The organism is Nocardioides sp. (genome assembly GCF_030150155.1).
Taxonomy (GTDB): domain Bacteria; phylum Actinomycetota; class Actinomycetes; order Propionibacteriales; family Nocardioidaceae; genus Nocardioides.
In genome coordinates this window covers 1-101,743 of record NZ_JASLGR010000046.1, presented here as the reverse complement: position 1 = coordinate 101,743, position 101,743 = coordinate 1, and the positions used below count along the sequence as shown (strand labels likewise).

General features: G+C 68.2%; 94 protein-coding genes and 2 pseudogenes. 41 read left to right on the top strand and 55 right to left on the bottom strand.

Going from position 1 to position 101,743, the window contains the following annotated elements:
- Window positions 1-14: 14 nt before the first annotated feature.
- Together Q1V88_RS19615 and Q1V88_RS15110 are read left to right on the top strand one after the other, a co-directional pair.
- The gene (locus Q1V88_RS19615) at window positions 15-377 is read left to right on the top strand and encodes a helix-turn-helix transcriptional regulator (protein WP_366914090.1); all 363 of its coding nucleotides are present in this window, start codon (window positions 15-17) and stop codon (window positions 375-377) included.
- Window positions 378-381: 4 nt separating this feature from the next.
- Window positions 382-834, top strand: a complete 453-nt coding sequence (locus Q1V88_RS15110; protein ID WP_300682117.1) for an META domain-containing protein — start codon at window positions 382-384, stop codon at window positions 832-834.
- 23 nt (window positions 835-857) lie between these two features.
- On the opposite strand, the gene Q1V88_RS15105 is transcribed toward Q1V88_RS15110, so the two are convergent.
- Complete coding sequence (locus tag Q1V88_RS15105) at window positions 858-1,403, bottom strand: hypothetical protein (protein ID WP_300682116.1); 546 nt, start codon at window positions 1,401-1,403, stop codon at window positions 858-860.
- Window positions 1,404-1,469: 66 nt separating this feature from the next.
- On the opposite strand from Q1V88_RS15105, the gene Q1V88_RS15100 reads away from it, so the two are divergent.
- On the top strand, window positions 1,470-1,877 hold the full coding sequence (locus Q1V88_RS15100; protein WP_300682115.1) for a MerR family transcriptional regulator: 408 nt from the start codon (window positions 1,470-1,472) through the stop codon (window positions 1,875-1,877).
- Window positions 1,878-1,910: 33 nt separating this feature from the next.
- A complete protein-coding gene (locus Q1V88_RS15095; RefSeq protein WP_300682114.1) occupies window positions 1,911-2,930 on the top strand; it encodes an aldo/keto reductase in 1,020 nt (339 codons plus the stop codon).
- 46 nt (window positions 2,931-2,976) lie between these two features.
- Here Q1V88_RS15095 and Q1V88_RS15090 read toward each other — a convergent pair whose 3' ends face one another.
- Together Q1V88_RS15090 and Q1V88_RS15085 are read right to left on the bottom strand one after the other, a co-directional pair.
- Window positions 2,977-3,678 (bottom strand): LrgB family protein, encoded by a 702-nt coding sequence (locus Q1V88_RS15090; protein WP_300682113.1) that lies wholly within the window; start codon window positions 3,676-3,678, stop codon window positions 2,977-2,979.
- A complete protein-coding gene (locus Q1V88_RS15085; protein WP_300682112.1) occupies window positions 3,675-4,103 on the bottom strand; it encodes a CidA/LrgA family protein in 429 nt (142 codons plus the stop codon). Before Q1V88_RS15085 ends, Q1V88_RS15090 begins: the two co-directional genes overlap by 4 nt.
- 121 nt (window positions 4,104-4,224) lie before the next feature.
- Between Q1V88_RS15085 and dtd the strand changes: the two genes are divergently transcribed.
- Both dtd and Q1V88_RS15075 read left to right on the top strand, forming a co-directional pair.
- Complete coding sequence (dtd, locus tag Q1V88_RS15080) at window positions 4,225-4,653, top strand: D-aminoacyl-tRNA deacylase (protein WP_300682111.1); 429 nt, start codon at window positions 4,225-4,227, stop codon at window positions 4,651-4,653.
- A gap of 29 nt (window positions 4,654-4,682) precedes the next feature.
- A complete protein-coding gene (locus tag Q1V88_RS15075) occupies window positions 4,683-5,159 on the top strand; it encodes a VanZ family protein (RefSeq protein WP_300682110.1) in 477 nt (158 codons plus the stop codon).
- Here Q1V88_RS15075 and Q1V88_RS15070 read toward each other — a convergent pair.
- On the bottom strand, window positions 5,156-5,767 hold the full coding sequence (locus Q1V88_RS15070) for a TetR family transcriptional regulator (RefSeq protein WP_300682109.1): 612 nt from the start codon (window positions 5,765-5,767) through the stop codon (window positions 5,156-5,158). The genes Q1V88_RS15075 and Q1V88_RS15070 overlap by 4 nt on opposite strands.
- 133 nt (window positions 5,768-5,900) lie before the next feature.
- On the opposite strand from Q1V88_RS15070, the gene Q1V88_RS15065 reads away from it, so the two are divergent.
- A complete protein-coding gene (locus Q1V88_RS15065; RefSeq protein ID WP_300682108.1) occupies window positions 5,901-6,587 on the top strand; it encodes a DUF981 family protein in 687 nt (228 codons plus the stop codon).
- A 72-nt stretch (window positions 6,588-6,659) separates the two neighbouring features.
- Here Q1V88_RS15065 and Q1V88_RS15060 read toward each other — a convergent pair whose 3' ends face one another.
- The 3 genes from Q1V88_RS15060 to Q1V88_RS15050 form a co-directional block, all read right to left on the bottom strand.
- Window positions 6,660-7,208, bottom strand: a complete 549-nt coding sequence (locus tag Q1V88_RS15060) for a hypothetical protein (RefSeq protein WP_300682107.1) — start codon at window positions 7,206-7,208, stop codon at window positions 6,660-6,662.
- Window positions 7,198-7,734 carry a SigE family RNA polymerase sigma factor gene (locus Q1V88_RS15055; protein ID WP_300682106.1) on the bottom strand — a complete coding sequence of 179 codons (537 nt, stop codon included), beginning with the start codon at window positions 7,732-7,734 and terminating at the stop codon, window positions 7,198-7,200. The genes Q1V88_RS15060 and Q1V88_RS15055 overlap by 11 nt, the downstream gene beginning before the upstream one ends.
- 114 nt (window positions 7,735-7,848) lie before the next feature.
- Window positions 7,849-9,090, bottom strand: a complete 1,242-nt coding sequence (locus tag Q1V88_RS15050) for a hypothetical protein (protein ID WP_300682105.1) — start codon at window positions 9,088-9,090, stop codon at window positions 7,849-7,851.
- Between the two features lie 128 nt (window positions 9,091-9,218).
- Here Q1V88_RS15050 and Q1V88_RS15045 point away from each other — a divergent pair, with 128 nt between their 5' ends.
- Together Q1V88_RS15045 and Q1V88_RS15040 are read left to right on the top strand one after the other, a co-directional pair.
- On the top strand, window positions 9,219-9,740 hold the full coding sequence (locus tag Q1V88_RS15045; RefSeq protein WP_300682104.1) for a flavin reductase family protein: 522 nt from the start codon (window positions 9,219-9,221) through the stop codon (window positions 9,738-9,740).
- A 10-nt stretch (window positions 9,741-9,750) separates the two neighbouring features.
- Entirely contained in the window at window positions 9,751-10,440 is a 690-nt protein-coding gene (locus Q1V88_RS15040) for an FCD domain-containing protein (RefSeq protein WP_300682103.1), read from the top strand.
- Window positions 10,441-10,443: 3 nt separating this feature from the next.
- On the opposite strand, the gene Q1V88_RS15035 is transcribed toward Q1V88_RS15040, so the two are convergent.
- The 4 genes from Q1V88_RS15035 to Q1V88_RS15020 all read right to left on the bottom strand — a co-directional run bounded on the left by Q1V88_RS15035 (window position 10,444) and on the right by Q1V88_RS15020 (window position 16,420).
- The gene (locus Q1V88_RS15035; RefSeq protein WP_300682102.1) at window positions 10,444-12,408 is read right to left on the bottom strand and encodes a penicillin-binding transpeptidase domain-containing protein; all 1,965 of its coding nucleotides are present in this window, start codon (window positions 12,406-12,408) and stop codon (window positions 10,444-10,446) included.
- Between the two features lie 74 nt (window positions 12,409-12,482).
- Window positions 12,483-13,667, bottom strand: a complete 1,185-nt coding sequence (locus tag Q1V88_RS15030) for an LCP family protein (RefSeq protein WP_300682101.1) — start codon at window positions 13,665-13,667, stop codon at window positions 12,483-12,485.
- Between the two features lie 18 nt (window positions 13,668-13,685).
- Window positions 13,686-15,182, bottom strand: coding sequence for a hypothetical protein (locus Q1V88_RS15025; RefSeq protein ID WP_300682100.1), 1,497 nt, complete (start codon window positions 15,180-15,182; stop codon window positions 13,686-13,688).
- A gap of 5 nt (window positions 15,183-15,187) precedes the next feature.
- Complete coding sequence (locus Q1V88_RS15020) at window positions 15,188-16,420, bottom strand: helix-turn-helix domain-containing protein (protein ID WP_300682099.1); 1,233 nt, start codon at window positions 16,418-16,420, stop codon at window positions 15,188-15,190.
- A 446-nt stretch (window positions 16,421-16,866) separates the two neighbouring features.
- Between Q1V88_RS15020 and Q1V88_RS15015 the strand changes: the two are divergent.
- From Q1V88_RS15015 to Q1V88_RS14965, 11 genes and pseudogenes are all read left to right on the top strand, one after another.
- Window positions 16,867-17,463, top strand: a pseudogene (locus Q1V88_RS15015) (ATP-binding cassette domain-containing protein); the annotation flags it as partial.
- Between the two features lie 444 nt (window positions 17,464-17,907).
- A complete protein-coding gene (locus Q1V88_RS15010) occupies window positions 17,908-18,669 on the top strand; it encodes an ABC transporter permease (protein WP_300682121.1) in 762 nt (253 codons plus the stop codon).
- The gene (locus Q1V88_RS15005; protein WP_300682098.1) at window positions 18,669-19,553 is read left to right on the top strand and encodes an ABC transporter permease; all 885 of its coding nucleotides are present in this window, start codon (window positions 18,669-18,671) and stop codon (window positions 19,551-19,553) included. The genes Q1V88_RS15010 and Q1V88_RS15005 overlap by 1 nt, the downstream gene beginning before the upstream one ends.
- Window positions 19,550-20,884, top strand: coding sequence for an MCE family protein (locus Q1V88_RS15000; RefSeq protein WP_300682097.1), 1,335 nt, complete (start codon window positions 19,550-19,552; stop codon window positions 20,882-20,884). Before Q1V88_RS15005 ends, Q1V88_RS15000 begins: the two co-directional genes overlap by 4 nt.
- 5 nt (window positions 20,885-20,889) lie before the next feature.
- Window positions 20,890-21,927 (top strand): MlaD family protein, encoded by a 1,038-nt coding sequence (locus tag Q1V88_RS14995; protein ID WP_300682096.1) that lies wholly within the window; start codon window positions 20,890-20,892, stop codon window positions 21,925-21,927.
- Window positions 21,927-22,943 carry an MCE family protein gene (locus Q1V88_RS14990; protein WP_300682095.1) on the top strand — a complete coding sequence of 339 codons (1,017 nt, stop codon included), beginning with the start codon at window positions 21,927-21,929 and terminating at the stop codon, window positions 22,941-22,943. The genes Q1V88_RS14995 and Q1V88_RS14990 overlap by 1 nt, the downstream gene beginning before the upstream one ends.
- The gene (locus Q1V88_RS14985; protein ID WP_300682094.1) at window positions 22,940-24,007 is read left to right on the top strand and encodes an MCE family protein; all 1,068 of its coding nucleotides are present in this window, start codon (window positions 22,940-22,942) and stop codon (window positions 24,005-24,007) included. The genes Q1V88_RS14990 and Q1V88_RS14985 overlap by 4 nt, the downstream gene beginning before the upstream one ends.
- A complete protein-coding gene (locus tag Q1V88_RS14980) occupies window positions 24,004-25,320 on the top strand; it encodes an MCE family protein (RefSeq protein WP_300682093.1) in 1,317 nt (438 codons plus the stop codon). Before Q1V88_RS14985 ends, Q1V88_RS14980 begins: the two co-directional genes overlap by 4 nt.
- Window positions 25,317-26,462: an MlaD family protein gene (locus Q1V88_RS14975; protein WP_300682092.1), complete on the top strand. Its 1,146-nt coding sequence runs from the start codon at window positions 25,317-25,319 to the stop codon at window positions 26,460-26,462. Before Q1V88_RS14980 ends, Q1V88_RS14975 begins: the two co-directional genes overlap by 4 nt.
- 23 nt (window positions 26,463-26,485) lie before the next feature.
- Complete coding sequence (locus Q1V88_RS14970) at window positions 26,486-27,079, top strand: hypothetical protein (RefSeq protein ID WP_300682091.1); 594 nt, start codon at window positions 26,486-26,488, stop codon at window positions 27,077-27,079.
- Window positions 27,076-27,597 carry a hypothetical protein gene (locus Q1V88_RS14965; protein WP_300682090.1) on the top strand — a complete coding sequence of 174 codons (522 nt, stop codon included), beginning with the start codon at window positions 27,076-27,078 and terminating at the stop codon, window positions 27,595-27,597. The genes Q1V88_RS14970 and Q1V88_RS14965 overlap by 4 nt, the downstream gene beginning before the upstream one ends.
- Before the next feature lie 326 nt (window positions 27,598-27,923).
- On the opposite strand, the gene Q1V88_RS14960 is transcribed toward Q1V88_RS14965, so the two are convergent.
- On the bottom strand, window positions 27,924-29,729 hold the full coding sequence (locus Q1V88_RS14960; protein WP_300682089.1) for an Ig-like domain repeat protein: 1,806 nt from the start codon (window positions 29,727-29,729) through the stop codon (window positions 27,924-27,926).
- Window positions 29,730-29,898: 169 nt separating this feature from the next.
- Window positions 29,899-30,927: a hypothetical protein gene (locus tag Q1V88_RS14955; RefSeq protein WP_300682088.1), complete on the bottom strand. Its 1,029-nt coding sequence runs from the start codon at window positions 30,925-30,927 to the stop codon at window positions 29,899-29,901.
- 744 nt (window positions 30,928-31,671) lie between these two features.
- On the opposite strand from Q1V88_RS14955, the gene Q1V88_RS14950 reads away from it, so the two are divergent.
- Window positions 31,672-32,313 carry a hypothetical protein gene (locus tag Q1V88_RS14950; protein ID WP_300682087.1) on the top strand — a complete coding sequence of 214 codons (642 nt, stop codon included), beginning with the start codon at window positions 31,672-31,674 and terminating at the stop codon, window positions 32,311-32,313.
- Window positions 32,314-32,412: 99 nt separating this feature from the next.
- Complete coding sequence (locus tag Q1V88_RS14945) at window positions 32,413-33,015, top strand: hypothetical protein (protein ID WP_300682086.1); 603 nt, start codon at window positions 32,413-32,415, stop codon at window positions 33,013-33,015.
- 62 nt (window positions 33,016-33,077) lie between these two features.
- On the opposite strand, the gene Q1V88_RS14940 is transcribed toward Q1V88_RS14945, so the two are convergent.
- The gene (locus Q1V88_RS14940; protein WP_300682085.1) at window positions 33,078-34,181 is read right to left on the bottom strand and encodes a helix-turn-helix domain-containing protein; all 1,104 of its coding nucleotides are present in this window, start codon (window positions 34,179-34,181) and stop codon (window positions 33,078-33,080) included.
- A 267-nt stretch (window positions 34,182-34,448) separates the two neighbouring features.
- On the opposite strand from Q1V88_RS14940, the gene Q1V88_RS14935 reads away from it, so the two are divergent.
- The gene (locus Q1V88_RS14935; RefSeq protein ID WP_300682084.1) at window positions 34,449-34,901 is read left to right on the top strand and encodes a nitroreductase family deazaflavin-dependent oxidoreductase; all 453 of its coding nucleotides are present in this window, start codon (window positions 34,449-34,451) and stop codon (window positions 34,899-34,901) included.
- A gap of 9 nt (window positions 34,902-34,910) precedes the next feature.
- On the opposite strand, the gene Q1V88_RS14930 is transcribed toward Q1V88_RS14935, so the two are convergent.
- From Q1V88_RS14930 to Q1V88_RS14870, 13 genes and pseudogenes are all read right to left on the bottom strand, one after another.
- Entirely contained in the window at window positions 34,911-35,441 is a 531-nt protein-coding gene (locus tag Q1V88_RS14930; protein WP_300682083.1) for a hypothetical protein, read from the bottom strand.
- Entirely contained in the window at window positions 35,438-35,944 is a 507-nt protein-coding gene (locus tag Q1V88_RS14925) for a hypothetical protein (protein ID WP_300682082.1), read from the bottom strand. Before Q1V88_RS14925 ends, Q1V88_RS14930 begins: the two co-directional genes overlap by 4 nt.
- Complete coding sequence (locus tag Q1V88_RS14920) at window positions 35,941-37,065, bottom strand: MlaD family protein (RefSeq protein WP_300682081.1); 1,125 nt, start codon at window positions 37,063-37,065, stop codon at window positions 35,941-35,943. Before Q1V88_RS14920 ends, Q1V88_RS14925 begins: the two co-directional genes overlap by 4 nt.
- Window positions 37,065-38,450 (bottom strand): MCE family protein, encoded by a 1,386-nt coding sequence (locus Q1V88_RS14915; protein ID WP_300682080.1) that lies wholly within the window; start codon window positions 38,448-38,450, stop codon window positions 37,065-37,067. Before Q1V88_RS14915 ends, Q1V88_RS14920 begins: the two co-directional genes overlap by 1 nt.
- Complete coding sequence (locus Q1V88_RS14910; protein ID WP_300682079.1) at window positions 38,447-39,499, bottom strand: MCE family protein; 1,053 nt, start codon at window positions 39,497-39,499, stop codon at window positions 38,447-38,449. The genes Q1V88_RS14915 and Q1V88_RS14910 overlap by 4 nt, the downstream gene beginning before the upstream one ends.
- The gene (locus Q1V88_RS14905; protein WP_300682078.1) at window positions 39,496-40,509 is read right to left on the bottom strand and encodes an MCE family protein; all 1,014 of its coding nucleotides are present in this window, start codon (window positions 40,507-40,509) and stop codon (window positions 39,496-39,498) included. Before Q1V88_RS14905 ends, Q1V88_RS14910 begins: the two co-directional genes overlap by 4 nt.
- Window positions 40,509-41,600: an MlaD family protein gene (locus Q1V88_RS14900; RefSeq protein ID WP_300682077.1), complete on the bottom strand. Its 1,092-nt coding sequence runs from the start codon at window positions 41,598-41,600 to the stop codon at window positions 40,509-40,511. The genes Q1V88_RS14905 and Q1V88_RS14900 overlap by 1 nt, the downstream gene beginning before the upstream one ends.
- Window positions 41,597-42,967 carry an MCE family protein gene (locus tag Q1V88_RS14895; RefSeq protein WP_300682076.1) on the bottom strand — a complete coding sequence of 457 codons (1,371 nt, stop codon included), beginning with the start codon at window positions 42,965-42,967 and terminating at the stop codon, window positions 41,597-41,599. The genes Q1V88_RS14900 and Q1V88_RS14895 overlap by 4 nt, the downstream gene beginning before the upstream one ends.
- Window positions 42,964-43,851 (bottom strand): ABC transporter permease, encoded by an 888-nt coding sequence (locus Q1V88_RS14890; protein ID WP_300682075.1) that lies wholly within the window; start codon window positions 43,849-43,851, stop codon window positions 42,964-42,966. Before Q1V88_RS14890 ends, Q1V88_RS14895 begins: the two co-directional genes overlap by 4 nt.
- A gap of 1 nt (window position 43,852) precedes the next feature.
- Window positions 43,853-44,632, bottom strand: a complete 780-nt coding sequence (locus Q1V88_RS14885) for an ABC transporter permease (protein WP_300682120.1) — start codon at window positions 44,630-44,632, stop codon at window positions 43,853-43,855.
- A 384-nt stretch (window positions 44,633-45,016) separates the two neighbouring features.
- Window positions 45,017-45,595: pseudogene (locus tag Q1V88_RS14880) on the bottom strand (ATP-binding cassette domain-containing protein); the annotation flags it as partial.
- A gap of 97 nt (window positions 45,596-45,692) precedes the next feature.
- Complete coding sequence (locus Q1V88_RS14875) at window positions 45,693-46,664, bottom strand: hypothetical protein (protein ID WP_300682074.1); 972 nt, start codon at window positions 46,662-46,664, stop codon at window positions 45,693-45,695.
- Window positions 46,665-46,909: 245 nt separating this feature from the next.
- The gene (locus tag Q1V88_RS14870) at window positions 46,910-47,050 is read right to left on the bottom strand and encodes a hypothetical protein (RefSeq protein ID WP_300682073.1); all 141 of its coding nucleotides are present in this window, start codon (window positions 47,048-47,050) and stop codon (window positions 46,910-46,912) included.
- Window positions 47,051-47,574: 524 nt separating this feature from the next.
- Here Q1V88_RS14870 and Q1V88_RS14865 point away from each other — a divergent pair.
- Together Q1V88_RS14865 and Q1V88_RS14860 are read left to right on the top strand one after the other, a co-directional pair.
- Complete coding sequence (locus Q1V88_RS14865; protein WP_300682072.1) at window positions 47,575-48,189, top strand: hypothetical protein; 615 nt, start codon at window positions 47,575-47,577, stop codon at window positions 48,187-48,189.
- Window positions 48,190-48,449: 260 nt separating this feature from the next.
- The gene (locus Q1V88_RS14860; protein ID WP_300682071.1) at window positions 48,450-49,130 is read left to right on the top strand and encodes a hypothetical protein; all 681 of its coding nucleotides are present in this window, start codon (window positions 48,450-48,452) and stop codon (window positions 49,128-49,130) included.
- Between the two features lie 85 nt (window positions 49,131-49,215).
- Here Q1V88_RS14860 and Q1V88_RS14855 read toward each other — a convergent pair whose 3' ends face one another.
- Window positions 49,216-50,862 carry a hypothetical protein gene (locus Q1V88_RS14855; RefSeq protein WP_300682070.1) on the bottom strand — a complete coding sequence of 549 codons (1,647 nt, stop codon included), beginning with the start codon at window positions 50,860-50,862 and terminating at the stop codon, window positions 49,216-49,218.
- 358 nt (window positions 50,863-51,220) lie between these two features.
- Here Q1V88_RS14855 and Q1V88_RS14850 point away from each other — a divergent pair, with 358 nt between their 5' ends.
- The 6 genes from Q1V88_RS14850 to Q1V88_RS14825 all read left to right on the top strand — a co-directional run bounded on the left by Q1V88_RS14850 (window position 51,221) and on the right by Q1V88_RS14825 (window position 59,366).
- Entirely contained in the window at window positions 51,221-51,904 is a 684-nt protein-coding gene (locus Q1V88_RS14850) for a hypothetical protein (protein WP_300682069.1), read from the top strand.
- Window positions 51,905-52,139: 235 nt separating this feature from the next.
- Window positions 52,140-54,029, top strand: a complete 1,890-nt coding sequence (locus tag Q1V88_RS14845; protein WP_300682068.1) for an Ig-like domain repeat protein — start codon at window positions 52,140-52,142, stop codon at window positions 54,027-54,029.
- 84 nt (window positions 54,030-54,113) lie between these two features.
- Window positions 54,114-54,926, top strand: coding sequence for a hypothetical protein (locus Q1V88_RS14840; RefSeq protein WP_300682067.1), 813 nt, complete (start codon window positions 54,114-54,116; stop codon window positions 54,924-54,926).
- Window positions 54,923-56,890 carry a hypothetical protein gene (locus tag Q1V88_RS14835; protein WP_300682066.1) on the top strand — a complete coding sequence of 656 codons (1,968 nt, stop codon included), beginning with the start codon at window positions 54,923-54,925 and terminating at the stop codon, window positions 56,888-56,890. The genes Q1V88_RS14840 and Q1V88_RS14835 overlap by 4 nt, the downstream gene beginning before the upstream one ends.
- 192 nt (window positions 56,891-57,082) lie before the next feature.
- Entirely contained in the window at window positions 57,083-57,910 is an 828-nt protein-coding gene (locus Q1V88_RS14830) for a helix-turn-helix domain-containing protein (protein ID WP_300682065.1), read from the top strand.
- 142 nt (window positions 57,911-58,052) lie between these two features.
- On the top strand, window positions 58,053-59,366 hold the full coding sequence (locus tag Q1V88_RS14825) for a helix-turn-helix domain-containing protein (protein ID WP_300682064.1): 1,314 nt from the start codon (window positions 58,053-58,055) through the stop codon (window positions 59,364-59,366).
- A gap of 13 nt (window positions 59,367-59,379) precedes the next feature.
- On the opposite strand, the gene Q1V88_RS14820 is transcribed toward Q1V88_RS14825, so the two are convergent.
- The 4 genes from Q1V88_RS14820 to Q1V88_RS14805 are packed head-to-tail and all read right to left on the bottom strand — an operon-like array spanning window position 59,380 to window position 63,661.
- Window positions 59,380-61,743 carry an excinuclease ABC subunit UvrA gene (locus Q1V88_RS14820; RefSeq protein ID WP_300682063.1) on the bottom strand — a complete coding sequence of 788 codons (2,364 nt, stop codon included), beginning with the start codon at window positions 61,741-61,743 and terminating at the stop codon, window positions 59,380-59,382.
- 29 nt (window positions 61,744-61,772) lie between these two features.
- Window positions 61,773-62,180: a VOC family protein gene (locus Q1V88_RS14815; RefSeq protein WP_300682062.1), complete on the bottom strand. Its 408-nt coding sequence runs from the start codon at window positions 62,178-62,180 to the stop codon at window positions 61,773-61,775.
- A gap of 10 nt (window positions 62,181-62,190) precedes the next feature.
- Window positions 62,191-62,634, bottom strand: coding sequence for a helix-turn-helix transcriptional regulator (locus tag Q1V88_RS14810; RefSeq protein ID WP_300682061.1), 444 nt, complete (start codon window positions 62,632-62,634; stop codon window positions 62,191-62,193).
- Window positions 62,635-62,644: 10 nt separating this feature from the next.
- Window positions 62,645-63,661: a zinc-binding dehydrogenase gene (locus Q1V88_RS14805; RefSeq protein ID WP_300682060.1), complete on the bottom strand. Its 1,017-nt coding sequence runs from the start codon at window positions 63,659-63,661 to the stop codon at window positions 62,645-62,647.
- 38 nt (window positions 63,662-63,699) lie between these two features.
- Between Q1V88_RS14805 and Q1V88_RS14800 the strand changes: the two genes are divergently transcribed.
- The 4 genes from Q1V88_RS14800 to Q1V88_RS14785 all read left to right on the top strand — a co-directional run bounded on the left by Q1V88_RS14800 (window position 63,700) and on the right by Q1V88_RS14785 (window position 68,223).
- Window positions 63,700-65,253 (top strand): UDP-N-acetylglucosamine 1-carboxyvinyltransferase, encoded by a 1,554-nt coding sequence (locus tag Q1V88_RS14800; RefSeq protein ID WP_300682059.1) that lies wholly within the window; start codon window positions 63,700-63,702, stop codon window positions 65,251-65,253.
- 35 nt (window positions 65,254-65,288) lie between these two features.
- Window positions 65,289-66,041, top strand: coding sequence for a glycerophosphodiester phosphodiesterase family protein (locus Q1V88_RS14795; protein WP_300682058.1), 753 nt, complete (start codon window positions 65,289-65,291; stop codon window positions 66,039-66,041).
- Window positions 66,038-67,438: an MFS transporter gene (locus tag Q1V88_RS14790; protein ID WP_300682057.1), complete on the top strand. Its 1,401-nt coding sequence runs from the start codon at window positions 66,038-66,040 to the stop codon at window positions 67,436-67,438. The genes Q1V88_RS14795 and Q1V88_RS14790 overlap by 4 nt, the downstream gene beginning before the upstream one ends.
- Before the next feature lie 398 nt (window positions 67,439-67,836).
- A complete protein-coding gene (locus Q1V88_RS14785; protein ID WP_300682056.1) occupies window positions 67,837-68,223 on the top strand; it encodes an RNA polymerase-binding protein RbpA in 387 nt (128 codons plus the stop codon).
- Between the two features lie 77 nt (window positions 68,224-68,300).
- Here Q1V88_RS14785 and Q1V88_RS14780 read toward each other — a convergent pair whose 3' ends face one another.
- Together Q1V88_RS14780 and lnt are read right to left on the bottom strand one after the other, a co-directional pair.
- Entirely contained in the window at window positions 68,301-69,080 is a 780-nt protein-coding gene (locus tag Q1V88_RS14780; RefSeq protein ID WP_300682055.1) for a polyprenol monophosphomannose synthase, read from the bottom strand.
- A 42-nt stretch (window positions 69,081-69,122) separates the two neighbouring features.
- Window positions 69,123-70,664: an apolipoprotein N-acyltransferase gene (gene lnt, locus Q1V88_RS14775; protein WP_300682054.1), complete on the bottom strand. Its 1,542-nt coding sequence runs from the start codon at window positions 70,662-70,664 to the stop codon at window positions 69,123-69,125.
- A 54-nt stretch (window positions 70,665-70,718) separates the two neighbouring features.
- Here lnt and Q1V88_RS14770 point away from each other — a divergent pair, with 54 nt between their 5' ends.
- Window positions 70,719-71,639, top strand: a complete 921-nt coding sequence (locus Q1V88_RS14770; RefSeq protein WP_300682053.1) for a 5'-3' exonuclease — start codon at window positions 70,719-70,721, stop codon at window positions 71,637-71,639.
- Between the two features lie 11 nt (window positions 71,640-71,650).
- Here Q1V88_RS14770 and Q1V88_RS14765 read toward each other — a convergent pair whose 3' ends face one another.
- The 16 genes from Q1V88_RS14765 to Q1V88_RS14690 form a co-directional block, all read right to left on the bottom strand.
- Window positions 71,651-74,437: a DEAD/DEAH box helicase gene (locus Q1V88_RS14765; protein ID WP_300682052.1), complete on the bottom strand. Its 2,787-nt coding sequence runs from the start codon at window positions 74,435-74,437 to the stop codon at window positions 71,651-71,653.
- 42 nt (window positions 74,438-74,479) lie between these two features.
- Complete coding sequence (locus tag Q1V88_RS14760; protein ID WP_300682051.1) at window positions 74,480-75,355, bottom strand: YegS/Rv2252/BmrU family lipid kinase; 876 nt, start codon at window positions 75,353-75,355, stop codon at window positions 74,480-74,482.
- Between the two features lie 43 nt (window positions 75,356-75,398).
- On the bottom strand, window positions 75,399-76,172 hold the full coding sequence (gene tatC / locus Q1V88_RS14755; protein ID WP_300682050.1) for a twin-arginine translocase subunit TatC: 774 nt from the start codon (window positions 76,170-76,172) through the stop codon (window positions 75,399-75,401).
- A 79-nt stretch (window positions 76,173-76,251) separates the two neighbouring features.
- Window positions 76,252-76,581, bottom strand: coding sequence for a twin-arginine translocase TatA/TatE family subunit (gene tatA, locus Q1V88_RS14750; RefSeq protein ID WP_300682049.1), 330 nt, complete (start codon window positions 76,579-76,581; stop codon window positions 76,252-76,254).
- 46 nt (window positions 76,582-76,627) lie between these two features.
- On the bottom strand, window positions 76,628-77,614 hold the full coding sequence (locus Q1V88_RS14745) for a YafY family protein (RefSeq protein WP_300682048.1): 987 nt from the start codon (window positions 77,612-77,614) through the stop codon (window positions 76,628-76,630).
- Entirely contained in the window at window positions 77,611-78,555 is a 945-nt protein-coding gene (locus tag Q1V88_RS14740) for a WYL domain-containing protein (protein WP_300682047.1), read from the bottom strand. The genes Q1V88_RS14745 and Q1V88_RS14740 overlap by 4 nt, the downstream gene beginning before the upstream one ends.
- A gap of 64 nt (window positions 78,556-78,619) precedes the next feature.
- Window positions 78,620-79,084 carry an FKBP-type peptidyl-prolyl cis-trans isomerase gene (locus Q1V88_RS14735; RefSeq protein WP_300682046.1) on the bottom strand — a complete coding sequence of 155 codons (465 nt, stop codon included), beginning with the start codon at window positions 79,082-79,084 and terminating at the stop codon, window positions 78,620-78,622.
- Between the two features lie 94 nt (window positions 79,085-79,178).
- The gene (locus tag Q1V88_RS14730) at window positions 79,179-80,159 is read right to left on the bottom strand and encodes an FKBP-type peptidyl-prolyl cis-trans isomerase (protein WP_300682045.1); all 981 of its coding nucleotides are present in this window, start codon (window positions 80,157-80,159) and stop codon (window positions 79,179-79,181) included.
- A gap of 68 nt (window positions 80,160-80,227) precedes the next feature.
- A complete protein-coding gene (gene pafA / locus Q1V88_RS14725) occupies window positions 80,228-81,589 on the bottom strand; it encodes a Pup--protein ligase (protein WP_300682044.1) in 1,362 nt (453 codons plus the stop codon).
- Window positions 81,590-81,598: 9 nt separating this feature from the next.
- A complete protein-coding gene (gene prcA, locus Q1V88_RS14720) occupies window positions 81,599-82,306 on the bottom strand; it encodes a proteasome subunit alpha (protein ID WP_300682043.1) in 708 nt (235 codons plus the stop codon).
- Window positions 82,306-83,163 carry a proteasome subunit beta gene (gene prcB / locus Q1V88_RS14715; RefSeq protein ID WP_300682042.1) on the bottom strand — a complete coding sequence of 286 codons (858 nt, stop codon included), beginning with the start codon at window positions 83,161-83,163 and terminating at the stop codon, window positions 82,306-82,308. Before prcB ends, prcA begins: the two co-directional genes overlap by 1 nt.
- A 3-nt stretch (window positions 83,164-83,166) precedes the next feature.
- Window positions 83,167-83,364, bottom strand: coding sequence for a ubiquitin-like protein Pup (locus Q1V88_RS14710; protein ID WP_300682041.1), 198 nt, complete (start codon window positions 83,362-83,364; stop codon window positions 83,167-83,169).
- Window positions 83,365-83,373: 9 nt separating this feature from the next.
- On the bottom strand, window positions 83,374-84,891 hold the full coding sequence (gene dop / locus Q1V88_RS14705) for a depupylase/deamidase Dop (RefSeq protein WP_300682040.1): 1,518 nt from the start codon (window positions 84,889-84,891) through the stop codon (window positions 83,374-83,376).
- Between the two features lie 11 nt (window positions 84,892-84,902).
- Window positions 84,903-86,546, bottom strand: coding sequence for a proteasome ATPase (gene arc / locus Q1V88_RS14700; RefSeq protein WP_300682119.1), 1,644 nt, complete (start codon window positions 86,544-86,546; stop codon window positions 84,903-84,905).
- A gap of 188 nt (window positions 86,547-86,734) precedes the next feature.
- A complete protein-coding gene (locus Q1V88_RS14695; protein WP_300682118.1) occupies window positions 86,735-87,649 on the bottom strand; it encodes a tRNA (adenine-N1)-methyltransferase in 915 nt (304 codons plus the stop codon).
- Window positions 87,650-87,754: 105 nt separating this feature from the next.
- Complete coding sequence (locus Q1V88_RS14690) at window positions 87,755-88,897, bottom strand: site-2 protease family protein (protein WP_300682039.1); 1,143 nt, start codon at window positions 88,895-88,897, stop codon at window positions 87,755-87,757.
- Between the two features lie 26 nt (window positions 88,898-88,923).
- On the opposite strand from Q1V88_RS14690, the gene Q1V88_RS14685 reads away from it, so the two are divergent.
- Window positions 88,924-89,799, top strand: coding sequence for a RecB family exonuclease (locus tag Q1V88_RS14685; protein WP_300682038.1), 876 nt, complete (start codon window positions 88,924-88,926; stop codon window positions 89,797-89,799).
- Here Q1V88_RS14685 and Q1V88_RS14680 read toward each other — a convergent pair whose 3' ends face one another.
- Window positions 89,800-91,947 carry a DEAD/DEAH box helicase gene (locus Q1V88_RS14680; RefSeq protein ID WP_300682037.1) on the bottom strand — a complete coding sequence of 716 codons (2,148 nt, stop codon included), beginning with the start codon at window positions 91,945-91,947 and terminating at the stop codon, window positions 89,800-89,802. It abuts the gene before it with no gap.
- Window positions 91,947-92,642 carry an HAD family phosphatase gene (locus Q1V88_RS14675; protein ID WP_300682036.1) on the bottom strand — a complete coding sequence of 232 codons (696 nt, stop codon included), beginning with the start codon at window positions 92,640-92,642 and terminating at the stop codon, window positions 91,947-91,949. The genes Q1V88_RS14680 and Q1V88_RS14675 overlap by 1 nt, the downstream gene beginning before the upstream one ends.
- Window positions 92,643-92,919: 277 nt before the next feature.
- On the opposite strand from Q1V88_RS14675, the gene Q1V88_RS14670 reads away from it, so the two are divergent.
- From Q1V88_RS14670 to Q1V88_RS14660, 3 genes are all read left to right on the top strand, one after another.
- Window positions 92,920-93,222, top strand: coding sequence for a hypothetical protein (locus tag Q1V88_RS14670; RefSeq protein WP_300682035.1), 303 nt, complete (start codon window positions 92,920-92,922; stop codon window positions 93,220-93,222).
- A gap of 265 nt (window positions 93,223-93,487) precedes the next feature.
- Window positions 93,488-93,865, top strand: coding sequence for a hypothetical protein (locus Q1V88_RS14665; RefSeq protein ID WP_300682034.1), 378 nt, complete (start codon window positions 93,488-93,490; stop codon window positions 93,863-93,865).
- A complete protein-coding gene (locus Q1V88_RS14660; protein WP_300682033.1) occupies window positions 93,855-94,493 on the top strand; it encodes a DNA-3-methyladenine glycosylase in 639 nt (212 codons plus the stop codon). Before Q1V88_RS14665 ends, Q1V88_RS14660 begins: the two co-directional genes overlap by 11 nt.
- On the opposite strand, the gene Q1V88_RS14655 is transcribed toward Q1V88_RS14660, so the two are convergent.
- On the bottom strand, window positions 94,490-95,008 hold the full coding sequence (locus Q1V88_RS14655) for a MarR family transcriptional regulator (protein WP_300682032.1): 519 nt from the start codon (window positions 95,006-95,008) through the stop codon (window positions 94,490-94,492). The two genes, Q1V88_RS14660 and Q1V88_RS14655, sit on opposite strands and share 4 nt — an antisense overlap.
- Before the next feature lie 130 nt (window positions 95,009-95,138).
- Between Q1V88_RS14655 and icmF the strand changes: the two genes are divergently transcribed.
- Window positions 95,139-98,279, top strand: a complete 3,141-nt coding sequence (gene icmF / locus Q1V88_RS14650; protein ID WP_300682031.1) for a fused isobutyryl-CoA mutase/GTPase IcmF — start codon at window positions 95,139-95,141, stop codon at window positions 98,277-98,279.
- 511 nt (window positions 98,280-98,790) lie between these two features.
- Here icmF and Q1V88_RS14645 read toward each other — a convergent pair.
- Window positions 98,791-99,198, bottom strand: a complete 408-nt coding sequence (locus tag Q1V88_RS14645) for a DUF4234 domain-containing protein (protein WP_300682030.1) — start codon at window positions 99,196-99,198, stop codon at window positions 98,791-98,793.
- Between the two features lie 92 nt (window positions 99,199-99,290).
- The coding region (metH, locus tag Q1V88_RS14640; RefSeq protein ID WP_300682029.1) for a methionine synthase at window positions 99,291-101,743 on the bottom strand (2,453 nt) is incomplete at its 5' end.

The following is a 101,743-nucleotide window of genomic DNA, read 5'->3' as shown; positions in this document are numbered from 1 at the left end:
GCCAGCGCGCAGGCATGACCCAGCGGGACATCTGCCGAGCGGTCGGCATCGCGGATAGCACCCTCAGTCAGAAGATGAAGGGGAAGGCGGACTGGGCGATACGCGACCTAGAGGCCGTCTCACGAGTACTTCACGTGAGCGTGCCCGAACTGGTCGGAACACTGCCGGACCGCTCAGAGTGGGAGCGCCGCCGGCCTGCAACTGAGCCCGTCCTAGCAGCACCTGGGCCTCGGTTCTTACTCGGCCCAGACCTTGACCGCGACGCCTCGAATCCCCTTATTTTGAGCGGAATCCAGCCTGACACCGACTGTCGCTTATCGGCGATCTGGAGAACTGCGCAGAAGGAACCTGCGCGGGCTGTCGCTACGTCATGCTGACGTGATGAACATGCGTGCCGTCGTGCTGGTCTTGTGTGGCGTGACCGCCTGCACGCTGAGCGCTTGCGCCGATGACCAGCCAGTCGTCGAACCTGCGCCGACACCAGCGCCGCTGGTCGGCTCCTGGGACGTCGTCGGCCTGAAGGGATCTGATGGCGCCTCGGTTCCGACGGGTCAGTTCGCTGACGATCTGCAGCTGAGCTTCGCCGACAACGCCATGACCGGCGTCTCTGGTTGCAACGACATCTTCGGTCAGTACACGCAGTCAGGAGCCGATGTCGTGTTCGCCCGAGACACCTTGGGAAGCACGTTGGTTGGCTGCCACGAGCCACCTCTCCTGAGCCGCCTCATGGACGTCCGTCACGTCAGTAGCACTGGTGAGGCACGGTCGCTGCGCGCGGAGGACGGATCGGTGATCGTCGAACTGCGCAGGCGATCCTCAGACTCCAGCCACTAGATCACCACAACCTGACATAACATTCACTCGCGCCGCGAGAAAAGCCCGCGCAACCCACGCCGCCGCGACTCCCCCTGACCGGCTTGCGGAGCATCCCCGGCCAGGAAACCCTCCGAGGCCGCGCTGACCTGCTGATCGATGTCGCTGACGTCGTCGTCGGCCAGTCGGGCGCAGTAGGCCTGCTCCAGATCGAGGAACACCTGCGTCCGTACGCCGCCACGCAGACCAACCACGCGCGTGACCCAGTACGTCAGCTCACGCGGGGTGATCCGGTCGGCCTGGTACTGACGAACCGCCGCCGCCACAGCCTCGTCCTGCGCGGTGATGCCTGTGAACGCCTCGATCCCGTGGGCTTCCTGCACGGCGACGACCAAGCGGCCGAAGCCCAGTCGGGAGGACTCGGGGCCCTCGACGACCAATGCCTCCAGCGTCGGGTCTGACTCCCCTGCCGCGATCTGCGTCTCGACCAGCGCCGCAGCCTCGGAGAGCACGGTGTCGGCGTACCCGACGGGATCGACCTGCCAGAGTCGCAGCAGATCGACGAAGGTCGCAGGCAGTGGCGTGCTCATACCCAGATCATCCCATCCGTCACGGTGTCTTGACATCGAGCGCACTTCAAGCAGCAGAGTGGGACGGTGACGACTGTCGAGACAGGCTCCGCGCCGCCGCTGACCATCGCCGAGGCCGCCGTACAGACGGGTCTGACAGCACACACGCTGCGGTACTACGAGCGCGACGGCCTCCTGCTGAGCCCGCCCGGGCGCACCGCATCGGGTCATCGCGCCTACTCGGCCGAGGACCTGCGCTGGATCCGGATGCTCACGTTGTTGCGCTCCACCGGCATGTCGATCGCCGATCTGCGTCGCTACGCCGACCTGGTGCGCAGCGGCGTCGACACGACGTCCGAACGCCTTGACCTGCTCACCGAGCACCGGGCCAAGGTCGAGCAGCAGATGGCCGAGGTGGCCGCCCACCTCCGGGCCATCGACCACAAGATCGGCCTCTACCAAGCGTTGCTCGACTCCCCCGAGCAACGCGCTTGACTTCGAGCGCGCTCCAACAGATTCAGTGGCCCCATGACCACTTCAGATGCCCTCGGCACCCGCACTCTCGGCTCCGGTGACGCCACCCTGGCGGTGTCGACCCTGGGCCTCGGCTGCATGGGGATGAGCGAGTTCTACGGCACCGGCGACGATGCCGAGTCGACCCGCGTGATCCACCGCGCCCTGGACCTCGGTGTCACCTTCCTCGACACCTCCGACATGTACGGCCCCTTCACCAACGAGCGACTCGTCGGCGCCGCGATCGCCGGCCGCCGCGACGAGGTCCAGCTGGCGACCAAGTTCGGCGTGGACCGCGGGGATGGCGGCTCCACCCGCAGCATCAACGGCCGGCCGGAGTACGTCAGGTCGGCCTGCGACGCCTCGTTGCAGCGTCTCGGGGTCGAGACCATCGACCTGTACTACCAGCACCGGATCGACCCGACCGTCCCGATCGAGGAGACCGTCGGCGCGATGGCGGAGCTGGTGCAGGCCGGCAAGGTGCGGTACCTCGGCCTCTCCGAGGCGGCGCCGGAGACGATCCGCCGAGCCCACGCCACCCACCCGATCACTGCCCTGCAGACCGAGTACTCGCTCTTCACCCGGGACCTGGAGGACGAGATCGCCCTGGTCCTGGCCGAGCTCGGGATCGGCCTGGTGCCCTACTCCCCTCTCGGCCGCGGCATGTTGACCGGCAAGCAGGAGTGGACCACCGCCGAGCAGGGCGACGGTCGGGCCAGCGCCTACTTCCCGCGCTTCCAGGGCGACGCGCTGCAGGCCAATCTCCGACTGGTCGCGGCCATCGAGGAGATCGCCACCCGACGCGGTTGCACGCCGGGGCAGCTCGCGCTCGCCTGGGTGCTGGCCCAAGCCGACCGGCTCGGCGTCGGAATCGCCCCGATCCCTGGCACCAAGCGACTCCCCTACCTGGAGGAGAACGCCGCCGCGGTGCGCGTGCACCTGGACGCCGACGACCTGGCCGCACTGGAGTCGGCGGTCCCGCGTGGCGCCGTCCAGGGCGAGCGGTACGGCGACATGTCGACGGTCAACAGGTGACCCGCCTGGGGCGCCGCCAGCCACAGACCGGCGGCGCCCCAGGTGCTCAGACGATCGCCACCAGGATCGGCACAACGATGCTCACCATCAGCGCCGAGAGCCCCATCGACAGTCCGGAGAAGGCACCCTCGGTCTCGTTGTCGGCCAGCGAGCGCGACGTACCGACGCCGTGGGAGACCGCACCCATCGCCACGCCGCGGGCCCGGCGATCACGGATCCGCATCCAGGTCATCAGGGTCGGTGCTGCCACGGCACCGACCAGGCCGATCAGGACGGTGAAGACCGCCGTCAGCGACGGCAGTCCCCCGACCTGCTCACTGACCGCGATCGAGACCGGCGTGGTGGCCGACTTCGGCGCCATCGTGAGCGCCAGCTGCTCGGAACCGCCGCACAGCCTCACCAGGAAGTACCCCAGGCACACCGAGACGATCGCGCCCAGCGGGATGCTGACCAGCAGCGGCACGACCAGGCCCTTGAGGGCCGCGAGCTGGCGGTACAGCGGCACCGCCAACGCCACGGTGGCGGGCCCGAGGAAGAAGCTGATGATGCTGCCGCCGGCCAGGTACGTCGTGTAGTCGAGGTCCAGCACCTTCAGCACGATCACCAGCACGACCATCGCGACCAGCACCGGCTGGGCCAGCGGGTGGCCGTGCGTACGCCGCTTGACCTCGAGCCCCAGCTGGTAGGCGCCCAGGGTGATCGCGACGGCGAACAGCGGGGTGTGGATCAGGTCGGTCAGATCGCTCATGCCCGCTCCTCCCCGAGCTCTCCCCCATGACCGCCGTCGCCGACGTCACCCACATCGGCCAGGTCCAGCGCCTCACCCTCGACCTCACGCCGCGTGATCCACCACTGCAGCAGCCAGCCGACCAGCAGCAGCGTGATCAGCCACGATCCGGCCATCGCGACGACGATCGGGAGCGCATGGTCGCGCAGCACCCCGAGATAGACGATGACGCCGACCCCGGCCGGGACGAACAGCAGCTGCAGGTGCTTGAGCAGCCTCTCCGCCACGACCACCACGCCGGCGTCGTCGCCGGGCTTGCGCCAGACCAGCAGGGCCAGCAGGAGCAGCATGCCGATCACGGCACCCGGCACCGGCAGGTCGAGGACCCGCACGATCACCTCGCCGACCAGCTGCAGGCAGACCAGCCAGGTGAGTCCGCTGATCACGAGAGCCGATCCCCCTGAGTCGCCGACACCACGAACGAACGCATACCCCCATCTTCCTCCCCGACGCGGCCGTCGCGGCCCTCGGGCATCACGCCCGCGCGCAGCATGAGACGCTCGTCTCATGCGTGCCGTCCTGACCCGAGTCCGCGAAGCGTCGGTCCGGGTGGACGGTGAGGTGGTCGGCGTACTCCCTCGGCCCGGCCTGCTCGTGCTGCTCGGCGTCGGCCATGACGACGGCCCGGATCAGGTCGCCTGGCTGGCGCGGAAGATCTGGGGGCTGCGGATCCTCGACGGCGAGCTCGCGGCCTCCGACGTCGATGCGCCGATCCTGGTGATCTCGCAGTTCACCCTGTACGGCGATGCGCGCAAGGGTCGACGGCCGTCGTGGACCGCCGCGGCTCCCGGAAGCATCTCCGAGCCCCTGTACGACGCCTTCTGCACGTCCCTGGCCGACCTCGGCGCCCACGTGGAGCGGGGTCGGTTCGGGGCACACATGGAGGTCGCCTCGGTCAACGACGGCCCTGTCACGCTGGTGCTCGAGACCCCCTGAGGCGACCAGGCCTCGGGCAGACTGGCCCGATGCTGCACCGTCATCCGTTCCTCAGCGTCCTCACAGGCGCGTACCTGGTCTTCGTCGGATGGCTGACTCTCACCCCGCAGCGCAGCCACACGGGACAGGCCCAGATCGCCGGCCGGATCCTCGAGGCGCTGCACCGCCGCGGGTATGCCGAGTCGATCGACTACGCGCGGTTCGAGTTCGGCGCCAACATCGCGCTCTTCGTCCCGGTCGGGATGTTCCTGCTGCTGCTCTTCGGCGCCGGTGGATGGTGGGTGGCGCTGATCGCCTCGGTCGCGCTGACCCTCGGGATCGAGTCGGTGCAGCATCAGATCCCGGGGCGGGTGCCCGACGGACGCGACATCGTGGCGAACAGCGCGGGTGCTGCGATCGGGATCGTGATCGCCTTGGTCCTCACGCTCCCGGCCACGCTCCGGCGGCGACGACGCCGGCAGCACCGTCAGAACGGCGGGAGCCGTCGGGCCGACGCTGTCGCCTAGCGCGGCCTGCCGATGAGCTCGAGCACTCGGGTCATCGCGGCGACGGCGTCCCCGATCGGGTCGGTGTCCCCCACGGCGGCGCCGTAGAGCAGTGACGCATCAGCCAGTCGGGCGAGCAGCTCGACGTCGGCGGTGTGGGCGACGTTCACCCAGCCACTGCGTTCCAGGACCACCGAGAGTGCCGCCAGCAGACGCGGCCGGGACTCGGCCACGATCGGGCCGAGGTCCTGGTCGGCGGTGGCAGCCAGGATCGGCTGCAGTCGCAGGCTGACCACCTGGTCGTCGAGGAGCGGGGCGTAGAGCGTCTCCAGCAGCAGCCGTGCCGTGCGCGCTGCGGTGCGTTCGCGGCGGCGCAACCCGGTCGCGAGGCTCACAGCCCCGGCGACGCGGATCTGCTCGGCCCGCTCGACCGCCGCGCGGTAGAGCTCGGCCGAGGTGGCGAAGTAGTAGTTGGCCGAGCCGCTGGGCACGCCGGCCGCCTCGGCGACCCGGCGGTGCGTGATCGCGGCCGGCCCCTCGTCGATGAGCAGCGTCGCCGCGGCCTGGGTCATCGCCTCGATCCGTGCCGCGCGCTTGCCCTGTCGCCCCTCCCCGACCGCCTCTGCCATGCCCCCATCCTCCCGCATCGGAATACCTATACGCATGTATAGGTTATGTCGGCAGAACACGTTCACCACACGAAGGGATACGGGGATGCCTACGCTCCTGGCCACCCAGGGCCTGAAAATCGACTGGGCCACCATGCCTACGTACAACACGATCATGGCCGTCGCCGTCGGCGCCGGACTTCTCGGCCTGGTCATGCTCGGACGTCAACTCCGACGCGATCCCGCCGACGTCTCGGCCGAGGGCTATGCGGTTAACTTCGGCATCCTCGGCGTCATCCTGTTCGCCACCGGCCTGCACATGACGCTGACCTGGCCCCTGGCCGCGGGCGGCTTCCCGTTCGACAACATCATCTTCGGCGAGACCAGCCTCGGCTTCGGTGTCCTGCTCCTCGGCGCGAGCTTCTGGCTCTGGAAGCGCGGCACCGCCGCTCTGGCCTCCCCCGAGCCGCTGCGCGCCCTGGCCAAGGTCGCCCAGCCGACCGCCATCTTCATCACCGGCCTCGGCCTGGCCCTCGTCGCGATCGCCGTCGCCGGGGTGAAGTACCAGCTCTTCGCCGCCCCGCCCGAGGAGCCGATCAGCGGCGAGTTCGCCAGCCACCCGCTGGTCGAGGCGACCTTCATGTCCGGGCTGATCGGCCTGGTCGGACTCGGAGCGATCTCCCTGGCCGCAGCGATCACCGCGATCCTGCGCTCGCCGAGCACCGCACACCGCTGGACGGCGATCACCGGCTGGCTGTGGGCGATCACCGGCACCCTGCTGCTGCTCTTCGGTGCGATGAACTTCTTCACCCACATCGGCCTGATCATGAACACCATGTGATCGGGCACGCTCAGCGCCCACAACGGGGCCGCCACGTCACCGTGGCGGCCCCGTCGTGCGCACCGAGGCTGATCAGCCCCGCGGCGTGAGGCCGTCCGGGAACCCCGTGAACGCGATCGTGCGCAGCGTCGCCTTGCTCCACGTCGGGGAGACGATGCCGAAGGAACGGCCGCCGTTGCGCACCGGCGAGATCACCCACAGACCGTTGCGCCCCTGGGCGTCGGTGCCGAGCCAGGCCTGGGCGGACCCGTCGATCCGGAGCCGCTCGGCCCCGGCAGGTGCCGGTCCGTCCACGATCACCGCGTCGTCGGCGAGCCGATCGCCCGCCCGGTGGCGGACCGAGACGGTGTAGCCGGCGACAGTGAACGTGTCGGTCACGACCGCGTCGTTCGTGCCGGGCCGGGGTGTGCCGGTGGCGGTCACCTGCGGTGCCCCGGTGGGCGCCTGGTCGTGGATCACCGCGACCCCCACGGCAGCCGCAGCCGCCATCGCCGGTACGGCGACCCAGGCACCGTTCGGTCCACGCCGGGCGCGCGGCATCGGACCGGCATAGCGCAACGGCTGCGCGCTCTCGCGCATCGCGCCGCCCAGCTGGGACGTCAGTTCATCGTCAGTCAACATGGCTGTGCTCCTTCGTCTCCCCCGTGTCGCTGTGACCCGAGGAGTCGGTTTCCTTGAGGGCGGCACGCAGGCTGGTCAGCCCCCGTGCCGTCTGTGACTTGACGGTCCCGGCGGTGCACCCGAGCACCTGCGCCGTCTCGGAGACCGAGAGGTCCTCGAAGTAGCGCAGCACCGGGACGGAACGTTGCCCGAGCGGCAGCGCCCGCAGGGCCCTGACCAGCTCGTCGCGATCCGCGACGCGATCGGTCACGGGCACGGCGACGTCGTACGCCCAGGCGGTCTCGGCAGGGCGCCGGGACAGCAGTCGACGTCGGTCCTTGACCAGGTTCACGACTGCCCGCCGGGCGTAGGCGCCCGGGTCCCGACGGGCCGAGCGCCACCGCCGTGCGGTGCGCTCGAGCGCCGTCTGGGCGATGTCCTCGGCATGGTGCCGGTCCCCGGTGAGCAGGAACGCGATCCTGACCAGGCGGTCCGACGAGGCGCGGACGAACTCCTCGAACTCGCGCTGATATCCCGTGGCGATCATGGTGCCTCCCGTTGTGTCACACCCTTCCAAACGCCGAAGTCCACCGTGCGGTTGTCACGCACGGTGGACTTCTGCGCCCGAGATGGATGGTTAGGTGGGGAGCGCCCGGGAGCCTCAGCGCTCCTCGTACGGCGTGATGCCGGGCATGCCGAGGAGGTTCTTGCCGTACCCCTCGAAGCCGGTCAGCGGCAGGATCGCTGCGTGCCGGGCGGCCGTGTTGGCGTCGCGCCAGAAGCGCTGCAGCGGGCTGCGCTCGGCGAACGCGCCGGCGCCGTGGATGTCGATCAGCTTGCCGATCGCCATGGTGACGCACTCGGCCGCCCAGCCGGTGTCGGCACGGGTGAGGCCGACCTCAAGCCGGGTGAGCACCCGCCCCTCGGCGGCGGCAGCGTCGATCAGCTGGGCGGCACGGAAGGCGTGCAGGTGGGCCGTGTCGACCAGCGTCACGGCACGGGCGAGCTCGACCTGGTGGGCGGTCGACTCGGTCTGCGTGCGGTAGATGGTGTGGCCGACGTCGCGCTTGCCCATCAGTCCCATCACGTAGTCGACGGCCGCGGTGCCAGCGCCGAGCAGAGGGCCGACCAGACCGAGGGCGAAGACGGGCTGGAGGGTCGCGGCGGCGGCAACGTCGTGGCCCTCGATCCCCAGGCCAGGGGCCTTGCCCTGCACCACGTCGGCCAGGCGCATGATCCGGTGGTCGGGGACGAACCGGTCCTCGACGATCAGGCAGTTCGAGGCCGAGGCACGCATCCCGGCGGTAAACCAGGTGTCCTCGATGTCGTAGTCGCTGCGCGGCACAGCGAAGAGGACCGGCTGGTCGGGGGTGCCGTCCTCACGCAGGAGCATGCCGCCGAGCCAGGCCCAGTCGGTGTACCAGGAGCCCGAGTTGTAGTACCACGTGCCGCTGAGCCGGTAGCCGCCCTCGGCCTTCACCGCCGTGCCGTTCGGCTGCACGATCCCGGTCAGGATGGTCTCGGCACCCTTGTCCGCCCAGATCTCCTTCTGGGCCTGCTCACCGAACAGCTGGCCGATGTAGTTCGACACGGTCGCCAACGTCACGACCCACGACGTACCGCTGTCATAGAGGCCGACCTGGCGGGTCACGCGCAGCAGGTCGGAGACGAGTGCGCCGCGGCCGCCGACGCTGGACGGCTTCAGGGTCGCGAAGGCACCGGTCTGCTGCAGTGCGTCCATGACGACGGTCGAGACGCGACGCTCGGCCTCCTGTCCGGCGGCCTCCCCCACGATCTGCGGGCCGATCGCGTCGATGCCGTCGAGGATCGCGCGTACGTCGTCACCGGGCTCCCCCACCACAGCGTCGATGCCGGTCGCGGTGATCTGGTCGTTGTAGCTCATCACAGTGCTCCTTTGATCCGTTCTGGCCCAGGTCGGAACCATTGACAGTAATTAATTATCATCAATAGTGTGTGACGGCAACCACATCCGTGACCTCGGCTCCGACCGGGGCGAGGAAGGAGAACCCGATGAAGACGACGACTCTCGCGCCGGCCCTGAGCGCTGCCGACCTGCACGCCGAGCACGAAGCGGCGTTCAAGCGGGCGATGACCCGCCTGCCCTCGCCGGTGACCATCCTGACCACCGTCGACGAGTCCGGGCGGCCGGTGGGAGCGACCGTCGGCGCCGTCACGTCGCTCTCGCTCTCCCCGCTGCTCCTGATGGTGTCGCTGGTGACCGAGAGCCGGATCGCCCACCACATCGCCGAGCGAGGCTCCTTCAACCTGCACGTGCTTGAGGCCGCACATGCCCACCTCGCACTGCGGTTCGGCTCGCCGTCGCAGGAGAAGTTCGACGGGATCGACTGGAGCCCGTGGCACGGACTCCCCCTGATCGCCGGGGCCGCCACGCACCTGCACTGCAGCGTCCACACCGCCGTCGAGCTCGGTGACCACACCGTCTACGCCGCAACGCCGCTGGCCATCGAGATCAGCGACGCGGGCGCTCCCCTGGCCTACGCGGACCGCATCCTGGGGCCGATCCAGCGATAGGTTGGCCCTCATGGGCAGAGTGGAGCACGCGACCGAGGCACTCGAACGCCTGCTCGCCGGGCGCACCCCGGGTGAGCGGATCGGCTCCAAGGCCGACCTCGTCGCCGAGATCGGCGTCGCTCCGGGCACCATCAACCAGGCCATCCGGCTGCTGCAGGAGCGCGGCCTGATCGACCTGCGTCCCGGTCCGGGCGGGGGCGTCTTCGCCGCCCGGCCCAACGCGTTGGAGAAGCTCGCCTCGGCAGCGCTGTCGATCGGCAGCCCGCGTTCGCTCTTCGAGGACTCCGTCCGCCTGCGCCGCGCCCTGGACCCGGTCTTCCTCGACGACGTCATCACCCACACCACACCCGCGCACGGCGCACGGATCCATGCGATCCTGCACGACCTCAAGGAGGCCGCCGCCCGCAACGACGGCACCGCCTTCTCCGCCTGCAGCTGGGACTACCAGGTCGCGATCTACGACGTCAGTGCGTTCGAGTTCTCCCGGGCCGTGCTGATGGCCGCGATCCGCATCCAGCGCGACGCCTACCCCCGGATCTGGGCGAACGAGGGTGACCTCGACGTGCTCTACGCCCACCACGAGGAGCTGTGGCTGGCCATCGAGCGCGGCGACCGTGAGGCCGCGCTCGAGGTCATGCGCGAGGCGATGACCCGCGAGCTGGCCGCTGCGGCCCAGCTCGACCGGACCGCCGCGGGCTGACGCTCAACGCAGGAACGCCTTGAGCAGCGGACCTGCGGTGCCCGAGCCGGTCTCCCCCGTCGCAACGAAGACGGCGACCGCGAGATCACCCTGGGTGGCGATCATCCACACGTGCGTCGGCAGGGCGCCCTGCGCGTTCGGCGTACCGAACTCCGCAGTGCCGGTCTTGGCGCCGACGTTGCCCGGCAGGTCCCGCAGCAGCGCTCCGGAGCCCTCCGTGACGACCGCACGCATCAGCACCCGCAGCTGTGCTGCCTCCTTGGCCGTCAGCGGCACCTTCGGGCTGGCGGTCACGGTGTGGCCCACCACGAGGTGTGGCACCACGACGTGCCCGGCTGCGACCGATGCCGCGACGGTCGCCATCGCCATCGGGCTGGCCAGGACCTTGCCCTGGCCGATCATGTCCGCGGCCTTCTCGGTGGCACCGGCCGGTGCAGGCACCTGACCGAAGTAGGCCGGGAAGCCCAGGTCGTGGTCCACCCCGACCCCGAGGGCCGCGGCGGCCTGGGTGAGGTCGTCCTTGCCGAGCCGGTTCCGCTGCCCGATCACCGCGGTGTTGCACGAGTTCGCGATCGCGGTCTTGAACGACAACGTGCCGAGCTTGGAGGCCGGGTAGTCGTTGTAGTTCTTGAACGACCTGCCGTCGACCGTGACCGTCTGCGGGCACGTGACGGTCGAGTCCGGGGTCACCCCGGCCCGGATCAGGGCCAGCGAGCTGACGATCTTGAACGTCGATCCGGGCGGGTACTGGCCGAACGTGGCGGCGTTGAGGCCCTTGTTGCCGGGGCCGTTGGCGGCGGTGATGATCTCACCGGTCGAGGGACGGATCGCGACGATCGCGCTGGCCGGAGACGTCTCGCTGCCGGCCTGGTCGAGGATCTTCTCCGCCTTCGCCTGCAGCTTGAGGTTGAGGGTGAGCTGGACCGGCTTGCCGGGGGTGCCGTCCCAGTGCGCCAGCACGCGGGTGGTGCCGGAGGTACTGGTGGTGCTGGAGGTGCTAGGCGTGGTGCTCGGCGAGGCCGACGATGACGCTGACGCTGACGCAGAGCCCGACGGGGTGATCGCAGCGGTGCTGACCGCCTGGACCTTCACCGTCGGCGTTCCGGCCAGCTGCTCGTCGTACCGTGCCTCGAGACCAGAGAGTCCGACCTGGTCACCGGCCACGATCCGTCCCTTGGAGGCGGTGACGAGCTCCGCTGTGGCGGGGCCGACGCGGCCCAGGAGCGAGGACGCGAACTCGCTGCTCGGGGCCAGGGGCATCGTGTCGCTGATCTGCCGGGCGCCGGGGATCTGAGCGAAGCCGGCGCGGACGGTGGAGGCGACGTCGGCGGTCCGCAGCACGATCGCCTCGACGAACGCCTTCGGCCCGGCAGCGGTGGCGGACTTCACGAACGTCGCCGGAGTGACACCGACGGCCTGAGCGATCCGACGGGCCGACGTTGCGACCTGGGCGGCCGGGATGGCTGCCTTGTCCAGACCGACGCGAACCACCGACCGCTTCGTCACGATCGGGGCGCCACCGGGACCCACGATGTCGGCCCGCTCGGGCTGCTCGCGGCTGATCGAGACCTTCTCCCCCGCCGTCAGGTCGGGAGCGAGGGTGGAGGGCTGCCAGGCGATCTGCCAGGTCTTGGCGTTCCGGGCGAGGTCGACGGTCGTGGAGTAGGTCCAGTGGTGGCCGCTGAGATCCCAGTCCCAGGCCAGGTCCGCGGTGCCCTTCGAGCCCTTGACCGAGACCCCGGAGGACTTCACCGTGACCGGGTACGCCGCCAGTCCGGCACCCTGCTCGGTGAGCTCCTTGGCGGCCGAGTCCTGCGTCAGCGCAACGCCGTCGAGGGTGTGCTGACCGAGCTTCTGCGTCAGTACGTCGACCGCCGCGCGGGCTCCGCTCAGGTCGTCGTCGCCTCCGCAGGCCGAGAGTGGAAGCAGGAGGAGGGTCAGGGCGGTGCTACCCAGAAGCAGACGCATGCCCGCGATCCTCCGCGTCCGGCTGGGTAGAGTCAAAGACATGGGCCGAGTGTCCCGAACCAGCGGGCCGGGGCTCAGCACAGTCCCGCCCGGCGCAGCGCCGCCGACGTGTTGGGTTCCTGGGTGGACGAGGAGGCGGTGCCGGACGGGCTCCCGGACGGTGTCGCCGAGGGCGACGCAGTGCCCGACAGCCCCGGCAGCCGGTCCACCTGGATCGCCTCCGACGTGAACGCACTACTCAACGGCTTGTCGTGCAGGATGCGCTGCCACAACGTGGCCGCTGAGGCCGACCAGACCACCCGGTACTTGTCCCACGACGGCGGCTCCCACGGCACCGTGATGAACTGGATGCCGCTGGCACCGATGTCCTTGAACTGCAAAGCGAGCTTGGCCAGGGAGGCGAGGTTCATGTCGAGGGTGAGCGATCCGGTGGCCGCATCGAGGAACCGGTAGAGCCGAGCCGGGTTCGACAGCGTCCCGCCCGAGAGCGCCTGCTTCACCATCGCCCCGATGAAGGCCTGCTGGCGCTTGATCCGGTCCGTGTCGGAGCGATTGCCGACCACGTAACGTTCGCGGACGTAGGCCAGAGCCGGCTTCCCGGAGATCTTCCGCGTCCCGGCGGCGATGTGGATGCCGTGCTTCGGGTCGTCCCACGTCTGCGGGACACAGACCTCGACGCCACCGAGTGCGTCGACCATCGTCGAGAAGCTCCCGAAGTTGACCTCGACATAGTGGTCGATCGGGATGCCGGTGTTGTGCATGAACTGCGCCTCGGTGCACGCCACCCCACCGATCGCGTAGGCCTGGTTCCACATCACGGTCGTGGCCGCCGGATGGATGATCGAGGGGTCCTTCTTGTCCCGGCAGCGGGGCCGGTCCACCATCGAGTCGCGCGGCACCGAGACGCCGTACGCCGTCTTCCGGTCGGCCGAGAGGTGCAGCAGGATCGTGGTGTCCGACCCGCCCTCACCGTTGAGGCCGTCGACCTGGCAGCCCTCGCAGTCGCGGCTGTCGGTGGCCATGATCAGGATGTTGAGCGGCTTGTGCGGCCCCTCGACCTCCGGTGCCGGCGGCGCCGACTCCAGGAGCTGTCCCGACACGTCGACCTGATGCAGGTTGCCGTTGAACTGGCGGTAGAGGAACGCGGCCGACATCGCCAGCACCAGGGAGAGCACGGCGATCACCGCCAGCGCCGCCCGTCCAGCCGTACGCCGCCACGTGCCCGTCCCACGGCGCCCGCCCGCCACCTCGTCGTTCATGAAGATCCGATCTGCGGCTCAGCCGTCCTCCCCACGCCCCGGCAGGGCGAGGGCGACGATCCCCCACAGCAGCCCACTGACGACGCCGGCGCCGATCGCGGCACCCCAGGGCGGCAGCACACCGGCCAGTGCGGCGAGCGTGACCAGGCCCTGACCGGCGATCGCGATGGTGCGGGCACGTCGGGTGACGCTCCAGATCGCGCGGCCCAGCCCGAGGGCGAGCGCGGCATGCTCGATCGAGGCCTCGTCGAGGGAGAAGACGTCGCTGTCGGGGCCGAGATGGAAGACCTCGGAGGAGTCCGGCGGGCGAGGACTCACCACTGCCGCAGCGGTCGGGGCGGGGTCCTTGCACAGGCCCAGGGCGCGGGTGACGTCGTGACCCGACGGGGTCGCGGTCCGCTCGACGAGGTGGTTGACCCCGGTCTCCCCCATGATCGCCGAGGCGGTCGGTCCGGTCGCCGCCGAGATCAGCACCGGCTCGATCCCGGCCGAGACGAGGGTCGCGACGGCGTCGCTGGCGCCGGCGCGGACGGTGTCCTCGACCCGGATGGTGCCCAGCGGACGCAGGTCGACCTCGACCCCGACGGTGTGGCCGGGCACCAGGGTGACGTCCGCAGGCTCCAGCCCGACCACCTCGGGGTCGGCGAGTCGGACCGGGTGCCGGTCGACGTTGCCGCTCAGGCCCATGCTCGCCGACTGGGCGACGTCGGTGAGGTTGCCGCGCACCGCGAGCCGGGCGATGGCACGACTCATCGGGTCCTCCCCGGCGTGGGCGAGGGCACCGGCGAACCAGCGCAGGTTGCGCAGGTGGGTCTCGTCGAGCGGGTCGACGCTGGCCACGTGCTTGCCCGCGACCAGGGTGCCGATGCCGTCCAGCACCAGGCTGCGTACGCCGGCCGAGCGGGCTGCTGCACTCGTGTGGCGGATCACCACGCCACGACGACGTGCCCGTGCCGCACCGATCGCGAGCGGCGCGAGGACCGCGACGGCCAGCGGCGCAGGCGCCACGCCGAGGGCGACCGCCAGCGCGACGTCGTACGTCGACGAGCTCGCGCCCTTGAGGGCGAGCCAGACACCGGAGGCGAGCACCAGCACCGCCAGCACGACGACCATGCCGTAGCGCGGCCACTCCCGCGGGCCGACCACCACCGACGCAGCGCTCTCCAGGGCACCGGCCTGCACTGCCAGCCCGGCGGCGAGCGCTGCGGTCAGGTAGGCCGCGGAGTGCTCGGCGTCGGTGGCATCGACCACCGCCGCCGCGAACGCCAGCAGGGCCACGGCGCCGACGATGCCGACCGGCAGCGACCGGAGCCAGAGGGGGACGAAGCGCAGTGCGGCGACGAGGCCGACGGCCGCGACCGCGAGGCTCCCCCAGCAGAACAGTCCATCACTGAGCGGATGTGCCGCGTCGACGCCGAGAAGGACGGCGGCGACCACGGCGGCACAGGCGGAGACGAAACCCAGCAGCACCGCACCCGAGGGGCGCTGACTCTCCGAGAGCTCAGGCGTCGTCACCGATGTCACCCTGCTTCCACCTTCCAATAGCGTTCGAAGTCACCCTTGTGGCCGGCCAACCACAACGGAAGGCTGGACTTGAGCACCATCGTTAACTGACCGACATACTCCGGGTCACGCAGCAGGTCGCCGAAGAGCTCGTTGATCCGCCGCCATCGGTAGCGGACAGTCTGCGGATGGACCCCCAGGATGGCAGCGATCGCGGGAGCACTCTCCCGGGTCTCCAGCCACACCAGCAACGTCTCGGAGAGAATCTCTCGGGAATTCGGACTCTCGGCGAGCAGGGGGCGGAGCAGCTCCTGGGACAGGTGCCGGCGCAGGGCCGGCTCCCCGTGCAGCCACAGCTGGGAGTAGAACAGCGAGCAGGTCACGACCGGCGTGCGGGGCAGCACCCCGGCCTGCACCAGGTCGATGGTCCGCTTGGCCCAACGGATCCCGTGGATGGTGTCCTCGACGTCGACCTTCCAGCACCGGGCCAGCACGACGTCGTCGGCCGCGCACTGGGCGACCACGTCCTCGACGTGGTCGAGCGGAACGATGTAGGTCGCGGAGTCCTTGCCGATCAGGGCCAGGGTCTCCGGCCCGGTGGCCTCGGTATCGGGCCAGAGGTGGGCCCGGTCGTCACTGATCCCCACCAGCACGACGACCTCGGCCGGGAGGTCCCACCCGGCGGCCTCCGCATGAGCGGTGATGGTCGCCAGGTCGTGTCCCTCGGTGAGGTCGCGGATCAGCTCGGCACGGTTGTGCTCCACGTCGCGGTCGCGCTGGCGCAGCGCCATCTGGTGCCCGGTCGCCGCCTGGGCGACGAGGTGGTCGACGTACGCCATCAGGTCCTCGCCGGCGTGGGCGAGGGTCGCTGCGGAGAGTCCTGCCTCCAGGATCGCTCGTTGCAGGTGGCGCCAGCCCTGGCGTCCGGCCAGGTGGACGGCGGCACTGAGTGAGTCCAGGGTGTTGCCCTCGATCCCCTCGCCGTAGCCCATCCTGCGGAACAGGTCGTCGACCCCGCTGCTGCTCACCCGACCGCCGGCCAGGCGCTTGAGGAAGAGCGCAGCGGCCTGCCCGGTAGCCATCGCGATCAGACGCGGGCGCCGGCCCTCCGCCGGTCCCGCGTAGGAGGTCACCTCGGACTGGATCCGTCGAGTGATGTCGTCGGCGAACTGGTTGACCCGGTCCCCGAGGTGTTGCACAACGCCTGCCGGCACGGTGGCCTCGTCGGCCTCAGCCCAGGCTTGGCTCATCGGCCGCGTCCGCTTTCGTGCTGCCGGTTTCTTGTGACGTGATCCACCCGACCCCTCCTCGTCGCCTGTGTTGGACATCACACTCTCACCTGCCGCCGACTTTTGTGGGCGTCAGCCGACATTTAGCCCCCTCAGGGGACAAACGTCCCCAGCCGGAGGGAGCCTCGCAACCGGAACTCCACAAAATCCACCCCCTCCCCTGGGAACACCCCAGAAGTTGTGAGGGGCGTGACAACTCTCAGCGCAACAGCGGACGGGCAGAGCCACAGAGGTTTCCCAGGGTTGAGAGTCGTTTCGGGCCGGAGTTGTTAGGCCCAGCACAAGTGAGAGTAACGAAACGGTAACAAGGCCAGGAGTTTGTGGCGCAGGCCACCACAGCGGCCCGGACCGCCTTAACGTCACGGCGTGAGCAGGCGTCTGCCTGCTCCGAGCGATTGAGGAGAAACATGGGTGGCACCGTCGAGGTCGAAGGCCTCACCAAGTCCTTCGGCTCGCAGAACATCTGGAGCGACGTCACGCTGACGCTGCCTCCCGGTGAGATCACCGCTCTGCTCGGGCCCTCGGGCACCGGCAAGTCCGTCTTCCTGAAGTCGCTGATGGGCCTGATCCGCCCCGAGGACGGCACCTGTGTCGTCAACGGCGTCGACATGGTGCGTGCCAAGGAGTCGCAGCGCCTCGACCTTCGCAAGAAGTTCGGCGTGCTCTTCCAGGACGGCGCCCTCTTCGGATCGATGAGCGTCTACGACAACGTCGCCTTCCCCCTGCGCTCCCACACCCACAAGACCGAGGCGGAGATCCGCCAGATCGTCAACGACAAGCTCGACCTGGTCGGCCTGCTCGGCCAGGAGCACAAGCTCCCCGGGGAGATGTCGGGCGGCATGAAGAAGCGTGCGGGCCTGGCCCGCTCGCTGGTCACCGCCCCCGAGATCATCCTGTGTGACGAGCCCGACTCGGGTCTGGACCCGGTCCGGACCGCGAACCTCGCGCAGCTCCTGCTCGACGTCAACGCCCAGACCGACGCCACGATGCTCGTCGTCACGCACAACATCGAGCTGGCCCGCACCCTGCCCGACAACCTCGGCATGCTCTACCGCCGCCACCTGGTGATGTTCGGTCCGCGCGAGGAGTTCCTGCTCACCGACCACCCGGTGGTCTCGCAGTTCATGAGCGGTGACCCGGTCGGTCCGATCGGGATGAGCGAGGAGGTCGACCACTCCCTCGTGGAGGAGGTCCACGAGGAGGAGCTGGTCCGCGCCGAGGCCTACAACGGCGTCCGCGCCGAGGGCTACCGGATGGACGGGCTCGACTCCGTCCGGGCCGGTGCCCGCGCGATCGAGGTCGTGCCCCGCCAGCTGGTCCCCTCCGGTGGCTTCCCGCGGGCGAGCGCCCAGCGCCACGCCCAGCGGGTCTCCAGCGGTGCCGCGCGACTCTATGTCGCCGACGACGAGGAGGCAGACCGAGGATCCGGGGTACGTCGTCCCGACCCGATCAGCCGCGCGCTGACCCAGGTCGGTGCGCTGTTCGCTCTGGCTCTGGACACGATCAGGGCCTCGTTCCGTCGGCCGTTCGCCGGGCGCGAGCTCGTCGAGCAGTTCTGGTTCGTCACCAGCGTGTCCTGGGTCCCCGCGATGCTGGTCGCGATCCCGTTCGGTGCGGTGATCGCACTCCAGCTCGGCACCCTGACCGTGCAGGTCGGGGCCCAGTCCTTCACCGGCGCGGCCAGCGTGCTCGCGGTGGTCCAACAGGCGGCACCGATCGTCACGACCCTGGTGATCGCCGGAGCAGGAGGTGCCGCCATCTGTGCGGACCTCGGAGCCCGCACGATCAGGGAGGAGATCGAGGCGCTCAAGGTGATCGGTGTCGATCCGATCCAACGCCTCGTCGTCCCCCGGGTGCTGGGCTGCATGGGATCCGCGGTCCTGCTCAACGGCCTCGTCTCCGTCGTCGGTGTGCTGGGTGGCTACTTCTTCAACGTCGTGGTCCAGGGCGGCACACCCGGTGCCTACCTGGCCAGCTTCACCGCGCTGGCCCAGACCTCCGATCTGGTGGTCGGTGAGATCAAGGCGCTCGCGTTCGGCTTCATCGCCGGCGTGGTGGCCGCCTACCGCGGCCTCAACACCCGCCCCGGCCCGAAGGGCGTCGGCGAGTCGGTGAACCAGTCCGTCGTGGTCACCTTCCTGCTGCTCTTCTTCGTCAACTTCGTCATCACCACGCTGTATCTGCAGCTCGTCCCGGGTAAGGGGGCCTGATGAGCACCACTCCTGTCTCACGCCGGGCCACGAAGCCCACCGCGAAGACGCCCAAGAAACCCGCCAAGCGCCCGCTGTGGGACCGCGCCCTGGACGGCGTCGCCCGCACCGGCAGGGACCTGCGCTTCTACGGTCGCGTCCTGGGTGCTGTGCCGTACGCGCTGCGCAAGTTCCGCAAGGAGGTGCTGGCCATCCTGTCCGAGGTGAGCTTCGGCACCGGCGCCCTGGCCGTCATCGGCGGCACCATCGGCGTCATGGTCGGGATGTGCCTCTTCGTCGGCACCGTCGTCGGCATGCAGGGCTACGCCGCCCTGGACCAGATCGGCACCTCGACCCTGAACGGCTTCATCTCGGCGTACTTCAACACCCGGGAGATCGCCCCGCTGGTGGCTGCGCTGGCGATGTCGGCCACCGTCGGCGCCGGCTTCACCGCCCAGCTCGGCGCGATGCGGATCAACGAGGAGGTCGACGCCCTGCGGGTGATCGGCGTGCCCGCCGTGCCGTACCTGGTCTCGACGCGCGTGATCGCCGGCTTCATCGCGATCATCCCGCTCTACGTGATCGGCCTGCTGACGTCGTACGCCGGCTCGCGCATCGTCACGGTGTGGATGCGTGGCCAGTCCGCAGGCACCTACGACCACTACTTCCAGCTCTTCCTGCCGCCGGTCGACATCGCGCTCTCGTTCGGCAAGGTGCTGATCTTCTCGGTGCTGATCATCCTGATCCACTGCCGGATCGGCTACCAGGCCAGCGGCGGACCTGCCGGCGTCGGGATCGCCGTCGGTCGGTCGGTGCGCACCAGCATCGTCACGGTGGCGCTTCTCGACCTCGTCCTCTCGCTCGCGATGTGGGGCAGCACGACGACCGTGAGGATCGCCGGATGAGCCGCGGACGCATCATCGACGTCGTCCTCGGGTGTGCCTACTTCGCTCTGGTCGCGGCGTTCCTCTTCGGGGCCGTGCTCTTCTACCAGAAGGCGTTCACCCCGCACACGACCGTGACGTTGACCACCGGCACCCTGGGCAACGCGATCCAGAAGGGCTCCGACGTGAAGCTGCGCGGCGTCCCGGTCGGCACCGTCACCGGGATCAGCCCGACCGCCGACGGCGCCGAGCTGACGCTCGAGCTCAAGCCCTCGGTCGCCGACGAGCTCTCCTCCTCGACCACCGCACGGCTGCTGCCCAAGACCCTCTTCGGTGAGCGGTACGTCGCCCTCCAGGCGCCGTCGGGCAGCACCACCGCTGCCGCGACGCTGGCCCACGGTGGCCAGATCCGTCAGGACACCACCCAGTCCGCTGTCGAGCTCCAGGAGGTGCTGGACCAGATGCTGCCGCTGCTGCGCTCGATCCAGCCCGAGAAGCTCTCAGCGACGCTGGGCGAGATGGCCGCCGCGCTGCGCGGCCAGGGCAGTGCGATCGGCGGATCGATGGACGCCTGGCAGGCGTACTTCAAGAAGCTCAACCCGCTGGTCCCCCAGATGGCCGACGACTTCGCCTCGCTGGGCCGGGTGGCGACGCAGTACGCCGACGCCGTCCCGGACCTGCTCGATGCGCTCGACACGATGACGACCACGTCGGCCACCCTGGTGGCCGAGCGTGACCAGCTCAGCTCGGCGTTCGCCACCGTCATCGACGCCTCCAACACCAGCACCGGCTGGGTGAAGTCCAACGACAAGACCATCCGCGTGCTGTCGGCCTCGAGCCGCAAGGCACTGGAGGCGGCCGCGCCGTACGCCAGCGAGTTCCCCTGCCTGTTCCGGGCGATGAAGAGCTACATCCCGGCGATGGACGCGAACCTCGGCAAGGGCACCAAGGAGCCCGGCATCCACGTCGTGCTCAACGTCGTCTCCTCCCGGGGCAAGTACCTCGCCGGCCAGGACTCGCCGCGCTACAACGCCCAGGGCGGCCCGCGGTGCCCGTACGTGACCGGCCAGACCGGCACTCAGTCGGTCGGACGGGCCGGGGTCACCACGAGCTCTGCCGACACCGATGGCACTGCAGGCACGACCGACGACATCCCGACGATCGCCGCACCGACGGTCAGCCGCCTCGCAGTGGCCGACACCGACCTCGGCGAGGTCAACTCCCCCGCCGAGAGCGAGCTGATCAACGAGCTGATCGCTCCGACGAAGGGGCAGGCCCCGTCGACGTACCCGACCTGGTCCAGCCTGCTGCTCGGTCCGATCCTGCGCGGGACCGAGGTGACCGTGAAATGAGGAGCATGTTCGGCCTTGACGGCTTTCGCTTGACCCTGGTCAAGAGCATCGTCTTCATCGTGGCCACGGCCTTGGCCACCCTCGCCCTGGCCGGCACGATCCGGAACAGCGCGAGCGGCAACAGCCACACGTACACCGCGATGTTCACCGACGTGACCAGCCTGCACACCGGCGACGACGTCCGGATGGCCGGCGTCAAGGTCGGCACGGTGGACAAGATCTCGGTCAGCGAGGACCCGGCTGCGGGTGACGTCGCACGGGTGAGGTTCACCGTCACCGACTCCACGCCGATGACGCAGGGCACCACCGCTCAGCTGCGGTTCCGCAACCTCGTCGGGCAGCGCTACCTCTCCCTGGCCCCGCCCACGACGCCGGGCACGACGCTGCCGGCCAACTACGTGTTCAGCACCGACCAGACCACACCGGCGCTCGACCTCACGGCCCTGTTCAACGGGTTCCAGCCCCTGTTCCGGCTGCTTAACCCCGACGACGTCAACACGCTGTCGTCCCAGATCATCGCCGTCTTCCAGGGCGAGGGCCCGACCGTGGACGACCTCGTCTCCAGCGCCGCCAGCCTCACCTCGACCCTGGCTGACCGGGACCAGGTGATCGGCAACCTGATCACCGACCTGAACTCGGTCCTGACCGTGGTCAACCAGCGTTCGGGTCAGCTCGACACCACGATCGTGACGCTGCAGAAGCTCGTCACCGGCCTGTCCCAGGACCGGGCGACGATCGGGCAGAGCATCAGCGGGCTGGGCAACCTCACCACCTCGGTCTCGGACCTGCTCACCAAGGGCCGTGCCCCGTTGAAGAAGTCGATCTCCTCCCTCGGCGATCTGTCAGCGAACCTGGCCGGCTCCTCCACCGAGCTCAACTCGTTCCTGGAGAAGCTGCCGACCAAGCTCGAGACCATCGGCCGGGTGGCGAGCTACGGCAGCTGGCTGAACTTCTACGTCTGCTCCATCCAGGGTCGAATCCCGCTGCCCGAGGGGTACATGGGCGACCTGGGCGTCAACCCGATCGACAAGAGGTGCCGCTGATGTCGCGTCGTTTTCCCACCGCGTTCGATGAGCGCAACAAGGTGGTCATCGCGGTGATCGCGCTGGCGCTGCTGATCGCCGGCTTCTTCGCGGCCTTCTACGCCGACTCCCTGCCGGTGATCGGCGGAGGCAAGCAGCGCAGTGCCTACTTCGCCGAGTCAGGTGGCCTCAAGGCCGGCAACGAGGTCCGGGTCGCCGGCGTCAAGGTCGGCAAGGTCAGCAACGTCGACCTGGTCGGCGACAAGGTCGTGGTCACCTTCCGCACCAAGGGCGTGCACCTGGGCGACCAGACCACCGCGGCGATCAAGGTCAAGACCCTGCTCGGGCAGAAGTACCTGGCGCTGGATCCGGCCGGCCGCGCGGACCTGGGCTCGGCCATCCCCGAGTCCCGCACCACCACGCCGTACGACGTCGCAGCGGCGTTCTCCGACCTGTCGACCACGGTCGACGAGATCGACACGGCGTCGATGGAGAAGAGCATGGATGTGCTGTCGGAGGCCTTCAAGAACACCCCCGCGTCGGTGAAGAAGATGGTGTCGGGTCTGACCGACCTGTCTCGCACCATCTCCACCCGCGACGGCCAGCTCTCCGAGCTGTTCCAGCAGACCTCGAAGGTCACCAACAGCCTCTCGAGCCGCAACACCGAGCTGGGAGCGCTGATCGACGACGGCGACTCGCTCCTCACCGAACTGCAGAGCCGCCGCGACGCGGTCAAGAAGATGCTCACCGGCACTGCCGCGCTCGGCACCCAGGTCCGTGGCCTGGTCGCTGACAACGAGAAGCAGCTCGCGCCGGCCCTGGCCAAGCTCGACCAGGTCAGCGCGATCCTGCAGAAGAACCAGGACAACCTGGACAAGGCCCTGGCCGACATCGGCCCCTACTACCGGATGCTCACCAACGCGATGGGCAACGGACGCTGGGTCGACTCGTATCTGTGTGGCCTGTTCGACGCCACCGGCGCGCCGGTGCTGGAGAACAACGTGGTCCGCAACTGCCACCCGGGAGGCTCGAAGTGAAGCGCGCATGGATCACCCTGATCGCCGTCGCGGTGGTGGCCGGCATCGGCCTCGCCGTCGTGATGGGTGCCCTGCCCGGCATGCCGAAGCGCGGCACCACGGTCTCGGCCCAGTTCAGCTCGGCCGTCGGGCTCTACCAGGGCTCGGACGTGCGGATGCTGGGCGTCAAGGTCGGCAAGGTGACGGCGGTGACGCCGAACAAGGACGGCGTGAAGGTCACGATGACGCTCGACCACGGCCGCAAGGCGGCGGCCGACACCGGGGCGGCGATCGTCTCCCCCACGATGGTCAGCGACCGGTATGTCCAGCTCACGGCGCCGTACACCAGCGGCACCGCCCTCAAGGCGGGCGCCACCATCACCAAGACGCAGGTGCCGGTCGAGATCGACCAGCTCTACTCCTCGCTCACCGACCTCACCACCCAGCTCGGACCCGAGGGCGCCAACAAGAACGGTGCCCTGTCGCGCCTGCTGAAGGTGGCCGCGCAGAACCTCGGCGGCGAGGGCAAGAACATCAACACGATGCTCAACGAGTTCGGCAAGGCCACCGGCACGCTGTCGGGCTCCGAGGACGACTTCTTCGCCACCGTCGGCAACCTGGACTCCCTCAACACGATGCTGGTCGCCCACGACCAGGGAGTCGCCGACGCGAACCGGCAGCTGGCCGCGGTCAGCAAGTACCTCGCCGACGACTCCGACGACCTCGGCAGCGCGATCGCGAACCTCGGTGACGCGCTCGGCGTACTCGATGACTTCATCAAGGAGAACCGCGGGCACCTGACCAACTCGGTCAAGCAGCTGACCGGTCCCACCCAGACCCTGGTGAAGCAGAAGAAGTCGCTCGAGGAGGCGGTCAAGACGATCCCGCTCGCGCTGCAGAACTTCCTCAACGCCTACAACTCCAAGAACAACACGATCGACGGCCGCGGTGACCTCAACGAGCTGTCGGTGTGGGCGAGCACCGACGGCAAGACCGCGCGTACGTCGTCGGCGGCACCGCCGGTGCTGCTGCCCGGCCTCGACTCCGGTTCCGGTTCGGCGATGCAGAAGAAGGTGTCCCAGTGAACCGGACCGTACGTTTCCTGGTCGGGGTGGTCGGGGTCCTCGTTGTCGGCGGGCTGATCGTCGTCGGGGCCCGGGGCCTGACGAGCGGCTGGGTCTACAACGCGAACCTCCCCGGCGGTGCTGACGTCGGCTCCCATCCGCTCACCCTGAAGGCGCAGTTCGCCGACGTCCTCGACCTGGTGCCGCAGTCCAGCGTCAAGGTCGACAACGTGTCGGTCGGGCGGGTCTCGGCGGTCAAGCTGAACGCCGACGGGCACAGCGCCGAGGTCACCCTCGTGGTCAACGCCGATGCCGACCTCCCGGTCGGCACCCAGGCTCGCCTCCAGCAGACCTCGCTCCTCGGGGAGAAGTACGTCGCCCTGATCCGTCCCACCACAGGGACCACGGGCACGACCGCCACCACGGCGATGATGCACAGTGGTGACACCCTCGCGCTCGGCGACACATCCGCGGCCGCCGAGGTCGAGCAGGTCCTCGGCGCCCTGTCGATGGTGCTCAACGGCGGAGGCGTGGGTCAGTTCCAGGAGATCTCACGCGAGCTGCAGAAGATCAGCAGCGACAACCCGCAGAAGATCCGCTCCTTCGTCACCCAGCTGAGCCGGTTCACCTCCACCCTCAACACCCGCCGTGACTCGATCACCGGCGCCCTCGACGGCCTGGAGGCGCTGTCGAAGCGTCTCGACACCGACAAGGCCAAGCTCGCCAACGCCTTGGACCGGTTGAGCCCGGGCATGCAGGTCATGGTCGACCAGCGCACCCAGCTGACGGCCATGCTCGCCGCGCTCGACAAGCTGTCGACGGTGACGGTCAAGACGCTGAACGCGTCCCAGGACGACATCGTCGCCGACTTCAAGGCCCTGGACCCGATCCTCACCCAGCTCGCCAGGGCCGGCAAGGACCTGCCGGAGTCGCTGCAGATCCTGCTCACCTACCCGTTCCCGGACTCGGTGCTGAACGCCGTCAAGGGTGACTACATGAACGTCTTCGTCACGACGAACTTCCGCACCCTTCCGGCCAACTGCGCCAGCTCCGGCTGTGCCTGGCCGCAGGCGGCGTCGTCACTGCGGAAGGCGCCGTCCCTGTACTCGTACATGCCTGTCCTGCCCTCGGGTACGGCCTCGCCCAGCGCTTCGGGCTCCAGCAGCCCGTCGTCGTCGTCGAGCAGCCCGCACTCGAGCCACCAGCCGTCCGTCACGGCCAGCTCCTCGTCGAGCGCCACTACCCTCCCAAGTGGTGAACCTAGTGAGCCGGCCGTGACGGACACCTCCTCCCCGACGACCTCGCCGTCGGCGACCGAACAGGAGACCCCGTGATCACCAGGGCCATCCGCACGAAGGTGATCGCCTTCGTCGTCCTCGCTCTCCTGACGACCTCCTATCTGGGGGCCAAGTACGCCGGCCTGCACCTGTTCAGCTCCGGCTACCAGGTGACAGCCTCCCTCAGCGACGCCTCCGGGCTGTTCGTGAACGGCGAGGTCACCTACCACGGGGTCCAGGTCGGGAAGGTCGAGAGCCTGACCGCCTCGAGCACCGGCGTCACGGCGGTGCTGCACATCAACGGCAGTGCCCCGTCGATCCCGACGGACGTGACGGCGGCGGTGGCCGACCGGTCGGTCATCGGTGAGCAGTACCTGGACCTGCGTGGCGGCTCCACCGGCGCGTTGGAGGACGGCGATCGCCTCACCGTGACGACCCTGACGCCGGACCTGACCTCCATGCTGCGGGCGGGCCGTGACTTCACCGCCTCGGTCCCCCAGGACGACCTCAACACCGTCATCGACGAGACCTACGACCTGTCCCAGGGCAGCGCCGAGTCGATTCGGCGACTGGTCTCCACCTCGACCGACTTCGCCGAGGCGGCCGACCGGAACTGGCTGACCAGCTCGTCGCTGATCAAGAACTCGACCCAGGTGCTCGACACCCAGGAGAAGTCGGCGGCCAGCATCAGGGCCTACAGCCATGACCTGGGGGTGCTCGCCACCACTCTCAAGTCCTCGGACTCCAACCTGCGCAAGCTGATCGAGAACTCCCCCGCTGCGGCGCGCGAGGTCTCGGCCCTGATCGACCAGGTCGGTCGCCCGTTGGGCATCCTGATGAGCAACCTGGTGACGCCGGCCGAGATCTTCGGCACCAACTCCGCCGGCGTCGAGGACGCCCTGGTGCGGATGCCGGAGGCCGTCTCGGTCGGCTGGGCGATCAACAGCTCCCGTGGTCTCAACATGGGTCTGGCTCCGACGTTCTTCAGCCCGCTGCCCTGCACCAACGGCTATGGTGGCACCGCGAAGCACCAGGGCACCGACACCAGCTCGACCGGGTTCAACACCGATGCTTCGTGCACCTCCGCTCCGTCGGGCGGCCAGGTCCGAGGCGCCTCCGCGGCGCCGAAGGGTGCCTCGGCCACGACACGGATCCAGGTCGCCGGCTCGCTGGCCGACCTGTTGGGTGGCAGCCAGTGAGCACAGGCACGACGGAGGATGCAGTGAGCGAGACATCAGGGCCGGACGAGCACGACACCGACCAGGAGGCTGCGCTGGTCTCCCTCGGAGCCGACACCGGCGACGGTCGTGGCACCTGGGTGCGACGGCTGCGCTGGCTGGTGCCCGGTGTCCTCGCGGTGGCGGTGATCGCCTCGCTCGTGCTGTGGTGGCGGGCGGCGCACAACGACACCTACGACCTGGCAGCGACCCGTGACGCCGTACTCATCGCGGCGACCAGCGACATCCAGACGATGAACTCCCTGGACTACCGCTCCGCGGCGAAGGGCCTCGACGCCTGGATGAAGGTCACCACCGGCACGCTGCACGACCAGATCGCTCAGGTGAGCGACGAGGACAAGAAGCTGCTCGCCGATCAGGGCAAGATCTCGGTCGGCAAGGTCGTCGACGCCGCGGTCACCTCGGTCGACGCGACGAAGGCGTCGGTGATCGCCTCGGTCGAGGTGACCGTCGCCGACGGCACTGACACGACGAAGGAGCCCACCGTGAAGCGAAACCGGTTCAGTGCCGACCTGGTGCTGGTCCGCGGCCAGTGGCTTCTGGAGCGCCTCGAGCAGGTGGCGGTGTCGGTCTCGTGAAGCTGACGACACCGAAGGCCCTCACCGCCGGCTGGGTCCCGTGGGGCGCCAGCGTGGTGCTGGGCGCTGTGACGGCCTGCGCGCTGTGGCAGGCCCACGACCTGGGTTCGACCTCGTCGGCCAAGAACCTCGCAGTCGTGGACACAACGGCGACGAGCGACGTCCAGGGCCAGATCAGCAAGGCGTTGATCGGCATCCTGAGCTACGACTACAGCGACCCGAGCACCACCGCGCAGTCGGCGGCCGACGTCCTCACCGGCAAGGCCAAGAGTCAGTACGACGAGCTCTTCTCCTCCCTCGCCGAGCGCGCTCCCGGTCAGAAGCTCGTGCTGTCCGCGACCGTCCAGGTCGCCGCGGTGAAGAGCCTGACCGACTCCCAGGCAGTGCTCCTGGTCTTCGTCGACCAGTCCTCGCAGCGCGCCACCGACAAGGAGTCGACCGTGTCGGCCGCGCAGCTGTCGATCACGGCCCAGAAGTCGGGCAACCGTTGGAAGATCTCGGACCTCAGCACGCTGTAACGAGGTCCCCCCTCACATGACACGTGGCCGCAGGCGATTCGCCTGCAGCCACGTGTCGTTTCCAGGGAGAGGCTCAGCCCTGTTCGCGCGATGGGGCCACCGGAATGGGAGCGCACGCCCGCACGTCGGCTGCACGGGAGCGAACCAGGGCCGCGTGCGCTCTGAGCCCCGTCCATGTGTGTCGACGTGATCGTCCTCAGGACACACATGACCGCGAAAAGCCCCTAGGCCTGGTAGCGGGATCGCCAGATGCGCCTCTGCCAGGTTCGAACGCCACACCGGCCGGCATCCCGAAGGACGCCGGCCGGTGTACTTGATGCGATGGACTACTTGACCTTCAGAGATCCGCTGGCACGCGAGCCGCGGACGTTGCGGTCACCGCCGTACACGACGGTCACCTTCTGCTTGCCCTTCTTCTTGAGCTTGATCGTCACCGACGCCTTGCCCCCGGAGAGGGTGCCGGTCGCCTTCGACTTTCCAACCGTCACCGTGACCTTCCCGGTGGCCACGCCACCCGACGCGACGATCGAGACGGAGATCTTCGCCTTCTTGCCCTTCTTGGCCTTCTTCGGAAGCACGACCTTGGCGGTGCTGGTGGCCTGAGCGACATTCACTCGGAGCGACCCGTTGGCTGCCGACACCGAGCTGTTACCCGCATACGTGGCAGTCACAGTGTGCGCACCGGCGGCGAGCGAGGCGGGCAGGTTGACGCGGGCACTGCCAGCAACGAGGTTCCCAGTCCCGGCAGGCTTGCCATCGACCTTGAACACGACAGTGCCAGAAACGCTTCCGGTCGACGCCACCTTCGCGGTCACGGCAGCTGCGCGACCGTAGCTAGCCGCAGCCGCGGTCAAGGAGAGAGAGGCAGCTGCACCAGGCACGGCCTTCGTCTTGTCGGACTGCGACGAGGCGGTCTCATTGTTCAGAACGGCAGTCGACTTGTAGCTCAACTGTGCGTTGATGTCAGCGTCGGCGACGGTGTACGTCGTGCCGGTCGCACCCTCGATGGCAGTGTCGCCGCGGAACCACTGGCCTGTGACGGTCCCGCCGGTGAGGGAGAACGTCGCGTCAGTCGCAGTCAGGACCGAACCAACGGTCGGCGAGGTGTTGCTCAGCGTCGGCTTGGTAACGGCATGGTAGGACGTCAGGAGCGCCAGGCTCTGGGTCGTGTTCGAGTATCCAGCCGCGAGCCCAGCAATGGAGGAGACGTTCGCTTCGGGCGCCGCGAACCCGGAATCGTCAACACTCGTCCATGCATAGACCCCGCCGTCGCTCGTCACAGCGCTGCCGGTCCCGTAACTGATGGAAAGCTGAGTGACGGTCTTGGAATCGAGCGCCGCTGGGACATTGGACGCCAACGTCCCAACGCCCCAGTGGTAGAGATGGCCGCCGGCCAACGCGAAGGCGTCACCACCAAAGCCCGAGGCAGCAACCTGGGTCACATTGGTCAATGCCGCCACGTCGTCGGGCAAGTTCGTCACGGCAGTCTGCGTGCCCCAGGCCCGCACTTTTCCGTGCTGAACGGCGAGACCGAAGGTGTCGCCGTTCGCGATCGACGTGACTCCCTCAAGGTCCGTTGGTGTGAGAGCCGCCATCGTTCCCGCGACACTATTGCCACCCCACGCTTGGACGGTCCCGTCCGTCTTCAGTACGAGACCGGAGGAGGTCGCGAGGGAAAGTGCCTTCGCATTGGTGACCGCAGGGGCTAGATCGTCGAGATGGACACGCCCGGTGCCCCAGACCTTGATCGCCCCAGCGCTCGTGATCGCGCCCACCCACGTGCTTCCGCCATAGACCGACTGGAAGGATCCGGCGGCCCCGTCCTCGACCAGACCTGCTGGGACATTGATCTCCGACGGCCCCCAGGCCGTGATGTGGCCATCGTCCGTCAGGGCAAGGTTGGCATTCAGGCTCGTTGCAATACCCACGACCGTCTTTGACGACAAAGAAGAGGGCGGATCGGGCCATGGCGAATCATTCATCCCCGGCGTGCCCTGGTAGCTGACTACGCGGCCGCCGAGGGCGACGGGGACGTTCGCTTGCCCGTCCGCGTGAGCTGGGAGCGAACCGGCCCCCAGAAGAAGTGCGCCTGCAGAGACGGCGACAGCGCCCCTGCGAAGGGTTGAGATCATGTGTGACTCCTCTTCAGTAAGACCGTCCAGGCGGCTGACCTCGAACGCTAGGCGCAATCACGTGAATCGACAGAAATCCACTTGGAGATCAACTCGAAGTTACCGTTCTGTTACCCTTACTTGTTATCCAGGTGACAAGCAGCGACGCGTCCCCGCGAGCAAAGAATCCTCACTTCGCGGGATACTCAAACGGATCGGCGGCGCCCGCACACCGCAAGATCGTAGCGGCATCTCGCTTTCCGGAGGCGTCGCACATCGACCCGGAATTAATCACGGATTGATAGATTTCCACCGGATTTTCAGCGCCAGAGACGGCGGAAGTGATCACCGCCGAAACATCATCGGCGCCAGAGGCGCAGCCGGAAAATGACGGAATTGATATATTTCCGGACATCGGGCCGCCGTCAGTGGCTAGATAGTACTTCGATTTTTTTCGAGCCTTCCAGGCTCCGGATGGTTGTTCAGCCTTTGGTACGTCAGACATCCACCAATCTGCAGCAGACAGATTCAACGAAGCCGGTTTTGTTGTTGAGCAATGAGTTCCGACGGGCACCGATACCCCATCGACAGCAAGGGCGGTAACACGGATATTCACATCTCCAGTCAATTTCGAATCACTATTCAATTGATCTGAGATGCCATCAGCATGGCGCCCATACTCAGCGACATACTCGGCCGGCATAGTGTCGAGGGAACAGACCACATACGTCTTAGTACTGGCCATCAATGGGGTAGGAAATCCATCTTCGGGGCGAATCGTTTGAGAGATCTCTAGATGCACCTCGACCGGAATCGACCCGAATGCGACAGAACGAACCGTCAATTCCGGGAAGTAGCCGAGCCCGTGCCCATTCGATCCAGCGGCAGCCCACACCGGGATCACGAAGTCCATCCGGTTACTAAAAGGCGGCTGCCGCGTGCAGGTGGTATCGACCCAGCCTTCCTCGTCGGTGCCGGAGATGGCCCGCAGACTTGTGACTGGCAGCCGGAAATACTGCCTTGCGCGTAGAGACTCACCTAGCCCAACCGACGTTGCAACTGCCTCGGTATCGCTAACGGAGTAGTCCTTTGCGTAGATCTGGGGCAGCCCGGGATAGCGCTTGCTCTCCTTGGCCTGCGCTCCCGGAACCACAGATGGCACCGCAGCCGCGAGTCCCAGTGCCAGCGCGCATGACAGGAGGCGGAGAGGCTTCTTCACCCACCCACTCTCGCACCTATTGTCGCCGGATGCCACCGAATCAGTTCAAGGAAGCCCCAGTTCATAGAAATCATGGGAACCGAACCACGCATGTCGAGCTCGTTGCGACGACGCATGCAGCCCTAGAGGCTCTACGAGCACGAGCCACTGGGGAACGTCCCGAACGAGATTGAGCCATGACTCGACCGATGAGATTCCTACTACCCCTGGCGGTGCCGGAACCATTGGCATACTAACAATGAACGTGCACCAGTAACCAAATTTCTACCACGTGAATCGCCTGTAGCCATCAGGATTGGGTTCACGCCGGCACTCTCTGGACCACGTTGTGCCCGGCTTTTCGGTTTGATCATTCATTGTGATCATTCAGGAAATGGGACCCGACCCACGTCGTCCGCCGTTGACACAGGTTCGGACACTCTCCGTGCCGTGAACGTGCACGTCGTCGCAGTGAATCCGGCACCTAGATGACACAATGCGCCATTGTCCTCCTGCATCCAGGCGATCCGCCCTAGGAAAGGCGCCTTGATACCTCGACCGACCGCACCCAGTCCATCATTTGATCGCATCATTCGATCGATTCATAGAAATTATGAAGAGCATCCTGGCTTACCTGTCGCCCTCCTTGAAAATCGTGGATTCCATGAATCTCACCCATCCCCCTTGTCAAGAGGTCATTCCAACGGACAACCTCTTCTTTGTGACGCTCGTCACAGTCCACGATATCTAGTACAGGAGCAGTCCATGAAGTCTCGCTTCAAGGTCGCAGCCCCCATCGCTGCCGCCGCTTCCCTCCTTGCTGTTACCGGAACGGCGTTCGCCGCCGCCCCGGTCAACGTCACTGCCGGTTCCTCCTCCACCGGCACGACGACCTACACGGCCGCCACCACCGGCACCTCGCCGCAGATCTCGTTCTACACGCCCTACGTGAACATGAGCTGCGGCTCGGGCACGGCAGCTGGCAAGGTCTACCTCGGTGCACCCACCGCCGGGAAGATCGCCGACATCACGAGCACCACCTGGACCTCGTGCATCGGCCCCCTGGGCCTGACCATGCATGTGTACCAGTCCGGCACCTGGACGGTGAACGGCACGAACGTAGCCAGCGGCGTCACCACGGGCACTGTCGGCAACATCAGTGCAACTGTCATTGCTGTCAACCCGTCGACGGGTCTTGAGGATTCGTCGCTGTGCAGTTTCGTCGCTGCTGGCTCCATTCCTGGAACCTTCACCAACTCCACCCAAACCCTGGCAACCACGGCAGGTGGAACCCTGGCAATCACGAGTGCCACCGGTTGCTCGGGCCAGGTCGTTGCCGGCGACTCAGCGAACTTCGTCGCCAAGTATGTCCTCACCGCTGCCGCTGGCGCAGTCACGGTCAGCTGATTCACCTCGGCGGGGCCGCCACGTTTCGACGTGGCGGCCCTGTGCTGCCATCCCAGTTCTATCCGATCTGACCTCATACATCACCCACTGGAGATCCCGATGAAACTCCGTTCCGCTCTCGCTGTTGGTTTCGCCTCGCTCGCCCTGTGCGCCGTGCAGTCGGCAGCTCACGCCGCCACCCTCAATGTCGAGTACGACGTCTCCGGCACGTCCCACGTCACCCACACGGACAACGACATCACCATCGCTCCGACGACGCTGTCGATCAGCAACGACACGTCCACGAACACCTTCACCGGGCACATGCCGATCGCCCCGGCGCAGTCCCACTTCTACGTTGCGGGCTTCCTCCCGATCGACGCGAAGGTGAACTTCATCGAAGCCGCCCCGCTGACCGGCGTGATCGGTCGCGGATTCGCCAACACGACCGCCTCGTACTACCTGCGCCTGTCGGACGTGAAGGTCGGAGGCCTCCCGATGATCGTCGGAAGCCACTGCCAGACGAAGGACCCGGTCGTCATCACGGCTTCGACCCCTGCTGGCAGCACCTTCAACATCACCAACGGTGGCCATCTCACGGGCAGCTACACGATCGGTAACTTCGAGAACTGCCTACTCCAGGCGTGGCTGATCAACCTGCTCGTCCCGGGCAGCGACAACAGCGTGAGCCTGGACGTTGCGAACGGGCGCTTCGTGGCCTGAGTCGTCAGATACGCCGAACGGGCGTGGAATCGATCATCGATTCCACGCCCGTTTTTCGTTGATCAGAGGCCAGGGCGCAGCTTCTTCGCGGCGGTGTCACGCCACTGCGGCAGGCAGTGGCGGAGCGCAGCAATGATCTCGCAGCGTGCATCAGGACGGTCGAGATCATTCCCGAACAGGGTCCGAAGTCGATGAATCCGGCTGTACATCGTCGGTGGCGGCTCGTGCATCCGTGTAGCGAGCTGAGCCACCTGCAAGCCAGACTCGAGCCACAACAGCAGGGTCGTGCCAAGCACGATCCGCTTGGAATCCGACAGGCCCGACAAGGGCGCAAGACGACGAGCGCTCAGCACCTCTGAGATGAAGGGATCGGGCGTCATCAAGATGGTCCCGAGAAGGTCGACACAGGGAATGGCCGTCCGTCCGTCCTCGACCCTGCCGCTCCGTAGCAGACGGGCAGCCTTCCTGGCCAGATCAACGGCCGCAGGGAAGTCCCGCACGTGGGCCGGGAGTCCCACCACCACCTGTACGCCGGAGGCCGCGAGCGTCGCCGCAACCTCGGTGATGTCGGCGACGGCCACCTCGGAAGGAACCAGCCCGGAGATGCATCCCCGGGCACGAAGAGCCTGATCCGGCAGTGTTCCTCGTACCGCCACCAGAGGGGTCAGGAGGGCTTCACTGGCATTCCCGTCAGCATCAGCGAGGATGTCCAGGCTGTCTTCGGTCACATGTCCGAAGAGCGCCTGCCGAAGAGCTCCAGGCTCACCGTCGGCCTCCGACACTTCTCCGCGACGCTGCTCTCGTTCCAGGGCTGCCTCCGCACGCGACGCCAGGAGCGAGACCAACTCAGCGACACGGTCGTGGAGCGACCTCGCTCGCAGTCGCCGTGCAGGCGGAATGGTGGCGGCCAGGACCTCGTGCGCCGTCCGGCCGACGGAGAAGAAGGCGAGTCTGAGGGCTTGCGAATCCGCCTGCTCGCGACAGAATCGAACCCCGATCCGCCGGACAAGCGGGTCCACTTCGTCTGCCGCCAGCACCGGATCTCCGCCGTGCGCTGCGAACGCCGCAACGGCGCTCTGCGCAAGCTCAGCAGCCAACGGATCATCGGCGAGCAACGCATCATTCAGGAGGCGCTCGGCGACAACAGTCTCCCGCGGACGTTGCACATGCCCATGCGGGTGCTCCCTCCGCGGGTGCCTCATGCGGCCCTGCCCGTGTTCGACGCTCATCCGCTTGTCTCCCTTCCCGAACCTGCCCTGTGCCACTAGGACGCCAGACGCACTGCCCTGATGGGAGAGGCCGGACAAAATCGGCGTCGTCGTTATCAAATTGTGACCAAAGGTTGTCGTGCGCGAAACAAATCTGGCCTGAGAGTCGACACCCGGGAGCAGCTACATGCGACCCATCAGCCCAGCAGTCGTAGGCTGTGAATCGTGAACTCCTCCCCGCTCAGTCGGCGAGCGTGGGACTACGTGATGAAGGCCCTCAACCTCGGGCACCGTGCCGTGTTGATGGCCTCGCGCGGGCACCTCGGCCAGAGTGCGTTCGGCATGCAGGCCGTCGAGCTCCACACGGTCGGGAGGCGGTCAGGGCAGCGGCGTACGGTCCTCTTGACCGCACCCATCTCCAAGCCGGGGCTCGTCGTCCTGGTGGCCTCCAAGGGCGGGGACGACCGGGATCCGGACTGGTACCGGAACCTCGTCGCGAACCCCGACGTCTACCTGACGATCCGGGGCCATGAGGCCCCGTGGCACGCTCGTACGGCGTCGCCGGAGGAGAAGCAGGCGCTGTGGCCGGCCATCACGGCGGCGTACAAGGGCTATGCCTCCTACCAAGCACGAACGGCCCGCGAGATCCCCGTCGTGATCTGCGAGCCGCGTGCGTGAGGGAGTCCCTCACAAGGGGGTGAGTCCGGTGATCACCCAGGTCTGAGCCCTCCGTTCTGCGGTGATGCTCAGCTGTGCCGCGGACACGGTCTTCTGGTCGTCCTTGGCCCGCGTGCTGGCCTGGTCGAGGAAGACCAGGACCCTGGCCTTGTCCTTGGTCAGGGCCTGGACCCCGACGACCTGCACCGTGGCGCTGAGAGTGAGCTTCTGGCCCGGTGCCCGCTGCTGGAGACTGGCGAAGAGGGTGTCGAACTGCTTCCGCGCCTGCCCCGAGAGAGTGGCATTCGCGGCCGCCGTCGTTGCCGCCGGTTCCGTGTAGCTGTAGCTGAGCACCGAGCGCAGTCCATTGCTGACCGCCGTGATCAGACGGGCCTGGCTGTTCACATCGAGCATGGCGCGGTTCTGCAGGGCACTGTCGTTGTTCAGCACCCGTGCCTGCCAGCCGAGGACGCCGGCGAGGACCAGCATCGCGAGGGTGAGGCCGAGTGCCGCCCAGCGCCAGGATCGAACTGTCGCGATCGCCGTCGCGAGTCTGGTCATGAGGTCGTCACCGCCACCTGCTGGAGGTTCTCGACCTTCCATTGCCCCTTGACCAGGACCAGGTCGGCGGAGAACCGATTGCGTTTCACCGTTGCCTCGGTCTTACCGTCGTCGGGCTTGACCGTGATCTCGACCGCCGCGATCAGGGTCGCCGTGGAGTCGGTGAGGTCGGTGACCGCCGCCTGCACGACATGACCGGTGGTGATCTTCTTCTGGTCGGCGACGAGCTGCTGCTCGTCGTCGCCGACAGTGGCGAGCTGGTCATGCAGCACGCCCGTGGAGATGTCACGCCAGGCCTTGAAGCCGTCCGCGACATGTCGGTAGTCCATCGAGTTCATCACCTCCACCGCCTGGGTTCCCTCGACGAGGGCACTGTCGCGCAGTTCGGCTCGTGCCCGCTGCGGACTGTGGTCGGCCTGCCGCCACGACAGGTAGGCGAGCACGAGCACGACCGCAGCGATCGCCAGCAGCGCCCAGGCCCACTCCAACAGCCGTGCCTTCACTTCGAGCCGCCCAGGAGGTCGCTGAGCGTCGTCGTGGACTTCAGCACCGACTGCGGGCCGCGGACGTTGGTCTTCGACGTGCAGCCGGCCTTCGTGTTGAAGATTCCGCTACCCGACGTCTCCAGGCCGGTGTGCATGGTCGTGCCCTCGTAGCCCTGGGTGCACGGCAACGGGGTGAAGAAGGTCGGCTCGATGCCCGACAGCATGCCCTTGCTGGTCAGCACGGCATACGTGATGGACAGGCCCTCGGGCAGCATGATCATCGTCTCCTTGACCCCGGCAGCGTTCGTGCCGAAGACCGTCGCGGTGGAGACCAGGTTGGTCATGAGCTGGCCCAGCGGCTGGCCGACCGTGGTGAAGAACTTCGACAGCTCCGTGGCGGTCGCCGGTGTCGACTCGATCAGCCGACGCCAGTCGGCATCCTCGTCCTTGAACGCATGCGCGACCTCGTCGATGCTCTTGCTGAAGCTCTGGAACGACGACGAGACGTCCTTCTGCGTGGCCAGCACCTTGCCGGAGTTGTCGATCAGACTCGCGGTGACGAGGAAGTTCCGGTCGGCGGTGCGGGCGAACTCGGCAGAGGTGTTGACCAGCCGGGCGAGGTTCGCCCCGTTGCCGCGGGTGAACTCGTAGGTCTCGTCGATCACCGTGTTCAGCGCGTCGGACGGCACCGACGCGACGAAGTCCCGGCTGCTACGCAACAGCGTGTCCATCGCCGGCGGCAGGTCGGCCGCAGTCATCGTGATGTGGTCGCCCTCCCCCAGGTGCTCACCGGCCGTGGAGTCACCGCGGAGGTCGAGGTACTGCTCACCGATCGCGGAGCGGTCGACGACCCGCGCCGTCACCGAGGCGGGCATCACCGGTGCACCGCGCTTGATCCGTACGACGGCGTGCGCTCCGTCCGCCGTGGCGGTCAGTGACTCCACGCGCCCGATCGGCACCCCTCGATAGGTGACCTCGGAGTTGGTGAAGAGGCCACCGGCCTCCGGCATGTCGACGGTGAAGCGATACCCGCCGAGGAACCGGTCGAGGCCGACGTAGTGGATGGCGAGGAAGGTGATCGTGGCGACAGCGATCACGACGAACGCCATCACCTTGGCCTTGGTTGCGAAGGTCAGCATCAGGGCTCCTTGGTCTCAGCCGAGGCGGACGAGGTCGGGACCTGGACCGACTTCTCGGGCACGCCGGGCAACGCCGAGTCGGTCGGGGGCAGCAGGCTCGGGGACGGGGAGCCCGAGGTGGAGGCGCTCGCCGTGCCTGAGGCAGATCCACCGCTGGCTGAGGGTTTCGTCGCACCTGGGGCGGTGGTGCCAGAGGACGATCCGCTGCTCGCAGAGGCGCTCGATGACAACTCACCGACGGGCTTCCGGGTCACTGCGGCACCCGGAGCGGGGCAATCGCCGCGAGCTGCGCAGGAATGGTCCTGAACCGGGTTGTTCCCCGTGTCCTCCATCTGCGGCCACGCACACCCGAACCCGGTGCAGCTCGCCGGCAGGGAGGTGTAGTTCGCCGTCGCGAAGACGTTGAAGTAGTCGCCCTTGATCGCTCCCAGCACGGAGTCGGGGAACGGGTAGGTCAGCAGCAGCTCCAGCGAGTTCGGCAGTGCCTCCCCCGAGTCGGCGAGCTTGCGCAGGATCGGCTCGAGGAGCTTCATGTCCTCGACCATGTCCTGCTGAGAGGCCTTGAGGGTCTTCACGCTGACGGTGCTGAGCTGGTCCAGCGCCTTGAGCATGGCGACCAGCTGGGTGCGCTGGTCGACGAGCACCTTCATGCCCGGGCTCAGGCCCTCGAGCGCGGTGGTGATCTTGCTCTTGTCCTTGTCGAGGGTGGTGGAGAGCTTCGCGACGGCATCGAGCGCGCCGGTGATCGCCTCCTTGCGGTTGTTGAGTCCGCTGACGAAGACCTGCATGTTCGACAGGAAGCCCTTGATCTCCTCGGGGCGACCGTCGGAGATCTTCTGCAGCTCGCGGGAGATGTCCTGGAGCTGCCCGATCCCGCCACCGTTGACCACGAGCGAGAGCGCCCCGAGGACCTGCTCGACCTCGGCGATCTGGCTGGTGTCGCCGATCGGGATGTTCGCCCCCGACTGGAGCACCGCCGTCGTCGCGGTGGTGGACGAGGTGGCGGGGCGGATCAGGGCGACGTACTTCTCCCCCAGCAGCGACGTCTGCTGCAGCCGCGCCTTCGTCCCCACCGGCAGTACGACGTCACGGCGGACCAGCAGGGTGACGTGGGCGCTGCGCGAGTCGGGGTTCAGGGTGATCTTCTCGACCCGCCCCACCGCGATGTTGTCGACCTTGACGCTGCTCTGCGGCACCAGGTCGACGGCGTCGGTGAAGTCGGCGCTGAGGGTCACCGGGTGGGAGCCGACGTTGGCCCCGCCGGGCAGCGTGGTGTTGTAGAGGTCCAGCCCGACCCCGCAGCCCGAGACGGTCATGCCGAGTCCGGCGGCGAGAGCGGCGACGGCGAACGTCAGGCGTCGCGGTCGTGCCGTGCGGGTCTTCATCGGGTGCCCTTCGAGCTGGCGCCGTCCAACATGGTCGGCGGGGAGGAGGCGGAGGTGCGGGCGGTCAGGCCGGAGTCGGCCCAGATGGTGACCTCGTTGACGTTGCCGCGGCCGCCGATCACGTTGTACTTCTCGTTGTAGGAGTCACGCAGGTTGTGCAGCAGCAGCGGGGCGATCTTCACCGTCTCGTCGAGCGACTTCTGCTGGCGCCGCAGCGTCTTCACCGTGGGCATGAGCTTCTCCAGGCTGGTCGCGAGCGCCCCCTGGTTGTCCCGCAGGAAGCCGTCCAGAACCGCCATCGCGCCGGAGAGGTTCTTCGCGGCGGCACTCATGTCGTCCTTGTCATCGGCGAGGTACCCGGCGACGTCGGCGAACTGGCGGTTCACCTTCGCCACGGCGGCGTCGTTGTCGACGAGCATCGTGTTGAGGGTGTTGAGGTTGTCGAGGGTGCCGAAGAAGTTGTCGTCGATGTTGGACAGCGTGGCGCTGGCCTTCCCGAACTCCCCGACCATCTGGTTGAGGTTGCTGCCCTCGCCCTTCATGTTGGCGGCGGCGACCTTGAGCAGGTTCGACAGCGCGCCGTTCTTGTTGGCTCCGTTCGGCCCCATCGCGTCAGCCATCTCGGTCAGACCGCTGTAGAGGTCGTCGATCTCGACCGGGACCGCCGTACGGTCCTGGTTGATCACGGCACCGCTCTTGAGCTGGTCACCGTCGCCCTGGGCCCACGGATCCGTGAGCTGGACGAACCGGTCGCTGACCATCGTCGGAGCGATGATCACGGCCTTGGTGTCGGCGGCGACCGGCTGGCTGGGGTCGAGGTTCATCGTGACCTTGACGTTGCCGCCGTTGGCCTCGACGTGAGTCACCTTGCCGACCGGGACTCCGAGGACCTGGACGTCGGAGCCTGCGTAGAGGCCGACTGTGGAGTCGAAGTACGCCGTCAGCGTGATCGGCTTGGTCTTGAGCAGCTCCCGGATCCCGAAGGCTGCGGCGATCACCATCAGGATCACCAGGGTGGTGATCACGCGGCGGCTGAGGGTGGCACTCACTGGACACCTCCGGGGTGGCAGTTACGGACGACGGAGTTGTCGAGGTGCGGGGTGCCGTCGTCGTTGAAGAGTCCGCACAGGTAGGCGTCGACCCAGCGGCCGTTGCCGGTGGTGGCACCGAGCACCTTGTAGTACGGCCCGAGCTGGGACAGCGCCTTGTCGAGGTTCTTCTGGTTCTTGTTCAGCAGGTCCGAGACCTTGTCGAGCTTGGCCAGCGCGGGCCGCAGGGTCTTCTCGTTGTCCTGCGCCAGTCCGCTCAGCTGGGTGCCGAGGTTCTTGGTGCCGAGCCACATGTCGTGCACGGCGTCACGCCGGGTCTGCAGTTCCCCGAGTAGGTCGGAGCCGTCGGTGATCAGCTTGGCGAGCTCCTGGTTGCGGTCCGCGAGGGTGCCGCTGACCCCCTTGGTCGCCTCCATCAGCTTCGACAGGTCGTCGTCGCGCCCGGAGATGGTGCGGGAGAGGTCGGTGAGGCCACTGACCATCTTCCGGACGGACTCGGGGGTGTCCTTGAACGCAGCGGACAGGGCGTTGAAGCTGGCCTCCATCTGCTGGGTGTCGATCTTGGTCAGGGTGGAGGTGAAGTCCGAGACGGCCGCGTTGACGTCGTACGGCGTGGTGGTGCGCGACAACGGGATCGGACCGTGCAGGGTGCCCGAGCCGAGCGGATCGATGGCGACGTACTTCTGGCCGAGCATCGTCTTCACCTTGATCGCGGCCGTGGTGGCATCGGTGAGGTGGACGCCCTTGGCCTGGAACGTGACCCGAACCGCCTTGCCGTCGAGCTTGACCGAGGTGACCTCGCCGACGCGGACTCCGGCGACCCTGACCTCGTTGCCGGCCTTGAGGCCGCCGGCCTCGGCGAAGATCGCCTCGTGCTCAGGGCCGGCACCGAGGACCGGCAGGGAGGACATGTTCATCGCGCCGTAGAAGGCGACCGCCATGATGCACAGACCGACGATCGCGATCAGGACACGGTTGCGCTCGGCGAAGGAACGGGCGAAGCGAGACATCAGCGGCACCTTTCTGCCAGCGGGACAGCACCGATCGACCCCATGTAGCCCTCGGGGATCGGGATGCGTCCGTTCATCGAGCACAGGTACGTGTTCAGCCAGGAGCCGTAGCTCGCGGTCCGACCGATCGCGTTGAGCTTGACCGGCAGGTTGGTCAGGAACTGCTGCACCTTGTCGCTGTTGTGGTTGAGCGTGTCGGCGAGGACGCCGATGTGCTGGATGGACTGTCTGAGCGGCTCGCGGGTGCCCTCCACCAGGGTGGAGACGCGAGTAGTGAGCTCCCCCATCCCGGCCAGAGAGCTACCGATCGCGGCCCGGTCCGAGGAGAGCCCCGAGACCAGCTGCTGCATCGTGACAAGGGTGGTGTCGAGCTGCCCCGACCGCTCGTTGATGGACTGGAGCACGCTGGACAGGCTGGTAATCAGCTCACCGATCACCTGGTCCTTCTGGGCGAGCGTGGTGGTGAGGCTGGCCGTCGACTTGAGCAGGCCGTCCACGGTGGCGTCCTCCCCCTGGAACACCGCGACGATCTGGGCGCTCAGGTTGTTGACGTCGTCGGGGTTGAGCATCCGCAACAGCGGCCTGAAACCGTTGAACAGCACGGTCAGATCGAGCGCACCGCGGGTGTGCTCGAGGTCGAACGTGGTGCCGGTCTTGACCGCCGTCGAGGCGACCGGGACCGCGTCGGACGTGCTGGCGGGCACCACGGAGCTGCCGCTGGTGCTGCTGGTGTCGGGCTCCTGGATGGACAGGTAGCGCTGTCCGACCAGGTTGCGGAACTTGATCTGCACGACCGAATCGGCGCTGATCCGCACCCCCTTGCGCACCCGGAACGTGACCGTCGCCAGGCGCTTGTCGGTGATCGCGATCTTGTCGACGCTGCCGACCTTGACCCCGGCGACCCGGACCTCGTCACCCTTGTTGACGCTGGTGACGTCGTTGAAGACGGCGGTGTACGTCGTGGTCTGACCCTCACTGCTGTTCATGATCGTCGACGCGAGCATCGCGGTGGCGAACACCGTGACGATCGTGAAGATGATGCTCTTGATGCCCACGACCCAGAGGGAGCCGTGGTTCACGTCGCGACTCATCGCAGTTCCACCTTCGTGTTGCGCAGGGTCGGACCGAGCAGCAGGCTGTTCCAGGCCGGGTACGCCGACGGCGCGATCCCCTGCGTGGGCCCGACGAGCTCGGCGATCCACTGGTTCTCGGCGGGTGAGTTCGCCTCACCGAGTCCGCTCATGGCGTAGAGATAGGACTGGGCGGTGGTGCCCGGCGGTGGTGCGATCGTCGCCGGGGTGTCGTCCGTCGCAGCCTTGATGTCGGTGCTGGCGGCCTCCGGCCACTCGGCCACACTCGTCCCGCTGCCGGTCGTGACAGTCCGGTCGACTGCTGTCGTACCGACGTGACCGGTGACGTACGGGCAGCGCGGCTTGGGCGTGCCCTTGGTGTACCTGACGTCGTCCTTGCCGGCCACGTACTTCTCCCCGGCGGGGATCACCTTGAGGACGGCGTGCAGACCAGGCTGGTTGGTGCCCTTGCCCAAGGCGGTGTCCATCGTCGTCTTCATGTTGGCGACGGCCTTGAACAGGCAGGGGAACTCCGCGGCGTACGGCGACGAGGCACGTAGTGCGGCGCGACTGGCCTTCGACAGCACGATCATGGTGGTGCTGTTGACGTCGAACCAGTGCCGGGCGCTGTCAGCGGAGCCGATCACGCTGGCGTAGACGTTGCGAAGGTTGGTCTGCTCGTCGACCAGCAGCTTGGAGCTGGTCGTCATCGTGGAGAGGGCGTCGACCAGGTCCGGCGCCGCGATGTCCCAGCTGTTGGCCACCGTCGCGAGGTCGGCGAAGTCCTGCGTCATCTGCGGGACCTTGGGGTTCATCTTCTTCATGTAGTGCGACCAGGCGACCATCGCGTCGCCGATCTTGGCGCCGTTGCCGTGCAGCATGATCGCGAACTCGCCGAGCATCGCCGACAGCTTCTCCGGCTGGATCGCCTTGAGCACCGGGAGCAGGGCATCGAAGACCTGCTGGAGCTCGGCGGCCTCGGCCGAGGCGTCCTGATGGATCACGTCCCCCGCGTGCAGCACCGCGGTGGTCGTACCGACGCTGGGCTCGGTGAGGGCGACGTACCGCTCACCGAACATCGTCTTGGGCAGGAGTCGGGCGACCACGTTCTCCGGCAGCAGCTTCATGGTGGACGGGTCGATCGCCAGCGTCAGGTCGGCGCCTTCGGCGGTGGACGTGATCTTGGAGATCTGCCCGACGGGGACGCCGTGGAACTTGACGTCGGAGCCGACCTGGAGGGCGTTGCCGACGACGTCGGTGCGCAGGGTGATGTCGTCGTGCGGGATGAGCACCCGGTTGTAGGAGAGGTACGCGACAGCCAGACCGCCGACGATCAGCGCGAGCGAGAGCAGGCCGAGAACGGCGTCGCGGAGCGCGCCGGCCTTCATCCGGCGATCCTGACGGTGGTGACGGCACCCCACAGCGCCATCGAGAGGATCAGGTCGAGGACGGCGACGGAGACCAGGCTCCGGCGTACCGCCCGTCCGACGGCGACGCCGACGCCGGCCGGGCCACCCTTGGCCTCGTAGCCCATCCGGCAGTGCACCAGGATGATCATCACGGAGAAGATCAGGACCTTGAGGAACGACAGGAAGATGTCGATCGGCGGCAGGAACAGGTTGAAGTAGTGGTCGTACGTGCCGGCCGACTGCCCGTAGACGAACACGGTCATGAGCCGAGCTCCGGCGTACGACGTCAACAGGCCGATCACGTAGAGCGGGATGATCGCGATGAAGCCGGCGATCACGCGGGTGGTGATCAGGTACGGCATCGGGGCGACGGCCATCGCCCGCAGGGCGTCGACCTCCTCGTTGATCCGCATCGCGCCGAGCTGGGCGGTGAAGCCGGCGCCGACGGTGGCCGACAACGCCAGCGCCGCGACCATCGGGGCGACCTCACGCGTGTTGAAGTACGCCGAGATGAACCCGTTCAGCGCCGAGGCACCGATCTGGTCGAGGGCGGCGTAGCCCTGCATGCCGACGACGAAGCCGACGGAGAGGGTCAGGCCGAGCATGACGCCGACGGTGCCGCCGATGACGGCCAGCGCGCCGGAGCCGAAGCTCACCTCGGACAGCAGCCGCAGCACCTCCTTCGGATAGCGGCGGAGGGTCCGCGGGATGTCGGCGAGGACTTCGAGGTAGAACCGGAAGCCCTCGCCGAGGCCGGTCAGGCTCTTGCCTACGCTGCGGAGCCAGGCCTTCGGGGTGCCGAGTGCCTTGACCGGGAACTCGGGGGCGAAGGTCGGACGTGGGTAGGTCGGGGTATCGGCCATGTCAGGCCCCCTTCATGGGCACCAGCGTCAGATACAACGCGGTGAGGACGAAGTTGACGAAGAAGAGCATCAGGAACGTGATCACGACGGACTGGTTGACGGAGTCCCCCACGCCCTTGGGACCGGGCGCCGTGTTGAGGCCGCGGTAGCAGGCGATGATGCCGGCGAGGACGCCGAAGATCACGGCCTTGATCTCCCCCACCCAGAGGTCGTTGATCTGGGCGAGTGCGGTGAAGCTGGAGAGGTACGCGCCGGGCGTTCCGCCCTGGAGGATGACGTTGAAGAAGTAGCCGCCGAGCACACCGACGACGGAGACCAGACCGTTGAGCAGGACCGCAGCACCGACACAGCCGATGACGCGGGGCACCACCAGTCGTTGCACCGGATCGAGCCCCATCACCTTCATCGCGTCGACCTCGTCGCGGATGGTCCGGGAACCGATCTCGGCGCAGATCGCTGCACCACCGGCGCCCGCGATGACCAGGGTGGTGACCATCGGGGCCGCCTGTTGGACGACCGCGAGCACGCTGGCGGCACCCGTCATGGACTGAGCGCCGATCTGCTTGGTCAGGGTCCCGAGCTGGAGCGCGATGACGGCGCCGAGTGGGATCGAGATGAGCATCGCCGGGATCCACGAGACGCTGACGACGAACCAGAACTGTTGGAGGGCCTCGCCTGCGGAGAACGGTCGCCTGAACATCGCTCGGAGGGTGTCGAGCGCGAGGGCGAAGAGGTTTCCGGTCGAGTCGAGGGCGCGGACCGCGAGGGAGGGGGTCGGGATGAACCGCTCTCGGTCAGACTCCTCGTCGTCGGCGACGTACAGATGCGACGCGCCCGTCCTCATCCGGGTCTGGTGCCGGTCGTAACTGGCCCGGAACGCTCCGGAGCGCGGCGAGATCTGCCGCGGCAGGGTCTCGATCGGGCGCGCGGGGCTGTAGCCGTCGCGGACGACGACCTTGCCGTCGATCGCTCCGGTCATCACGTCGACACGTCGGTGGTCGACCTCCTCACTCATCCCGATCGGCCCGTCCGGGTCGCCGCTCATGAACTGGCCGACCACGGGGTGGTCGGTGAGGAGGAACTCCTCGCGCGGACCGAACATGACCAGCTCGCGCCGGTACAGCATGCCGAGGTTGTCAGGCAGCGTGCGGGCCAGCTCGATGTTGTGCGTGACGATCAGCATGGTCGCGTCGGTGGCCGCATTGACCTCCATCAGGAGGTCGGCGAGGTTGGACGTACGCACCGGGTCCAGACCGGAGTCCGGCTCGTCGATCAGGATGATCTCGGGGTCGGTGACGAGCGAGCGCGCCAGGCCGGCACGCTTCTTCATGCCGCCGGAGATCGCGCCGGGAAGCTTGTGCTCCTGGCCGACAAGCCCGACCATGTCGAGCTTCTCCATCACGACCTTGTGAACCTCGTGCTCCTTGAGCTTGGTGTGCTCACGCAGCGGGAACGCAACGTTGTCGTAGACGTTCATCGACCCGAACAGGGCGCCGTCCTGGAAGAGGACGCCGAACTTCTTGCGCATCTCCAGACGCTGCGACTCGCGCGCTCCGATGATGTCGACCCCGTCGATCAGGATCTTGCCCTCCTCGGGCTGGGTGAGCCCGATCAGGGACTTGAGGAACACCGACTTGCCGGTGCCCGACGGGCCCATCATGGCGGTGATCTCCCCAGGGGGAAGGGTCAGCGTGACGTCGTGCCAGATGTTCTGGCGTCCGTACGTCTTGCTGATGCCGATCACTTCGACTGAACCGCCCACGATGGGCCTCCTTGGACACAGGGGTCCCTGCCCGAATCAGGGCAGGTGATGAATGGGGATGTGGATGAGGTGACAGCTGTCACTGAGGTGCGGTGGTGGGATAGGGGTCTTCCTTGACTCCCTCGCACCCGGCCTTCTTCGGCGTGTTCTTCCCGGGAGCGACAGGCCAGACCACGACGCCCTGCTTGAGGTCGGGGTTGAGGCAGGGCCAGGAGGACCGCGCCTCGATCGGGTTGCCCGGCCCTGAGGCCGACTTCGTCATCAGGGCCGAGATGTCGTCACCAGTACGGGTGATGCAGCCCTTGAACGCCGGAATCGTGATCGTCCCGGCCATATAGCCGCCGTAGAGCGGGTTGAAGTAGGACTTCGGGTCATGGGTTGCGTACCACTGGGCCTCGGCCTGTGGGGTGTCAATGGTGTGTCCAGGGCCGACGAGATGAACCGGCGCGGGAGTCACGGTGCGGCATCCCGGCTTCAGCCCGACATCCTGCCCGTCGATCTTCACCCTAAGAATCGACACGTTGAACGAGTCGTCGACGACCACAGGGTCCATCACATGAACAGTGTTGTGATACTGCCCATTGACGAGTTCCTGATAGTTGACGCCCTTCAGATCCACCAGCAGCGGAAGTGGATATCCGTCCTTTCGTCGCTGGCTCATCTGGAGGGTGGCCTCCACCGGCATCAGGCCGAAACCCACACTGCGGACCGTCACCGGCGCCATGTAGCCGTAGTTTCCCGGCGCGCCGCCCGGCGAGACCAGGTATGCCTGAGCATGAATCCACGTGCCCTGAGCCAAAGGATCGGAACTGGTGTTGTAGGTGACCGTCCGCGCGATAGTCATGGCGGCCGGGCTCCGGAACCACTGCATTGCCAACTTGGAATACCCCATGCCCCCGCCCGCAGCGGACACCCAGTCATCGTTAACAGTCCCGTCATTCAGCGGAATACCTGCATACCAGTCGTCGGCGTTCGACGACTGGTGCAATGAAAGGGTGGCGGCGACAAGGGCCACTACGGCCAGCACGCGGCCGACAGGCGAGAAGGGCATGGCACCACCCTCGCGACGTGACGGCTATCACAGCAACGATCCCGCCGTTCACACGGTCGCGCGAGAGGTTTCTTGTCACCCCGGTAACAAGAACCCGGGGAGCCGACGACGGTCGTTTCCCGGAGTGGACATGACACCTGAAGCGATACGCAGACGATGAGATAAGCCATCCGCGACCTGCGCCAACGTCACGAACGCGGGCTCGATCTACGCAGATAGCCCTGTGTCCACCACATGGACAGGCCTCAACTCATGGTGGCTCCCCGCCCGTCGGTCATTCCCGGGGCGATGGTGGCGGCCGACTTCGGCACCGTGGCCCGCCCGACGGCCCACGGCAACTTCGCCGGCATCTGCAGCTTCGACCTGTACAGCAGTACCACTGGCACCGCCCCCACCTACGCTTTCGACGAGAACGTCCGACCAGATGGCACCCAACTCCTCACCCTTGTTAGCGACCTGGCCATCGGTAGCAAGTCACGTCTGCTCTGCGACTCCGTCATCGGGAACGGCCAGAACATGACGTTTCATGTCGCCATCGCGGTCCCACCGGCAGGAGTGGCCCGAACCGAATTCCTCGGTGCCAGACAATGCACTTGCCCGCGAAGCCGATCTCGAATCCTCCGAAGGCGTAGCCCCTCATCGCCCGCCGGCGAGGACACACATTCCTGAACGGGAATATTGTCAGCACCGGTGCTGTCAAGCAGCCAACAGATCCGATTGTCTAATTTCGATAGCCCGCTGAGATAAATTGGCAGCGCCGTTGACCTCAAGGTCGTTCCGCTGCGCAGGATCCACACGGCACGTATCAGTGCCGCATCCTCTACAGACGGGAAGCGTCATGAGAATAGGTCGATCCATCGCCAGTCTCGGTCTCGCCCTTGGGGCGGTTGCCCTGGCTATCGCTCCAGCCTTGGCCAGCACCGCTCCGGTCGACGTCCAGGTCGGCGGAAGCCACACCACTGGCACCTTCACCGGAATCGGCATGCCGGGCGTCTCTGGAAACGTCCCGGGCTATGGCCTGATCACATGCACGAGCGCCTCGGCCGCCGGAACGGTCTACCCCGGTAGCCCTGTGCCGACCACCTGGGCCGACATCAACGCCTTCTCATTCTCCTGCCCCTCCCTGCTTGGATACGCGGGTGTCACGACAGCAATTCTGCTCGGCTCCTGTGGCAACATCGGACTTCAGAACGCCGCCGGCATCGTCACCACGCCGGTCACTGACAACCCGATCACCGGCACCGCCGACTTCGGCACCGCCGCGTGCCCGAAGGTCCACGTCAACCTCGCCGGCTTCTGCAGCTTCGACCTCTACACGAGCACCACCGGCACTGCCCCCACCTATGCCTTGGACGAGAACGTCCGCGCCGATGGCAGCCAACTCCTGACCCTCGACGACGACCTCGCTATCGCCAACGAGGCCGGCCTGCTCTGCACCTCCGTCATCACGAACGGCAAGAACATCACCCTTCATGTCCCGCTTGCGGTCAAGACCTCCACTGGGTGGCCTGATCAACTTCCTTGAGCCCCGCAAGAGACACTCGATGAGAAGGGCGGTGCCCGGTCCCGCCAATGCAAGGCCGGGCATCTCCCGGCGGCATTGATCCAGCCTTCTCAATGACACCCGAGGCGAGCACGGCGTTGTCAAGAGGCCCCGGACTCATTGCCTAAAATCGACAGTCCGCCAGAAAAGACCGACCGTAGGGTTGACCGCCGTCTCGCTCCGCTGCGCAGGATCCGCACGGCATCGCGTGGTGCCGCAAACTCCACAGTTAGGACTGGATCATGAATCATCACCGGATGATCGCTACGCTCGGCGCAACCGTCGGCGCTCTGACCCTTGCTTTCACCCCGGCCCTGGCGAAGGCAGCGTCACCCAGCCTCCAGGTTGGAGGTGGGTACACCGCCGTCGCCTTCAGCGGCACAGCACTGTCACCCATCACCGGTACCGTGCCCGGCTACGGCACCGTCACCTGCACCAGCCTCAGCGCAGCTGGCTCGATCTATCCCGCCACCACGGCGCCCACGACCTGGGCCGACATCAACAGCTTCTCGGTCGCCTGCCCCTCCCTCATTCCCGGCACGACCACGGCCATCAGCGTCGGCTCCTGCGGGAACATCGGGCTTCAGAACGCCGCCGGCACGGTCACCGCACCCGTCACTGACAATCCGATCGCCGGCAACGTCGACTTCGGCACCGCGTCCTGCCCGAAGGTCCACGTGAACTACGCTGGCTTCTGCAGCTTCGACCTCTACACGAGCACCACCGGCACTGCCCCCACCTATGCCTTGGACGAGAACGTACGGCCCGACGGCACCCAACTCCTGACGATCGATGGCGACCTGACTATCGGAAACAGGTCCGGCCTGCTCTGCACATCGACCTACGTGAACGGCAAGAACATCACGTTCCACGTCCCGCTCGCGATCAAGACCTCCTCGGGAGGCTTGATTAACTTCCTCTGAACCACGGAACACTCTCGATCGAACGTAGATGCCCGGTCCCGCCAACACGGGACCGGGCATCATCTGCGGGCAAGCGGTCAGATCCTCACTTCACCTTGAACGCGGACTTCGCCGCGCTCGGCTTGACCTGAGGGTTGCCGTTGTAGGTGACGCTCAGGGTGTACTTCCCGCGATATCGAGTCTTGGACTTGCCCTTGATGGCCTTCAACGCCATCTTGTTGAACTTCGTGACGCTGATCGTCGCTGCGCCACTCGCCGACACCGCAACCGTCTTGGTGACCACTCGCTTGGAGCCCTTCGTGATCACGACCGTGAGAGTTCCTGTGCGGGCCTTCGACGCCGAGACCGCCACCTTGATCGTGACCTTGGCACCCTTCTTCGCAACCGAGACCGACCCCACCTTCGTCACCGAGGCAACCTTCTCCGGAACCGGAGGCTTCGGGGCGGCCTGGACCGTGATGGGTGCCGATGTCGAGGTGACCGCGGACGCTCCGGCCTTCGTCGCCGTCGAGGCGTAGGTCACCACCTTGCCCACCATCGCAGCCGTCACAGGCAAGGAGGCCGAGGTGTTACCAGTCGCGACACCACCGACGAACCATTCCCCGGTCACAACGTCAGGCACAGCGGAGAAGGTGCCTGCGGTCGCGGTCAAAACTCCCCCGGGACGTGCGCTGCCCGCGACCGCGGGGGTTGCGGCAGGCAGCATCGCTGACACGATCACCGCGAGGTTCCCGACCTTCGAGCCCGCCGGTCCCGCGTCGCTGTCCACGAGCCGCACTAGGAACCCGCCGACCACCTGCGTGATTCCGGAGTCGTTCAACTCGGACGGTACAGGGAGCTCGGCATCACCAGGCAGCCACTGGTGCAAGACGCCCGATGTGTCCAGCGCTGCGCTGACGCCCGAAACGGCGCTTGACGCTGCCGCGAACGTGAGCCCGGCGAGCGAGGACGGCAAGTTTGACGAACCTGAGCTCAGCCGTTGAAGCGTTCCATCCGTCATCACGGCATAGGGCATCGCAATACCCTTCACCGCTCCCGGAACACTGGTCGCAGGATTCTGAGAGAAGTTTCCTGTCCCCCACCTGACGACCGTGCCTTCGGCGGTGAGTGCGTAAAACACGAAACCCCCTGAACCGACAACTGCCGAGGCGTGTAGCGAGGGCGGCACGATATTGAGCGCCGGGTCCAGACCCCACGCACGTACGGTGCCGTCCTGCAACAGAGCCGCAGCATTCCGGCCGGAGATCGCGACCTGCGTTACAGGCCCGAGGTCAGCGGGCACCTTCAGTGGCGACTGACCGGCAACTGCTGGTCCCCAGACGATCACCTTGCCGTTCTTCGTCACTGCTGCGGCGAACTCGTTGTCCATCGCGATCTGGACCGCCCCGACCTCATTGAGAGCGTCCGGGATCCGCGTGGTCCGTGCGTCGTTGGCTCCCCACCCGATCACGGTCCCCGCCGCGGTCAGCGCGAGCATCGCCTGGTTGTTGGTCGCGACCTGACTCACGGCGACGCCCCGCAACGACGTCGGCACCGTCAGCTGTCCGAACTGGTCATCACCCGCCACACGAAGCTCTCCCGAGTGCGCGAGCGGCAACGAAGCCACTGGCGTCGGCGGCACCACCCACGGCGTGTCTGCCGTGGCCGGAGCAACCATGCTCATCGCGGCCGTCAACCCGGCGATCACTGTGAGAACGATCCCCCCGATCACCCTTCTACGTCCGTGCACCATCTTCTATCCCCTCAACTCCAGGCTCCACCCGCCCTTGCGGACGTGATGCGGATCACCTTAGGAGGAGCTGTTGCCGAGCCGTTCCAGGGCGAGAGAGCTGCAAGTCACTGCCAGCAAAAGTTGTAACGAGGGTGATGAAAACTGTCCCCACCGGCCCCGTCTTGCATGCTCGCAAACTCGTCCCCATCGAGCACAGGCACACATACGCAGCACAGTCAACCCCTCAGTTCACAGATTGTCTAAAATCGTCAATCGGTTGCGAAAGTTTCGGTGTGAGGTTGAACACGTTCTCGTTCTGATGCGCAGGATGCTCCCGGCATCAGGTTGGTGCCGATACCTCCACAGATTGGAACGTCCGATGAATCTTCGACGGATCACCCTCGGCCTCGGTGCCACCGCTGGCGCGCTCGCTTTGGCCCTCGCCCCGGCGATGGCCAGCGCCAGCACTCCTCCGGCCGACCTGCAGGTCGGCGGCACCCACACCAACGACACCTTCAGTGCAACCGGCAAGCCCGGCGTCACTGCCAACATCCCCGGCTACGGCCTGGTCACCTGCACGAGCGCTTCGGCCACCGGAAACGTCTACCCCGGTGCCCCGGTGCCCACGACCTGGGCCGACATCAGCACCTTCTCGCTGTCGTGCCCCTCGATCATCCCCGGCGCGACCGTGGCGATCACGCTCGGCTCCTGCGGCAACATCGGCCTGAAGAACGCCGCCGGGACCGCAACCACCCCCGTCACCGACAACCCGATCACCGGCGACGTCGACTTCGGTACGGCCGCCTGCCCCAAGGTCCACGTCAACTTCGCTGGCTTCTGCAGCTTCGACCTGTACAGCAGCACCACCGGCACCCCCACCACGTTCACGTTCGACGAGAACAACACCACCGCCGGCCAGCCGCTGACGCTTGACGGCGACCTGACCATCGCCAACAAGTCGGGTCTGCTGTGCACCTCGGTGATCACGAACGGCAAGAACATCACCCTCCACGTGCCGCTCAACGTCAAGACCGGCTCTGGCGGTCTGATCAACTTCCTCTGAGCCGAGGCCTCACCGCCGCATCCAACAAGTAGACCGTAGTCGCGGTGCCCGGCAGCAGCCTGTCTGCTGCCGGGCACCGTCGCGTCGAGGCCAAGCCGAAATTGTGATGACCATCACAAATTCGCAATCTCGTTCGGGGCGCGTTGCCACTGATGGGCTGACGAGGTCTGCTCGCGTCACCAGGATCGACATCACTTACCTGGGAGGTCACCTCCCACGACACAGGGAGATATCCATGCACGTGCGTTCTCTGCTCGCGACCATGACGGTCGGGGCTATCGCTACCGGCGCCTGCGTGGCGACCTTCGCTCCAGCTGAGGCGAAGACGGCGCCACCAGGATCGACCGCTGGGACCGTGGTCACCTGGGGCGCAGCGGGCGCATCCGCCTCGACGACGCTTCCGCCCGACCTGACGGCGCCCGTCGTCGACGCGGCCGTAAATGACGGCAGCACGGCCGTGGTCACGGACGACGGCAAGCTCAAGATATGGGGTGACCCCACCAGTCCGCAGGAGCAGAACGCCCCCGTCGGCGTGACCGATGCGGCCGCGATCGCGCTCGACCCTGGGGCCCAGGGTGCCCTCCTGCTCCACCAGGACGGCTCAGTGACCGGATGGGGCGCCCTGACGCTCGACCTGACCACCGACGCTCCGACGAAGGCCAAGGCCATCGCTGTCTCCAACGGTGCCGCCTATGCCGTGACATCCACGGGAGACATCGTCACCTGGGGCTCGAACACCGCGGCGAACAACCCCAACGCGGGCGTGGCACCGGTCCCCTCCCGCGTCACCGACAACCACGACTACACCGACGTCTCGTTCGGCATGTCCGGCGGCCTGGGCCTTCGGACCGACGGCACCGTCGTCGCCTGGGGCACCAACCTCGACGACCAGCACACCGGGGATCCTGCGAACGACCCGTTCAACAACCTTCCCACCGACCTCGGAAGCCACAAGGTCGTGCAGATCAGCTCTGGCGGGTACTCCGATGGTCTGGTGCTCGACGATGGCACGATCAGGATCTGGGGCTACATGCCGGGAATCCTGACCCCCGAGCAGAAGACGTTCCCCGGCAAGAAGGTCCTCTCCCTCACGGTCGGCCTCACCGCGGCGGCCGTCCTGCAGGACACCACCACCGGTGAGCTGAGCACCGTCGCCTGGGGCGGGGTCGTCGGCGACGCAGACGTCGCAACCGCGCCGACGTCGCTGGCAGGGAAGCCTGTCGCCTCGGTGACGATGGGTGGCACCCACGCCGCAGCGATCGTGACGTCCTTCCGCGCCCTCAGCAAGCCGTCAGTGAGCGGAGTCGCGGTCACCGGTCAGAACCTCCAGGCGACCCCTGCGACGTTCTCCCTCACCCCGACCAGCACCCCGACCAGTCAGTGGTACCAGACCAAGGACGGTGTGACCACGGCGCTCGAGGGCAAGACCGACCCTCAGCTCACCGTCACCGAGGCCATGATCGGCCACACCCTGAGCTACCGCACCACGGCATCCTACAACGGTGACTCGGTGACGTCGGCCTCGGCGGAGACCGCAGTCGTGACGGCTCCGGCCCCGTCGACGGTCAAGCTCACCACCACCCCGGCGAGCGGCTCGTACGGCGCCACCCGCAGTGTCACCGCGACCGTGGCAGCCAACGGCAGCGCCGCTACAGGCTCCGTCACCTTCGCGATCGGCTCCCTGAAGTCCACCGGCACCCTGGCTGGAGGCAAGGCCACCTGGAAGCTCCCGACGTCCCTGGCGGTGGGCAGCCACACGGTGACCGCGACGTACGCCGGCAACGGCGCCACCCTCGGCAGCAACGCCAGCACCGTGGTCACCGTCGGCAAGGTCATGCCGTCGATCGCCGTCAAGGCTCAGGCCACCGGCAAGACCAAGAAGGTCGCCAAGAAGGTGACGCTCACTGTCACTCTGCGTGGGGTCGGCAAGGTGTCCGCCTCGGGCAAGGTGACGATCACGCTCAAGGGCAAGACGAAGAAGACCATCACGATCACGGCGAACTCGCAGGGCATCGCGAAGGTCAGCTTCAAGAAGATCAAGCGCGGCCGCTACACCGTCGCCGTGACCTATGCGGGCAACACCAACGTCGCCCGCGCCACCACCCAGGCCAAGATCAAGATCTAGGCGACATTCCTATCGGGCGGGGCGCGGTTCATCGAGCGATGAGCCGCGCCCCGCCTGGCATTCCAGCGGTCTTCGGGAGGACCCATGCTCACCGCGCGCCCCACCTTCCATCCCCATCTCGCCACCGGTCTGGGTCTCGGCGTGATCGCCGCTGCTGCGGGCCTGTGGTGTGCCCCCACGCTCGCTGCCAGAAGCGACCCGAAGCCGGCCATCCCCAACGCCGCTGACGTCTCCCGGGTGGGGGACGGCAAGCTCCCGGCGGCCCGCCCCGCGTTGCGGGCCTCGCGAGCTCCGCTCAGCGTCGGCGAACGTGGCTACGCCGTCCACAAGGCGCTGGCCGCCCTGCCTGCCGGGGCCCATGACGTCCTCGGAGCTCCCGGTGCGGAGGTCCTCCTCGCCGAGGTCTCGTCCGACCAGCCGTCTGCGCCAGCGACGACGACATCGGACGCGTCACCGCCCTCGCCCCACAGACTCGTCACTGTCGTCACGTACGACTATGCCCACGCGACGACCACGCAGGCGACCGTCGACCTCACCCTGGACCGAATCACCTGGTCCCAGACCAGCACGACGGCGCAGTGGCCGCCGTCATCGTCCGAGGTAGCGGTCGCCCTCGACCTGGCGGTCCACTCGGATCTGCCGCTTGTCTTCCACCAGCAGTTCGCCAGGCTGACCGGCAGCGCCTTGACGGCCGCGAGTCAGCTCTCGGCAAGTGCCCTGGTCTGGGCCGACGCCACACCTGCGGGTCTCCCCGAGCAGGCGGACTCCCCGTGTGGGCAGGGCCGTTGCCTGCGTCTCCTGATCGGCCTCCCCGGCGGCGGCTACCTCTCCACCCAGGACTTCGCGGTCGACCTCACTGCTCGTCGGATCGTCATGGTCGAGGGACAGTCCCGATGAGAACGATGCCGAAGGCGCTGGTGACCATCCTCGGGATCGGCCTGGCCCTGGCGGGCCTCGGTGCCACTCCCGTCCAAGCGGAGCCCGCCCTTGGCGCCACCGTTCCGCTCGACACCCCGCTGTCGTGTGGAGCCGCCCAGGTGAACCGCACACTCAGCACGGGCTCTTCGTGGCGGATGTGCGTCCGCATCGACGATCTGAAGGGCCTCGTCATCGAGAACCTCCAGTTCCGTCCCGCGACCGGAGATCGCGAGTACACGGGCTGGATGCCCATCCTCGACTCACTGGCGCTCGCGCAGCTGAACGTGCCCTACGACACCGGGACTGTCGGCTTCGACGACCTCACCGGCGGAGGTCTCGGCGGTATCCAGCTGATCGCTCAGACGCCCAGCACCTGCCCCGGCACGATGGTCTCCTTCGACCAGTCGTTCTACGTCGGTTCGACGTACACCCAACGGACGATCCCGGGTGCCTGCCTCGCGACGACCTCGACGGGCCTCGCCTGGCACTCCCAGGACTACCCGGGCTTCGAGGAGGGCAGGTACACCGAGCAGGGACAGGCACTGGAGATCTCCTCCCTCTCGAAGGTCGGCTGGTACGAGTACCAGCAGAAGGTCACGTTGACCGACCAGGGCACGATCACGGTCGGGCTCGGCGCGACCGGGGACATCGGCCAGGACGCCCTCTTCTTCCCCACCGACCCATCTCTCGGCTGGCAGGTCGGCGCGCGCACCGGCGAGACGAGCTCCACGCCGGTCGCTGCCTCGCACTGGCACAACGCGATCTACCGCGTGGACTTCGGCATCGACAGCGGTCCTCAGGAGGTCCAACGGTGGGACTACCAGCAGGCCTCGCCCAGCTCGAACAAGCTCCAGGGGACGCCGACGACCGAGTCGCGGGCCTTCGTCGCACCGACCACTCCGAGTCGCCTCACCTGGTGGCGGGTGGTCAACCCGACCTCACTCGACCCTGACGGTCTGCCGCGGTCCTATGAGATCGTCAACGACAGTGTCCAGGACACGCTGCAGCCGGCCACCTCGGCGCCGGTGAGCTTCACCAATGCCAAGCCGTGCGAGCAGTACGCCTGGGACAACCTGGACCTCTCCTGTCCGGCGCGCAACATCAGCGAGTACGTCGCCCAGGACACGACTCCACTCACCGATCCGGTCGCCTGGGTGAACGTCGGCTTCCACCACGTGGTGCGCAACGAGGACCAGTCGCCGATGCCGACCCACTGGCAGGAGTTCGCCCTCGTGCCCCGTGACCTCCTGGCTCAGCAGGCCACCACCCCTGTCGAACGGTCCTGCATCAACGGCGGTCCGTTGAGCTCGGGTGGGTCGTGCGCCGCTGTCAACCAGATCGCCCCTGTCCTGACGGCCCCGGCCGGATCTCTCCGCCCCGGTTCGGTGCTCAGTGTCGACAACGGGCAGTGGAAGGCGCCCCGATCCGTGCTCAGCTTCCAGCAGATCTGGCTCCGTGACGGCGAACCGATCCTTGCGCCCGGGCTGACCTCGCTGCTCAGCTCGGTCACCGGCCTGACGTACACCGTCACAGCGGCGGATCAGGGACACCGGATCAGCGTGCAGGTCGACGCCAGCGCCACCGGCATCGTCCCGGGTTCGGCGCGCTCGAACGCTCTGGCGGTCCCGGCAGCCACCCCACCACCGAGCACGCCCCGTACGGTCAGGATCAGGCCGCAGATCAGCGCCACGGTCGTTCTCCGAGGCACCAGGGCGACGATCCGGGTGCGTGCCACCGGTGCGTCGGGGACTGTCACCGGCACCGTCACGGTGGCAGGAACCCGCTGGAAGCGCCCACTCCCCCTCGCCCACGGCAGGGCCACCGTCACCCTCCGTCGTGCTCTGATCAAGCGCACCACCACGCTCACGGTGCGCTATTCGGGCTCGGACGGCTACGAGGCGCAAACCCGGACGTTCAAGGTCAAGAAGATCACTCGACGCTAAATGCCCTCCTGGGCAGAAATATGGGCACCTTCAATTCTTGTAACGGGCGTGAGTAATTTTCCGACTTCCTCCAGTTCGTGCCCAGGAACGGAGTGACTCAGACCACATGAGGTCGTTCGCTTGGGCCTAGAGCTCTCGGGGCCTCGGTCCCGCGTCGTCAGTTGCTTGGTCAGTCCCGATGAAGGAGTGCACATGCCTGAGAACGAATCGTTCCCGGATCCGAACCTCGATCCGTCGGACGGAGCGTCCGTGCCCGACGATGCAACGCACATCGTGCCGGCTCCCCGCAAGGAGCCGGTGATGCTGCCCCTGACCGACGAGGCTGCACCGCATGTCTTCGTCGATCTGGTCTCCCGCAAGGTCCCCGAGAACGCCCGGATGGTCGTCACGCTCTGCGAGCGGCCACACCGCGCCCTGATGGCGCAGGTCGACAGCCCCGAGCGTGAGGTCTTCAGTCGGGCAGCGTTCCATGCGCCCGATCACGCCATCTTCGTCCACTCCGCCGCCCGGATCGGCGGCTTCCTGACCGAGCTCGGCCCGGTCGCCACCCGCAACGAGATGCACGTGGTGTGCACCGCCACCCTCACCCTGGCGGAGCTTCGCCGAGGCTACGAGCACGCGCGCCTCTCCTACTGGCTCATCGACCAGGGCCTAGCGCACCCGCGCGGCATCGTCCGCCTGCCTCGCGTCACCGACGCCGACGTCGTCATGTTCATCCCGCCGACCAGCCTGCACTCCCTGGCCGCCAAGCTGCTCCGCCTTCAGATCGAGCCGCTCCCCCAGCGCATCCGGCTGCTGCGCACGTACCTCACCAGCCTGTCGGGCAACATGAACCTGCAGCAGATCGCCCACCAGCTGGAGGTGAGCACGGCGACGGTGCGCAACCGCCTCAACCGGATCCATGAGCTGGTCGGTCCGTACCCGTGCAGCCCGCAGGCCACGGTGCAGCTGCTCGCCGTTCTGCCGGCCCTGCTCTTCCTGTGGCAGGACGAGATGCGCACCGTTTCGGTGCGTTCATGAACCCCATTCACCACACGGCGGCGCGAGGTTTGTCACGCACATGACAACTTCCAAGCTAGAGGGACCTTCGGCACTTGCCCGAACACCCGCCCGAATGCGTGAATCCACCAAATCGCGTTCAGGCCGGACGGGGGTGCCTTCCATGACGAGCGATCATCGCGCCGTCGAGCCCACCGTCTACGGGGCGGGTGCCACCTCCAGTGAGCCCACGCCGCATGAGATGTTGCGCGAGGCGCTCTCCCACATCGCCGAGCCGATCGTGAACCAGGTGCGCGAGTTCGTTCCCGCCTTCAGCGGCCCGGACCGCGGCAAGCGTCACCAGCTGATGAACACTGCCGCGACGGCGGCCTTCCACGCCTACATCGCCGATCCGTCGGTGCGCGACTCGGAGCTCCGCAAGGTCGACGAGCTCTTCCGCCGGCTGGGCTGGGGCGAGGCCCAGTCAGGCGACACCGCGGCGAACATCGAATTCGCCCTCACCCTCGGCAGTGCCGCCACCGCGCGCTACCTGGCGTCGTACGGGCGCACCCATGATCTCCCCCAGGGGCCGGTCTCCGACGTCATCGCCGGCATCTTCGACTTCACCGAACACCTGCGCCGGGAGCTGATGGTCGGCTACGAGCTCGGCCTGCGCAACCCCGATCGGTCCCAGCGGCGGTTGTGGAACCTGCTGCTCAAGCGCGAACCGGACGCTACCGGCGCGGTGAACCTGCACGACCCACTGGACCTCGAGGTCGTGCACAAGCGTGCTGCCCTCGCCGGCTGGACCGTCCCGGAGACCGTCGTGGCACTCGCCCTCGATCCCACCGCGCAGGCTACCGAGATCGCCCGTCGCACGGATCTGCTCAGCACCACCCAGGACGGATGGCAGCTGATCCTTGCCCCCGCGACCGAGGTCGGCGCCCTCCTCGCCGGCCTGAACGAGGAGGGCCCGCACGGCATCCGGGCGATCGTCTCGTGGCCGATCGAGGTCGCCCAGGCGCACTCGGCCGTCGGCTGGGTCCAGCTCAGCGCGGGACTGCTGGCCCGTGGCGTGATCGCCGCCGACCCCGTGATCTGGTGCACGAACCACGCCGCCGAGATCTGGCTCCACACCGACCCGCCGCTGCGCACCCTGCTCTGCCAGAACCTGCTCGAGCCGCTCCTCGGCGAGACCCTCAACTCCCGGGCGATCCTCTCGGAGACCCTGCTGACCTGGCTGGAGACGCGCGACTCGGCACCGACCATCGCGGCACGGATGGAGGTCCACCCCCAGACCATCCGCTACCGCTGGCGACGAATCAACGAGCTGTTCGGCGCCAACATGCAGGATCCACAGTTCGTGATGCAGCTGACGATGGTGCTCAAGGCCAGCGTGCCGCTGTGGCGCAGCGGGGAGCTGAGCGACTTCGAGCGCTACAAGGCCACCCACGCCGCTCCGGCGGTGCCGCCCGTCGACGACCCCCGACTCGGCTGACCTCCCCGAACGGCTACTGGCCGACGTACGCGCGCAGGTACTCGCCGGTCAAGGTCGTCGGCGACGCCGCCACCAACGCTGCTGGTGTGCCCTCGAAGACCACGGTGCCACCGTCATGGCCGGCCCCAGGGCCGAGGTCGATGATCCAGTCCGCATGGGCCATCACGGCCTGATGGTGCTCGATCACGATCACCGACTTCCCGGCGTCCACCAATCGGTCGAGCAGCGCGAGCAGGTTCGCGACATCGGCGAGGTGAAGACCGGTGGTCGGCTCATCGAGCACATAGACCTCACCCTTCTCCGCCAGTGCCATCGCGAGCTTCAGCCGCTGTCGCTCACCGCCCGAGAGGGTGTTGAGCGGCTGACCCAGCCGGATGTAGCCCAGGCCGACATCCTCCAGCCGACCGAGGATCGTGGCTGCAGCGGGCAGCTTCGCCTCACCCGCCGAGAACAGCTCGAGTGCGTCGGAGACCGGCAGGTCGAGGACGTCGGCGATGCTGAGCCCCGCCAGGGTGTACTCCAGGACCGAGGCCTGGAAGCGGCGGCCGCCACACTCCTCACACACGGTCGCGACGGTGTCCATGAAGCCGAGCTCGGTGTAGACCATGCCGTTGCCGCTGCACGTCGGGCAGGCGCCCTCGGAGTTCGCGCTGAACAGCGCCGGCTTGACGCCGTTGGCCTTGGCGAACGCCTTGCGGATCGGCTCGAGCAGGCCCGTGTAGGTGGCGGGGTTGGAGCGCCGCGAGCCCTTGATCGGGCTCTGGTCGATCGACACCACCCCCGGGCGCGGCGTGACCGCCCCGTGGATCAGGGAGCTCTTGCCCGAACCGGCGACCCCGGTCACCACGCACAGCACACCGAGCGGGACGTCGACATCGACGTCACGCAGGTTGTGCTCTGAGGCGCCGCGGATCTCGATCACCCCGGTGCGCTCCCGGACCTCGTCCTTGACCGCTGCCCGGTCGTCGAGGTGACGACCGGTCAGGGTGTCGCTGGACCGCAGCCCCGCCACGGTGCCCTCGAAGCAGATCTGCCCGCCTGCCTCACCGGCACCTGGCCCGAGGTCGACGACATGGTCGGCGATCGCGATCGTCTCCGGCTTGTGCTCGACGACGAGAACGGTGTTGCCCTTGTCGCGCAGCCGCAGCAGAAGCCCGTTCATCCGAGTGATGTCGTGCGGATGCAGCCCCACCGTGGGCTCGTCGAAGACATAGGTGACATCGGTCAGCGCCGAGCCCAGGTGCCGGATCATCCGGGTGCGCTGGGACTCACCACCCGACAGCGTCCCGGTCGGGCGGTCCAGGGACAGGTAGCCGAGCCCGATCTCGACGAAGGAGTCGAGCAGGTGCTGCAGGCCCGCCACCAACGGCGCGACGCCGGGGTCATCCACCCCACCGAGCCACGAGGCCAGATCGGTGATCTGCATCGAGGCGAGGTCGGCGATCGAGGCGCCGTTGATCAGTGAGGACCGGGCCGCCTCGTTGAGCCGGGTGCCCTCACAGGCCGTGCACGGACCGAAGACCGCGGCCCGCTCCACGAAGGCCCGGATGTGGGACTGCAAGGACTCCAGGTCCTTGGAGAACATCGACTTACGGATCTTGGGGATGATCCCCTCGGTGGTGACATTGACGCCGTTGACCTTGACCTTCTTCGGCTCGGCGTACAGCAGGTCGTCACGCTGCTTCGCGGTCAGCGTCGACACCGGTACGTCGGCCGGGAACTGCTCCCGGTAGGGCGCGGTCATCCAGCCGTCGGCCGTCCAGCCCGGCACCAGGATCGCACCGTCGTCCAGACTCTTCGACTCGTCGATGATCTGCGTCAGGTCCAGGGCCGAGACACTGCCGCGCCCCTCACACTCGGGACACATCCCACCGAGGTAGACGACCTGCTTGACGACGTTCTTCTCCACCCGCCCGTCGGCCTTCTCCCGCTGCATGACACCACTGGCCTTGCGGGTGGGGACGTTGAAGGAGAACGCGGTCGGCGGGCCGACGTACGGCTCACCGATGCGGCTGTAGAGGACCCGCAGCATCGCGTGGGCGTCGGTCGCGGTGCCGACGGTGGAGCGCGGGTTGGCGCCCATCCGCTCCTGGTCGACCAGGATCGCGGTGGTGATCCCCTCCAAGGCGTCGACCTCGGGGCGGGCCAGGGACGGCATGAAGCCCTGGACGAACGTGGAGTAGGTCTCGTTGATCAGGCGCTGCGACTCCGCAGCGATGGTGCCGAAGACCAAGGAGCTCTTGCCCGACCCCGACACGCCGGTGAAGACACTCAACCGGCGCTTGGGCAGCTCGACGTCGACCCCCTTGAGATTGTTCTCCCGCGCACCCACGACGCGGATCAGGTCGTGCTGGTCGGCTGCTTCGAGGTCGGGCACTGGCGCTCCTGGATCGGTAGGGTCGGGTGTCAGATCTGGTTGATGCGGATGTGGTTGCCCGACGGGTCACGGAAGGCGCAGTCGCGCACGCCGTACGGCTGGTCGGTGGGCTCCTGGATGACCTCGGCGCCGGTGGCCTGGATCTTCTCGAAGGTGGCGTCGAGGTCCTCGACCCCGAGGATCAGTCGGGCGTAGCAGCCCTTGGCCATCAACTCGGCGATGGTCTGCTTCTCGGCGTCGTTGAGGCCCGGGTCCATGGCCGGCGGCTCGAGGACGAGGTTGACGTCGGGCTGGTCGGCCGGGCCGACGGTGATCCAGTGCAGGTCGCCGTAGCCGACGTCGTTGCGGACCTCGAAGCCGAGCGCGTCGCGGTAGAACGCGATCGTGGCCTCGGGGTCGGTCTGGGGCAGGAACGTGGAGTGCAGTGAAAGGCTCATGGCATCCACGCTAGGGCCTGGTCCCGGCCGGCACTTCTCGATTCCTGACCGGTCGTGTGACGGCCTTGACCACGCACGAGGGCAGGTCCATCTCGCCGGCCTCGACCGCAGCCCGGTAGCGGCTCGGCGACATCCCGACCAGCTCGGAGAACCGCGTCGAGAAGGTGCCGAGGGAGGAGAAGCCGACGGCGAAGCAGATGTCGGTGACGCTCAGGTCGCCGCGGCGCAGCAGGGCCATCGCCCGTTCGATCCGGCGGGTCATGAGATAGGAGTACGGCGACTCGCCGTAGGCCTCCTTGAACTGCCGGCTCAGGTGCCCCGCCGACAGGTGTACGCCGTGGGCGAGCGCCTCCACGTCGAGTGGCTGGGCGAACTCGCGGTCGATCCGGTCCCGCACCCGACGGAGCCGGGCGAGGTCCTCGAGCCGCTGCTGCGGCGACACCGGCGCCGTCACGGGTGCGCCCTCACGGCTGGAGGAAGACCTTGATCGCCTCGCGCTCGTCCATCTGCCGGTAGCCCTCCGCCGCCTGGCTCATCGGCAGAACCGAGTCGAAGACCAGGCCGGGGCGAGCGGTGCCGTCCAGCACCAGCGGGAGCAGCTCGGGGACGTAGCGCCGCACCGGCGCCATCCCGCCGAAGAGGCCGACGTTCTTGTCGAACATCTGGCGCACCGGCAGCGTGACGCCGTGCGGGGCGCCGACGAAGCCGACCATCGCGCCGGGGCGGGCCACGGTGAAGGCAGTGTCCATCGCCGCACCGGTGCCGACGCACTCCAGCACCGCGTCGGCACCGAGGCCACGGGTGAGCTCGGCGACCTCGGCCTCGCCCTCCGCGCCTCGGGCCGCGACGATGTCGGTGGCACCGAACGCGCGGGCGAGCTTCTGGCGCGGCTCGTGGCGCGACATGGCGATGATCCGCTCGGCGCCGAGGAGCTTGGCCGAGAGCACGCCGAGCAGGCCGACGGCGCCGTCACCGACGACCACGACCGTGTCGCCGGCGCTGACCCGAGCGCTGGTCGCGGCGTGGAAGCCGGTCGGGAAGACGTCGGAGAGGGTCAGCAGGTGCGGCAGCAGCGCGTCGTCGGTCTCGGGCAGGCGCACCAGGGTGCCGTCGGCCTGCGTCACTCGAGTGAGCTCGGCCTGGCCAGAGGTGGTGAAGCCGACGTTCTCGCACACGCTCTGGAAGCCGGCCAGGCAGTGCGGACAGGTGTTGTCGCAGTGGTCGAACGGCACGATCACACGGTCGCCGACCTGGAAGCCGCGCACGTCGGCACCGATCTCGACGACCTCGCCGAGACACTCGTGGCCGATGGTGCGGGCGCCGTCGATCGGGCCGTTCTCGCCACGGTAGGGCCACAGGTCCGAGCCGCAGATGCACGACGCGATCACCTTGACGATGGCGTCGGTGGGCAGCTTGATGACCGGATCGGGCATCTCGGTGAAGCTGATCGTACGAATGTCGTGGAGAGTCGTAGCGAGCATGTTAGGCACTATCTCACATATGAGTTAACGTGGCTGTTATGAGTACGACGGGTGCACCCTCCACTGAAGGTTACAAGGACCGGATCGGAAATCTCATCCGAGACGCGCGGACCCACCGCGGCCTCACCCAGACCCAGCTCGCCGAGCGCCTGGGCACCTCGCAGAGCGCGATCGCGCGGATCGAGAGCGGCCAGCAGAACCTGACCCTCGAGATGATCGCCCGGATCGGCGCAGCCGTGGACTCCGAGATCGTCTCCCTGGGCGCCGGCCCGGTGCACCTGCGCGTCACCGGCCCGACCACCCTGTCGGGCACCATCGACGTCAAGACCTCGAAGAACGCCGGCGTCGCCCTGCTGTGCGCCTCCCTGCTCAACAAGGGCCGCACGATCCTGCGCAAGGTCGCCCGGATCGAGGAGGTCAACCGGCTCATCGAGGTGCTCAACAGCCTCGGCGTGCAGACCCGCTGGCTCAACGAGGACAACGACCTCGAGATCGTCCCGCCGCGCGAGCTGCGCCTCGACGCTGTAGACGAGGAGGCAGCCCGCCGTACCCGCTCGGTGATCATGTTCCTCGGTCCGTTGCTGCACCGCGCCGAGTCCTTCCAGCTGCCGTACGCCGGCGGCTGCAACCTCGGCGAGCGCACCGTCGAGCCGCACATGGCCGCCCTGCGTGCCTTCGGCCTGGCGGTCAAGGCCACCGACGGGGCCTACCAGGCCAACGTCGACCGCACCATCACCCCGGGTCGCCCGATCGTGCTCACCGAGCGTGGCGACACCGTCACCGAGAACGCCCTGATGGCCGCAGCACTGCACCCGGGCACCACCGTCATCCGCAACGCCAGCTCGAACTACATGGTCCAGGACCTGTGCTTCTACCTGCGCAAGCTCGGCGTCGGCGTCGATGGGATCGGCACCACCACCCTGACCGTGACCGGCCTCGACAGCATCGACGTCGACGTGGACTACGCCCCCAGCGAGGACCCGATCGAGGCGATGAGCCTGCTCGCCGCGGCGATCGTCACCGACTCCGAGATCACCATCCGCCGGGTTCCGATCGAGTTCATGGAGATCGAGCTCGCCACCCTGGAGGAGATGGGCTTCCGCTACGAGCGCTCCGAGGAGTACCTGGCCAACAACGGCCACACCCGCCTCGTCGACATCACCACCAAGCACTCGGTGCTGCACGCGCCGCACGACAAGATCCACCCGATGCCGTTCCCCGGCCTCAACATCGACAACCTGCCGTTCTTCGCCGTCATCGCCGCTGTCGCCAGCGGCCAGACCCTGCTGCACGACTGGGTCTACGAGAACCGCGCGATCTACCTGACCGAGCTCAACAAGCTCGCCGGCCAGGTCAAGCTGCTCGACCCGCACCGGGTGATGGTCGAGGGCCCGACCCGCTTCTCCGCCGCCGAGATCGTCTGCCCGCCCGCGCTGCGGCCCGCCGTGGTGATCCTGCTCGCGATGCTGGCCGCCAAGGGCACCAGCGTGCTCCGGTCGACGTACGTGATCTCGCGGGGGTACGAGGATCTGGCCGAGCGGCTCAACGAGCTCGGCGCCCAGATCGAGCCGTTCCGCGACATCTCGAACTGAGCTCGACCGGCGCCGAGCGGTACTACCCTCAGCCCGTGGCCATCCGCGCATTCGCCCATCGGGGTGGAGCACATCACCCCGATCTGATCGGGCATGAGAACACCCTGCGAGCGTTCCAGCACGCCGTCTCGCTGGGCTACCGCGACCTCGAGACCGACGTCCACCTGACCGCTGACGGACGGCTGATCGCCTTCCACGACGCGGTGCTCGACCGCGTCACCGATGCGGTCGGGGTGATCGCGCAGCTGCCGTACGCCGAGATCGCGCAGGCTCGGATCGGCGGCACCGAACCGGTGCCGCTGCTCGACGACCTGCTGGACGCGCTCCCGGACGGCGTACGGTTCAACATCGATCTCAAGGCGCCCGGCACCGCGGCGGCCCTGGCGGCGTTGGTCCAGCGGCGTGGGCTCGGATCGCGGCTGACGGTGGGCTCGTTCTCCGGACGCGAGCTGGGTCGGTTCCGCTCCCTGACCGCCGGTGCGGTGCCCACCAGCGCCCACCCGGCCGAGATCGTCGCCTACCTCGCCTCTCCCCTGTCGCGGCCGCTGCGTGCTCTGCGCGGACCGATGGCGCTGCAGATCCCGCACCGCCAGCGTGGGGTCGTGGTCGCCAACCCCGGGCTGATCCGGCGCGCGCACGCCAACTGTCTCCAGGTGCACGTCTGGACGATCGACGATCCCGACGAGATGGCCGTGCTGCTCGACCGCGGCGTCGACGGCCTGATGACGGATCGCACCGACATCCTCAAGGATGTCCTCATCCACCGCGGCCAATGGGAGGGCTCGTGAAGCACGGAGCAACGCCGGGGGCGGTCGCGCCGCCGATCGCCGACCTGGCCGTCGTACGCCGTCGCCGGGAGCAGAAGGCGTGGAACTGGTACGACTGGGCGAACTCGGCGTTCTACACCACCGTCCTGACGGTGCTGTTCGGGCCGCTGATGATCACCGTCGCCGGACGTGCCGCGGGCTGCGGCACCGAGCCCGACGACACCTGCCGCAAGACCGTGGACCTGCTGGGCCTGCACCTGGCGGCCGGCTCCCTGCCGTCGTACCTCACCTCCTTCGCGACCATCGCGAGTGCGTTCCTGCTGCCGATCGTCGGCACCCTGGTCGACCGCAGTGGCCGCAAGAAGTGGCACATGGCGTGGTTCGCCTGGTCGGGTGCGCTCTTCGCGGCGCTGCTGTTCTTCCTCTCCGGTGACCACTGGCAGCTCGGCGCGTTCGCCGTCGTCGCCTCGTCGATCCTGGGCGGGTGCTCGCTGGTCTCGTACTACGCGATCATGGTCGACATCTCCGAGGAGTGGGAGCGCGATGCCGTCTCCGCGCGCGGTTGGGCGTTCGGCTACCTCGGCGGTGGCCTGCTGCTGCTGATCAACCTCGGCATGGTGCTGGGCCACTCCGCGATCGGTCTGGACAAGGAGCTGGCCGTCAGGCTCTCGCTGCTCAGTGCCGCGGTGTGGTGGGCGGCGTTCACCCTGGTGCCGGTGCTGCGGCTGCGGAACTACCCCGCACGGACCGACGGGCCGGTCTCGGGCGGCCTGATGAAGCGCAGCTTCGGGCAGCTCTTCGCCACCCTGCGCGACCTCAAGAACTACCCGATGACGCTGACGTTCCTGCTGGCGTACCTGTTCTACAACGACGGCATCCAGACGGTGATCTACAGCGCCTCGATCTACGGCTCCAAGCAGCTCGGCTTCGAGCAGTCGGTGCTGATCGCGGCGATCCTGATGATCCAGTTCGTCGCCTTCGGCGGGGCGCTGTTCTTCGGCCGCTTCGCGGCGCGCTACGGCGCCTACCGCTGCCTGGTCTGGGGCACGGTGGCCTGGATGGCGATCGTGGTGCTGGCGATGTTCCTGCCCCGGGAGAACATCGCCCTGTTCCTGCTGATCGGCGTCGCCATCGCCCTGGTGATGGGCGGCACGCAGGCCCTGTCCCGCTCGTTCTACAGCCTCTTCATCCCGTGCGGCCGCGAGGGCGAGTACTTCGCTCTCTACAACGCCGCCGAGCGGGGTACGTCGTGGTTCGGCACGCTCCTGTTCGGCGTGGTGTTCCAGCTCAGCGGCTCCTACCGCCCCGCGATCGTCTCCCTGATCGTCTTCTTCGTGCTCGGTCTGTTCTTCCTGCTGCGCCTCGACCCGCGGCGCGGGATCGCCGAGGCGGGCAACACGGTCCCCGCCGTCGTCTGACCGAATCCCGGGTTCACCACCGCCGAATCCCGGGTTCACCACCGCCGAATCCCGGGTTCACCACCGCCCACTTCCGGGTTCACCACCGCCCACTTCCGGGTTCACCACGAGTGATCGGTTCGTGCGCCCTCGGAACGCGACACGCCGATCCGCTCGGCGTGTCCCCCCGGAGCGTGCACAGGAACGGGCCCCGCGCACCCCGACGTACGACCAAAGCGTGAGCGATCCGGATCTCGGCAGTGGCAAACCCGGAAGTCGGCGGTGGCAAACCCGGATCTCGCGCGTGGCGAACCCGGATCTCGGCGGTGGTTTACCCGGAATTCGGCGTGTGTGACTCTCACCCTTTCGGAACATTGAACGGGTCGCTACCGTTGGTTACTTCTGAAGGGGGGTGTGCCATGGCAGAGCGCACACTACGAGGAGCCCGTCTCGGGGGTCAGAGTTTTGAGGACGAACGCGGCATCGAGTTCGCGGGTCGTCAGCAGGTGGGCTACCGGTGCCCACAGGGACATGAGTTTGAGATCACGATGTCCGACGAAGCGGACATCCCGGCGGTGTGGGAGTGCCCACGCTGCGGCCAGGAGGCCTTGAACGTCGCGGGCAATCCCGTCGAGGACAAGGTCGAGAAGCCCGTCCGCACGCACTGGGACATGCTGCTGGAACGTCGTTCGGAGAAGGAGCTGGAGGCGATCCTCAAGGAGCGCCTGGAGCTTCTCCGTGACGGCGAGATCGGCCCGGCGCACCTGCACCGGCCGAGCAAGCGCGCCAAGAAGGCCAGCGTCTGACCCGTCAGGGTCACACGACGAAGGGCCCGGCTCGGGAGTTCCTGAGCCGGGCCCTTCGTCGTCCAGCCTGAGCCGGCTCAGGCCTTCTTGGTCAGACGGGTGCGCAGACGGCGCAGCTGCGCCTTGCGCTCCTTGATCCCCCACGCCGTGACGCGCTTCATCGACTCCGCGGCGACCGCACCACTCATCTTCGAGTTGCCGCGGACCCGCTCGACGAACTGGATCGGGACCTCGGCCACCGTCAGCCCGGCGCCGAGCGCACGGGTGACCATGTCGGTCTGGAAGACGTACCCGGTGGACTCGACCTTGGACAGGTCGATCTTCTCCAGGGTCTCGCGACGGAAGAGCCGGAAGCCGGCCGTGGCGTCGCGGACCTTGATCCCGAGCAGCATCCGGACGTAGAGATTGCCGCAGCGCGACAGCGCCTCACGCCGCAGCGGCCAGTTCACCACCGAGCCGCCGGGGACCCAGCGCGATCCGATCACGAGGTCGGCGTGCTGGAGGGCGTCGAAGAGCAGGTGCAGCTCCTCGGGCTGGTGCGACCCGTCGGCGTCCATCTCTCCGATGACGTCGTACCCCTGGTCCAGTGCCCAGCCGAAGCCGTGCAGGTAGGCGGCGCCGAGGCCGGCCTTCTCGGTCCGGTGCAGGACGTGGATCTGCGAGTCCTCGGCGGCGAGCTGGTCGGCCATCTGACCGGTGCCGTCGGGCGACCCGTCGTCGACGACGAGGACGTCCACGTCCGGCTGCGCGCGGCGCAGGCGGCCGACGATCCAGGTGAGGTTCTCGGACTCGTTGTACGTCGGCATCACGATGATGGCGCGACCGAGCCCGGTTCCAGGGGCACCCGCGTTGCTCAAACCGTCTCCTCAGAAAGTGGTGATCGGGTCAACGGTACGCGGTCAGGCCACCGAACCTGACCTTCGCGCCACCCCGGCCCGTCGACGGCCGCGCGCGCCCGAGGCGACCAGCCCCGCCAGCGTGACCAACGCCATCGCCCGCCAGGTCCAGGCACCGGCGAGCACCGCCGGGGTTCGCGCGCTCCGCAGCGGTACGTCGACCCGGAGCGTCGCAGGGCCGTCGCCGTCCACCTCCTGGGCCGCCGAGCCATCGGGGCGGATCACCCCACTGATCCCGTTGAGCGCCGAGACCAGCACCGTCCGGCCGGTCTCCAGAGCCCGCACCCGAGTGATGTCGAACTGCTGGCGCAGCTGGGCGGTGCCGCGGAAGGCGGCGTTGGAGGTCTGCACCGTGACCACCTGAGCGCCGTCGCCGACCTGGTCGAGCACGACGTCGTCGTGGGCGATGTCGAAGCAGATCGCGTCGGCGACGCTCACGCCGGCGATCCGCAACGGTGTGGGGCGCGGCCCGGCGACCATGTTCCGTCCCGGCAGGACGGTGCCGAAGTGCAGCCATCCGAGCACCGACCGCAGCGGCAGGTACTCACCCCACGGCACCGGGTGCCGCTTCGTGTAGCGCTGCTCGGTGGTGCCGTCGGGCTCCCACACGATCCCCTGGTTGAGCACCCGGGTCGGGCCGTCGTCGATCATCGCGCCGACCAGGATCGGCACGCCGATCGCCTCCACCGCTTGGCTAATCACGCCGTGGTCCTCGGAGTCGTGGAGCGGATCGACGGCTGTCGAGTTCTCCGGCCACACCACCAGGTCGGGGCGCGTCGACTCCCCCGCAGCCACCGCCCGCGCCAGGGCCGTGGTGGCGTCGGCGAGCCGCTGCGTGAGCGCGTAGTGCTGCTGACCGATCGACGTCGCCTGCAGCCCGGGCTGGACCACCACGACGTCCCAGTGACCCACGGTGGCCGCCTGCCACGGGACCAGCCAGGCAGCCCCGGTCACGACCACGATCAGCACGATCCCTGTCGCCGTGCCCGGCGAGAGCGACACGGCGACGCGATACGGCTCTCTCAGCACCACGAGACGGGCCAGCAGCGCCGCCAGCAGGGCGATCAGCGCGGTGGTGCCGACCGTGCCGACGTACGGCAGCAAGCGTTGCATCGGGGTGTCGATCGAGGCGAAGGCCAGCTGCCCCCACGGCATCCCGCCGAACGGCCACGACGCCCGCAGTCCCTCCACACTGGTCCAGCCCAGTGCCAGCCACAGCGGACTCCCGCGGCGTCGCCAGGCCCAGCCCGCCACCAGCCCGATCAGGGCGTAGTAGACGGCGTTCGCGGCACCCAGGGCCAGCCACGCCGCATCGCTGACCGCACGCATCCAGTCGGCATGGCAGGCCAGGAAGCGGAAGCCGTACGCCGCTCCGCACACCGCCCCGAGGCCGGCCCGCGCCCCACGCACGGCGACGAACAGGATCGCCACCCCGACCGGCACCAGCCACCACCAGCCCACCGGCGCGAACCCGAGGCTGACGATCACCCCGGCGATCGACGCCGCGACGGTTCGCCCGAAGGCGAGCGGGAGGCGGCGCGGCACACCGGTGACGCTACGCGAATGGTGGCCTCGCGGGGGGCGTGATTGGATGCCGATGTGACATCGCGGCGCCTCCTCCTCGACACGGCCAGCCTCTACTTCCGCGCCTTCTACGGCGTGCCCGAAGTGGTGGCCGCCGACGGCACTCCGGTCAACGCGGTGCGGGGGCTGCTCGACTTCACCGCGCGCCTGGTCACCGAGTACACCCCCAGTGAGCTGGTGTGCTGCTGGGACAACGACTGGCGCCCGCAGTGGCGGGTCGACCTGCTGCCGACGTACAAGGCCCATCGGGTGGTCGAGGTCACCGCCGCGGGCACCCCGGACGTCGAGGAGGTGCCCGACCCGCTCCAGGTCCAGGTGCCGATCATTCTCGACGTGCTGGACGCGTTCGGGATCGCGGTGCGCGGTGCCGACCACTACGAGGCCGACGACGTGATCGGCACCCTGGCCACCGGCGCCGACCTGCCGGTCGACGTCGTCACCGGTGACCGTGACCTCTTCCAGCTGGTCGACGACGAGCACGAGGTCCGGGTGCTCTACATCGCCCGCGGCGTCTCCAAGCACGAGCGGGTCGACGCCGCCTGGGTGCAGGGCAAGTACGCCGTCCGGCCCGACCAGTACGCCGACTTCGCCACGCTCCGCGGCGACGCCTCCGACGGTCTTCCCGGGGTGGCCGGGGTCGGGGAGAAGACCGCGGCGACGCTGCTGGCCGAGTACGGCACCCTGGACGGCATCGCCGCTGCGGCCGCCGACCCGGCCTCGGCGATGAAGGCAGGCCCGCGGGCGAAGATCCTGGCTGCGAGCGACTACCTGGCCAGCGCCCCGACGGTGGTGGCGGTGGCCCGCGACGTGCCGGTCTCGGCCGAGGGTCTGGCGGCACCCCGCAGCCCGCGTGACCCCGAGCGGCTGGCCGAGCTGGCCGAACGCTGGAACCTCTCCGGCTCGGTCGCCCGGCTGACCGAGGCACTCACGCGCTAGGCGCCGAGCGCCTACTCCAGACCGGAGTAGGCCACCACGCCGCGCTTGAGCTGGTCCACCGCGGACCGGGCCGCATGGCGTACCTCGGCACTCTGGGTGGCGTTGGCGACCTGACCGCACAGGTCGATCAGCTGCTTCATCCAGCGCACGAAGTCACCGGCGGCCAGGTCGATCTCGCGCAGCACCTCGTCGAGGTCGTCGCCCTCGGCCCAGCGGAACGCGGCGTAGGCGAAGCCCAGGTCCGGCGGACGCAGGAAGTCGAGCCGGTTGTCGCGCTCCAGGGCGTCGAGCTGGCCCCACAGCCGCACCATCTCCGCGATCACGTCCTTGACCCGCCCACCGGGCAGGTGCGGGGCCGAGGCGTCGTCGGGGCGCCGGGCCTCGAAGACCAGGATGGAGAGCACCGAGGCCAGCTCGGAGGGGCGCAGCCCGTCGAGCAGACCGTCACGCAGTGCCTCGGCGGCGACCAGGTCGAGCTCGGAGTACAGCCGCATCAGCGGTGCCCCGATCGGGGTGACCTCCTCGCCGTCCAGGTAGCCCAGCGCGGTGAGCACGTCACAGACCCTGTCGAACTGCCGCGCCACGGTATTGGTCCGCGACTCGACCCGACGCTCCAGGGTGGCGGCGTCACGACGCAGCTTGAACCAGCGCTCGGCCCAGCGGGCGTGGTCCTCGCGGTCGGGGCAGCCGTGGCACGGGTGCGCCTTGAGCTGGGTGCGCAGCGCGGCGATCTCGGCCTCAACACCTGAGGGCACGGCCGAACGCCGCGGCCGGTCCCCGCCCCCGCGCGGCAGGTCACGACTGCGCTGGTGGAGGAAGGCGGCCAGGTCACGGCGGGCCTGCGGGTTGCGGCCGTTGAAGTTCTTCGGCACCCGGATCCGGGTCAGCGCCGCGACCGGCACGTTGAAGTCCATCAGCGCCAGCCGGCGTGCCTGACGGTCCAGGGTCAGCACGTAGGGCCGCGGGTTGTCCCGGTCGAAGCCGGCGTCGAGCACCACGGCGTAGCCGGCGAACTTGCCGGTCGGCACCTCGATCACGTCACCGGGCTTGAGCCGCTCCAGGGAGTCCAGGATCTCGTCGCGCTGGTCGATCCGCCGTACGCGCGAGGCGTTCTTCTCCACCTCGGAGATCTGCCGACGCAGGTCGGCGTACTCCATGAAGTCGCCCAGCTCGCAGGTGGCCGCCTCGCGGTAGCCGTCGAGGGAGTCCTCGGCCTTCTTGAGCTGACGGGCCAGGCCGACCACCGCCTTGTCGGCCTGGAACTGCGCGAAGCTCTGCTCCAGCAGCTCCCGGGACCGGGCGCGGCCGAACTGGTGGACCAGGTTGACCGCCATGTTGTACGACGGCCTGAAGCTGCTCCGCAGGGGGTAGGTCCGGGTGGAGGCGAGTCCGGCGACCTCGGCCGGATTCATCCCCGGCTGCCAGAGCACGACGCCGTGACCCTCGGTGTCCAGGCCGCGTCGTCCGGCACGGCCGGTGAGCTGGGTGTACTCCCCCGGCGTCAGGTCGGCGTGGGTCTCGCCGTTCCACTTGGTGAGCTTCTCGATCACCACGGTGCGGGCGGGCATGTTGATCCCGAGCGCGAGCGTCTCGGTCGCGAAGACGACCTTGATCAGTCCGCGGATGTAGAGCGTCTCGACGACCTGCTTGAACGCCGGCAGCATCCCGGCATGGTGGGCAGCCACGCCGCGGGTCAGGGCGTCGAGCCAGTCGTGGTAGCCCAGCACGTGCCGGTCCTCGACGGGCAGGTCGGCGCAGGCCTCCTCGACGAACTCGAAGATCTCGTCGCGCTCCTCCAGGGAGGTGAGCTTCACGTTGGCGGCCAGACACTGCTGCACGGCGGCGTCGCAGCCGACCCGGCTGAAGACGAAGACGATCGCCGGGAGCAGCCGAGCACGGTCGAGGGCGTCGATCACGTCGACCCGGCTGGGGATCCAGACCCGGCGGCCGTTGCCGACGTTGCGCTGGCCGGGCTTGCGCTTGTCCCGTGCGGTGCGGCGGTCCTTGAGCTTGCTCGAGGCCCAGTCGTCGCGGGCTACCCGGAGCAGGTCCCCGTTGACCGGGGCGCCCTCCTTGACGAAGCCGGCGGCCGCGTCGACGTCGGAGGAGGCGAAGAGGTCCATCAGCTTCTTGCCGACCATGACGTGCTGGTAGAGCGGCACCGGCCGGCGCTCCTCCAGGATCGTGGTGGTCGCACCGCGGACGGTCTGGAGCCACTCGCCGAACTCCTCGGCGTTGGAGACCGTCGCGCTCAGTGACACCAACGTCACCGACTCGGGCAGGTGGATGATGACCTCCTCCCACACCGCGCCACGGGAGCGATCGGCGAGGTAGTGCACCTCGTCCATCACGACGAACCCGAGGCCGAGCAGCGTCGAGGAGCCGGCGTACAGCATGTTGCGCAGCACCTCGGTCGTCATCACGACGATCGGGGCCTCCCCGTTGACCGTGTTGTCGCCGGTCAGCAGGCCGACCTGGTCGGGGCCGTAGCGTTCGACGAGGTCGTGGTATTTCTGGTTCGACAGCGCCTTGATCGGCGTCGTGTAGAACGCCTTGCGTCCCGTGGCCAGGGCGAGGTGGATCGCGAACTCCCCCACGATCGTCTTGCCCGAGCCGGTCGGCGCGGCGACCAGCACGCCGCGCCCGTCCTCGATCTCGTGGCAGGCACGGACCTGGAAGTCGTCGAGCGGATAGGGCAGGAAGCCGACGAAGTCGGCGAAGATCGGGTGGGCCTTGCCTCGCGTGAACTGCGCGTAGCGCTGAGCCGGGGACAACTCGTCAGCAGCATCGGTTGCCATAGGTCAAACCTACGCCAGCGCGGTGAACGGCGGAGTGCAGGCTCAGCGCACGAACACGCGCAGCGCCGCCGGTGCCACCTCGACGGTGAGCGGCAGGGCCCCGAATCGCTCGCCGTCGGCGAAGGCGACCACCCCGGGTGCCGCGACCGTCACCCGGCGGACGCGGTGGCGCTCGTACGCCGGATGGGTGACGTGCCCACCGGTGTAGAGCTTCGGGTAGTTGCGCACCAGCTCTCGACGCGGGACGGCGGTGAAGAGCACGACGTCGAGCAGCCCGTCGGCCAGGTCCGCCCCGTGGGTGACCTTGAGCCCGCCACCCATCGAGTCGGCGTTGCCGATCGAGACCAGCATTGCGTCGACGCGCCGCGTGACGCCGTCGAGCTCGAGGGTGTACGGGATCGGCCTGAACTTGGCCAGCACCGCCACGATCGCCAGGCTGTAGCGGCTCTGCCCGCGCGGCCAGCGCATCTGGTTGGCCCGCTCGTTGACGGCGGCGTCGAACCCGGCCGCCATCACGGTCGCGAAGTAGCGCTCGCCGCTGCGGGCCAGGTCGATCGTCCGCGTCCGGCCCGCGGCGACCACCGCCGCCGCGTCTGCGATGGACTTCAGCGGCAGGCCCAGCGCCCGGGCGGTGTCGTTGCCGGTGCCCATCGGGATGATCCCGAGCGGTACGTCGCTCTCGGCCAGCACCTGAATCGCGATGTTGACCATCCCGTCGCCACCGAGCACGACGACGCCGTCGATCCCGCTCTCGACCGTAGCCCGCAGCCGTGCGGTGGTGTCGGCCGCATCGACACCCTGGACCACGGTCGTGGCGATCCCGGCCCCACCGAGCGCCTCCGCGACGATCCCGACCGCCTCGGGTCGGTGGCGCCTCCCGGAGTGAGGTCCGGGCAGGAGGGCGTACGTGCGCGACACGCTCGCAGACTATCGGCGCGGGTCGGCGTACGGTGAACGGGCCTCAGAGAGGCGAGATCTGGTCGTCGTCCCAGGTGTCGGTCGTGACCTTCCGTCGACCGCGCGCCCGGTCGACGATCCTGGCCAGGATCTCCGCGATCAGGAACAGCACCAGCATCGGGATCGCCAGCATCAGCATCGAGAACGGGTCCGTCGACGGGGTCGCGACCGCGGCGAAGACCATCGTGCCGATGATGATCCACGGCCGGAGCTGGCCGAGCTTGCGACCGGTCACCAGACCGGCGAGGTTGAGCATCACCACGAAGAGCGGGATCTCGAACGCGACGCCGAAGATCAGCAGCATCCGGGTGGTGAAGCTGAAGAACTCGCCGAAGTCGACCAGGTTCTCGGCGTGCACCGGAGTGAAGCCGACCAGGACCTGGACGCCCTTGGGGAGCACCCACCAGCCCACCGCGACGCCCAGGAAGAAGAGCGGTCCGGCGATCGCGGCGAAGACCCGCGACCACTTGCGCTCCTGGGGGTGCAGACCCGGGACGATGAAGCGCCAGATCTGGAAGAGCCAGTACGGGCTGGACGCGATCAGGGCCAGCACACCGCAGAGCTTGAGCTGCAGGGTCAGACCGGCGGTGACGCCGCTGACGACCAGCTTGCTGTCGACCTTGTGGTTGAGCAGCTCCATCGCCCGGTTGTAGGGATGGATGATCAGCTCGAGCAGGTCGTTGTAGAAGACCAACGCGACGATGAAGAGGACGATCCAGAGCAGGACCGATCGGAGCAGCCGCGCACGGACCTCGCGGAAGTGATCGGCGAGGGCCATCCGGCCGCCCTCGCCCACAGGTTGGCGGGGTCGACCTCGCAGGAGGTCGACCATGCCGGCGATCGACACAGAGGTGCCGTCAGCTGTTGGGCTTGTTCAGCCGCGCACGCTCAGCGTCGAGCTCAGCCTGGCGACGCTCGAGGTCGAGCTCGGCCTGGCGACGGTCTAGGTCGCTCTTCTGCACGTCGATCGACGGGGTCACCTCGATGGCGTCGATGACGTCGTCGTGCTTGGCCTTGGTCTCGTCCGCATCGTCGATGAGGCCCTTGGTCTCGGCCTTGAAGATGCGCAGCGCGCGGCCGGAGCCACGAGCGAGCTCGGGGAGCTTCGACGCACCGAAGAGCAGAATCACGACCAAGAAGATCAGGACGAGTTCTTGGGTGCCGAGACCGGCAAGGAGCGGGGTCATGTCGTGGTCTCCCTAGAGATGGATGGTCGCCTTCATGGTACTGCGCCTACCTATAGAGAGCCTCAATGCGGCCCACGGTGGCATGGAACAGATCGGTGAACTCCTGGGGACCCACGATCTGCACGTGCGGTGCACTGCGGAGCGCGAGCCTGACCAGCCACTGCGGGTCGGCGACCAGCAGGTCGGCCTGGCACCGCCCGTCGCCGAGCTGGCGCACCGCCTCGACCGGGTAGTACTCGGTGATCCACTGCGCCTGCGGCGCCAGCTCGACGGTGGCGAGCGTGCCGTCGGAGCCGAGCAGCGCCGTCTCGGAGTCGCCGTCCAGCGTGCGTGCCGTCGACGCCGACGTGATCGGCGTGTCGAGTACGTCGACCCGCCGGATCCGATCGAGGCGGAACCAGCGCGGTGCCTCGGCGAGATGGCACCACGCGTCGACGTACTCCGCCTGGTGGGCACGGGTGATCTGGTGCGGATCGATGGTCCGCTCCGACTCCTCGTCGCGGGTCGGGACGTAGTACGTGATGGTGACCTGGCGCCCCTCGCGCAGCGCGCGTTCCAGGCTCTGCCGGATCGCGGCGGCCTCGTCGTCGGTGGTGGTGCCGGCGTGGACTAGGGGCGCGGCGTCGGCAGCGGCCTGCTCCAGCTTGCCCAGTGCCCTGTCGATCACCTCGCGGGTGCCCTCCCCGGCGCCGTCGCGCATCGCACGCAGGGCCACGATCAACGCGGTCGCCTCCGTGGGCGAGAGCCGCAGCGGACGGGCGAGGTAGTCGGCGTTCTGGATCCGGATCACCCGGTCGCCGTCAGCGCCCTCCAGCGCCTCCATGTCGACATCGATCAGGTCGTCGGGCATCCCGCCCGGCAGGCCGCACATCCACAGCACCTTGAGGTCCTTGGTGACCTGGCGCTCGGGCACGCCGAGCATCTGCGCCGCCTCGCTCAGCCGGATCTCACCGCGCGCATGCAGGTAGGGCACGAGGGCCAGCAGCCGCGCGATCTGGTCCTTGGAGCCGTACGACGCCTTGGGAGCGCTCATGCCGACACCCCCGTCAGCCGCGCCAGGATCTGCTCACGCAGCTCGACCGGCTCGACGACCAGCACGTCGGCGCCGTGCGCCAGGACCTCGGCGGCCAGGTCGTAGGAGCCGCGCGAGAGCGTCACCCGGTCCCACTCCCCCTCGTGCTCCACGGTCGCGTCGCGGCGCAGCGAGTGCCCGGTGCCCGGTCGGACCAGGAGGGTGGCGCTCACCGCAGGGGCGGGCGGCGCGAGCCGGCGTACGATCTCGGCGGCGTCCACCCCGGCGGGGCGGGTGAAGCTGGCCGGCTCCCCCGTCGCCACGACGGCGCCGACCACGCGGGAGAGCCGGAAGACACGCTGCTCACCGCGGTCCATGTCACGCCCGACCACGTACCACCGCCCCGAGGAACGGACCACGCCCCACGGCTCCAGCCGACGCCGGGCCGGGTCCTGGCCGACCCGGGCGTAGTCGAACCGCACCGGGGTGCGCGTCCAGGCCGCCTCGACGAAGCTCTCGTACGACGGCTCGTCGGCGCCCAACCGTGGCACCACCAGGTCCAGGGCCGCGAGGTCCGCGGCGTCGGCGGGCTCGGCATCGGCGGACAGCTTGCGCCCCGCCTGGCCGGCGGCCTGGGCCATCCCGGCGTGGTCCCAGACCCGGGTCGCGACCGACACGATCGCCGCCTCCTCGGCGTCCAGGACGATCTCGGGCAGCTGGAAGTCGTCGGCGCTGATCCGGTAGCCGGCCTCGTCCCCGAACAGCGGATCCTCGGTGCCGACCTCGATCGGAGCGCCCAGGCTGCGCAGCTCCTCCTTGTCGCGCTCGAACATCTTCTCGAACGCCTCGTCGGAGGCCTCGGGGTAGAGCGCCTCGCGGATCCGCTCCTTGGAGACGAACCGCTTCTGCACGAGCAGCATGATCAGCAGGTTCATCAACCGCTCGGACTTGGCGGCACTCATCGACACCCTCCCTCGAACAGCTGCGTCCCACGAGTCCGGGGTAGCACCGGATCAGGCTAGCGTGTCACGCCTGAGCCGCGGCGCTGTCGGTGCCGATCACGTCGACGACGAAACAGACGGTGCTGGTCGGCGGGAAGCCCAGGTCCTCGGCCGGGGTGTCGGCATAAGCCGCGTCCGGCGGGATCTGCAGCACCACTCGGCTGCCGACGCGGACCCCGACCAGCCCCGCCCGCAGGCCGGGGATCAGGTCGTCGATCGCGAAGGTGGTCGGCGTCGAGCCGTAGGTCTGGTCGAGCGGTCGCTCGGCGCCGTACCGGAGGCAGAGATAGTCCAGGGTGACAGTGCCCGTGCCCTCGACCAGGGCGCTGGTGCCGCGACGCAGGGTGGTGCGCAGCACGGTGGTGCTGGAGGTAGCGGGCGCCGCCAGGCCGGTGACGTCCAGGCCGACGACGATGCCGTGACGCAGGATCACCCGAGGCAGGGCAGCGGCGGGCAGGTCGAGGACGGGCGGCGTCTGGCTGTACGTCATCTCGGTGCCTCCTGGACGGGGATCACTCTGATCCTGACATGCGACGAGCCCGCACCCCACCGAACGGTGGGATGCGGGCTCGAGGCGATGAGAACTACTGGGCGCTGGCCGACGGCGAGGCGCTGGCCGAGGCCTTGGTCGCGCTCAGGATGTCGACGACGAAGTAGAGCGTGCTGTTGGCGGGGATGCCGTTGGAGCTCTGGTCGGTGGAGCCGTAGCCGAGGATCGGCGGGATCTCCAGGACGACGCGGCTGCCGACCTTGACGCCCTTGAGGCCGTAGGTCCAGCCCTTGACGACCTCGCTCAGGCCGAACTCGACGGCCTTCTTCGAGTACGACTCGTCGAACGGCTTCTTGCCGCCGTACACCATGCCGAGGTAGTTGACCTTGACCTTGTCGTCCTCGGTCACCACAGCGCCGGTGCCCTGCTTGATGGTGGCGCGCAGGAACGGGCCGTTGGTCGGGTCGGGCTTGGTCAGGCCCTTGAAGTTGAGGCCGGTGACGACACCCTTCTTGTTCGTCTCGACCTTGGGCAGCTTGTCGGCCGACGTGTCGGTCGGCGTGGTGACGGCCTTGGAGACGATGTCGACGATGATCACCAGCGGGTCCTCGTTGGCGATGCCGAGCGAGGCGTTGCCGGCCTCGCCGAAGACGTCGGTGGCGCTGGCGATGGCGACCTCGCGCGAACCGATCTTGGAGCCGATCAGCAGGTCGGAGAAGACCTTGCTCAGCGACTTGGTGTCAGCGGTCAGCACCTCGGAGTCACCCTTGGTGAAGTCGCTGTAGGACTCCTTCTTGGAGTAGCCGTCGCCGACCCAGATGTACGCGTTGACCGCGTCACCCTTCTTGACCGTGTCGCCCGTGCCCGCGACCAGCGTCTTCTTCTCGGTCTTGTCGACCTGGGACATCTGGCCGTTCCACTTCACCGTGGGCGCCTTGCCGACCTCACCCGAGATCGACACCGCCTTCCAGCCGTCGATCGTCTTGTCCCCGAGACCGACGGACTTATCGCCGCAGGCTCCGAGGAGGAGGGTCGCTGGGATGAGGAGGGCAGCTACGCGCTTGGCAGGAAACACGCGGGCCACCCTAACGGGCGTACCTGAGAGTTACCCAGGGAATCTCCCGAACAGGGCATCTTCGGGGCTCACATGCTCTCGATCAGGCGCTCCACGCGCTCGTCGACCGCCCGGAACGGGTCCTTGCACAGCACGGTGCGCTGGGCCTGGTCGTTGAGCTTGAGGTGCACCCAGTCGACGGTGAAGTCACGCCGCTTCTCCTGGGCGTTCTTGATGAATTCCCCGCGCAGCCGTGCCCGGGTGCTCTGTGGCGGCACCGACTTGGCCTCGAAGATCCGCAGGTCCTCGGCCACCCGGGCGACCGCGCCCTTGCGCTCCAGCAGGTAGTACAGGCCCCGGTCACGCCGGATGTCGTGATACGCCAGGTCGAGCTGGGCCACCCGCGGGCTGCTCATCGACAGACCGTGCTTGGCGCGGTAGCGGTCGATCAGCTTCCACTTGATCACCCAGTCGATCTCGCGCTCGACCAGCGACAGGTCGTCGGACTCGATCGCCTTGAGCCCGCGCTCCCACAGGTCCAGCGCCCGCTCGATCAGCGGCGTGGAGAGCTGGCGCCGATCGACGAAGTCCCGGGCCTTGCTCAGGTACTCGCCCTGGATCTCCAGGGCGCTCGCCTCACGGCCGTTGGCCAGCCTGACCTTGCGCCGACCGGTCATGTCGTGGGCGATCTCACGGATCGCGCGGATCGGGTTCTCCAGGGTCATGTCCCGCATCACGACGCCCTCCTCGATCATCCGCAGCACCAGGTCCGCCGAGGCGACCTTGAGCATCGTGGTGGTCTCGGACATGTTCGAGTCACCGACGATGACGTGCAGGCGGCGGTACTTCTCGGCGTCGGCGTGCGGCTCGTCGCGGGTGTTGATGATCGGACGCGACCGGGTGGTCGCGCTCGAGACCCCCTCCCAGATGTGCTCGGCACGCTGGGAGACGGCGTACGACGCCCCGCGCGGGGTCTGGGTGACCTTGCCCGCCCCGACGATGATCTGCCGGGTGACCAGGAACGGGATCAGCACGTCGGCCAGGCGGGTGAACTCCCCCGACCTGGCGACCAGGTAGTTCTCGTGGCAGCCGTAGGAGTTCCCGGCGGAGTCGGTGTTGTTCTTGAACAGGTAGATCTCCCCGGCGATGCCCTCGTCGTGGAGCCGCTGCTCGGCGTCGACCAGCAGGCCCTCCAGGGTCCGCTCACCGGCCTTGTCGTGGGTGACCAGCTCGACGATGTCGTCGCACTCGGGGGTCGCGTACTCCGGGTGGGAGCCGACGTCGAGATAGAGCCGGGCGCCGTTCTTGAGGAAGACGTTGCTGGAGCGCCCCCACGACACGACCTTGCGGAAGAGGTAGCGCGCCACCTCGTCGGGGCTGAGCCGGCGCTGGCCGTGGAACGTGCAGGTGACGCCGTACTCGTTCTCGATGCCAAAGATCCGGCGCTCCATGACGTGACCCTACTCCGCGCCCGCGCGGCCCAGGAGGCTTTCCAGGCGTGGCGCGCTCAGCCGGGAGAACTTCCGGATCTGGCTGCGGGAACGGTCCAGCACCGCGACCTCGAGGTCCTTGACCGCCAGCCGCCGGTCCTCGGTCTCGGTGTGGCCCAGGGCCGCGACCGCGAGCCCGAGGGCACCGGCCAGGTCGAGGCCGGAGGTGTAGCGCTCCTTGAGGTAGCCGCCCACCACGTCGGCGGCACCGCCCATCACCGCGAAGCCGTGCTCATCGGCGACCTGGCCGTCGTAGGTGAGGCGGTAGAGCTGGTCGGTCTCGATGCTGTCGCCGATCTCGCCGACGAAGATCTCCACCTCGTAGGGCTTCTCGGCCCCGCTGGAGAAGATCGTGCCCAGGGTCTGCGCGTAGGCGTTGGCCAGACCGCGGCCCGTCACGTCGCGTCGGTCGTAGGCGTAGCCGCGCATGTCGGCCAGCCGGACACCGGCGATCCGAAGGTTCTCGAACTCGTTGTAGCGGCCCACCGCCGCGAAGGCGATCCGGTCGTAGAGCTCGGAGACCTTGTGCAGCGCCGCCGATGGGTTCTCCGAGGCGAAGACGTAGCCGTCGCGGTAGTGCACCGCGACCACGGAGCGACCGCGCGAGATGCCCTTGCGGGCGAAGTCGGCGCGGTCCTTCATCAGCTGCTCGGGGCTGACGTAGAACGGTGTGGCCATCAGGCGTCTCCCTCGCTGCTCGGGCCGCCGGTCAGCGGCGCGCGCGGACCGTCCGGCCGGATCATCCGGCCGCCGACCACCCGGTCGGCCACCTCCCCCACGGTGGCGTCGTCGAGACGACGCCCGCCCTCGGCGGTGATCACCTGGATCACCGGGAAGATCCGGCGGGTCAGGTCGGGGCCGCCGGTCGCGGAGTCGTCGTCGGCGGCGTCGTAGAGCGCCTGGATGACGGCCTCGACCGCAGCAGCCTCGGACAGGTCGGGGCGGTAGAGCTTCTTCAGCGCACCGCGGGCGAAGAGCGAGCCCGAGCCGACGGAGTGGAACCCGGTCTCCTCGTAGCGGCCGCCGGTGACGTCGTACGAGAAGATCCGGCCCTGCCCGGTGGCGAGGTCGAAGCCCGCGAAGAGCGGCACGACCGCGAGGCCCTGCATCGCCATGCCCAGGTTCTGCCGGATCAGGGCGGCCAGCCGGTTGGCCTTGCCGTCCAGGGAGAGCACCGAGCCCTCGATCTTCTCGTAGTGCTCGAGCTCGACCTGGAAGAGCTTGACCATCTCGACCGCGAGTCCGGCGGTGCCGGCGATGCCGACCGCGGAGAACTCGTCGGCTGGGAAGACCTTCTGGATGTCGCGCTGGGCGATCAGGTTGCCCATCGTGGCGCGTCGGTCACCGGCCAGGATCACGCCGCCGGGGAAGGTCAGCGCGACGATCGTGGTGCCGTGGGGCGCCAGGTCACCGGCGGCGCTGCCGCCCAGATCACGGCGCGCCGGCATCAGATCCGGTGCGTGTGCGGAGAGGAAGTCGGCGAAGGACGAGGTCCCCGGCGCCATGTAGCTCGCCGGAATGCGGGAGTCGGACAAGGATCACTCCCCGCCCTTCTGGATGAAGGACTTCACGAAGTCTTCGGCGTTGTTCTCCAGGACGTCGTCGATCTCGTCGAGGATGTCGTCGACGTCCGCGTCGAGCGACTCCTTGCGTTCGGCAAGGTCGGTCTCGGTGGTCGCCTCGGCCTGATCCTTCTCCTGAGCCGACCCTGCCGAGTGCTTCTGCTCCTGTGCCATGACTCCAACCTAGCCTTTCGATTCGGTCAACGCAGTGAACAATTCCGACGCGTTCTGGACCCGGTCCAGCAGGTCGCCGACGTGGCGTTGCGTGCCTCGCAGCGGGTCGGGCGTGGGGATGCGCTGCAGGGAGTCGCGTCCGGGCAGGTCGAAGATGACCGAGTCCCACGAGGCCGCGGCGACCTCGCAGGGGAAGCGCCGCAGGCACTCGCCGCGGAAGTAGGCCCGGGTCTCGGTCGGCGGCTCGTGCACGGCGGCCGCGACCGTCGCGTCGTCGAGCAGCCGCTCGATCCGGCCCGCCTTCACCAGCCGGTGGTAGAGCCCCTTCTCGGGTCGGACGTCGCTGTACTGCAGGTCGATCAGGTGCAGCTTGGCGTCGTCCCAGTCCAGGCCGTCGCGATCCCGGTAGGACTGGAGCAACGTGAGCTTGGCGACCCAGTCCAGCTCGCTCGCACACGACATCGGATCGTGCTCGAGCCGGTCCAGCACCGACTCCCAGCGGGTCAGCACGTCACGGGTCTGGGCGTCGACGTCGGCGCCGTAGCGGTCCTCGACGAACTTCCGGGCCAGGTCCAGGTACTCCAACTGGAGCTGCACCGCGGTCAGCCGCCGGCCGTCGGCCAGGGTGACCAGCTCACGCAATGTGGGGTCGTGCGAGACTGCCCGCAGCGCCGCCACCGGGCCCTCGACGGTGAGGTCACGGGTGATCGCGTTCTCCTCGATCATCGCGAGCACCAGTGCGGTGGTGCCGACCTTGAGGTACGTCGACACCTCGGCGAGATTGGCGTCGCCGATGATCACGTGCAGCCGGCGCCAACGTTCGGGGTCGGCGTGCGGCTCGTCACGGGTATTGATGATCGGACGCTTCAGGGTGGTCTCCAACCCCACCTCGACCTCGAAGAAGTCGGCGCGCTGCGAGATCTGGAAGCCGTGGTGGCGCCCGTCGGCACCGATCCCGACCCGACCGGCGCCGGCGACCACCTGGCGACTGACGAAGAACGGGATCAGGTCGTGCACGATCCGGGCGAACGGCGTCGAGCGCCGCATCAGGTAGTTCTCGTGGGCGCCGTAGGAGGCACCCTTGTTGTCGGTGTTGTTCTTGTAGAGCGTGATCGCCGGGTTGCCCGGCAGGTGCGCCGCGAGCTGGGCGGCGCGCAGCATCACCTGCTCGCCGGCCTTGTCGAACCTGACGATGTCCAGCGGCGTGGTCACCTCCGGGGTGGAGTACTCCGGGTGGGCGTGGTCGACGTAGAGCCGGGCACCGTTGGTCAGGATCACGTTGGCCAGGCCGAGGTCCTCGTCGGTGAGCTGGCTCGGGTCGGCGTTGGCCCGAGATAGGTCGAAGCCCCGGGCATCACGCAGCGGCGACTCCTCCTCGAAGTCCCACCGCGCACGCCGGGCACGCAGCTCGGCGGTGGCATAGGCGTTGACCACCTGGGACGAGGCCACCATCGGGTTGGCCTTCGGGTTCCCCACCACCGAGATGCCGTACTCGACCTCGGTCCCCATCACCCGCTCGACGGACATGGGAACGCCCCTCAGAGGTACTGACCGGTCGAGGACGTGGTCTCGATCGAGCGGCCCGGCTCGGTGCCCTGCTTGCCGGTGATCAGCGTCCTGATGAAGACGATCCGCTCGCCCTTCTTGCCCGAGATCCGCGCCCAGTCGTCGGGGTTGGTGGTGTTGGGCAGGTCCTCGTTCTCCTTGAACTCGTCCACGCAGGCCTGGAGCAGGTGGGAGACCCGCAGCCCCTTCTGGGCGTCGTCGAGACCGCTGTCGAGGAACTGCTTGATCGCCATCTTCTTGGCCCGGTCGACGATGTTCTGGATCATCGCGCCGGAGTTGAAGTCCTTGAAGTACAGGACCTCCTTGTCCCCGTTGGCGTAGGTGACCTCGAGGAACCGGTTCTCGTCGGACTGGGTGTACATCCGCTCGACCGTGGCCCTGATCATGCCGTCCACCGTCGCCCGGCGATCGCCGCCGAACTCGGCCAGATCGTCGGGGTGCAACGGCAGGTCGGCGGTCAGGTACTTGCTGAAGATGTCGCGGGCGCCCTCGGCGTCGGGTCGCTCGATCTTGATCTTCACGTCGAGGCGACCCGGGCGCAGGATCGCCGGGTCGATCATGTCCTCACGGTTGGAGGCACCGATGACGAGCACGTTCTCCAGCAGCTCGACGCCGTCGATCTCGGCGAGCAGCTGCGGCACGATGGTGTTCTCCACGTCAGAGGAGACGCCGGTGCCACGGGTGCGGAACAGCGACTCCATCTCGTCGAAGAAGACGATCACGGGCGTGCCCGAGGACGCCTTCTCCCGGGCGCGCTGGAAGACCAGCCGGATGTGGCGCTCGGTCTCGCCGACGTACTTGTTGAGCAGCTCCGGGCCCTTGATGTTGAGGAAGTACGACTTGGCCACGCCCTGACTGCCGTCGGCCTGGCCGTGTCGGGCGGCGACCTTCTTCGCCAGCGAGTTCGCGACCGCCTTGGCGATCAGCGTCTTGCCGCAACCTGGAGGGCCGTAGAGCAGGATCCCCTTCGGCGGCCGGAGCTGGTGCTCGGTGAAGAGCTCGGGGTAGAGGTAGGGCAGCTCGACGGCGTCCTGGATCGACTCGATCTGGTTGCCCAGGCCTCCGATCGAGGTGTAGTCGATGTCGGGGACCTCCTCCAGGACGAGCTCCTCGACCTCCGACTTCGGCACCTTCTCGTAGGCGTAGCCGCTGCGCGAGTCGATCAGCACCGCGTCGCCCGAGCGCAGGTGCTCCCCGCGCAGGGGCTCGGCCAGCCGGACCACCCGCTCCTCGTCGGCGTTGGCGATCACCAGCGCACGCTCGCCGTCGGCGAGCACCTCCTTGAGGGTGACGACCTCGCCGATCCGCTCGAAGGAGAGCGCGGTGACGACGTTCATCGCCTCGTTGAGCAGGACCTCCTGGCCCCGCTCCAGGTCGGCGACGTCGATCGCCGGGGAGACGGTGACCCGCAGCTTGCGGCCCGACGTGACGATGTCGACGGTGTCGTCGTCGTTGCGCGACAGGAACGTGCCGAAGCCCGACGGCGGCTGCGCGAGCCGGTCGACCTCCTCCTTGAGCTTGACGATCTGGTCGCGTGCCTCACGCAACGTCGAGGCGAGCCGCTCGTTCTGCGACGAGACGCTGGCCAGGGAGCGCTGCGCCTCGCTCAACCGCAGCTCGAGGCCACGCTCGCGGCCACCACCTTCAGGAACCGAGAACCCATCGCGATCACGTGAATCGGACACCACGACCACCTCCTGTTGCTTCTCGACCCTACCCGTACGGAGCGCTCACGGAAGGGGTGTTGAAGCGGAGTTGATCACGATATGGACACGCCGTGATCCAGGTCTCGGCCCAGCGCCGGTCAGTCCTCGGAGGTCTCCTGGACCGTCTCCGGGAGCTGCTCCACGTCAGCCGGACGGGGACCGGTGTAGTCCGGGCCGTAGGCGCCGGGGGCCGGACGACGGGTCTTGCGCAGTGCCCGCGCGCCGGACGCCAGGCGTCGGGCGGTGACCAGGAACGCGGTGTGGCCGATCATCTTGTGGCCCGGGCGGACCGCAAGGCCCTCGACGTGCCAGTCGCGGACCAGGGACTCCCAGGCGGCCGGCTCGGTGAAGCCACCGTGCACCCGCACGGTCTCGACGAACCGCGACAGCTGCGTGGTGGTGGCGACGTACGCGCACAGGATGCCGCCCGAGCGCAGCGACTCCGCAGCAGCGTCGACGCACTCCCAGGGAGCGAGCATGTCGAGGATCACCCGATCAGCCCGAACGCCGGAGGCGGGAAGCTCCTCGGCGAGGTCACCGAGACCGAGGGTCCAGGTCGGCGGCTCCGCGCCGAAGAACTGGGTGACGTTCTTGCGGGCGACCTCGGCGAACTCCTCGCGGCGCTCGAAGGAGTGCACCTCGCCCAGCGGGCCGACGGCGCGCAGCAGGGAGCAGGTCAGCGCACCGGAGCCGACGCCGGCCTCGACCACGACGGCGCCGGGGAAGATGTCGGCGAGCGCGACGATCTGCGCGGAGTCCTTGGGGTAGACCACTGCCGCACCGCGCGGCATCGAGACGACGAACTCGCTCAGCAGCGGACGGAAGACCAGGTACTCGCCACCGGAGGTGGAGGCGATGGTGAACCCCTCCTCCTGGCCGATCAGGTCGTCGTGGTCGACGCTGCCCTTGTTGGAGAAGAACTTCTTGCCCTCGACGAGCTCGAAGTTGTGCCGACGCCCCTTGGCGTCGGTGAGGCGGACCCACTCACCCACCCGCAGCGGTCCGCGGTGCACGCCGGACCAGGCGTCGCGGGGCACGTCGGGGACGACGGCGGCCTCGGGGGCGCTCGTCTCGGCAGGGGCGGCGGGGTTCAGTTCGTCAGACATCGCGCGGCGAATTTATCGGCCCATGCTGCGGAAGGCAGCATCGACGTCGGCGGTGGTGAGCACACCGAAGACCGATCCGTCGGTCTCGACCAGCAGATACTCCGCTGCGGGCACCCGCGAGATCGCCTTGATCAGCTCCTCGCCGGCGATGTCGACGGGCATCGACAGACCCTCCACGAGGGTGCGTGCCACCGACGACGTCGGCACCCACGGACGACGCTCCTCGGGCATGGCGAGCAGCGCGGTCTCGTTGACCAGACCGGCCGGCTGACCGTCGGGGCCGAGCGTCACGATCGCACCGGCCTGGGACTGCTGGGCGAGCCTGACGGCCTCGGCCAGCGGCAGGTCGGCGGGGACACTGACGCTGCGACGTGCCAGCCGGCGACCGACCAGGGCGGGCAGTCGACGACGTACCCGGGCCGAGGCCATCGCGGCGCTGGCACCGCTCCACAGGAAGAGCGCGAGCACGACGGAGATGACGTAGTCCAGGATGCTGACGTTCCAGCCCAGCACGCCGCTGGCGAACATCGGCCAGCACAGCGCCGCCACCGCGACGCCGCGACCGATCCAGCCTGCCGCGATGGTGCCGCGGTGCATGTTGTGGGTGGCGCCCCAAACCCCGGCCTTGAGCACCCGGCCGCCGTCCAGGGGCAGACCGGGCAGCAGGTTGAGCACCCCGACCAGGAGGTTGGCTCCGGCCAGGCCCTCGATCGCCATCAGGGTGAAGCCGCTCGGGTCGAAGGCCAGCAGCGCCAGCCCGATGCCGCCCACGGCGATGGAGGTGAGCGGGCCGACCACGGCGATCCAGAACTCCTCCTTGGGCCGCCGGGCCTCGCCCTCGATCTGGGTGAAGCCACCCAGGAAGTGCAGGGTGATCGAGCTGACCGGGTAGCCGTAGTGGCGTGCCACCGCGGCATGGGAGGCCTCGTGCAGCAGGATCGATCCGTAGAGGATGACGGCGAACGCCACGCCGGCGACGTACTTCCAGGCACCGAGGCCGGGCTGGACCGCCTCGACGTTGGGAGCGACCAGGACCGCGATCATGCCGGCCACCAGGAACCACGAGCTGGAGACCAGGACGTCGGCACCGGCGACGGAGCCCACCTTGATCGTGCCCGGAGGGCGAGGGGTGGGGCGTGGCTCGGTCTCGGTCACACCCTCGACCCTACTAGGCTGGCGCGATGGCCACGTCTCCGGCGGACGCACGTTCGCAGATCTCCGACGGAGCGATCGACGGGATCGAGGTGGCTGGCTCTCTCTCCCCCAGCCGGGCCGGTGACTTCCTCACCTGCCCGCTGCTCTACCGGTTCCGCAGCATCGACAAGCTGCCCGAGCCGACGTCCCTGGCCGCCGTGCGCGGCACCCTGGTGCACAAGGTCCTGGAACGGCTCTTCGACCTGCCCGCCGCCGAGCGTCACCTGGCCCGGGCGAGCACGATGGTGGAGCCGGCCTGGGCCGACCTTATCGCCGAGGAGCCCGACCTGGCGGACCTGTTCGACGTCGACACCGACGCCGAGGCGTTCGGGGCATGGCTGCAGGAGAGTCACGACGCGCTGTCGACGTACTTCACCTTGGAGGATCCCCGTCGGCTCGAGCCCGACTCCCGGGAGCTCTATGTCGAGACCGTGCTGGAGTCGCGGCTGCTGCTGCGCGGCTTCATCGACCGCGTCGACGTCGCCCCGACCGGCGAGGTCCGGATCGTCGACTACAAGACCGGTCGGGCCCCGCGCGCCGGCTTCGAGGCCAAGGCCCTGTTCCAGCTGCGGATCTACGGACTGGTGCTGTGGCGCACCACCGGGGTGGTGCCGACCCGGCTCCAGCTGATCTACCTGGGCAGCGGCGACATCGTGCACTACGACCCGACCGAGGAGGACCTGGTCGCGACCGAGCGCAAGATGGACGCGATCTGGGCAGCGATCAGGACGGCCACCGAGTCCGGGCAGTGGCTGCCCCGACCCTCGGCACTGTGCCGCTGGTGCTCCTTCCAGGAGCTCTGCCCGCAGTACGGCGGCACGCCGCCGCCCCTGCCCGGGGCGACGGCGTCGGCGTCGGCGTGATCAGGCGCGCTGCTCCAGCGCGTCGGTGAGCAGCGAGACCAGCGCCTCGAGGCGGATGTCGGCAGTGCCGCCCTCCTCGATCTCGATGCCGTCGAGTGCGGCGGCGGCCAGGCCGGCCTTGCCGTCGATCAGGTCGGCGATCCGGGCGTCGATGGTCTGCGCGGCGATGATCCGCCAGGCGGTGACCGGCTGGGTCTGGCCGATCCGGTGGACCCGGTCGATCGCCTGGGTCTGCTCGGCGTCGGTCCACGACAGCTCGGCCAGGACGACGTCGGAGGCGACCTGGAGGTTGATCCCGACGCCGGCCGCCGACAGCGAGCAGACGATCACGGAGACCTCGGGGTCGGTCATGAAGTCGGCGACGGCCTTCTCCCTGGCCGAGGCGGACTGGTCGCCACGGATCTGGGTGTAGCGCAGGCCCTGCTTGGTGAAGACCTCGCCGGCTGCGTCCATCACGTCGAGGTGCTTGGCGAAGAAGACCACCTTGCCGACGCTGCGGACCAGCTGGGCGGCGTAGTCGGCGGCGAGACCGGCCTTGGCCCGCCCGATCCGGCGCACCATCGCGAACACGTTCTCGCCGGTCGAGGAGTCCTCGCCGTCGGTGAGCTCCCAGCCCGCGACACGGCGTACCAGCTCGGCGTCGATGCCGTCGGGCTCGACACCGCGGTGCTCCCGGCGCGCCTCGACGGCGGAGTCGTAGCGCTTGAGCAGCCGCAGCGCGAGCTCACGCTCGGCGGTGCGGATCGAGCGGGCGTCGGCGTCGTCGAGCTCGACTGGGAGGTCGGCGATCCGCCGCTGCGGGATGTCGGCGGCGACGTCGATCTTGCGACGCCGGACGATCCCCATCTCGATCACGGTCTGACGGGCGGCCGGGTAGAAGCCGAAGTCCGCGGGGGTGAGACCGGTGGACTCGAGCTTCGACATCAGGACGGGGGCGGGCTTGCGCTCCTCGATCCAGCCGAGGAACTGCCAGATCGCCCGGAAGTCCTCGACGTCGTTGATCAGCGGGGTGCCGGTCAGCGCCATCGTCAGCGGCCGTGCGGTGCGGTGCCGCATCCGGTCGGCGATGGCGAGGACGTGCTGGGAGCGCTGCGACTTGCGGTTCTTGATGAAGTGGGCCTCGTCGACCACCATGCCGCGCAGGCCGTGCTCGCCGAGCCAGGCGGCGTGCCGGTCGAGGATCTCGTAGTTGACGATGATGATGTCGGCGAAGCCGTCGATGTCGTCACCGTCGCCGTGGACGACGCTGACCGAGCGACCCGGCGTCCACCGGGCGGCCTCACGGGCCCAGTTGGTCTTGACCACGTTCGGCACCACGACCAGCAGCGGGTAGGCCTCGGCGACCTGGGCAGCGAGCAATGCCTGGGCGGTCTTGCCCAGACCGGGCTCGTCGGCCAGCAGGTAGGTGCGGTGGCCGGCGGCGACCGAGCCGAGGAAGCGGGCCTGGTGGTCCATCAGGTTCAGGCCCTGGGGCAGCCACAGCGGCGGTGCGGTCTCGGGCAGGGTCATGCACGAGGTGGCGCCCGAGGAGCCGCGCTCGAAGGAGCTGAGCAGGGGGCCGATCAGGTCCCAGCCGGCCAGCGACGGGCCGGTGGAGCGCTCGGGGGCGCCACTGAAGTCGGGCACCATGAACGGGTTGGAGAGCTGGGCACGCACGACCGACTGCGGCAGGGCCTGGCGTTCGGAGTGGACGAAGGCCAGCGGGGTGGCGGCCTCCTCAACCTCCTCGGGGGCCAGTTCGATCCCGGCGGCGGCCTGCATCTCGCGCATCATGTGCCGGGTGGCACTGGTCTGCTCGGCGTCGTCGGCCAGCAGGCTGAACAGCGACGGCTCCCGGGCGGCGGTCTGGGCCAGGATGGTGGCGATCCCGTCGAGGCGCTTGAGCTGGGCGGCACGCTCGGTCTCGCTCAGCGTGTCGTCGGCCTTGAGCCGGTGACGCTCGTCGCGCACCAGCAGGGCGACGACCTGGAAGCGGACCCGCTCCGAGCGGCCCTTCTTGACGCCGTTCTCGACCTCGCGGGCGGCCTTGGCCAGGACCGGGACGATGCCGACCTCGTCGCTGGCGCGGCGGTTGCGGCCCGAGCGGTTCCGGTTGCCGTCGCGGTTGCCCGAACGATTGGAGCGGTTGGCGTTGGTACGGGTCGACATCAGGACTCCACCTGCGCGAAGAGGTCGGCGAGATCGGCCAGGCCGACGCCGGCCAGGCTCGGTCGGGTGATCCGGCGGGGGCCGGGGGCGATCGCGACGTGGCTGGGCACGGTCAGCACGACGCAGCCGGCCGCCTCGGCCGAGGAGGCGCCGGTGTTGGAGTCCTCGATCGCCACACAGTGCGCGGCGTCGACGCCGAGGGCTGCAGCGCCGTCGAGGTACGGGTCCGGGAACGGCTTGCCGCGGGCGACCTTGTCGCCGGTGATGATCGCGTCGAACCGACCGCGGGGCAGCCGCTCGATGATCGGGTGCGCGAAGAGCTCCCACGACATCGTCACGAGCGCGCACGGGACGCCGGCCTCGTTGAGCTCCTCAAGCAGGTCGAGTGCGCCGGGGCGCCACGGGATGTCGTGGGACAGCACCCGGTCGACGACCTCGTCGTGCAGCATGTCGACCACCTGGCGGGGCGTCAGGTCGAGCTCCCAGCGACGCCGGATGTACTCCCCCGAGTTCAGCAGGTCGTTGCCGACCAGGCTGAGCGCGTCCTCCTGGGTCCACTCCTTGCCGAGCCGGCGAGCAAGCTCGAACTCGGACTCGATCCAGAACGGCTCGGTGTCGCACAGCGTGCCGTCCATGTCCCACAGCACTGCGTGGGGACGGGACCGGACTGCCGAGAGGTCGGCGTCGAACGCCACGGCGGCGCTGTGGGAAGCGGCGGTACTCAGAATGCCCTCCGAAGAGCTGTCATGCCTGGGCGGACCCAGGACACCGAAGGCGTGGCCTGCTGGCATCGCGGCGACATCGGCCTCGCACGGATGAGTCATCGTGCCCTGGCGGTCGCCGTCGTGCCCCACGCTCGACTGCGAGGATTCCACGATAACCGAGTCTGGTCCGCGAAGGGCCATCGCCCCACGATTCGTGCCTCTAAGATCGTCTACAAGTTCAGCGCCACGCCCGACGGAGGTGACAGACATGGCCGCACAGCGCATCGAGTTCTCTCAGGACGACGTCGACCTCATCGACCGCCTGGTCAAGGACGGCGTGTACGCCGACGCCGCTGAGGCTGTGCACGAAGGTCTGCGTCTCCTCGAACGGGAGCAGCTCTCCCGTGCCGAGCGTCTCGCGACCTTCCGCGCCGAGGCCCGGAAGGGCTTCGACGACCTCGATCACGGGGACTACACCGAGGTCTCCAACGACCAGGAGCTCAGCGCCCACATCTCGCGACTGAGCGACCTTGCCGCCCAACGTGTCGCCGAGCGTCGCGCTGAGCGCTGATGACCGGCGGCTACCGGTTCAGTCACGCCGCTGACCTGGATGTCATCGACATCCTGATCTGGAGCGAGGGGCACTTCGGGACCTCGGCTCGCCTCCGCTACGCCGCCCTCATCGAGGCAGCAGCACGGCACGCAGCGCGACCAGACACCTCGACTCGGGCACTGACTGGACCTAGCCGGGAGGCAGAGGCCTTTGTCCGCGAAGGGCCATCGCCCCACGATTCGTGCCGGTAGATTCGGTGACCTCTGACCGAGGGAGCGAGCAGATGAACGATCGCGCGAGCGATGATGGAGTGCCGTACGACGAACCGGAGCGCGAGCTGATCGACGGGCTGACGGCGATCCATCTCCTGGATCTGGCTCAGGCGACCGGGCTCCCGATCGCGGTGCTGGAGGGGTTGGAGGACGACGGGCACCTGCCGCTGCTGCGCTCGGTCACGGACCCGAGCCGGGTGTTCCTGCACGAGACCGACGTGCCGACCGCGGCGGAGCTGGTGGCCTGGGGTACACCGCCGCACGGCGACTACGACCGGGACCACTTCCTGGCGAACGGTGCCGACTGGGGCGGCCAGATCCCGCCGTGGTTCCCGGCGACCGATCCCGCCGATCCGGGCTCGTGGACCGTCTCCTGGGATGACGAGTAGCGCGGCGTCCCTGCGGGCACGCCTCGCGCTGCCCTCCCCCGATCTGGCTCCGACCCTGCTCGGCGCGGTCGTGACCTGCGTCGCCGACGACGGGGTGGTCAGCGTCGAGATCACCGAGGTGGAGGCCTACGCGGGCGAGGCCGATCCGGCGTCGCACGCCTGGCACGGGCCGACGCCGCGCAACGCGGTGATGTTCGGCCCGCCTGGTCACCTCTACGTCTACCGATCCCACGGCCTGCACTGGTGTCTCAACGTGGTCGCCGGGGTCGAGGGCACCGCCTCTGCGGTGCTGCTGCGTGCAGGGCGGGTGATCGAGGGTGCCGACCTCGCCCGTGTACGCCGCTCCCACGGATCGCCCCATCCGGTGCCCGAGGCCCGACTGGCCCGCGGCCCCGGCTGCCTGGGCCAGGCCCTCGGCGTGAGCGGTGCCCTCGACGGCGCGGACCTGACCGCACCCAACAGCCCGATCCGGCTCACACTCCCCTGCACCCCTGCCGCACCGATCGCCTCGGGTCCGCGGGTCGGGGTCACTCGTGCCGCCGAGGTGGCGTGGCGCTGGTGGGTGGACGGCGATCCGACCGTCTCGGCCTACCGCCGCTCACCCCGCGCCCAGCCGCCGCTGACCTAGAAGTCCCCGGAGCTCTCCCGCATCCGCCGCATCAGGTCGTACATGGTGGCCTGCTCGGACTGGCTGAGTCCGTCGACGGCGAAGTTGAGGGCCATCACCGCCTGCGTCCCCTCCGTGACCACGCGCTCGCCCTCCTCGGTCAACCGGGCCAGGATGCGCCGGCGGTCGGACGGATCGGCGTCGCGGGCGACGTACCCCTGCTTGACCAGCCTGTCGATCGCGTTGGTCACCGAGGTCGGGTGCACCATCAGGCGCTCGCCGATCTTGGTCATCGGCAGCGTGCGGGTGCGGCTGAAGTAGAGCAGCACCAGCACCTCGTAGCGGGAGAAGGTCAGGCCCCACTCCTTGAGCGCGCCGTCGAGCTGGGCGAGCATCAGCTGCTGGACGCGCATCACCGAGGTCGCCAGCCGCATCGGCCCCGCCTCGCCGAAGTGCTGCTCCCAGAGCTCACCGGCCCGGTCGATCGGGTCGAAAGCAAGGCGCGGGCCGGCATGGTCGGGGAGGGCGGCTGACACAGGGACAACGTTAGCCATCTCCGCCCCACTTCCACTCGCTCGACCTGCGACGTATCGTAATACTTGGACGTCCAACTATCTGGTGTCCAGGTATCACTCAGCCTCCCCGGATGATCGAAAGGCCGCCATTGTGACCAGCACGCCCACCGCCCGCCGCAACCCGATTCGCTTCGTCACCGCCGCCGCGCTCTTCGACGGTCACGACGCCGCGATCAACATCATGCGGCGGATCCTGCAGGCCCAGGGCGTCGAGGTGATCCACCTGGGGCACAACCGCTCCGTGGCCGAGATCGTGGACGCGGCGGTCGAGGAGGACGTGCAGGGCATCGCGGTGTCGTCGTACCAGGGCGGGCACGTCGAGTTCTTCACCTACCTCGTCGAGCAGCTGCGCGAGCGCGGGGCCGGCCACATCAAGGTCTTCGGCGGTGGCGGCGGCGTGATCGTGCCCGAGGAGATCGCCCAGCTCGCCACCCTCGGCGTGCACATCTACTCCCCCGAGGACGGCCAGCGCCTCGGCCTGACCGGCATGATCGCCCAGCTCGTCACCGAGACCGACCTGGACCTGTGGGACCTCGCCCCCGCGCAGATCGACGACGTCCTGGCCGGCGACCGGCTGGCCCTGGCCCGCACCGTCACCGGCGCCGAGCAGGGCCGCCTCGACGAGGCCACCCTGGCCCGCCTGGCCGAGGCCGGCGCAGGCGTCACCGTGCTCGGCGTCACCGGCACCGGCGGCTCCGGGAAGTCCTCCCTCACCGACGAGCTCGTACGCCGTCTCCGGCTCGATCAGGGCGACGCGCTGCGGGTCGCGATCGTGGCCGTGGACCCCACCCGCCGTCGTTCCGGCGGTGCGCTGCTGGGTGACCGGATCCGGATGAACGCGATCGACACCGACCAGGTCTACTACCGCTCCCTGGCCACCCGCGGAGCCCACGAGCTGCCCGACCACCTCGCCGAGGTGCTCACCGTGATCAAGGCCGGCGGCTTCGACCTGGTCCTGGTCGAGACCCCCGGCATCGGCCAGGGCGACGCCGCGATCGTCCCCTTCGTCGACCACTCGCTGTACGTGATGACGCCAGAGTTCGGCGCCGCGTCGCAGCTGGAGAAGATCGACATGCTCGACTACGCCGACGTGGTCGCGATCAACAAGTTCGAGCGCCGCGGCGGGGCCGACGCCCTGCGCGACGTCGGGCGTCAACTGGTCCGCAACCGGGAGGCGTTCGGGGTCGACTGGGAGGCGATGCCCGTCTTCGGCACGTCGGCGGCGACCTTCAACGACGACGGTGTGACGGCGCTGTACCAGGAGCTGCACACCCTGCTCACCAACGCCGGCGTGCCGTTCGGGCCCGGCCAGCTCCCCACTGTCACCGTGCGCCACTCCGGGGGCGCGCGCCAGGTGGTGCCGACCGACCGCACCCGCTACCTGGCCGAGATCAGCGCCACCGTGCGCGACTACCACCGCGCCACCGACACCCTGGTCGCCCTGGCACGACGGGCCGACGCGTTCGACCTGGTCGCCGAGGAGCTCAGTGCGGGGCCCGCAGGCGCCGATCTCGCCGCTGCCGCAGAGGCCGCGCGTGCCGGCGTACCCGAGGAGCTGCGCGAGGCCCTGGCGACCTGGCCGGCCGTGGTCGAGTCCTACCGCAGTGACGAGGGAGGGCGGACGTCGTTGGCCGGCACCACCGTGCCGCGGGTGGCACTGCCGCGCACCACCGAGGCTGGTGAGCTGGTCAGCTTCTGGCGCCGGGAGAACCTGCCCGGCCGGTTCCCGTTCACCGCCGGGGTCTTCCCGTTCAAGCGACAGGGCGAGGACCCGGCCCGGATGTTCGCCGGCGAGGGCGACCCGGCGCGCACCAACCGCCGATTCAAGCTGCTCTCGGCAGGCCAGGAGACCACCCGACTGTCCACGGCGTTCGACTCGGTCACCCTCTATGGGCGCGACCCCGCGGCGCGGCCCGACATCTACGGCAAGGTCGGGACCTCGGGCGTCTCGGTAGCGACCCTGGACGACATGAAGGAGCTCTACGGCGGGTTCGACCTGCTCGCCCCGACGACGAGCGTCAGCATGACGATCAACGGCCCGGCCCCGACGGTGCTCGCCTTCTTCCTCAACACGGTGCTCGACCAGGCCGCGGCCAGTGGCGTCGACGCCGCCAAGGCACTGGCGACGGTGCGCGGCACGGTCCAGGCCGACATCCTCAAGGAGGACCAGGGCCAGAACACCTGCCTGTTCTCCACCGAGTTCAGCCTGCGCCTGATGGCCGACATCCAGGAGTGGTTCATCGCCCACGAGGTGCGCAACTTCTACTCGGTGTCGATCTCGGGCTACCACATCGCCGAGGCCGGGGCGAACCCGATCAGCCAGCTCGCCTTCACCCTGGCCAACGGCTTCACCTACGTCGAGGCCTACCTGGCACGCGGGATGAAGATCGACGACTTCGCCCCCAACCTGTCGTTCTTCTTCTCCAACGGGATGGACCCGGAGTACTCCGTCATCGGTCGCGTGGCGCGCCGGATCTGGGCGATCACGATGCGCGACAAGTACGGCGCCAGCGAGCGCTCCCAGAAGCTGAAGTACCACATCCAGACCTCGGGCCGATCCCTGCACGCCCAGGAGATGGACTTCAACGACATCCGTACGACGCTCCAGGCACTGATCGCGCTCTACGACAACGCCCAGTCCCTGCACACCAATGCGTTCGACGAGGCGGTCACCACCCCGTCGGCCGAGTCGGTGCGCCGGGCGATGGCGATCCAGCTGATCATCAACCGCGAGTGGGGGCTCTCCTTCAACGAGAACCCGCTGCAGGGCTCCTACATCATCGACGACCTCACCGACCTGGTCGAGGAGGCGGTGCTGGCCGAGTTCGACAGGATCTCCGAGCGCGGCGGCGTTCTGGGCGCGATGGAGACCGGCTATCAGCGCGGCAAGATCCAGGACGAGTCGATGCTGTATGAGCACCGCAAGCACGACGGCACGCTGCCGATCGTCGGGGTCAACACCTTCGTCCGCGAGGGTGGCGACAGCACCCACGGGCCGGTCGAGCTGGCCCGGGCGACCGAGGACGAGAAGGCCTCCCAGCTCGCCCGGGTGCACGCCTTCCAGGAGCGCCACGGCAAGGAGGCCGAGGCCGCGCTGGCGCGGCTGCGCGAGGTCTGCCAGAGCGACGGCAACGTGTTCGCGGTCCTGATGGACGCTGCCCGGGTCTGCTCGCTGGGGCAGCTCACCGAGGCGTTCTTCGAGGTCGGCGGGGCCTACCGGCGCAACGTGTGAGGCGCTGGATAGCCAGGCTCATCAGGGTTATCGGAATGAGGCTCGGAATTCTCGTCAAGCCCTGAGGTGATCTCGCTCCAGAGCCAAAGAACCACGGATGCGACGAAACAGCTGACCGCAGCCCAACTGAGCTCGGGAGTCAGCGTGAATCCGCCATCGCTTGAGAGCATGGTGCCTCCAACAATCGCGACCAGAACAGACAGTGCGGACGGGACCGAACTGAACAGTTTTCCGTCACGCTGGCCCGCGAGCAACGCTGCCACTCCCCGCCACGTGGGCGTTACCAAGATCGCAAGGAAGCATCCACACACAACGGCAAACTTGAAGTCACGCGAGTCGATTGCCCCAATCAGGACCAGCGCCAGTAGCACAATTACAAGGCAGCCGACGATGCCACACAGAATATCTAGCCACAGAGGAGTCCTGGCAGTCGCTAGGCGACGAATGAAATAGATCACCGACAAATAGTGGCACCGAGGTTGACCTCCGGGGCCGCTTTGAAAAAAATGACTCAGGCGGCGCCGAGCGAGCGCCAGTAGCCGTTGAGCGCACCGTTGATCTGGATGATCCAGACCAGCGGACCGATCAGGATGAAGCAGCCCGGGAAGTACCACAGGCCGTTGAGCACCGAGACGGGCGCCTTACGGCCGGCGCGCTCGTACATCTGGGCGATCTCGTTGGAGGTGATGAACGCCGCGACGGGTGAGATGAAGAAGGCGAGGATGAGGGACAGCACGCCGCCCAGGCCCTGGCCGGTGTGGCGCTTCATCTCCTCACTCGTGGCGTAGAACCAGTACCACGAGTAGATGCCGCAGGTGATCACGGCCAGCAGGATCACGACGAGGGTGTCGCGAGGCTTGCCGATCGGCCCTGAGGGCGGAAGCTGGCCGGCGGGCGAAAACGCATACGGGTCGGTCATCGGTCACTCCAGGTCGGGTCGGGGCACCGCGGCGCGGTGTCGCACCGCACACTCTAGGAGGCATCCGCCCCGAGGCGGAGGGTTCTGGCCGATCAGTCCTCGGGGTCGTAGCCCAGGTTCGGCGAGAGCCAGCGCTCGGCCTCGGCCAGGGTCCAGCCCTTGCGCTCGGCGTACGACGCCACCTGGTCACGCCCCAACCGGCCGACCACGAAGTACTGCGCCTCGGGGTGCCCGTAGTACACGCCCGACACCGAGGCGCCGGGCCACATCGCCATCGACTCGGTGAGCTCGATACCGGTGTTGGCCTCGACGTCGAGCAGGCGCCAGATGGTCTGCTTCTCGGTGTGGTCGGGGCAGGCCGGGTAGCCCGGGGCGGGCCGGATGCCGGCGTACTTCTCGGCGATCAGGTCGTCGTTGGAGAGCGTGCCCTCCACGCCGCCGGCGTAGCCCCAGAACTCCGTGCGGACCCGCTGGTGGAGCCGCTCGGCGAAGGCCTCGGCGAGCCGGTCGGCCAGCGACTCCAGCAGGATCGCGTTGTAGTCGTCGAGGTCGGCCTTGTAGGCCTTGACCCGCTCGGGCAGCTCCAGACCGGCGGTGACGGCGAACGCCCCGACGTGGTCGGCGGCGACCCCGACGGGGGCGACGAAGTCACCGAAGGACTTGTTCGCCACGCCCTCGCGGTGCTCGCCCTGCTGACGCAGCGCGAACAGGGTCTCGCGGACCTCGGTGCGGGAGTCGTCGGTGTAGACCTCGATGTCCTCGCCGGTGCTGTTGGCCGGGAACAGGCCGTAGACGCCGCGCGGGTGCAGCCAGCCCTCGTGCTCGATCTGGTCGAGCATGGCCTGTGCGTCGGCGAAGAGCTTGCTGGCCGCCTCACCGGCGATCGGGCTGTGCAGGATGTCGGGGAACTTGCCCTTCATCTCCCAGGCGTTGAAGAACGGCTGCCAGTCGATGTACTCGCGCAGCTCGCTGACCGGGTAGTCGAGCAGCACATGCACGCCGGGGCGCGCCGGGGCGACCGGGGTCCGGGACCAGTCCAGCTCGATCCGGTTGGCCTGCGCGTCAGCGAACGCCAGCTGGGGCCGGTCGGACTTCTGGGCGTGCCGGGCGCGCAGGCCGTCGTAGTCGGCCTTCACCTCGGCCAGCAGATCGGCCTTCTTGGTCGGGTGCAGCAGCGCTGCGGCGGTCGGTACCGAGCGCGAGGCGTCCTTGACCCAGATCACCGGGCCGTCGTAGGCACGGTCGATCTTCACCGCAGTGTGGGCACGCGAGGTGGTGGCGCCGCCGATCAGCAGCGGCGTGGTGGAGCCGAGGCGCTGCAGCTCGGTCGCGAAGTTCACCATCTCGTCGAGGGAGGGCGTGATCAGGCCGGACAGGCCGATGATGTCGGCGTCGTGCTCGGCGGCAGCGTCGAGGATCTTCTGCGCCGGCACCATCACGCCGAGGTCGATCACCTCGTAGTTGTTGCACTGCAGCACCACACCGACGATGTTCTTGCCGATGTCGTGCACGTCGCCCTTGACCGTCGCCATGATGATCGTGCCGTTGCTGTCCGCCCCTGCCAGCGACGGGTCGGCGGCCTTCTCTGCCTCGATGAACGGGATCAGGTAGGCCACTGCCTTCTTCATCACCCGGGCGCTCTTAACCACCTGCGGCAGGAACATCTTGCCCGCGCCGAACAGGTCGCCGACAACGTTCATGCCGTCCATCAGCGGGCCCTCGATCACCTCGATCGGACGACGACCCTCCGCCGCCAGAGAGGCGCGCAGCTCCTCGGTATCGGCCTCGACGAACTGGTCGAGCCCCTTCACCAGCGCGTGCGTGATCCGCTCGGCCACGGGCAGCTCGCGCCACTCGTCGGCCTTGGCCTCGGCCTCCGCGCCGGTCCCCCGGAACTTCTCGGCCAGCTCCAGCAAGCGCTCGGTGGCCGCCATCGCGTCGTCGGTCCGATTGAGTACGACGTCCTCGATCGCGTCCCGCAGCTCGGGGTCGATCTCGGAGTACGGGACCAGCGCTCCGGCGTTGACGATGCCCATGTCCAGACCGGCCTCGATGGCGTAGTACAGGAAGACGGCGTGGATCGCCTCACGGACCGGGTTGTTGCCCCGGAAGGAGAAGGAGACGTTGGAGATGCCGCCCGAGACCTTGGCACCGGGCAGGTTCTGCTTGATCCAGCGGGTGCCCTCGATGAAGTCGACGCCGTAGGTGGCGTGCTCCTCGATGCCGGTCGCGACGGCGAACACGTTCGGGTCGAAGATGATGTCCTCGCCGGGGAACCCGAGCTCGTCGACCAGGATGCGGTAGGCCCGATCGCAGATCGAGGTGCGGCGGGCGAGGTTGTCGGCCTGCCCGTCCTCATCGAACGCCATGACGACGACCGCCGCGCCGTACTTGCGGCACAGTCGGGCTTGCGCGACGAACTTCTCCTCACCCTCTTTGAGCGAGATGGAGTTCACGATCGGCTTGCCCTGGATCGTCTTGAGGCCGGCCTCCATGACCTCCCACTTGGAGGAGTCGACCATCACCGGCACGCGGCAGATGTCGG

Bases quoted from the DNA above. Each gene is read 5' to 3' on its own strand.
- Q1V88_RS19615 (WP_366914090.1), top strand. From the start codon at position 15: ATGACCCAGCGGGACATCTGCCGAGCGGTCGGCATCGCGGATAGCACC.
- Q1V88_RS15110 (WP_300682117.1), top strand. From the start codon at position 382: ATGAACATGCGTGCCGTCGTGCTGGTCTTGTGTGGCGTGACCGCCTGC.
- Q1V88_RS15105 (WP_300682116.1), bottom strand. From the start codon at position 1,403: ATGAGCACGCCACTGCCTGCGACCTTCGTCGATCTGCTGCGACTCTGG.
- Q1V88_RS15095 (WP_300682114.1), top strand. From the start codon at position 1,911: ATGACCACTTCAGATGCCCTCGGCACCCGCACTCTCGGCTCCGGTGAC.
- Q1V88_RS15090 (WP_300682113.1), bottom strand. From the start codon at position 3,678: ATGAGCGATCTGACCGACCTGATCCACACCCCGCTGTTCGCCGTCGCG.
- dtd (WP_300682111.1), top strand. From the start codon at position 4,225: ATGCGTGCCGTCCTGACCCGAGTCCGCGAAGCGTCGGTCCGGGTGGAC.
- Q1V88_RS15075 (WP_300682110.1), top strand. From the start codon at position 4,683: ATGCTGCACCGTCATCCGTTCCTCAGCGTCCTCACAGGCGCGTACCTG.
- Q1V88_RS15070 (WP_300682109.1), bottom strand. From the start codon at position 5,767: ATGGCAGAGGCGGTCGGGGAGGGGCGACAGGGCAAGCGCGCGGCACGG.
- Q1V88_RS15065 (WP_300682108.1), top strand. From the start codon at position 5,901: ATGCCTACGTACAACACGATCATGGCCGTCGCCGTCGGCGCCGGACTT.
- Q1V88_RS15060 (WP_300682107.1), bottom strand. From the start codon at position 7,208: ATGTTGACTGACGATGAACTGACGTCCCAGCTGGGCGGCGCGATGCGC.
- Q1V88_RS15055 (WP_300682106.1), bottom strand. From the start codon at position 7,734: ATGATCGCCACGGGATATCAGCGCGAGTTCGAGGAGTTCGTCCGCGCC.
- Q1V88_RS15050 (WP_300682105.1), bottom strand. From the start codon at position 9,090: ATGAGCTACAACGACCAGATCACCGCGACCGGCATCGACGCTGTGGTG.
- Q1V88_RS15045 (WP_300682104.1), top strand. From the start codon at position 9,219: ATGAAGACGACGACTCTCGCGCCGGCCCTGAGCGCTGCCGACCTGCAC.
- Q1V88_RS15040 (WP_300682103.1), top strand. From the start codon at position 9,751: ATGGGCAGAGTGGAGCACGCGACCGAGGCACTCGAACGCCTGCTCGCC.
- Q1V88_RS15035 (WP_300682102.1), bottom strand. From the start codon at position 12,408: ATGCGTCTGCTTCTGGGTAGCACCGCCCTGACCCTCCTCCTGCTTCCA.
- Q1V88_RS15030 (WP_300682101.1), bottom strand. From the start codon at position 13,667: ATGAACGACGAGGTGGCGGGCGGGCGCCGTGGGACGGGCACGTGGCGG.
- Q1V88_RS15020 (WP_300682099.1), bottom strand. From the start codon at position 16,420: ATGAGCCAAGCCTGGGCTGAGGCCGACGAGGCCACCGTGCCGGCAGGC.
- Q1V88_RS15005 (WP_300682098.1), top strand. From the start codon at position 18,669: ATGAGCACCACTCCTGTCTCACGCCGGGCCACGAAGCCCACCGCGAAG.
- Q1V88_RS15000 (WP_300682097.1), top strand. From the start codon at position 19,550: ATGAGCCGCGGACGCATCATCGACGTCGTCCTCGGGTGTGCCTACTTC.
- Q1V88_RS14995 (WP_300682096.1), top strand. From the start codon at position 20,890: ATGTTCGGCCTTGACGGCTTTCGCTTGACCCTGGTCAAGAGCATCGTC.
- Q1V88_RS14990 (WP_300682095.1), top strand. From the start codon at position 21,927: ATGTCGCGTCGTTTTCCCACCGCGTTCGATGAGCGCAACAAGGTGGTC.
- Q1V88_RS14960 (WP_300682089.1), bottom strand. From the start codon at position 29,729: ATGATCTCAACCCTTCGCAGGGGCGCTGTCGCCGTCTCTGCAGGCGCA.
- Q1V88_RS14950 (WP_300682087.1), top strand. From the start codon at position 31,672: ATGAAGTCTCGCTTCAAGGTCGCAGCCCCCATCGCTGCCGCCGCTTCC.
- Q1V88_RS14945 (WP_300682086.1), top strand. From the start codon at position 32,413: ATGAAACTCCGTTCCGCTCTCGCTGTTGGTTTCGCCTCGCTCGCCCTG.
- Q1V88_RS14930 (WP_300682083.1), bottom strand. From the start codon at position 35,441: ATGACCAGACTCGCGACGGCGATCGCGACAGTTCGATCCTGGCGCTGG.
- Q1V88_RS14920 (WP_300682081.1), bottom strand. From the start codon at position 37,065: ATGCTGACCTTCGCAACCAAGGCCAAGGTGATGGCGTTCGTCGTGATC.
- Q1V88_RS14915 (WP_300682080.1), bottom strand. From the start codon at position 38,450: ATGAAGACCCGCACGGCACGACCGCGACGCCTGACGTTCGCCGTCGCC.
- Q1V88_RS14905 (WP_300682078.1), bottom strand. From the start codon at position 40,509: ATGTCTCGCTTCGCCCGTTCCTTCGCCGAGCGCAACCGTGTCCTGATC.
- Q1V88_RS14900 (WP_300682077.1), bottom strand. From the start codon at position 41,600: ATGAGTCGCGACGTGAACCACGGCTCCCTCTGGGTCGTGGGCATCAAG.
- Q1V88_RS14895 (WP_300682076.1), bottom strand. From the start codon at position 42,967: ATGAAGGCCGGCGCGCTCCGCGACGCCGTTCTCGGCCTGCTCTCGCTC.
- Q1V88_RS14890 (WP_300682075.1), bottom strand. From the start codon at position 43,851: ATGGCCGATACCCCGACCTACCCACGTCCGACCTTCGCCCCCGAGTTC.
- Q1V88_RS14875 (WP_300682074.1), bottom strand. From the start codon at position 46,664: ATGCCCTTCTCGCCTGTCGGCCGCGTGCTGGCCGTAGTGGCCCTTGTC.
- Q1V88_RS14860 (WP_300682071.1), top strand. From the start codon at position 48,450: ATGAATCATCACCGGATGATCGCTACGCTCGGCGCAACCGTCGGCGCT.
- Q1V88_RS14855 (WP_300682070.1), bottom strand. From the start codon at position 50,862: ATGGTGCACGGACGTAGAAGGGTGATCGGGGGGATCGTTCTCACAGTG.
- Q1V88_RS14850 (WP_300682069.1), top strand. From the start codon at position 51,221: ATGAATCTTCGACGGATCACCCTCGGCCTCGGTGCCACCGCTGGCGCG.
- Q1V88_RS14845 (WP_300682068.1), top strand. From the start codon at position 52,140: ATGCACGTGCGTTCTCTGCTCGCGACCATGACGGTCGGGGCTATCGCT.
- Q1V88_RS14840 (WP_300682067.1), top strand. From the start codon at position 54,114: ATGCTCACCGCGCGCCCCACCTTCCATCCCCATCTCGCCACCGGTCTG.
- Q1V88_RS14835 (WP_300682066.1), top strand. From the start codon at position 54,923: ATGAGAACGATGCCGAAGGCGCTGGTGACCATCCTCGGGATCGGCCTG.
- Q1V88_RS14830 (WP_300682065.1), top strand. From the start codon at position 57,083: ATGCCTGAGAACGAATCGTTCCCGGATCCGAACCTCGATCCGTCGGAC.
- Q1V88_RS14825 (WP_300682064.1), top strand. From the start codon at position 58,053: ATGACGAGCGATCATCGCGCCGTCGAGCCCACCGTCTACGGGGCGGGT.
- Q1V88_RS14815 (WP_300682062.1), bottom strand. From the start codon at position 62,180: ATGAGCCTTTCACTGCACTCCACGTTCCTGCCCCAGACCGACCCCGAG.
- Q1V88_RS14805 (WP_300682060.1), bottom strand. From the start codon at position 63,661: ATGCTCGCTACGACTCTCCACGACATTCGTACGATCAGCTTCACCGAG.
- Q1V88_RS14800 (WP_300682059.1), top strand. From the start codon at position 63,700: ATGAGTACGACGGGTGCACCCTCCACTGAAGGTTACAAGGACCGGATC.
- Q1V88_RS14785 (WP_300682056.1), top strand. From the start codon at position 67,837: ATGGCAGAGCGCACACTACGAGGAGCCCGTCTCGGGGGTCAGAGTTTT.
- Q1V88_RS14765 (WP_300682052.1), bottom strand. From the start codon at position 74,437: ATGGCAACCGATGCTGCTGACGAGTTGTCCCCGGCTCAGCGCTACGCG.
- tatC (WP_300682050.1), bottom strand. From the start codon at position 76,172: ATGGCCCTCGCCGATCACTTCCGCGAGGTCCGTGCGCGGCTGCTCCGA.
- tatA (WP_300682049.1), bottom strand. From the start codon at position 76,581: ATGACCCCGCTCCTTGCCGGTCTCGGCACCCAAGAACTCGTCCTGATC.
- Q1V88_RS14745 (WP_300682048.1), bottom strand. From the start codon at position 77,614: ATGAGCGCTCCCAAGGCGTCGTACGGCTCCAAGGACCAGATCGCGCGG.
- Q1V88_RS14740 (WP_300682047.1), bottom strand. From the start codon at position 78,555: ATGAGTGCCGCCAAGTCCGAGCGGTTGATGAACCTGCTGATCATGCTG.
- Q1V88_RS14735 (WP_300682046.1), bottom strand. From the start codon at position 79,084: ATGACGTACAGCCAGACGCCGCCCGTCCTCGACCTGCCCGCCGCTGCC.
- pafA (WP_300682044.1), bottom strand. From the start codon at position 81,589: ATGGAGCGCCGGATCTTTGGCATCGAGAACGAGTACGGCGTCACCTGC.
- prcA (WP_300682043.1), bottom strand. From the start codon at position 82,306: ATGGCCACACCGTTCTACGTCAGCCCCGAGCAGCTGATGAAGGACCGC.
- Q1V88_RS14710 (WP_300682041.1), bottom strand. From the start codon at position 83,364: ATGGCACAGGAGCAGAAGCACTCGGCAGGGTCGGCTCAGGAGAAGGAT.
- dop (WP_300682040.1), bottom strand. From the start codon at position 84,891: ATGTCCGTCGAGCGGGTGATGGGGACCGAGGTCGAGTACGGCATCTCG.
- Q1V88_RS14685 (WP_300682038.1), top strand. From the start codon at position 88,924: ATGGCCACGTCTCCGGCGGACGCACGTTCGCAGATCTCCGACGGAGCG.
- Q1V88_RS14680 (WP_300682037.1), bottom strand. From the start codon at position 91,947: ATGTCGACCCGTACCAACGCCAACCGCTCCAATCGTTCGGGCAACCGC.
- Q1V88_RS14670 (WP_300682035.1), top strand. From the start codon at position 92,920: ATGGCCGCACAGCGCATCGAGTTCTCTCAGGACGACGTCGACCTCATC.
- Q1V88_RS14665 (WP_300682034.1), top strand. From the start codon at position 93,488: ATGAACGATCGCGCGAGCGATGATGGAGTGCCGTACGACGAACCGGAG.
- Q1V88_RS14660 (WP_300682033.1), top strand. From the start codon at position 93,855: ATGACGAGTAGCGCGGCGTCCCTGCGGGCACGCCTCGCGCTGCCCTCC.
- Q1V88_RS14645 (WP_300682030.1), bottom strand. From the start codon at position 99,198: ATGACCGACCCGTATGCGTTTTCGCCCGCCGGCCAGCTTCCGCCCTCA.